Source organism: Dactylosporangium sp. CA-139114, assembly GCF_050955725.1.
GTDB lineage: Bacteria > Actinomycetota > Actinomycetes > Mycobacteriales > Micromonosporaceae > Dactylosporangium.
In genome coordinates this window covers 9,978,725-10,090,315 of sequence record NZ_CP192080.1, presented here as the reverse complement: position 1 = coordinate 10,090,315, position 111,591 = coordinate 9,978,725, and the positions used below count along the sequence as shown (strand labels likewise).

110 protein-coding genes, 3 tRNA genes and 4 pseudogenes (2 of these 117 only partly in view) are annotated in these 111,591 nt (G+C 71.2%); 78 read left to right on the top strand and 39 right to left on the bottom strand.

The genetic code is table 11. From position 1 onward, the window contains the following. The 4 genes in view from ACQP2P_RS45510 to ACQP2P_RS45495 are tightly spaced (at most 57 nt apart) and all read left to right on the top strand, a layout consistent with a single transcriptional unit that may run on beyond the window. Window positions 1–545 carry the end of an adenylosuccinate synthase gene (locus ACQP2P_RS45510; protein ID WP_433611853.1) on the top strand. Its footprint begins 742 nt before the window's first position, so only the last 545 of its 1,287 coding nucleotides appear in the window; the start codon falls outside the window, past its left edge; the stop codon is at window positions 543–545. A gap of 9 nt (window positions 546–554) precedes the next feature. Beyond that, complete coding sequence (purD, locus tag ACQP2P_RS45505; RefSeq protein WP_433611851.1) at window positions 555–1,802, top strand: phosphoribosylamine--glycine ligase; 1,248 nt, start codon at window positions 555–557, stop codon at window positions 1,800–1,802. Between the two features lie 57 nt (window positions 1,803–1,859). Then, window positions 1,860–2,351: a SigE family RNA polymerase sigma factor gene (locus tag ACQP2P_RS45500; protein ID WP_433611849.1), complete on the top strand. Its 492-nt coding sequence runs from the start codon at window positions 1,860–1,862 to the stop codon at window positions 2,349–2,351. Further along, window positions 2,342–3,091, top strand: a complete 750-nt coding sequence (locus tag ACQP2P_RS45495; RefSeq protein WP_433611847.1) for a hypothetical protein — start codon at window positions 2,342–2,344, stop codon at window positions 3,089–3,091. The genes ACQP2P_RS45500 and ACQP2P_RS45495 overlap by 10 nt, the downstream gene beginning before the upstream one ends. Here ACQP2P_RS45495 and ACQP2P_RS45490 read toward each other — a convergent pair. The 4 genes from ACQP2P_RS45490 to ACQP2P_RS45475 all read right to left on the bottom strand — a co-directional run bounded on the left by ACQP2P_RS45490 (window position 3,073) and on the right by ACQP2P_RS45475 (window position 7,684). After that, the gene (locus tag ACQP2P_RS45490) at window positions 3,073–4,353 is read right to left on the bottom strand and encodes a hemolysin family protein (RefSeq protein WP_433611845.1); all 1,281 of its coding nucleotides are present in this window, start codon (window positions 4,351–4,353) and stop codon (window positions 3,073–3,075) included. The genes ACQP2P_RS45495 and ACQP2P_RS45490 overlap by 19 nt on opposite strands. Window positions 4,354–4,375: 22 nt before the next feature. Further along, entirely contained in the window at window positions 4,376–5,926 is a 1,551-nt protein-coding gene (locus ACQP2P_RS45485) for an AMP-binding protein (RefSeq protein ID WP_433611843.1), read from the bottom strand. A gap of 82 nt (window positions 5,927–6,008) precedes the next feature. Further along, window positions 6,009–7,223, bottom strand: a complete 1,215-nt coding sequence (locus ACQP2P_RS45480; protein WP_433611840.1) for an acyl-CoA dehydrogenase family protein — start codon at window positions 7,221–7,223, stop codon at window positions 6,009–6,011. Between the two features lie 5 nt (window positions 7,224–7,228). Then, window positions 7,229–7,684 carry an SCP2 sterol-binding domain-containing protein gene (locus tag ACQP2P_RS45475; protein WP_433611838.1) on the bottom strand — a complete coding sequence of 152 codons (456 nt, stop codon included), beginning with the start codon at window positions 7,682–7,684 and terminating at the stop codon, window positions 7,229–7,231. Window positions 7,685–7,750: 66 nt separating this feature from the next. Between ACQP2P_RS45475 and ACQP2P_RS45470 the strand changes: the two genes are divergently transcribed. Next, entirely contained in the window at window positions 7,751–8,371 is a 621-nt protein-coding gene (locus ACQP2P_RS45470) for a TetR/AcrR family transcriptional regulator (protein ID WP_433611836.1), read from the top strand. On the opposite strand, the gene ACQP2P_RS45465 is transcribed toward ACQP2P_RS45470, so the two are convergent. Next, entirely contained in the window at window positions 8,368–9,312 is a 945-nt protein-coding gene (locus ACQP2P_RS45465) for a rhomboid family intramembrane serine protease (RefSeq protein WP_433611834.1), read from the bottom strand. The two genes, ACQP2P_RS45470 and ACQP2P_RS45465, sit on opposite strands and share 4 nt — an antisense overlap. Window positions 9,313–9,379: 67 nt before the next feature. After that, the gene (locus tag ACQP2P_RS45460) at window positions 9,380–9,919 is read right to left on the bottom strand and encodes a peptidylprolyl isomerase (RefSeq protein ID WP_433611832.1); all 540 of its coding nucleotides are present in this window, start codon (window positions 9,917–9,919) and stop codon (window positions 9,380–9,382) included. 225 nt (window positions 9,920–10,144) lie between these two features. Between ACQP2P_RS45460 and ACQP2P_RS45455 the strand changes: the two genes are divergently transcribed. Then, a complete protein-coding gene (locus ACQP2P_RS45455; RefSeq protein ID WP_433611830.1) occupies window positions 10,145–10,720 on the top strand; it encodes a hypothetical protein in 576 nt (191 codons plus the stop codon). A 76-nt stretch (window positions 10,721–10,796) separates the two neighbouring features. Here the strand turns inward: ACQP2P_RS45455 and ACQP2P_RS45450 are convergent, their stop codons facing one another. The 3 genes from ACQP2P_RS45450 to ACQP2P_RS45440 form a co-directional block, all read right to left on the bottom strand. Next, complete coding sequence (locus ACQP2P_RS45450) at window positions 10,797–11,936, bottom strand: magnesium and cobalt transport protein CorA (RefSeq protein ID WP_433611828.1); 1,140 nt, start codon at window positions 11,934–11,936, stop codon at window positions 10,797–10,799. A 260-nt stretch (window positions 11,937–12,196) separates the two neighbouring features. Then, window positions 12,197–13,291, bottom strand: coding sequence for a PLP-dependent aminotransferase family protein (locus ACQP2P_RS45445; protein ID WP_433611826.1), 1,095 nt, complete (start codon window positions 13,289–13,291; stop codon window positions 12,197–12,199). A 117-nt stretch (window positions 13,292–13,408) separates the two neighbouring features. Next, a complete protein-coding gene (locus ACQP2P_RS45440) occupies window positions 13,409–13,795 on the bottom strand; it encodes a CBS domain-containing protein (protein ID WP_433611824.1) in 387 nt (128 codons plus the stop codon). A gap of 127 nt (window positions 13,796–13,922) precedes the next feature. On the opposite strand from ACQP2P_RS45440, the gene ACQP2P_RS45435 reads away from it, so the two are divergent. Together ACQP2P_RS45435 and ACQP2P_RS45430 are read left to right on the top strand one after the other, a co-directional pair. Beyond that, complete coding sequence (locus ACQP2P_RS45435) at window positions 13,923–15,338, top strand: GuaB1 family IMP dehydrogenase-related protein (RefSeq protein ID WP_433619554.1); 1,416 nt, start codon at window positions 13,923–13,925, stop codon at window positions 15,336–15,338. A gap of 93 nt (window positions 15,339–15,431) precedes the next feature. Beyond that, window positions 15,432–16,775, top strand: a complete 1,344-nt coding sequence (locus ACQP2P_RS45430) for a hypothetical protein (protein ID WP_433611822.1) — start codon at window positions 15,432–15,434, stop codon at window positions 16,773–16,775. Between the two features lie 8 nt (window positions 16,776–16,783). Here the strand turns inward: ACQP2P_RS45430 and ACQP2P_RS45425 are convergent, their stop codons facing one another. Next, the gene (locus ACQP2P_RS45425; RefSeq protein ID WP_433619552.1) at window positions 16,784–17,935 is read right to left on the bottom strand and encodes a glycosyltransferase family 4 protein; all 1,152 of its coding nucleotides are present in this window, start codon (window positions 17,933–17,935) and stop codon (window positions 16,784–16,786) included. An 86-nt stretch (window positions 17,936–18,021) separates the two neighbouring features. On the opposite strand from ACQP2P_RS45425, the gene ACQP2P_RS45420 reads away from it, so the two are divergent. The 23 genes and pseudogenes from ACQP2P_RS45420 (at window position 18,022) to ACQP2P_RS45310 (ending at window position 43,596) form a co-directional block, all read left to right on the top strand. Beyond that, complete coding sequence (locus tag ACQP2P_RS45420; protein ID WP_433619550.1) at window positions 18,022–18,882, top strand: Fpg/Nei family DNA glycosylase; 861 nt, start codon at window positions 18,022–18,024, stop codon at window positions 18,880–18,882. A 5-nt stretch (window positions 18,883–18,887) separates the two neighbouring features. Beyond that, window positions 18,888–20,327, top strand: a complete 1,440-nt coding sequence (locus ACQP2P_RS45415; protein ID WP_433611820.1) for a DUF2142 domain-containing protein — start codon at window positions 18,888–18,890, stop codon at window positions 20,325–20,327. A 208-nt stretch (window positions 20,328–20,535) separates the two neighbouring features. Further along, entirely contained in the window at window positions 20,536–22,044 is a 1,509-nt protein-coding gene (locus ACQP2P_RS45410) for a sugar transferase (protein ID WP_433611818.1), read from the top strand. Between the two features lie 137 nt (window positions 22,045–22,181). Next, window positions 22,182–23,366: a sensor histidine kinase gene (locus tag ACQP2P_RS45405; RefSeq protein ID WP_433611816.1), complete on the top strand. Its 1,185-nt coding sequence runs from the start codon at window positions 22,182–22,184 to the stop codon at window positions 23,364–23,366. A gap of 5 nt (window positions 23,367–23,371) precedes the next feature. Next, window positions 23,372–24,133 carry a LytR/AlgR family response regulator transcription factor gene (locus ACQP2P_RS45400; protein WP_350614046.1) on the top strand — a complete coding sequence of 254 codons (762 nt, stop codon included), beginning with the start codon at window positions 23,372–23,374 and terminating at the stop codon, window positions 24,131–24,133. A 66-nt stretch (window positions 24,134–24,199) separates the two neighbouring features. Then, window positions 24,200–24,895: a response regulator gene (locus tag ACQP2P_RS45395; RefSeq protein WP_433081694.1), complete on the top strand. Its 696-nt coding sequence runs from the start codon at window positions 24,200–24,202 to the stop codon at window positions 24,893–24,895. Continuing rightward, window positions 24,892–25,917 carry a HAMP domain-containing sensor histidine kinase gene (locus ACQP2P_RS45390; protein WP_433081692.1) on the top strand — a complete coding sequence of 342 codons (1,026 nt, stop codon included), beginning with the start codon at window positions 24,892–24,894 and terminating at the stop codon, window positions 25,915–25,917. Before ACQP2P_RS45395 ends, ACQP2P_RS45390 begins: the two co-directional genes overlap by 4 nt. Before the next feature lie 308 nt (window positions 25,918–26,225). Continuing rightward, complete coding sequence (locus ACQP2P_RS45385) at window positions 26,226–27,905, top strand: DUF4153 domain-containing protein (protein WP_433611813.1); 1,680 nt, start codon at window positions 26,226–26,228, stop codon at window positions 27,903–27,905. 91 nt (window positions 27,906–27,996) lie between these two features. Further along, window positions 27,997–28,377: a hypothetical protein gene (locus ACQP2P_RS45380; protein WP_433081688.1), complete on the top strand. Its 381-nt coding sequence runs from the start codon at window positions 27,997–27,999 to the stop codon at window positions 28,375–28,377. Further along, window positions 28,374–30,071, top strand: a complete 1,698-nt coding sequence (locus ACQP2P_RS45375; protein ID WP_433611811.1) for a cation acetate symporter — start codon at window positions 28,374–28,376, stop codon at window positions 30,069–30,071. Before ACQP2P_RS45380 ends, ACQP2P_RS45375 begins: the two co-directional genes overlap by 4 nt. Window positions 30,072–30,088: 17 nt before the next feature. Further along, window positions 30,089–30,868: an ABC transporter ATP-binding protein gene (locus ACQP2P_RS45370; RefSeq protein ID WP_433611809.1), complete on the top strand. Its 780-nt coding sequence runs from the start codon at window positions 30,089–30,091 to the stop codon at window positions 30,866–30,868. Continuing rightward, window positions 30,859–32,769 (top strand): ABC transporter permease, encoded by a 1,911-nt coding sequence (locus tag ACQP2P_RS45365; protein ID WP_433611807.1) that lies wholly within the window; start codon window positions 30,859–30,861, stop codon window positions 32,767–32,769. The genes ACQP2P_RS45370 and ACQP2P_RS45365 overlap by 10 nt, the downstream gene beginning before the upstream one ends. 19 nt (window positions 32,770–32,788) lie before the next feature. After that, window positions 32,789–33,298, top strand: coding sequence for a flavin reductase family protein (locus tag ACQP2P_RS45360; RefSeq protein ID WP_433611805.1), 510 nt, complete (start codon window positions 32,789–32,791; stop codon window positions 33,296–33,298). Between the two features lie 172 nt (window positions 33,299–33,470). Further along, window positions 33,471–33,860, top strand: coding sequence for a DUF485 domain-containing protein (locus tag ACQP2P_RS45355; protein WP_433611803.1), 390 nt, complete (start codon window positions 33,471–33,473; stop codon window positions 33,858–33,860). Further along, window positions 33,853–35,352 (top strand): annotated as a pseudogene (locus ACQP2P_RS45350) (solute symporter family protein); the annotation flags it as partial. The gene ACQP2P_RS45355 and the pseudogene ACQP2P_RS45350, both read left to right, overlap by 8 nt. A gap of 351 nt (window positions 35,353–35,703) precedes the next feature. Further along, the gene (locus ACQP2P_RS45345) at window positions 35,704–36,672 is read left to right on the top strand and encodes a UDP-glucuronic acid decarboxylase family protein (protein WP_433611801.1); all 969 of its coding nucleotides are present in this window, start codon (window positions 35,704–35,706) and stop codon (window positions 36,670–36,672) included. A gap of 70 nt (window positions 36,673–36,742) precedes the next feature. After that, a complete protein-coding gene (locus tag ACQP2P_RS45340) occupies window positions 36,743–37,978 on the top strand; it encodes an LCP family protein (protein WP_433611798.1) in 1,236 nt (411 codons plus the stop codon). A 378-nt stretch (window positions 37,979–38,356) separates the two neighbouring features. After that, a complete protein-coding gene (locus ACQP2P_RS45335; RefSeq protein WP_433611795.1) occupies window positions 38,357–39,433 on the top strand; it encodes an LCP family protein in 1,077 nt (358 codons plus the stop codon). 9 nt (window positions 39,434–39,442) lie between these two features. After that, window positions 39,443–39,781 (top strand): rhodanese-like domain-containing protein, encoded by a 339-nt coding sequence (locus ACQP2P_RS45330; RefSeq protein WP_433611792.1) that lies wholly within the window; start codon window positions 39,443–39,445, stop codon window positions 39,779–39,781. Then, window positions 39,762–40,616, top strand: a complete 855-nt coding sequence (locus ACQP2P_RS45325) for a glycerophosphodiester phosphodiesterase (RefSeq protein ID WP_433611790.1) — start codon at window positions 39,762–39,764, stop codon at window positions 40,614–40,616. Before ACQP2P_RS45330 ends, ACQP2P_RS45325 begins: the two co-directional genes overlap by 20 nt. 81 nt (window positions 40,617–40,697) lie before the next feature. Next, window positions 40,698–42,203: a sensor histidine kinase gene (locus ACQP2P_RS45320; protein ID WP_433611788.1), complete on the top strand. Its 1,506-nt coding sequence runs from the start codon at window positions 40,698–40,700 to the stop codon at window positions 42,201–42,203. A gap of 4 nt (window positions 42,204–42,207) precedes the next feature. Continuing rightward, a complete protein-coding gene (locus ACQP2P_RS45315) occupies window positions 42,208–42,609 on the top strand; it encodes an ATP-binding protein (protein ID WP_433081663.1) in 402 nt (133 codons plus the stop codon). Window positions 42,610–42,711: 102 nt separating this feature from the next. Continuing rightward, window positions 42,712–43,596 carry a DUF5926 family protein gene (locus tag ACQP2P_RS45310; protein WP_433611786.1) on the top strand — a complete coding sequence of 295 codons (885 nt, stop codon included), beginning with the start codon at window positions 42,712–42,714 and terminating at the stop codon, window positions 43,594–43,596. 9 nt (window positions 43,597–43,605) lie between these two features. Here the strand turns inward: ACQP2P_RS45310 and ACQP2P_RS45305 are convergent, their stop codons facing one another. Continuing rightward, a complete protein-coding gene (locus ACQP2P_RS45305; RefSeq protein WP_433611784.1) occupies window positions 43,606–44,787 on the bottom strand; it encodes an arginine deiminase in 1,182 nt (393 codons plus the stop codon). Window positions 44,788–44,979: 192 nt separating this feature from the next. Here ACQP2P_RS45305 and ACQP2P_RS45300 point away from each other — a divergent pair, with 192 nt between their 5' ends. From ACQP2P_RS45300 to pheA, 5 genes are all read left to right on the top strand, one after another. Next, window positions 44,980–45,681 carry a hypothetical protein gene (locus ACQP2P_RS45300; RefSeq protein WP_433611781.1) on the top strand — a complete coding sequence of 234 codons (702 nt, stop codon included), beginning with the start codon at window positions 44,980–44,982 and terminating at the stop codon, window positions 45,679–45,681. A gap of 97 nt (window positions 45,682–45,778) precedes the next feature. Then, window positions 45,779–46,204, top strand: a complete 426-nt coding sequence (locus ACQP2P_RS45295) for a hypothetical protein (RefSeq protein ID WP_433611778.1) — start codon at window positions 45,779–45,781, stop codon at window positions 46,202–46,204. Between the two features lie 94 nt (window positions 46,205–46,298). Then, window positions 46,299–46,691 carry an ACT domain-containing protein gene (locus tag ACQP2P_RS45290; RefSeq protein ID WP_433611776.1) on the top strand — a complete coding sequence of 131 codons (393 nt, stop codon included), beginning with the start codon at window positions 46,299–46,301 and terminating at the stop codon, window positions 46,689–46,691. A gap of 93 nt (window positions 46,692–46,784) precedes the next feature. Next, window positions 46,785–47,297, top strand: a complete 513-nt coding sequence (locus ACQP2P_RS45285) for a hypothetical protein (protein ID WP_433611774.1) — start codon at window positions 46,785–46,787, stop codon at window positions 47,295–47,297. Window positions 47,298–47,320: 23 nt separating this feature from the next. Continuing rightward, entirely contained in the window at window positions 47,321–48,265 is a 945-nt protein-coding gene (gene pheA, locus ACQP2P_RS45280; RefSeq protein WP_433611771.1) for a prephenate dehydratase, read from the top strand. 72 nt (window positions 48,266–48,337) lie between these two features. On the opposite strand, the gene ACQP2P_RS45275 is transcribed toward pheA, so the two are convergent. The 4 genes from ACQP2P_RS45275 to ACQP2P_RS45260 all read right to left on the bottom strand — a co-directional run bounded on the left by ACQP2P_RS45275 (window position 48,338) and on the right by ACQP2P_RS45260 (window position 50,850). Continuing rightward, a complete protein-coding gene (locus ACQP2P_RS45275; RefSeq protein WP_433611769.1) occupies window positions 48,338–48,994 on the bottom strand; it encodes an AIM24 family protein in 657 nt (218 codons plus the stop codon). Between the two features lie 202 nt (window positions 48,995–49,196). Continuing rightward, entirely contained in the window at window positions 49,197–49,922 is a 726-nt protein-coding gene (locus ACQP2P_RS45270) for an AIM24 family protein (RefSeq protein ID WP_433611767.1), read from the bottom strand. A gap of 95 nt (window positions 49,923–50,017) precedes the next feature. Then, window positions 50,018–50,365 (bottom strand): metallopeptidase family protein, encoded by a 348-nt coding sequence (locus ACQP2P_RS45265; RefSeq protein WP_350614045.1) that lies wholly within the window; start codon window positions 50,363–50,365, stop codon window positions 50,018–50,020. Window positions 50,366–50,424: 59 nt separating this feature from the next. Further along, entirely contained in the window at window positions 50,425–50,850 is a 426-nt protein-coding gene (locus ACQP2P_RS45260; protein ID WP_350613861.1) for an OsmC family protein, read from the bottom strand. Between the two features lie 68 nt (window positions 50,851–50,918). Here ACQP2P_RS45260 and ACQP2P_RS45255 point away from each other — a divergent pair, with 68 nt between their 5' ends. The 4 genes from ACQP2P_RS45255 (at window position 50,919) to ACQP2P_RS45240 (ending at window position 53,817) form a co-directional block, all read left to right on the top strand. Next, entirely contained in the window at window positions 50,919–51,167 is a 249-nt protein-coding gene (locus ACQP2P_RS45255) for a hypothetical protein (protein ID WP_433611762.1), read from the top strand. 200 nt (window positions 51,168–51,367) lie between these two features. Continuing rightward, a complete protein-coding gene (locus ACQP2P_RS45250; RefSeq protein WP_433611760.1) occupies window positions 51,368–52,036 on the top strand; it encodes a hypothetical protein in 669 nt (222 codons plus the stop codon). 90 nt (window positions 52,037–52,126) lie between these two features. After that, window positions 52,127–52,945, top strand: a complete 819-nt coding sequence (locus ACQP2P_RS45245) for an HAD family hydrolase (RefSeq protein WP_433611758.1) — start codon at window positions 52,127–52,129, stop codon at window positions 52,943–52,945. Between the two features lie 71 nt (window positions 52,946–53,016). Beyond that, entirely contained in the window at window positions 53,017–53,817 is an 801-nt protein-coding gene (locus ACQP2P_RS45240; RefSeq protein ID WP_433611756.1) for an HAD family hydrolase, read from the top strand. Window positions 53,818–54,553: 736 nt separating this feature from the next. Here ACQP2P_RS45240 and ACQP2P_RS45235 read toward each other — a convergent pair. Beyond that, window positions 54,554–55,093, bottom strand: coding sequence for a bacterial proteasome activator family protein (locus ACQP2P_RS45235; RefSeq protein ID WP_433611754.1), 540 nt, complete (start codon window positions 55,091–55,093; stop codon window positions 54,554–54,556). 95 nt (window positions 55,094–55,188) lie between these two features. On the opposite strand from ACQP2P_RS45235, the gene ACQP2P_RS45230 reads away from it, so the two are divergent. Further along, entirely contained in the window at window positions 55,189–56,007 is an 819-nt protein-coding gene (locus ACQP2P_RS45230; protein ID WP_433611752.1) for an alpha/beta hydrolase family protein, read from the top strand. 213 nt (window positions 56,008–56,220) lie between these two features. After that, window positions 56,221–57,432: an ABC transporter substrate-binding protein gene (locus tag ACQP2P_RS45225; protein WP_433611750.1), complete on the top strand. Its 1,212-nt coding sequence runs from the start codon at window positions 56,221–56,223 to the stop codon at window positions 57,430–57,432. Window positions 57,433–57,462: 30 nt separating this feature from the next. Here ACQP2P_RS45225 and ACQP2P_RS45220 read toward each other — a convergent pair whose 3' ends face one another. Continuing rightward, entirely contained in the window at window positions 57,463–57,855 is a 393-nt protein-coding gene (locus ACQP2P_RS45220) for a hypothetical protein (RefSeq protein WP_433081632.1), read from the bottom strand. A gap of 69 nt (window positions 57,856–57,924) precedes the next feature. Next, complete coding sequence (locus tag ACQP2P_RS45215; protein ID WP_433611747.1) at window positions 57,925–58,350, bottom strand: hotdog fold thioesterase; 426 nt, start codon at window positions 58,348–58,350, stop codon at window positions 57,925–57,927. A gap of 97 nt (window positions 58,351–58,447) precedes the next feature. On the opposite strand from ACQP2P_RS45215, the gene ACQP2P_RS45210 reads away from it, so the two are divergent. Then, window positions 58,448–59,797 carry an ABC transporter substrate-binding protein gene (locus ACQP2P_RS45210; protein WP_433611745.1) on the top strand — a complete coding sequence of 450 codons (1,350 nt, stop codon included), beginning with the start codon at window positions 58,448–58,450 and terminating at the stop codon, window positions 59,795–59,797. 87 nt (window positions 59,798–59,884) lie between these two features. Next, complete coding sequence (locus tag ACQP2P_RS45205; protein ID WP_350613844.1) at window positions 59,885–60,127, top strand: hypothetical protein; 243 nt, start codon at window positions 59,885–59,887, stop codon at window positions 60,125–60,127. A 32-nt stretch (window positions 60,128–60,159) separates the two neighbouring features. Here ACQP2P_RS45205 and ACQP2P_RS45200 read toward each other — a convergent pair whose 3' ends face one another. From ACQP2P_RS45200 to ACQP2P_RS45190, 3 genes are all read right to left on the bottom strand, one after another. Next, complete coding sequence (locus ACQP2P_RS45200; RefSeq protein ID WP_433611743.1) at window positions 60,160–61,581, bottom strand: hypothetical protein; 1,422 nt, start codon at window positions 61,579–61,581, stop codon at window positions 60,160–60,162. Between the two features lie 644 nt (window positions 61,582–62,225). Beyond that, complete coding sequence (locus ACQP2P_RS45195; RefSeq protein ID WP_433611741.1) at window positions 62,226–63,503, bottom strand: cryptochrome/photolyase family protein; 1,278 nt, start codon at window positions 63,501–63,503, stop codon at window positions 62,226–62,228. Beyond that, window positions 63,500–64,462 carry a phytoene/squalene synthase family protein gene (locus tag ACQP2P_RS45190; protein ID WP_433611739.1) on the bottom strand — a complete coding sequence of 321 codons (963 nt, stop codon included), beginning with the start codon at window positions 64,460–64,462 and terminating at the stop codon, window positions 63,500–63,502. Before ACQP2P_RS45190 ends, ACQP2P_RS45195 begins: the two co-directional genes overlap by 4 nt. A 102-nt stretch (window positions 64,463–64,564) precedes the next feature. Between ACQP2P_RS45190 and crtI the strand changes: the two genes are divergently transcribed. The 3 genes from crtI to ACQP2P_RS45175 are packed head-to-tail and all read left to right on the top strand — an operon-like array spanning window position 64,565 to window position 67,471. After that, the gene (gene crtI, locus ACQP2P_RS45185) at window positions 64,565–66,058 is read left to right on the top strand and encodes a phytoene desaturase family protein (protein WP_433611737.1); all 1,494 of its coding nucleotides are present in this window, start codon (window positions 64,565–64,567) and stop codon (window positions 66,056–66,058) included. A gap of 4 nt (window positions 66,059–66,062) precedes the next feature. Continuing rightward, the gene (gene idi / locus ACQP2P_RS45180) at window positions 66,063–66,590 is read left to right on the top strand and encodes an isopentenyl-diphosphate Delta-isomerase (RefSeq protein ID WP_433611735.1); all 528 of its coding nucleotides are present in this window, start codon (window positions 66,063–66,065) and stop codon (window positions 66,588–66,590) included. Beyond that, window positions 66,587–67,471, top strand: coding sequence for a MerR family transcriptional regulator (locus ACQP2P_RS45175; protein WP_433611733.1), 885 nt, complete (start codon window positions 66,587–66,589; stop codon window positions 67,469–67,471). The genes idi and ACQP2P_RS45175 overlap by 4 nt, the downstream gene beginning before the upstream one ends. 242 nt (window positions 67,472–67,713) lie before the next feature. Here ACQP2P_RS45175 and ACQP2P_RS45170 read toward each other — a convergent pair whose 3' ends face one another. Further along, window positions 67,714–67,893: a hypothetical protein gene (locus ACQP2P_RS45170; RefSeq protein WP_433611731.1), complete on the bottom strand. Its 180-nt coding sequence runs from the start codon at window positions 67,891–67,893 to the stop codon at window positions 67,714–67,716. Window positions 67,894–67,915: 22 nt separating this feature from the next. On the opposite strand from ACQP2P_RS45170, the gene ACQP2P_RS45165 reads away from it, so the two are divergent. From ACQP2P_RS45165 to ACQP2P_RS45145, 5 genes are all read left to right on the top strand, one after another. Next, window positions 67,916–68,485: a polysaccharide deacetylase family protein gene (locus ACQP2P_RS45165; protein ID WP_433611729.1), complete on the top strand. Its 570-nt coding sequence runs from the start codon at window positions 67,916–67,918 to the stop codon at window positions 68,483–68,485. Window positions 68,486–68,627: 142 nt separating this feature from the next. Next, window positions 68,628–68,700: transfer RNA gene (locus ACQP2P_RS45160), tRNA-Glu, on the top strand. Between the two features lie 21 nt (window positions 68,701–68,721). Then, window positions 68,722–68,795, top strand: a tRNA-Asp gene (locus ACQP2P_RS45155). Window positions 68,796–68,817: 22 nt separating this feature from the next. Continuing rightward, a tRNA-Phe gene (locus ACQP2P_RS45150) sits at window positions 68,818–68,891 on the top strand. Window positions 68,892–69,049: 158 nt separating this feature from the next. Continuing rightward, entirely contained in the window at window positions 69,050–69,604 is a 555-nt protein-coding gene (locus tag ACQP2P_RS45145) for an SMI1/KNR4 family protein (protein ID WP_433611727.1), read from the top strand. Here ACQP2P_RS45145 and ACQP2P_RS45140 read toward each other — a convergent pair. Further along, entirely contained in the window at window positions 69,574–69,939 is a 366-nt protein-coding gene (locus tag ACQP2P_RS45140) for a hypothetical protein (protein WP_433611725.1), read from the bottom strand. The genes ACQP2P_RS45145 and ACQP2P_RS45140 overlap by 31 nt on opposite strands. Before the next feature lie 477 nt (window positions 69,940–70,416). Between ACQP2P_RS45140 and ACQP2P_RS45135 the strand changes: the two genes are divergently transcribed. The 7 genes and pseudogenes from ACQP2P_RS45135 (at window position 70,417) to ACQP2P_RS45105 (ending at window position 76,981) form a co-directional block, all read left to right on the top strand. Continuing rightward, complete coding sequence (locus ACQP2P_RS45135) at window positions 70,417–70,620, top strand: hypothetical protein (protein ID WP_433611723.1); 204 nt, start codon at window positions 70,417–70,419, stop codon at window positions 70,618–70,620. Window positions 70,621–71,803: 1,183 nt separating this feature from the next. Further along, window positions 71,804–71,992, top strand: coding sequence for a type II toxin-antitoxin system HicA family toxin (locus ACQP2P_RS45130; RefSeq protein ID WP_259860377.1), 189 nt, complete (start codon window positions 71,804–71,806; stop codon window positions 71,990–71,992). 14 nt (window positions 71,993–72,006) lie between these two features. Continuing rightward, complete coding sequence (locus ACQP2P_RS45125) at window positions 72,007–72,222, top strand: type II toxin-antitoxin system HicB family antitoxin (protein ID WP_433081596.1); 216 nt, start codon at window positions 72,007–72,009, stop codon at window positions 72,220–72,222. A gap of 530 nt (window positions 72,223–72,752) precedes the next feature. Continuing rightward, a pseudogene (locus ACQP2P_RS45120) lies at window positions 72,753–72,982 on the top strand (type II toxin-antitoxin system RelE/ParE family toxin); the annotation flags it as partial. 13 nt (window positions 72,983–72,995) lie between these two features. After that, window positions 72,996–73,313, top strand: a pseudogene (locus ACQP2P_RS45115) (helix-turn-helix domain-containing protein). A 650-nt stretch (window positions 73,314–73,963) separates the two neighbouring features. Further along, window positions 73,964–75,198, top strand: a protein-coding gene (locus ACQP2P_RS45110; protein ID WP_433604076.1) for an IS3 family transposase whose coding sequence is annotated in 2 segments (ribosomal slippage) — window positions 73,964–74,243 and window positions 74,243–75,198 — 1,236 coding nt in all. Because the reading frame shifts where the segments join, the coding sequence is not laid out codon by codon here. A 607-nt stretch (window positions 75,199–75,805) separates the two neighbouring features. Continuing rightward, a complete protein-coding gene (locus ACQP2P_RS45105) occupies window positions 75,806–76,981 on the top strand; it encodes a Fic family protein (protein ID WP_433611720.1) in 1,176 nt (391 codons plus the stop codon). Window positions 76,982–77,279: 298 nt separating this feature from the next. On the opposite strand, the gene ACQP2P_RS45100 is transcribed toward ACQP2P_RS45105, so the two are convergent. Together ACQP2P_RS45100 and ACQP2P_RS45095 are read right to left on the bottom strand one after the other, a co-directional pair. Then, window positions 77,280–78,317 (bottom strand): hypothetical protein, encoded by a 1,038-nt coding sequence (locus ACQP2P_RS45100; RefSeq protein WP_433611718.1) that lies wholly within the window; start codon window positions 78,315–78,317, stop codon window positions 77,280–77,282. Beyond that, window positions 78,314–78,643 (bottom strand): PadR family transcriptional regulator, encoded by a 330-nt coding sequence (locus ACQP2P_RS45095; protein ID WP_395913352.1) that lies wholly within the window; start codon window positions 78,641–78,643, stop codon window positions 78,314–78,316. The genes ACQP2P_RS45100 and ACQP2P_RS45095 overlap by 4 nt, the downstream gene beginning before the upstream one ends. Before the next feature lie 182 nt (window positions 78,644–78,825). Between ACQP2P_RS45095 and ACQP2P_RS45090 the strand changes: the two are divergent. Beyond that, a pseudogene (locus tag ACQP2P_RS45090) lies at window positions 78,826–78,930 on the top strand (helix-turn-helix domain-containing protein); the annotation flags it as partial. A 203-nt stretch (window positions 78,931–79,133) separates the two neighbouring features. On the opposite strand, the gene ACQP2P_RS45085 reads toward ACQP2P_RS45090, so the two are convergent. Both ACQP2P_RS45085 and ACQP2P_RS45080 read right to left on the bottom strand, forming a co-directional pair. Beyond that, window positions 79,134–79,454, bottom strand: coding sequence for a CopG family transcriptional regulator (locus ACQP2P_RS45085; protein ID WP_433611716.1), 321 nt, complete (start codon window positions 79,452–79,454; stop codon window positions 79,134–79,136). Continuing rightward, window positions 79,451–79,723 (bottom strand): hypothetical protein, encoded by a 273-nt coding sequence (locus ACQP2P_RS45080; RefSeq protein WP_433611714.1) that lies wholly within the window; start codon window positions 79,721–79,723, stop codon window positions 79,451–79,453. The genes ACQP2P_RS45085 and ACQP2P_RS45080 overlap by 4 nt, the downstream gene beginning before the upstream one ends. 56 nt (window positions 79,724–79,779) lie before the next feature. Between ACQP2P_RS45080 and ACQP2P_RS45075 the strand changes: the two genes are divergently transcribed. Genes ACQP2P_RS45075 through ACQP2P_RS45065 form a run of 3 tightly spaced genes read left to right on the top strand, consistent with a single transcriptional unit; the run spans window position 79,780 to window position 83,883 of the window. Further along, window positions 79,780–80,568 (top strand): SDR family oxidoreductase, encoded by a 789-nt coding sequence (locus tag ACQP2P_RS45075; protein ID WP_433611712.1) that lies wholly within the window; start codon window positions 79,780–79,782, stop codon window positions 80,566–80,568. A gap of 43 nt (window positions 80,569–80,611) precedes the next feature. Then, window positions 80,612–83,077, top strand: coding sequence for a valine--tRNA ligase (gene valS / locus ACQP2P_RS45070; RefSeq protein WP_433619547.1), 2,466 nt, complete (start codon window positions 80,612–80,614; stop codon window positions 83,075–83,077). Further along, window positions 83,077–83,883, top strand: a complete 807-nt coding sequence (locus tag ACQP2P_RS45065; protein WP_433619545.1) for a TrmH family RNA methyltransferase — start codon at window positions 83,077–83,079, stop codon at window positions 83,881–83,883. Before valS ends, ACQP2P_RS45065 begins: the two co-directional genes overlap by 1 nt. Window positions 83,884–83,910: 27 nt before the next feature. Here ACQP2P_RS45065 and ACQP2P_RS45060 read toward each other — a convergent pair whose 3' ends face one another. The 4 genes from ACQP2P_RS45060 to ACQP2P_RS45045 all read right to left on the bottom strand — a co-directional run bounded on the left by ACQP2P_RS45060 (window position 83,911) and on the right by ACQP2P_RS45045 (window position 88,225). Next, window positions 83,911–85,659: a VWA domain-containing protein gene (locus tag ACQP2P_RS45060; protein ID WP_433611710.1), complete on the bottom strand. Its 1,749-nt coding sequence runs from the start codon at window positions 85,657–85,659 to the stop codon at window positions 83,911–83,913. Window positions 85,660–85,800: 141 nt separating this feature from the next. Further along, window positions 85,801–86,610 (bottom strand): endonuclease/exonuclease/phosphatase family protein, encoded by an 810-nt coding sequence (locus ACQP2P_RS45055; protein WP_433611708.1) that lies wholly within the window; start codon window positions 86,608–86,610, stop codon window positions 85,801–85,803. Window positions 86,611–86,614: 4 nt separating this feature from the next. After that, window positions 86,615–87,238: a hypothetical protein gene (locus ACQP2P_RS45050; protein WP_433611706.1), complete on the bottom strand. Its 624-nt coding sequence runs from the start codon at window positions 87,236–87,238 to the stop codon at window positions 86,615–86,617. Between the two features lie 39 nt (window positions 87,239–87,277). Further along, complete coding sequence (locus ACQP2P_RS45045) at window positions 87,278–88,225, bottom strand: hypothetical protein (RefSeq protein ID WP_433611704.1); 948 nt, start codon at window positions 88,223–88,225, stop codon at window positions 87,278–87,280. 162 nt (window positions 88,226–88,387) lie between these two features. Here ACQP2P_RS45045 and fabG point away from each other — a divergent pair, with 162 nt between their 5' ends. Genes fabG through ACQP2P_RS45030 form a run of 3 tightly spaced genes read left to right on the top strand, consistent with a single transcriptional unit; the run spans window position 88,388 to window position 91,377 of the window. Then, window positions 88,388–89,152, top strand: a complete 765-nt coding sequence (gene fabG, locus ACQP2P_RS45040) for a 3-oxoacyl-ACP reductase FabG (protein ID WP_433611702.1) — start codon at window positions 88,388–88,390, stop codon at window positions 89,150–89,152. A gap of 9 nt (window positions 89,153–89,161) precedes the next feature. Continuing rightward, the gene (locus tag ACQP2P_RS45035) at window positions 89,162–90,328 is read left to right on the top strand and encodes an acyl-CoA dehydrogenase family protein (RefSeq protein ID WP_433081571.1); all 1,167 of its coding nucleotides are present in this window, start codon (window positions 89,162–89,164) and stop codon (window positions 90,326–90,328) included. Continuing rightward, window positions 90,325–91,377, top strand: coding sequence for an acyl-CoA dehydrogenase family protein (locus tag ACQP2P_RS45030; RefSeq protein ID WP_433611700.1), 1,053 nt, complete (start codon window positions 90,325–90,327; stop codon window positions 91,375–91,377). The genes ACQP2P_RS45035 and ACQP2P_RS45030 overlap by 4 nt, the downstream gene beginning before the upstream one ends. 384 nt (window positions 91,378–91,761) lie before the next feature. Here the strand turns inward: ACQP2P_RS45030 and ACQP2P_RS45025 are convergent, their stop codons facing one another. The 3 genes from ACQP2P_RS45025 to ACQP2P_RS45015 all read right to left on the bottom strand — a co-directional run bounded on the left by ACQP2P_RS45025 (window position 91,762) and on the right by ACQP2P_RS45015 (window position 96,277). Then, window positions 91,762–92,217 carry a MaoC family dehydratase gene (locus tag ACQP2P_RS45025; RefSeq protein ID WP_433611698.1) on the bottom strand — a complete coding sequence of 152 codons (456 nt, stop codon included), beginning with the start codon at window positions 92,215–92,217 and terminating at the stop codon, window positions 91,762–91,764. Between the two features lie 99 nt (window positions 92,218–92,316). Continuing rightward, window positions 92,317–95,505 (bottom strand): S8 family serine peptidase, encoded by a 3,189-nt coding sequence (locus ACQP2P_RS45020; protein WP_433611696.1) that lies wholly within the window; start codon window positions 95,503–95,505, stop codon window positions 92,317–92,319. Between the two features lie 592 nt (window positions 95,506–96,097). Further along, window positions 96,098–96,277 carry a hypothetical protein gene (locus tag ACQP2P_RS45015; protein ID WP_433611694.1) on the bottom strand — a complete coding sequence of 60 codons (180 nt, stop codon included), beginning with the start codon at window positions 96,275–96,277 and terminating at the stop codon, window positions 96,098–96,100. Between the two features lie 42 nt (window positions 96,278–96,319). On the opposite strand from ACQP2P_RS45015, the gene ACQP2P_RS45010 reads away from it, so the two are divergent. Then, window positions 96,320–97,006 (top strand): HAD family hydrolase, encoded by a 687-nt coding sequence (locus tag ACQP2P_RS45010; RefSeq protein ID WP_433611692.1) that lies wholly within the window; start codon window positions 96,320–96,322, stop codon window positions 97,004–97,006. Between the two features lie 31 nt (window positions 97,007–97,037). On the opposite strand, the gene ACQP2P_RS45005 is transcribed toward ACQP2P_RS45010, so the two are convergent. Further along, window positions 97,038–98,036 carry a cobalamin B12-binding domain-containing protein gene (locus ACQP2P_RS45005; RefSeq protein ID WP_433611690.1) on the bottom strand — a complete coding sequence of 333 codons (999 nt, stop codon included), beginning with the start codon at window positions 98,034–98,036 and terminating at the stop codon, window positions 97,038–97,040. Continuing rightward, window positions 98,033–99,268, bottom strand: coding sequence for a PP2C family protein-serine/threonine phosphatase (locus tag ACQP2P_RS45000; RefSeq protein WP_433611688.1), 1,236 nt, complete (start codon window positions 99,266–99,268; stop codon window positions 98,033–98,035). The genes ACQP2P_RS45005 and ACQP2P_RS45000 overlap by 4 nt, the downstream gene beginning before the upstream one ends. A 112-nt stretch (window positions 99,269–99,380) precedes the next feature. Here ACQP2P_RS45000 and ACQP2P_RS44995 point away from each other — a divergent pair, with 112 nt between their 5' ends. Beyond that, window positions 99,381–99,722 carry an STAS domain-containing protein gene (locus ACQP2P_RS44995; protein WP_433611686.1) on the top strand — a complete coding sequence of 114 codons (342 nt, stop codon included), beginning with the start codon at window positions 99,381–99,383 and terminating at the stop codon, window positions 99,720–99,722. On the opposite strand, the gene ACQP2P_RS44990 is transcribed toward ACQP2P_RS44995, so the two are convergent. Next, window positions 99,719–100,087, bottom strand: a complete 369-nt coding sequence (locus ACQP2P_RS44990) for an ATP-binding protein (protein WP_433611684.1) — start codon at window positions 100,085–100,087, stop codon at window positions 99,719–99,721. The genes ACQP2P_RS44995 and ACQP2P_RS44990 overlap by 4 nt on opposite strands. A gap of 114 nt (window positions 100,088–100,201) precedes the next feature. On the opposite strand from ACQP2P_RS44990, the gene ACQP2P_RS44985 reads away from it, so the two are divergent. After that, window positions 100,202–100,567, top strand: coding sequence for a TraR/DksA family transcriptional regulator (locus ACQP2P_RS44985; RefSeq protein WP_433611682.1), 366 nt, complete (start codon window positions 100,202–100,204; stop codon window positions 100,565–100,567). On the opposite strand, the gene ACQP2P_RS44980 is transcribed toward ACQP2P_RS44985, so the two are convergent. Then, window positions 100,517–100,738, bottom strand: coding sequence for a hypothetical protein (locus ACQP2P_RS44980; protein ID WP_433611680.1), 222 nt, complete (start codon window positions 100,736–100,738; stop codon window positions 100,517–100,519). The genes ACQP2P_RS44985 and ACQP2P_RS44980 overlap by 51 nt on opposite strands. 68 nt (window positions 100,739–100,806) lie before the next feature. Between ACQP2P_RS44980 and ACQP2P_RS44975 the strand changes: the two genes are divergently transcribed. The 5 genes from ACQP2P_RS44975 (at window position 100,807) to ACQP2P_RS44955 (ending at window position 106,054) form a co-directional block, all read left to right on the top strand. Beyond that, the gene (locus ACQP2P_RS44975) at window positions 100,807–103,437 is read left to right on the top strand and encodes an ATP-binding response regulator (protein ID WP_433611678.1); all 2,631 of its coding nucleotides are present in this window, start codon (window positions 100,807–100,809) and stop codon (window positions 103,435–103,437) included. Beyond that, window positions 103,434–103,808, top strand: a complete 375-nt coding sequence (locus ACQP2P_RS44970) for a response regulator (RefSeq protein ID WP_433611676.1) — start codon at window positions 103,434–103,436, stop codon at window positions 103,806–103,808. The genes ACQP2P_RS44975 and ACQP2P_RS44970 overlap by 4 nt, the downstream gene beginning before the upstream one ends. Before the next feature lie 109 nt (window positions 103,809–103,917). After that, window positions 103,918–105,555 carry a sodium:solute symporter family protein gene (locus ACQP2P_RS44965; protein WP_433619543.1) on the top strand — a complete coding sequence of 546 codons (1,638 nt, stop codon included), beginning with the start codon at window positions 103,918–103,920 and terminating at the stop codon, window positions 105,553–105,555. Window positions 105,556–105,570: 15 nt separating this feature from the next. After that, entirely contained in the window at window positions 105,571–105,870 is a 300-nt protein-coding gene (locus ACQP2P_RS44960) for a hypothetical protein (protein ID WP_433611674.1), read from the top strand. 37 nt (window positions 105,871–105,907) lie between these two features. Then, window positions 105,908–106,054, top strand: coding sequence for a hypothetical protein (locus tag ACQP2P_RS44955; RefSeq protein WP_433611672.1), 147 nt, complete (start codon window positions 105,908–105,910; stop codon window positions 106,052–106,054). Here the strand turns inward: ACQP2P_RS44955 and ACQP2P_RS44950 are convergent. Next, complete coding sequence (locus tag ACQP2P_RS44950; protein ID WP_433611670.1) at window positions 106,032–106,340, bottom strand: hypothetical protein; 309 nt, start codon at window positions 106,338–106,340, stop codon at window positions 106,032–106,034. The genes ACQP2P_RS44955 and ACQP2P_RS44950 overlap by 23 nt on opposite strands. A gap of 3 nt (window positions 106,341–106,343) precedes the next feature. On the opposite strand from ACQP2P_RS44950, the gene ACQP2P_RS44945 reads away from it, so the two are divergent. The 4 genes from ACQP2P_RS44945 to ACQP2P_RS44930 form a co-directional block, all read left to right on the top strand. Then, window positions 106,344–107,267: a hypothetical protein gene (locus tag ACQP2P_RS44945; RefSeq protein WP_433611668.1), complete on the top strand. Its 924-nt coding sequence runs from the start codon at window positions 106,344–106,346 to the stop codon at window positions 107,265–107,267. 49 nt (window positions 107,268–107,316) lie between these two features. Further along, window positions 107,317–108,012 carry a response regulator transcription factor gene (locus tag ACQP2P_RS44940; protein WP_433611666.1) on the top strand — a complete coding sequence of 232 codons (696 nt, stop codon included), beginning with the start codon at window positions 107,317–107,319 and terminating at the stop codon, window positions 108,010–108,012. After that, a complete protein-coding gene (locus ACQP2P_RS44935; RefSeq protein WP_433611664.1) occupies window positions 108,009–109,517 on the top strand; it encodes a sensor histidine kinase in 1,509 nt (502 codons plus the stop codon). The genes ACQP2P_RS44940 and ACQP2P_RS44935 overlap by 4 nt, the downstream gene beginning before the upstream one ends. Window positions 109,518–109,860: 343 nt before the next feature. Continuing rightward, window positions 109,861–111,591, top strand: partial view of an immune inhibitor A domain-containing protein gene (locus ACQP2P_RS44930; protein WP_433611662.1) — the 5' portion only. 633 nt of this gene lie beyond the right edge of the window; 1,731 of the gene's 2,364 nt are visible here — the first part of the coding sequence; its start codon is at window positions 109,861–109,863; its stop codon lies beyond the right edge, outside the window.

Here is a 111,591-nt window from a genome sequence, read left to right as displayed (position 1 = left end):
CGTGCGTGGGCGCGGGCATCCCGCCGACCGCCATCACCCAGGTCATCGGGGTGACGAAGGCCTACACCACGCGGGTGGGATCCGGGCCGTTCCCGACCGAGCTGTTCGACGAGAACGGCGTGCACCTGCGCAAGATCGGCCGGGAGTACGGCACGACGACCGGTCGCGAACGGCGCACCGGCTGGTATGACGCGGTCGTCGCGAAGTACTCCACCCGGCTCAACGGCATCACCGACCTGGTCGTGACCAAGCTCGACGTGCTCTCGGGCCTCGAGAAGGTCCCGATCTGCGTGGCGTACGAGGTCGACGGCAAGCGCACCGACGACATGCCGATGACGCAGACGGAGTTCCACCACGCCACCCCGGTCTACGAGGAGCTGCCGGGCTGGTGGGAGGACATCTCCGAGGCCCGCTCGTTCGAGGACCTCCCGGCCAACGCCCGCGCCTACATCGAGCGCATCGAGGAGCTCGCCGGCACGCGGGTGTCCATCGTCGGGGTGGGTCCGGGCCGGGACGAAAACGTGGTGCGGCACCCCCTGATCTAGTCTGTCCGGGTGCGCGTACTCCTCATCGGAACGGGCGGCCGCGAGCACGCGCTCGCCGCCGCCCTGGCCGCCGACCCGGCCGTGACCGCCCTCATCTGCGCCCCCGGCAGCCCGGGCATGGCCGCGCTGGGGGAACTGGCCGCGGTCGACCCGCTGGACCCCGGCGCCGTGGCCGCGCTCGCCGTCGAGTCGGGCGCGGATCTCGTCGTCGTCGGGCCGGAGGCGCCGCTGGTGGCCGGGGTCGCCGACGCGGTGCGGGCCAAGGGCATCGCCTGCTTCGGCCCGTCGCAGGCGGCGGCCCAGCTGGAGGGGTCGAAGGCGTTCGCCAAGGACGTCATGCGCGCCGCGGGCGTGCCCACCGCGCGCTCGTTCGTCTGCACCACGCCGGACGAGCTCGCCGCGGCGCTGGAGGAGTTCGGCCCGCCCTACGTGGTCAAGGACGACGGGCTCGCCGCGGGCAAGGGCGTCGTCGTCACCGAGGACGTCGCCGTGGCGCTCGCGCACGGGGCGGCCTGCGAGCGGGTGGTCGTCGAGGAGTACCTCGCGGGGCCCGAGGTGTCGCTGTTCGTGGTGACCGACGGGGTGGCGGCCGTACCGCTGCAGCCCGCCCAGGACTTCAAGCGCATCTTCGACGGCGACGAGGGCCCCAACACCGGCGGCATGGGCGCCTACACGCCGCTGCCGTGGGCCCCGCCGGACCTCGTCGAGCAGGTCATGGCGAGCGTGGTCCAGCCGACCCTCGCCGAGATGCGCAGGCGGGACGCGCCGTTCAGCGGCACGCTGTACGTCGGGCTCGCCCTCACCGCCGACGGCCCGAAGGTCATCGAGTTCAACTGCCGCTTCGGCGACCCCGAGACCCAGGCCGTGCTGGCCCGGCTGGAGACCCCGCTCGCCGGGGTGCTGCACGCCGCCGCGGTCGGCCGCCTCGCCGAGGACCCGCCGCTGGCCTGGCGCCCGGGCGCGGCCGTGTGCGTGGTCATGGCGAGCGCGGGCTACCCCGAGTCGGCCCGCAAGGGCGACGTGATCACCGGCGCCGACGGCGTGCCCGGGGTGCTGCACTCCGGCACCGCCCGGCGTGCGGACGGCGCGCTCGTCACCGCCGGCGGCCGCGTGCTGGCCTGCACGGCGCTGGGCGAGACGCTGGCCGACGCGCGCGAGGCCGCCTACGCGATCGTGCGCGGGATCTCCTTCGACGGCGCGCAGTTCCGCACCGACATCGCCCTCGCCGCGGCGGAGGGAAGAATCGCCCTGCCGTAGGCAACCCGGGCCGTCGCGGGCGCCGTTTCCCTCGTGTACCCACACGGGAGGAAACGGATGACGCCGGAGCAGTCCTATCGCGAGTACGTCGCCGGCAACCTCGAGCGCCTGCGCCGCACCGCGTTTCTGTTGTGCGGCGACTGGCACACCGCCGACGACCTCGTCTCGACGGTGCTGGTGAAGCTGTACCGGCACTGGAAGCGGGCCGCGCGCTTCGAGCACCGGGACGCGTACGTCCGCCGCATGCTCCTGCGAGCGTGGCTCGACGAGCGCCGCCGGCCCTGGCGCCGGGAGACGGCGACCGAGGTGCTGCCCGACGCGTCCGTCCCCGGCCCCGACGCCGATCGCCGGCTGGCCGTGCTCTCCCTGCTGGGCTCGCTGCCCCCGCGCCGCCGGGCCGTGCTGGTCCTGCGGTACTTCTGCGACCTCTCCGTCGAGGAGACGGCCGAGGCGCTCGGGTGCACCGAGGGGACCGTGAAGAGCCAGACGGCCCGGGCACTGGAGTCGCTGCGGGCCCACCTCAGCGAGGGAGAAGCGTTGTGGACCTGAGAGAGGCCATGTGGGAGGCGACCGACGCCCCGCCGCCCACCGCGATCGACGTCGACCGGATCGTCACCGGCGAACGCCGGCGCGCCCGCGGCCTGCGGGTGGCCGGCCTCGCCGCCGTCGTGACCGTGCTCGCCTTCGGCGCGACCATGCTGCCGCGCTACTTCGGCGAGAGCCTGGCCCCGCCGGTGGGCGCCCTGCCGGCCCACTCGACCGTGCCGTCCGGCTCGCGGTCGATGACGACCCAGCCGCCGTGCGACGTCGAGCAGGGCGACGGCGACCCGCCGCTGCACCCGGTGACCGAGACCTGCGAGCAGGCCACCTCCCGGCTCTCCGCCACCTTCGGCGGGAACCTCCAGGACGAGCTGGGCAACGACTGGCCCACTCCGCGATTCGTGCGCACCGCCGCCGCGTCCGTGTCCTACCTCGCGTCGTGGGACTACAACCGGGACGGCCACGCCTTCCATCTCAGCGTGTGGCTCTACGCCAACCCGAAGGACAAGGCCGAGTGGCTGGACGTGCCGTGTGGCAGCGATTGCCGCCACGAAACGGTGCACGGCCTGCCCGTGATGATCGCCTCCGGCCCCCGGGTCCTGGTCTCCCGGCCCGACGGCACGGAGATCCTCCTCGCCGTGGAGCCCTCGGCGGCCGGCAGCAGCGCGAACGTGCCGTTCATCAGCGAGGAGCAGGCGATCAGGCTGGCCACCGCCCCGGAGATGACGCTCTACCCGACCGTGCCCTGAGCGACCCGCTCGGCCGTCACCGCGGTGATGGCCCGGCCCCGCACCTGCGAGACGGTGAACCGCCAGTCCTGGACGGTCACCGTCTCGCCGGGGGCGGTCGGCAGCTTGCCCAGGCGCGCCAGCACCAGCCCGGCCACCGTGGTGAACGGCGCGTCCGGCCCGAGCTCGAGCGGGATGCGCACGTCGTCCAGGTCGTGGATGGGGAAGGTGCCCGGCAGCAGCACGCTGCCGTCGGCGTTGCGGCGCACCGGCGAGCCGGCGTCGGGCCCGGGCAGCGCGCCGACCACCTCGGCGACGGCGTCGGTGAGGGTCACGATGCCGTCGATCGCCCCGCGCTCGTCCACGACCAGCGCGATCTCCTGCCGCTCGGCCTTGAACCGCTGCAGCGCGTCGGCGACCGGCAGCGTCTCGGGCAGCAGCAGGGCCGGGCGCATGACGTCGCGGACCGTCGCGCCGGGGGCGGCTCGCACGAGGTCGGCCCAGTGCACGACCCCGGCCGCGCTGTCGAGGTCGCCGTTCTCGATCACCGGGGCGCGGGCGTGGCCGGACGCGGCCAGCTCGGTGGCCGCCCGCGCGGCGGGCGTGGCGGTCTGCAGAGCGAAGACCAGCGGCCTCGGTACCAGCACCGCCCGCAGACTGCGCGCCGCGATCTCGACCGCGCCGGAGATGATCTCGCGCTGCTGGCGCGTGAAGGCGGGCTGGCTGGCGACCAGGTCGCGCAGCTCCTCCGGGCCGATCTCGTCCTGCCGGCGGTGCGGATCGGCCCCGGCCGCGCGGACCACGAGGTCGCTGGCCGACGCGAGCACCCAGATGGCCGGGCGCAGCAGCATGGAGAGCACCCGCAGCGGCCGGGCCACGGCCAGCGCCCAGCCCTCGGCGCGCTGCATGGCGATCCGTTTCGGGGCGAGCTCGCCGATGACCAGGGTGACGAAGGTGAGCGCCAGGGTGACCAGCACGATCGCGATCGGGCCGGACGCCCCGCCGAGGAAGCCCAGCAGCGGCTCGACCGGCTCGGCGAGGGAGACCGCGGCCGTGGCCGAGGCCAGGAATCCGGCGAGCGTGATGCCGATCTGGATGGTGGACAGAAAGCGGTTCGGGTCGCGGGCGAGGCGGGCGAGCGCACGGCCGGCGCCGTCGCGGCGCTCGAGGCGGCGCAGCTGCCCCTCGCGCAGTGAGATGAGTGCCATCTCGCTGCCGGCGAACGCGGCGTTGAGCAGAGTCAGGAGGAGGACCAGGGCCAGCTCGAACCAGACGGTGTCCATTGGACGACCGACGATAACGCCCCTAGCTGGGAAAAAGCTGACGACGAACGATCTTGCCGGTGGCGTTGCGCGGGAGGGCGGGCACGAAGAAGACGTCCCGCGGCACCGAGAAGCGGGCCAGCCGGTGCCGCACGTATTCGCGCACGGCGTCGGCGTCGAGCTGCTCGCCGGGGTGCAGCGCGATCCACGCGGCCAGGCGCTGGCCGAACTCCGGGTCGGGCACGCCGGCCACGGCCACCTCGCGCACCTGCGGCAGGTCGGCGATCACGTCCTCGACCGCGGCCGGGTAGACGTTCTCGCCGCCGGAGATGACCATGTCGTCCTCGCGGCCGTCGACGAAGAGCAGCCCGTTCTTGTCGAGGTGGCCGAGGTCGCCGGTGGCGATGAGGTCGCCGTAGTGCTCGCGGCCGGTGCCGTTGGTGTAGCCCTCGAAGAGCATGTCGTTGCCGACGAAGATCCGCCCCACGGCGCCGGTCGGCTGCGGCTCGCCCGCGGCGGACAGGATGGCCACGCGCGTGCCGTGCGGCGGCCGCCCGGCGGTGCCCGGCGCGGCGCGCAGCTCCTCCGGCACCGCGATCGACGCCCAGGACGCCTCGGTCGAGCCGTAAAGGTTGTAGAGCACGTCGCCGTGTACGTCCATGAACCGGGTCGCCAGCGGGCCGGTCAGGGCCGAGCCGGAGACCGCGACCACCTTCAGCGTCGGGGTCCGGGTCGCGGGCGCCTCCAGGATGCGCTGGAGCATCACCGGTACGGCGAACAGCGAGGTGCAGCCGTGAGCGTTCACCGAGCCCAGGGCGCCCGCGGGCGTGAAGCGGCGGTTCAGCACGATGGTGCCGCGCAGCGCCAGGCACAGCTGCAGCGCGGCCAGCCCCCAGGTGTGGAAGAGCGGGGCGGCCACGAACATCCGCTCGCCGGCGTTGAGCGGGATGCGCGACACGACCGTGGCCAGCGGGCCGAGCCCGGCCGGGTTGCGGCGCCGGGCCCCCTTGGGCGTGCCGGTCGTGCCGCTGGTGAGCACGACGATCGAGCCCGGCTCGGCCGGCGGGGCGAGCTCCTCGGCCGGTGCGCGCTGGATCAGCTCCTCGAGCCGCTCGGTCGACTGCCGGGGCAGGTTCGGCGGGATCGCGGCCAGCATGCCGAGGAACACCTCGTCGTGCAGCAGCAGCTGCAGGCCCTGGTCGTGGGCGACGGACTCGACCTGCGCGTTGCCCAGGCCGGTGTTGACGAGCACCGCCTGCGCGCCGAGGGCCACGACGGCCATCATCGCCTCGACCATCGTGGCGGAGTTCTCGCAGAGCAGCCCGACGCGGTCGCCCGGGCGCACGCCGAGCTCGACCCGCAGCCCGTTGGCGAGCCGCCGGACCCGCAGGTCGAGCTCGCCGTAGGTGACCTGGCGGCGCTCGTCGATCACCGCGGCGCGGCCCGGGTCACGGGCCGCGGCGGAACGCATCTCGCCGTAGAGGCCGAAGCCCCATCGACGCAGCGCGTTGAGCTGGCGGATGACGCGGCCCGGGCCGGCCGGGTTGAGCACTTTGCGCTTGGCGAGGGTGCGCAGTACGAATCCGGCGTCCATCGGCGGTGAACTCCTCGTTCATGGTTGCTCGGCTTTGAGGGGTAAGTCCGAAACCTACCCCTCTGACCGAAGTAGCGCGAGGTCAGCGAATGTACGTGCCCGAGATCGCGCGGGAGATCACCAGGCGTTGGATCTCGCTGGTGCCCTCGAAGATGGTGTAGATCTTGGCGTCGCGGAACCAGCGCTCGACGGGGTGCTCGCGCAGGAACCCGGCCCCGCCGAGGATCTGCACCGCCTTCTCGGTGACCGCCACGGCCACCTCGCCCGCCTTGAGCTTGCTCATCGAGCCCTCGCCGGCCTCGAAGACGCGGTTGTTGCGCCCCATCCACGCGGCCCGCCACACCAGCAGCCGGGCGGCGTCGATCTCCATGCGCATGTCCGCCAGGGCGAACGCGATGGCCTGGTTCTCGATGATCGGCCGGCCGAACTGGACGCGGCCCTTGGCGTACTCCAGCGCGTACTCGTACGCCGCCCGCGCCACCCCGAGCGCCTGCGCGCCGACGGCCGGCCGGGACAGCTCGAACGTGCGCATCGCCGCCTGGCCCTGCGCCTTGCGGCCCTCGCGCGCCCGGGCGAGCCGCTCGGTGAGCGCCTCCCGGCCGCCGAGCACCAGCTCGCCGGGGACCCGCACGTCGTCGAGGAAGACGTCGGCGGTGTGCGAGGCGCGCAGGCCGAGCTTCTTGAGCTTCTTGGCGCCGTCGAGCCCGGGCGTGCCCGGCGGCACGATGAACGCGGCCTGGCCGCGCGAGCCCAGCTCGGGCTCGACGCTGGCGGTCACCACGTGCACGTTGGCGATCCCGCCGTTGGTCGCGTAGGCCTTCTGGCCGCTGATCACCCACTCGTCCGCGGCCTCGTCGTAGCGGGCGCGGGTGCGCATCGAGCCGACGTCGGAGCCGGCCTCGGGCTCGGTCGTGCAGAACGCGGCGACCTTCGGGTCGTCGGCGTCGCCGAAGCACTGCGGCACCCACTCCACCATCTGGTCCGGCGTGCCGCTGCCGTAGATGGCGGCCACCGCCAGGCTGGTGCCGAAGATGGCCATGCCGATGCCGGCGTCGCCCCAGAACAGCTCCTCGTTGGCGAGGCACAGCGAGAGGCCGGACGGGTCCGACCAGGCGTTGGCGAGGAACTCGAAGCCGTAGAGGCCGATCTTCGCCGCCTCCTGGATCACCGGCCAGGGGGTCTCCTCGCGGGCGTCCCACTCCGCGGCGGCCGGGCGCACGACCTCCGCGGCGAAGCCGTGCACCCAGTCGCGAAGGTCCCGCTGCTCCTCGTTCAGATCGAGCGAGAACTCGGGCATGACCATCAGGCCTTGGGGATGTCGAACAGGTTCGCGATGTTGGCGGCGAGGCCGAGGTCGCCCTTGGCCTTGAGCTTGCCGGTCATGAACATCATCATGGGGTTGCCGACGCCGGAGACGACCTTGAGGAAGTCGACCGGGCCGACGGTGATCGAGAGCTTCGGCTCCTGGTCGGGGCTCGGCGAGAGCCGGCAGGCGCCGTCCGCGATGACCAGCTCGTAGGAGTCGGTGCCGCCGTCGGGCGCGCCGGTGATGTTCCAGTGAATGATCGCGTTGGTCGAGCCCGCGCGGTCGGCCCGGAACAGCTCGGGGAACCGGGAGAAGATCGTGTCCAGGATCGTCTTGCGCTGCGGGCTGTTCATGATGTCGGCCAGCTGTGCGTCCGGCGCGCCCTTGACCAGGGCGGCGAACTGCTTCGGGTCGACGTTGTTGAAGTCGCCCAGGGCGGCGAGGTCGGACATGGATGTCCCTCCGTCGGAATAAGCTACTCGTGCGTAACCTTACGCACGAGTAGGTAAGGAGGCAAGATGCTGAAACGGCTCCCCCGCGTCGTCCGCGAGCAGCAGATGCTCGACGCGGCGGTCAAGGTCTTCTCCCGGCGCGGGTTCCACGCCGCGTCGATGGACGAGATCGCGGAGGTGGCCGGCATCTCCAAGCCGATGGTGTATGCGTATCTCGGCACCAAGGACGAGCTGTTCCTGGCCTGCCTGCAGCGCGAGGCGACCCGGCTGATGGAGGCGGTCGCGGCCGGGGTCGTGCCCACCGCCCGCCCCGACGAGCAGCTGTGGAACGGGCTGCGGGCGTTCTTCGCCTTCGTCGGCGCGCACCGCGACGGCTGGCAGGTGCTCTACCGCCAGGCCCGCAGCGAGCCGCCCTTCGCCGCCGAGCTCTCGGCGATGCGCACCCGGATCGTCGAGGTCGTCGCCGGGCTGCTCGAGGGCGCCTGGGCCCAGGCCGAGGCGGGCCGCACGGCGGTGGCCGACGACTTCCTCGCGATGGCCTTCGCCTACGTGGGAGCCGCCGAGTCGCTCGCGGACTGGCTCGCCGACCACGCCGAGGAGGACCCGGAGCACACCGCGACCCGCATGATGAACTTCGTCTGGGTCGGCGCCGACGCCCTGCTGCAGGGCCGGGTTTGGCGGGCCTAAGCCGTGCCCACCGCCGGCACCTGGGTCAGGCCGATGCCGACAAGCGCGCCGAGCAGCAGCAGGGTGCCCACCACCGTCGCGACCTGCATGGCCGTGCGCTGTTTGGGTGGGGCGTAGGCGAACCCGGCCGCCACCACCGCCCCCACGATCAGCCCGCCGACGTGCGCCTGCCAGGAGATGAAGTGGCTGAAGCCGAACGTCACCACGAGGTTGAAGATCAGCACGGGCACCACGCTGGCGATGCTGAGCTTGAGCTTGCGCAGGATCACGATGAGCGCCGAGAACATGCCGAAGACCGCGCCTGAGGCACCGGCACTCTGTGAGTTCGGCGCGGCGAGGAGGAACACGAGCACGCCGCCGCCCAGGCCGCTCAGCAGGTACAGCGCCAGGAAGCGAACCCGGCCGAGCGCCGCCTCCAGGGGCCGGCCCAGCACCCACAGCGCCCACATGTTCATCGCCAGGTGCAGCAGCCCGAAGTGCAGGAACATCGAGGTGAAGAGCTGGTAGAAATCGCCGTCGGCGATGCTGCGGCCGGCCAGCCGGATGCCCGATCCGGGAACGGCGAAGTAGGGCACCTCGGCGCCCCAGTCGTGCAGCGGGGTCGAGCTGCTGAGCAGGCCGCCCAGCCCGCCGCCGCCGAGACCCTCGGTGGCGTTGCGGCCGGCGCTGATGATCCCGAGGATGAAGACCAGCACGTTGATCACGATGAGCGTGATGGTCACCGTGCCGGCCGCGCCGGCCTGGGTGCCGCCGAACGCCGTGCGGGCCTGCCGCTGCGTCCGGCCGCCCTCGCGGACGCAGTCCGGGCACTGGAAGCCGACCGAGGCCTCGTTCATGCAGTCGGGGCAGATCGGCCGGTCGCACCGGGTGCACCGGACGTACGTCTCGCGATCGGTGTGCCGGTAGCAGACGGGGACCACGTTCGCCGGCGGCTGAGTCATGCTGACAAGGTTAGCCAGCACTCACCCGGTGCCCGGCGGCGCGCGGTCCCGTCCGTCGGCGCGTCGTTCAGCTGGTGCGCTCGACCGTGACGTTGTTGATCACGATGTCGTTCACCGGGCGGTCCATGCGACCGGTCTGGGTGGTCGCGATCTGGTCGACGACCTTGCGGGAGGCCTCGTCCGCGACCTCGCCGAAGATGGTGTGCTTGCCGTTGAGGTGCGGGGTCGGGCCGACCGTGATGAAGAACTGCGAGCCGTTGGTGCCCTGGCCGAAGCGCACGCCGGCGTTGGCCATGGCCAGCAGGTAGGGCCGGTTGAACTGCAGCTCGGGGTGAATCTCGTCGTTGAAGTTGTAGCCCGGGCCGCCGGTGCCGGTGCCCGTCGGGTCGCCACCCTGGATCATGAAGCCGCTGATCACGCGGTGGAAGATGACGCCGTCGTAGTACGGACCCTTGCCGGCCTCGCCCGTGCGGGGGTCCGTGTAGTCCTTGGTGCCCTCGGCGAGCTCCACGAAGTTGCGCACGGTCTTCGGGGCGCGGGTGGGGAACAGCTCAAGCCGGATATCGCCGACATTCGTGTGCAGCGTCGCGAACAGTTGCTCGGCCACCAGTTCTCCCTTTCCTTGGTGACATTCCGTCATCACGGTATCCGACGCGGATTCTGCCGGTTCGGGGTGTACGGGGCCCCGGTTCGATGCAGGATCAACACGAGCGGTCCTGGTCGTGAGGTTCCCCCTGGTCGGATCGGGGTAACCGGGGAAAGACGGGATTTCGCGCCTCGGGAGGTGGAGCAAGTGTTTCGACGTCGTCAGGTGCAGTCGCACACCCGGCTCATGCGGGACGAGCTCGGGGAGAGCCTGGATCACCTGCGGATGGCCGCGGCGCATGCCGCCGATGGCGCTTCGGGCGCCTTGGCGCCACGCGTCGACGCCGCCCGCAAGGCGGTGAAGCCGCGACTGGACAGCGGTGTCAACCGCGCCATGGGCGGCATGGAGTCGGTCATGGAGATCGCGCGGGAGCGCGGGAAGAAGGCCGGGCGCAAGGCCGAGAAGATGAGCCGCAAGACCCGCAAGAAGATCGCGCGCAACGAGCGCAAGTCGCCGCGGCGGATGCCGATGACGATCGGCGGCCTGGTGGTGGCCGGGGCGGCAGTGGGTGCCGCGGCCGCGTTCCTGCGCCGTCGGAGCAACGAGCGGACCTGGGACGAGTACGGCTCGACCCGCACGACCAGCGACACGGGGTCGATGCTCGGTGCCGCCAAGTCCACGATGGACGCCGGCATCGACAAGGCCAAGACGATGGGCGAGCAGGCGAAGGATCGCGCCTCCGACCTGATCGGCCACAAGAGCCCCAATGATGGGCCGACGAGCGGCGGAGAGTACGCCGCCTCGAAGAACAGCCGCTCCTAGCACGGCCTGATCGCACATGGACTGGCCCGTCCCCGGCCACGGGGGACGGGCCACCTGTGTATGCCCAGGACAGGCCTCAGAGCCAGCCGCTTCGGCGGAAGCCCCAGAACAGGGCGCCGCTGCTGCCCACCATCAGGGCCATCACGCCCGGGTAGCCGAAGACCCAGTGCGTCTCGGGCATGAAGTCGAAGTTCATGCCGTAGATGCCGGCGATCGACGTGATCACCGCGGCGATGGCGGCCCACGCCGCGATCTTGCGCATGTCGTTGTTCTGGTCGACGCTCACCTGGGCCAGGCGGGCCGCCAGCACCGAGTTGATGACGTCGTCGAGGTACAGCACCTGCTCGACCGCCCGCGCCAGATTGTCGGCCACGTCGCGGAAGTAGCGGCGGATCTCGTCCGGCACCTCGGCCACCTGGCTCGCGACCAGGCTGTTCATCGGGCGCTGGAGCGGCAGCACGGCCCGCTTGAACTCCATCAGCTCGCGCTTGAGCTGGTAGATGCGCTGGATGCGGTCGGCGCTGCGGCGACCCCGGTTGCCCTGGGGGCTGAAGACCTGGTCCTCGACCGCGGCGACGTCCTCCTCGATGTTCTGCGCGACGTCGACGAGCGTGTCGACCACGCTGTCGGCGATCGCGTACGCGACCGCCCACGGGCCGCGGGCCAGCACCTCCTGGCGCCGCTCCAGCCCCGAGCGGACCGGCGCGAGGCGGCTGGCGTCGCCGTGGCGCACGGTGATGACGAAGTGCTCGCCGATGAACATCAGCACGTCGCCGGTCTCGACCACCTCGCTGGTGTCGGTCAGCTCGTCGTGCTCGACGTATCGGGCCGTGCGCATGGTCAGGAAGGTCATTTCGCCGTACCGCTCGACCTTCGGCCGCTGCCGCGACTGCACGGCGTCCTCGACCGCGAGCTCGTGCAGCTGGAACGTCTCCGCGATCGCCGCCATCTCCGCGGCCTGCGGCTCCTTGAGCCCGATCCACACGAAGCCCCGGTGGCGGCGGGCGGCGTAGAGGGCCTCGGCGTAGGTGCGCTCGCCGGGCTGCCGGACCCCGTCGACGTAGAGGGCGCAGTCCACGATCGCGCTGTGCCCGGGCGTGGTCGCGGGTTGGACGACGGGCGGGGCGGAGTTGGTGAGCATCCGTGACATCGCCCGCACCGGCCGGGACAGCGCGCGCTGCAGCGGACCGGAGTTGGGGTGCTGTTCGTCGGCCATCTCGACCTCCCGGGTGGGACGAGGGGCCGGCCCGCGCGATGTTGGCACCGGGCGGACCGACCGCAGGTGGGGGGTGGGGGCGCGGTCGGCCCACCCGGTGCCGTTGGGGGGCGGGGGGTGATGCCTGTGGCGCGCGCTCGCTTTGGAAAGCGCGCCGGGCTGGATTTTGATCCATCCGATACCGCCGGCGGAACCACCCCCACCATCACGGTTTGGTGTCAGGTTCCTTGGAACGGGTATTGCTGCGTAATTGTGCGGCCTCAGGCCGGCTTGCGGACGGCTTCGATCGCCGCCGCCAGGCGCTGGACACCCTCGTCGACCTCGTCGTTGAGCACCGCCGAGAAGGCCAGCCGCACCGAGTGCCGACCGCCGTCGAGCAGGAAGTCGGAGCCCTTGACCACGGCCACGCCGAAGTCCTTGGCCGCCACCTTCTCGAGCTCGGTCGTGTCGATGTCGTCGGGCAGCTCCACCCAGAGGAAGTAGCCGCCGTCCGGCTCCACGAAGGTGGCGTCCGGGATGTGCTTGCGCAGGCTCTCGCCCAGCAGGCGGGCCCGCTCGCCCAGCGTCGCGCTGACCTTCTCGATCGAGCGCGTGACGTCGCCGCTGACACAGAACTGGTGCACGATGGCCTCGGCCACCATGCTCGGCGAGATGTAGATCGTCGTGGCCCGCTTCGCGATGCCGGCGATCGTCGCCTTCGGCCCGACCAGGTAGCCGACCCGCAGGCCCGGCGCGATGGTCTTGGTGAACGAGCTCGCGTGCACCACGACGCCCGCGGTGTCCTGCGAGAGCATCGACGGCAGCTTCTCGCCCCGCCAGCGGATCTCCGCGTACGGGTCGTCCTCGAAGATCGTGAAGCCGTACTCCTGGGCGAGCGCCAGCAGCGCCGCGCGCTTCTGCGCCGACAGGGTGACACCCGCCGGGTTCTGGAAGTTGGGGATGATGTGCGCCAGGACCGGGCGGACCCCGCTCTCCAGCAGCGCACGCAGCTCCGCGACGTCGATGCCGTCCGCCTCCAGCGTCACCGGGTGGACCTCGGCCCCCAGGTTGCGCAGGTTCAGCAGGGTGCGGTCATACGTCGGCTTCTCCACGATCACGGCGTCGCCCGGCTTCACCAGGTGCTCGAAGAGCAGGGCGTCGGCCTGCATCGAGCCGTTGGTGACGATGACCTGGTCAGCCTCCACGCCGTGCTGCTCGGCGATCCACGTGCGCAGCGGAAGGTAGCCCACGGACGTGCCGTAGGCCGTGATGCCGGCCGGGTCGGTCTCGAACGCGCGGACCGCGGCGGCCTTGAGCCCGTCGACGTTGATGATGTCAAGACTGGGCGCGCCACGGGCGAAAGAAATCAGCTGCATGCCTGGCAGCCTACGCACGCCGTCGCTGGCCGTTCAGCCGAGTTCCCGCCCTCCACCTGGGGTGTGACCGGCCGTTTCCGAGGTTCTTGCGGCCGGAGAGGCCCGGCGCGCCAAGATTCACGCCGGGATCGTCGTCTGGACCCAGACTCGCATGATGTCGCGCACGGAGATGACTCCCAACACATCGTCGTCGTCGAGCACGACCAGGTGACGGAAGCCGCCGCGGACCATCGCGGCCGCGGCCTCCTCGAGCGTCCACGACGGGCTGGCGTAGACGACCTCCCAGGTGATGTGGTCGGCCGCGCGTTCGACGTCGGGATCGAGGTCCGTGCCGATCGCGTTGAGGATGTCCCGCTCGGTGATGATGCCGATGCCGGCGCCGTCGGGGTCGGCGACGATCGCCGAGCCGACCTTCCGCCGCGCCATGAGCGCCGCGGCCTGCCGCAGGGTGTGGTCCGGGCCGAGCTGCACGACGGCCGTGGACATCGCTTCGTGTACCTGCATGGTGATCACTCCTCGCAACGGCACGGTTACGCCAAATGGTCCCGTGCCGGGCGCGAAGTCTCAAGACCCGCTCACTCGCCGGTGCGGGGAGATACAGTTGCGCAACGTGCGGTTTCTCAACGACAAGATGCCCGGGCACGAGCTGACCTACGACGACGTCTTCATGGTGCCGAGTCGCTCGGCCGTGGAGTCGCGGATGCAGGTGGATCTCACCACGGGTGACGGCAGCGGCACCACCATCCCGATCATCGTGTCGAACATGACCGCCGTCGCCGGGCGCCGCATGGCCGAGACCGTGGCCCGCCGCGGCGGCCTCGCGATCATCCCGCAGGACATCCCGATCGACGTCGTGGGCGAGGCGGTGTCGTGGGTCAAGCAGCGCCACCTCGTGCACGACACCCCGATCACCCTCGGCCCGACCGAGACCGTCTCGCTCGCCCTCGACCTGCTGCCGAAGCGGGCCCACGGCGCGGTGATCGTCGTCGAGGACGGCCGCCCGGTCGGCGTGGTCACCGAGGCCGACTGCGTCGATGTGGACCGCTTCAGCCAGCTGGGCGGCGTCATGTCGCGCAACCTGCTCACCCTGCCCGACGACGTGACCCCCGAGGAGGCGTTCAACCGCCTGGCGGCCGGGCACCACCGCCTCGCCCCGGTCATCGACGCGGCCGGTCGGCTGGTCGGCATCCTCACCCGCAACGCCGCCCTGCGCGCCACGCTCTACTCCCCCGCCGTCGACGCCGAGGGCCGGCTGCGCATCGGCGCCGCCATCGGCATCACCGGCGACGCCCCCGGCCGCGCGGACAAGCTGCTCGCCGCCGGGGTCGACGTGCTCGTGGTGGACACCGCCCACGGCCACCAGGAGCGGATGATCAGCACCCTGCGCGCGGTGCGGGCGCTCGACCCGTCGGTGCCGATCGTCGCCGGCAACGTGGTCACCCGCGAGGGCACCGCCGACCTGATCGCCGCCGGCGCCGACATCGTCAAGGTCGGCGTCGGCCCCGGCGCCATGTGCACCACCCGGATGATGACCGGCGTCGGCCGGCCCCAGTTCTCCGCGGTGCTCGAGTGCTCGCAGGAGGCGCGGCGCCACGGCGGGCACGTGTGGGCCGACGGCGGCGTGCGCCACCCGCGGGACGTGGCCCTGGCCCTCGCCGCGGGCGCGTCCAACGTGATGATCGGGTCGTGGCTGGCCGGCACCCACGAGTCGCCGGGCGACCCGCGGCGCGACCCCGACGGCCGGCTCTACAAGGAGAACTTCGGCATGGCCTCGGCCCGGGCCGTGAGCCGCCGCACCGCCGACGACAGCCTCTACGAGCGGGCCCGCAAGGCGCTGTTCGAGGAGGGGATCTCGTCCTCGCGGATGTACCTCGACCCGCGCCGCCCGGGCGTGGAGGACATCCTCGACGAGATCGTGGCCGGCGTGCGCAGCGCGTGCACCTATGCGGGCGCCGCGGACCTGGCCGAGTTCGCCGCGCGCGCCACGGTGGGTGTGCAGAGCGCGGCCGGCTACGCCGAGGGTAAACCCCTCGATGTTAGCTGGTAGAGCCGCAAAATTACCTCAAAGACCGGATGGTCCGGTGTCCCGTAGGTCACGTAAGGTGCACGTCGTGAACCTCGCTCGCGACCCCCTCGGCTTGTGACGCCACGGCCGTTGCTGCGCCGCCTGCAGGGTCTTCGCGGCGCGTCACGCTTCGTCGGGGCGGGACTGCTCGACCAGGTCGTCATCGCCGCGGCCAACTCGGCGAACACGCTCCTGGGCGGCATCCTGCTGCCGAAGGAGCAGTTCGGCGCCCTGGCGCTGGCGCTCGCGGTCGGATACTTCGCGATGTACCTCAACCGAGCCGTCGTCGGCGACGTCCTGCTCGCGCTCGCGTCGCGCTACGACGGGGATCCGCGCATCCGGCTGGCCCGCAACGGCCTGGCCACCGCGCTGTGCTCCGGCCTCGTCACCACCGTCGTCTTCGTGGGGCTGTGGGCGGCGTGGCCGAACCGCGGCGAGATCGACCTGCACGACCTCATCTGGCTCGCCCCGTTCATGATCCCGATCATGCTGCACGACACCGCCCGCTGCGACTACCTGGCCGACCGGCGGCCCGACAAGGCGCTCGGCATCGACCTCGTGTGGGCGGGCACCCAGGCGGTCATGGTCGTGACCATGATCGTCACGCACAGCTCCAGCGCCGGCGGCCTGCTCGCGGTCTGGGGCCTCGGCGCGACCGCGGGCATCACGGTCTACCTGCTGCGCGAGAAGCGACTGCCGTGGCAGGGCAACCCGCTCGCCTGGCTGGCCGAGACCCGCCACCTCTCGAGCTGGTTCACGATCACCGCGATCGTCGCCCAGGTGCAGGTGCTGGCGATCAGCTTCGTGGTCGCCGGGCGCCTGTCCAAGATCGACCTGGGCAACCTGCGCTTCGTGCAGACGGTGCAGCTGCAGCCGGTACAAAACCTGATCACGGCCATCCAGAGCCTGCTGGTGCCGAGGGCCTCGCGCAACGCCGCCGACGCGGCCAAGCCCGGACCGGAAGGGGTCGAGGCCGCGGCCGCCCTGCGCCGCCAGACCCGCACGCTCGCGACCGCGTTCGCGGTGCTGGGCGTGCTCATGGTGCTGATCATCTGGCCGATCGTGTCCTTCGTCCTCGTGCACACGCACAAGTTCTCCGAGGCCGCTCCGCTGGCCCTGCCCATCGCGCTGCAGGGCGCGGTCTACCTGCTGCAGGTGCCGTTCACCGCGGCCATGCGCGGGATGCACCGGGCGCGGATGCTGTTCCTGCAGTACGTCGTCTTCGCCGTCGTCTCCCTGAGCGGCCTGACGCTCGGCGCGGACTACGGCGGGCTGCACGGCGCCGCGTGGGGGCTGCTGACCGGCTCGACCGCGGGGCTGATCTGCATGGTGATCCTCTACATGTATGCCCTGCGCTGGATCGGCCCGCCCGCCGCAACCCCGGCCCCGGCCCGCCCGGCCGCCCCGCAGAAGGTCTGACCCGCTGCTCAGCGGGTGACGCCGCGATACACGTCGATCAGCCGCGAGATGAGCACGTCCGGGGCGAACTGCGACTCGAAGCGGGCCCGCGCCACGGCGGCCAGCGCGGCCGCGCCCTCGCGGGCCTTGAGCAGCCCGTCGGCCATGGCGGCGGGCTCCGGCTCGACCACCCAGCCCGCGTCGCCGGCCAGGTAGGGCAGGCCGCCCCGGTCGGTGACGAGCACCGGCCGCCCGCTCGACAGCGCCTCGAGGACGATCGTGGGGAGCACGTCGTGCCAGGTGGAGGCGGCGATCACGCACGCCGCCCGGGCGATCTCGGCGCGCACCGCCGCGTTGTCGACGGCGCCGAGGTAGGTGACGTCCGATCGGGTCGCGGCGGCCTCCTCGGCCAGCGGGCGCAGCGGGCCGTCGCCCGCGATCCGCAGCGGGCCGAGCGCTCCGTCCGGGTGCCGCGACCAGGCGTCCAGCAGCAGCCGGAGGCCCTTCTCGGGGGAGAGCCGGGCGGCGTAGAGGAACCCCTCGCCGGGGGCCGGGGCCGCGCCCGCGTCGGGGATGCCGTTGGGCTTGACGGTGATCCGCTCGGCCGGGATGCCGAAGTCGGCCAGGTGCGCGGCGATGCGATCCGTGAGGGCGACGAAGTGGTCGACCTGCTTCCAGGTGCCGCGGTGGTAGGCCAGTGTCGCCGCCATGACCGCCGACTGGGCCTTCGAGCCGCGGTAGCACGTGTGGGTCACGGCCGGCAGGGGGAACGTCTTGCCGCGGCACTCGGTGCAGATGTGGCCGTCGCGGAAGTACAGGCCCGGCGCGCACACCTGCCGGTAGTTGTGCACCGTGTGCACGACCGGGACGCCGTGCGCGTGGGCCGTCTTCACGACCGTCGGTGACAGCAGTGGATACGGGTTGTGAAGATGGACGACATCCGGCTTTTCGCTCTTCAGCAGCTCGGCGAGCGCCTTCTGCGACGAGCCGTTGCGGATCGGCGACAGCGGCAGCAGCACCTTCTGGGCCGTTGAGAACGTGCCGATCTCGTCGGAGCTGCGCAGGAACGGCAGCACGGTGACCCCGGCCGCGCCGAGCTGCGCGATCTCGGCGTCGACGATCACGTTCTCGCCGGAGGGCTGACCGGACGCATACCGGTTGTGTGCGACGACGACCTTCAAGGACGACGCCTTGGGCGCCGCCTGAGCATCGTATGAGTCCATGGTGAACAAAGCGTACGGACCCCGGGGTGAGGCAGACTGTACGGGTGCCCGAGCTTCCCGAGGTCGAGGCGCTCGCCGCGTTCCTGCGGGAGCGCGCCGCCGGCCACACCATCGACCGCATCGAGGTCTCCTCGCTCAGCGCGCTGAAGACCTTCGACCCGCCGATCACCGCCGCGTCCGGACAGCCGATCACCGGCGCATCCCGGCACGGCAAGTTCCTCGACATTCACGTCGGCGAGGACCTGCACCTGGTCACCCACCTGGCCCGCGCCGGCTGGCTGCACTACCGCGACGCGTTCAACGCCAAGACCCCGCTCAAGCCGGGCTCCGGCCCGATCGCGCTGCGGGTGCGCCTCGACGACGAGTCCGGCTTCGACCTGACCGAGGCGGGGACGAAGAAGAGCCTCGCGGCCTACTTCGTGACCGATCCCCGGCTCGTGCCCGGCGTGTCCCGCCTCGGGCCCGACGCCCTGGCCGTGAGCGAGGACGAGTTCGCGGCGGCGATGCGCTCGCGCCGGGGCCAGATCAAGGGCGTCCTCACCGACCAGACGATCCTCGCCGGGGTCGGCAACGCCTACTCCGACGAGATCCTGCACGCCGCCAAGATGTCCCCGTTCGCGCTCACCAACAAGATCACGGATGAGGCGATGGCCCGGCTGCACGCGGCGATGCGCACCGTGCTCACCGACGCCGTCGCGCGCTCGGTCGGGCAGAAGGCGGCCACGCTGAAGTCCGAGAAGCGCTCCGGCCTGGCCGTGCACGCGCGCACCGGGCTGCCGTGCCCGGTCTGCGGCGACACGGTTCGGGAGGTCTCGTTCGCGGACACCTCGCTGCAGTACTGCCCCACCTGCCAGACCAACGGCAAGCCCTTGGCGGACCGTCGCCTGTCGAAGCTCGTACGCTGACCGGCGTGCGTCGTGCCTTCCTCGTGGCTTTCGCCGCGTTCTTCCTTCTCGGTGCGGCCTGGGCCCTCGCCCTGCCGGTGAACGGGACCTACGACGAGAAGCAGCACCTCGTCCGCGCCTACGCGGTGTGGACGGGCCAGTGGCTGCCGCACGAGCGGGCCACGGACGCGAGCGGCATCGACACCAGCGCCTTCACCGGCCCGCGCAGCCTGCTGCCGGACAACGCCGACTGCACCTGGATCGACAAGCCCGACTACCACCCGGCGAGCTGCCTGGTGGCCACCGGCGACCGGGCGGACACGCTGGTGCCGAGCGCGGCCGCGCGGTACAGCCCCGTCTACTACGCCCTCGTCGGCCTCCCGCTGCGGATCAGCCCCGACGGCACCGGCCTGATCTGGGCCCGCCTGCTGTCCGCCGCGCTCGCCGCCGCGCTGCTCGCCGCGGCGATGGCGATCGCGCCGGGCCGGCTGGAGCGGCTCGCCGTCGTGCTCGTGGCGACCCCGATGCTCGCGAACCTGGCCGGCTCCATCAACCCCAACGGGCTGGAGATCGCCGCGGCCGTGCTGCTCTTCGTGGCGCTGCTGCACCGCCGGTTCGCGCTCGCCGGCGCCGGGGCCCTGCTGCTGTTCACCGTCCGGGACCTGGGGCCCTTCTTCGCGCTGGCCGCGATCGTCCTGGCGCTCTTCGTGTCCCGGCAGCATCCGCGGGTGCTGCTGCACCGGGCCTTCGCCGTCCCGGCCGCGCTGGGCGCCGCGTTCGCCGTGTTCTGGGCGGCCGTGGCGTCCCGCGGCAGCGACCTCGTGCCGGGCCGGCCGGTGCCGCCGACGAGCACGGGCGCGATCCTGTCCGACATCGCGCACGGCCGCGCCGAGTTCTGGGCCCGCCAGATCGTGGGCCAGTTCAACTACGGCGAGACGACGATCTCGATCGCCGTCATCGGGCTGTGGTACCTCCTGTGCGCCGCCCTGGTCCTGCCCGCCCTCGTGCTGGGCGACCGGCGGCTGCGGCTCGGCGTCGGGGCCGCCTTCCTCGGCAGCGCGGCGCTGCTGGTGGCGCTGGAGCTGTACTTCGCGCCGAAGGTCGGCCACTTCGCCCACGGCCGATACGTGATGCCCCTCGGCGTCGGCGTGATCCTGCTCGCCCCGCTGGCGCTCGGTTACTCAGCGTGGTTGTCGGCCTCACCCTGGCGTGAGCGCGCGGTGCCCGTCGCCGCCGCCCTCACGGTACCTATGCAGCTCTATGCCCTGGCCCGGGTCATGACCCGCTTCGAGCGCGGGATTTCCGCGGGCCTCAACCCGTTCGGCGGCGCCTGGACGCCTCCGCTCGGCAGTCTCGTGCCGCTTCTGTGTGCTTTGGTGGGTGCTGCGCTACTCGGGGTGATTGTCACGCGGAGTTCTGTCCGGCCTACGCCAGTGCTCTCGACAGCGAATACGTTCAGCAACTAGTGTCGGCCGGTCGTCATCGGTTGCTCCGGCTGCCGTGGGACACTTTGGACGTGCTTTCCGGTGTCCGTGAACCAGCAGCGACCACGGACTTTGTCGAAACCGGCCGAGCAGAGCTGTGCCGCGCCCCCCGGGTCGCGGCGCGAGAGGACGCACTGAGGTGACCACTAGTCTCCAACGTCCGGCCACCCCGCCGAGCCGGAGATCGACCTTGGGTGAACTCGACAGCTTCGAGATTCTTCCTGATCATGCGGCGGTTCCTGTGGGCCCGAACGGTGTGCCGCGATCGGGCTGGCAGCGGACCAAACGGGCGGCGCGGTGGCACCGGCCCTACGCGGCCATCCTGGTCCTGCTCGACGTGGGCGCGGTGGCGCTGTCCTCCCTGATCGCCCAGGCGACCCTCGCCAACGCCAACGTCGGCTTCGAGGACGAGCCGGGCCTGTTCGGCCTCATCGTCTACGTGCTGCTGCCGGCCGTGTGGCTGGGGGTCCTGTGGGGCCACGGCGCGTATGACCGCCGCTACCTCGGCACCGGCACCGACGAGTTCAAGCGGGTCGTGCGCGCGTCCTGGACCGTCGTGGCGATCGTCGCCTTCGCCGCGTTCGCCTTCAAGATCCAGCTGTCCCGGTTCTCGGTCGGCGCCGCGCTGGTCCTCGGCCTGATCTTCGTGCTCGTGTTCCGCTACATAGCCCGCCGTGGCCTGGCCTTCGCCCGCACGAAGTTCCACCTCGCGACCCATCGCATGCTGCTCATCGGCACGCTGCAGGAGGCGCTGGAGGTGCACGCGGCGATCGCCAGGGACCCCGCCTCCGGGCTGGTGCCGGTCGGCATCCACCTCACCGAGGGCTACGCGCCGCGCCCGAGCACCGTCACCCCGGTGCCCGTCCACGCCGGCCGCGACATCCTCTCCCTCGTCCGCGAGCTCAACGCCGACACGATCGCGGTCTGCGGCTCGGCCAGCTCCGAGCCCGTCGAGCTGCGCCGGCTCGCCTGGCAGCTCGAGGGCACCGGCATCGACCTCGCCGTCGCGCCCCAGCTGACCGACATCGCCGGGCCGCGCGTGCACATCCGCCCGATCGAGGGCATCCCGCTGCTCTACGTCGAGGAGCCCAAGCTCTCCGGCGTCGGCTGGCTGTTCAAGAACATCATCGACCGCATCCTCGCGCTGCTCGGCCTGCTGCTCGTCCTGCCGTTCTTCCCGTTCATCGCGCTGGCCATCAAGCTGTCGGACCCCGGCCCGATCTTCTTCCGCCAGCCGCGCATCGGCCGCGAGGGCAAGACGTTCCGGGTCTGGAAGCTGCGCACGATGTACGTCGACGCCGAGGACCGCCTCGCGACGCTCAAGGACGAGAACGAGAGCGACGGGCTGCTCTTCAAGATGAAGAACGACCCGCGCGTGTTCCGGGTCGGCCGCTGGCTGCGCGCGTCTTCGGTCGACGAGCTGCCGCAGCTGATCAACGTGCTGATGGGCGAGATGTCGCTCGTCGGGCCGCGGCCGCTGCCCGCCGAGGACGGCGACTTCCTCGGCGACGTGCGCCGGCGGCTGCTGGTGCGCCCCGGCATCACGGGCCTGTGGCAGGTCTCCGGGCGCAGCGACCTGAGCTGGGACGACGCCGTGCGGCTGGACCTGTACTACGTCGACAACTGGTCGCTGATGATGGACGTCCACACGATGTGGCGGACGATCTGGGTCGTCGTATTCCGCAAGGGCGCCTACTGACGAGCGCCTTTCTGGGGGCGCTGGCCGAAAAGTCCGACACTGCGTAATCGGACTTTTCGGACCTATACCCCGTCGGGGTATTTGCCCGGGTCGCGGGCGCTCTTCCGCTCGGGCGGCCCGTGGACCACGATGTGCGCGTGGGTGCCAACCTCGCCGCCGGACTCATCGTCGTCGTGCTCGTGTGCGCGCTCGGCGGGGCCGTCTACGCGGTGATCCGGCACCGGGGCCGCCGCGCCATCGCGACCGCGGCCCAGCGGGCGACGTACGACGTGCTGCACATCGCCGAGCTCGCCGCCGAGCCGCTGCGCAGCGGGCTCACCGAGCCCGCGGCCGCCAAGGCCGTCCGGCACCTGCGCGCGCTCACGGGAGCCGCGGGCATCGCGCTCACCGACGCCAGGAGCGTCCTCGCGTTCGACGGCATCGGTGAGCACCACCGCGAGCACGCCGCCGCCGCGGCGGTCAAGGCCGTCGCGGCCGGCCGCCCGACCGTGCTCGGCGGCCGGGAGCTGCCCTGCGACCTGGTCGACTGCCCGATCCGGGGCGCCGTGGTGGTGCCCCTCGCCCAGCGCGCGGGCGCGCTCGTCGCGCTCTCCGACGGGCCGCCGGCGCCGGGGCTGGTGCAGGCGACCGCCGAGACCGCCCGGTGGGTCGGCACCCAGCTCGCCCTGGCCGAGCTCGACACCTCGCGGGCGCGGCTGGCCCGGGCCGAGGTGCGGGCGCTGCGGGCGCAGATCAGCCCGCACTTCATCTACAACGCGCTGACCGCGATCGCGAGCTTCGTGCGCACCGACCCCGAGCTGGCCCGGGAGCTCATTCTGGAGTTCGCGGAGTTCACGCGGTACAGCTTCCGCGCGCACGGGGAGTTCACGACGCTGGCCGAGGAGCTTCGGTCCATCGATCGGTACCTCACCATCGAACGCGCCCGCTTCGGCGAGCGGCTCCAGGTGCGGCTGCAGATCGCGCCCGAGGTGCTGCCGGTGACCCTGCCCTTTCTCTGCCTGCAGCCGCTGGTCGAGAACGCCGTGCGGCACGGGCTCTCGCGCAAGCCCGGCATGGGCACGGTCAGCATCGTCGCGCGCGATGCCGGGGCCGAGTGCCACATCACCGTTGAGGACGACGGCGTCGGCATGGACCCGGCCGCGCTGCTCAACGCCGACGACGCCACCGACGCCGGGCAGCACGTCGGGTTGCGCAACGTCGACGATCGGCTACGTTCGGTCTTCGGTGACGGCTTCGGCGTTGTGGTCGAGACCGCGCCCGACGCCGGGACCAAGGTCAGCATGCGCGTGCCCAAATTCCATCCGGGAGTGACCTCGCATTGAGCTCTTTGACTGAGCACGGCTTCCTGCGCGTGCTGGCCGTCGACGACGAGGTGCCCGCCCTCGACGAGCTCGCGTACCTGCTGCGTGCCGACCCCCGCGTCGGGCGCCTGCACTGCGCCGGGGACGCGACCGAGGCGCTGCGCGTGCTGCGCGACGCCGACGTCGACGCGGTGTTCCTCGACATCCGCATGCCCGGGCTGGACGGCATGGAGCTCGCCCGCGTCCTGGGCCGGTTCGCGAAGCCGCCGGCGGTCGTGTTCGTGACGGCGTACGACGACCGCGCCGCCGAGGCGTTCGACCTCGGCGTGGCCGACTACGTGCGCAAACCCGTGCGCGCGGACCGCCTCGCGGAGTCCATTCGCCGGGTGCTCGCCACCCGGCTCGTCCCGGCCCATCCGGCCGTGGCCGCGCGCCGGGACCGGCAGGACGACCCGACGATCCCGGTGGAGCTCGCGGGCACGACCCGGATGCTGCCGCGCTCGTCGGTGCGGTGGGTCGAGGCGCAGGGCGACTACGCGCGCCTGCACACGGCGGACGCCTCGCACCTCGTGCGCGTCTCGCTGGCCACCCTGGCCGAGCGCTGGGCCGATGCGGGGTTCGTGCGGATCCATCGGTCGTACCTCGTGCAGCTCAAGCTCATCACCGAGCTGCGCATGACCAACACCGGCTACGTCGTGCTGATCGACGAGCACGAGCTGCCCGTCTCCCGGCGTCACACACGGGAGCTGAAGGATCGCCTGGTGCGAGCGGCCAAGTCCTGGAGCTGAGGTTCTCCACAATTCCTGCACATTGCCGACTGAGGGCCTGCACGTGCGGGCCCTACGCTCCTCTTCATGACAGGTGGAGAGCGCAGGCGCGTGCTCGTGGTGGACGACGAGCGGATGATCGCCGAGTCGATCGCGGTGCGCCTGCGGGCCGAGGGCTTCTCCGTCGACACGGCCCACGACGGGCCCGCCGCGGTCGCCGCCGCCCGGCTCATGCGCCCCGACCTCGTGGTGCTCGACGTGATGCTGCCCGGCTTCGACGGCCTCGAGGTGTGCCGCCGAATTCAGGCCGAGCGGCCGGTCGCGGTGCTGATGCTGACCGCCCGTGACGACGAGAACGACCTGCTCGTCGGGCTGGCCGTCGGGGCCGACGACTACCTGACCAAGCCCTTCTCGATGCGGGAGCTGGCCGCGCGGGTGCACGTGCTGCTGCGCCGCCTCGAGCGCCTCGCCCAGGTGCAGCCCGACCCGAACCAGACCCCGATCGTCCTCGGCGACCTCGAGATCAACCGCGCGCAGCGGCGCGTCACCCGGGCCGGAGTCGAGGCGCACCTGACGCCGACCGAGTTCGACCTGCTCGTCAACCTCGCCGCCCGGCCGCGCACGGTGCTGCCCCGTGAGCGGCTGCTCGCCGAGGTGTGGGGCTGGGCCGACGCCTCCGGCACCCGCACCGTCGACAGCCACATCAAGGCGCTGCGCCGCAAGCTCGGCGCCGACCTCATACGCACGGTCCACGGCGTGGGCTACGCACTGGAGTCCGCATGAAGCTGAAGGCGATCGTCGACTTCCTCCCGCGGCCGCTCGACCCGCTGCGGTCGATCAAGCTCAAGCTCGCGGTGCTGCTGCTCGCCTCGGCCTGCGCCGGGCTCGGCGTGTTCTGGATCGGGGTCGGGTGGATTCCGCCGAACACGACGTACATCGCCCTGACCGCCGGCCTGCTCACCTCCCAGGTGCTCGCCCACGGGGTGACGCGCCCGCTGCGCGAGATGACTTCCGCCGCCCGCGCCATGGCCCGCGGGGACTACTCGACCCGCGTCCGCGCCACGTCCAAGGACGAGGTCGGCCAGCTCGCGGTCGCCTTCAACCAGATGGTGGGCGAGCTCGCCGCGGCCGACCAGCAGCGCCGCGAGCTGATCGCCAACGTCTCGCACGAGCTGCGCACCCCGATCTCCGCGCTCCAGGCGGTGCTCGAGAACATCGTCGACGGCGTCGCCGAGCCGGACCCGGCCACGCTGCGCACCGCGCTGGCCCAGACCGAGCGGCTGGGGCGGCTGGTGACGGAGCTGCTGGACATCTCGCGGCTGGACGCCGGGGTGGTGCCGCTGGACCGCGAGCTGTTCCACATCGAGGACCTGCTGCACGAGGTCGTCGCCGAGGCCGAGGTGAAGGCCGCGGCGGCCGGGCACAAGGTCGAATACCTCTCCTGCTCGTTTCCGGAGAACGCGCTGGTCAAAGCCGATCGCGCGCGCCTGCACCACGTCCTGACCAACCTCGTCGACAACGCCGCGCGGCACAGCCCGGACGGCGGCACGGTGACCATCGTGGGCCGCCGCGAGCCCGGCCGCGTCATGATCGAGGTCGCCGACGAGGGCCCCGGCATCCCGACCGCCGAGCGCGAGCGCGTCTTCGAGCGCTTCACCCGCGGCGCACGCCCCTCGGGCGGCGGCACGGGTCTCGGCCTGGCCATCGCCCAGTGGCTGACCCAGCTGCACGACGGCACCATCGCGGTCGTCGAGCAGCCGGACAACCTCCCGGGGTGCCGAATCCGCGTGACACTGCCCGCCTGACGCTGCCCGCATGACGCTGCCCGCCTGACGCTCCACTTCCCGTTCTCGTGACCGGGCACCACCCCGGCCGCGCAGCGCCGCGCGCCCGCTTGCCGGTGACTCACCACTTTCGCGCGTTTCAGGAGCCGACTGTGTCCAACATCCCTGAGCAGCCTTCGACGCCGTCGAACACTTCCGACGGGCCACGAACACCCGGCCGGGCCGAGCCCGGGGCGTTCGCGGCGCCGAGCGAACCAGTGCATCAACCGCCGAACCAACCGCGGAGTCAGGTCGCCCTGGCGCCCCCGCCTCCGCGCCCGATCACGCCGGTGCTGGCGAATCCCGCCCTGATCAGCCCCGTCCGCCTCGGCCCGGCGGCGCCGACGCTGTGGCAGCGGGCGTGGCCGGCGCGCACCCCCGCCGCCGGCACCGCCGCCCTCTACGGCGCGCTGGCCGCCGCCGTGGTCGCCGCGGCCGCCCTCCCGCCGGACCGCCCCGGCATCGGCTGGCCGATCGCGGGCCTCGGCCTGCTGCTCCCCCTGGTCCTGCTCCTGGTGACCCGCGCGCCGGCCCGGCCCGGGGCCCGCATCGAGGCGGTGCTGTGGTGCGCGGCCGCGCTGGCCCTGCTCGGCGTCGGCTTCTTCCGGGCCGCGGGCTGGCTGTTCGCCCTGAGCGCGCTGACCGCCTTCGGCTGCATGGCGCTCGCGGTCGGCCGCCACCGCCGCGTCCCGGCCGTCCTGGCCGCACCGTTCACGCTGGTCTTCGCCGTGTTCCGGGCGCTGCCGTGGTCGGCCGCGGGCGTGAGCCGCTCCGGCCCGCGCACGAACACCGCCCCGGCGGCCCCGGCCGCCGCGGCCGGGCCCGACCAGGCTCCGGTCGCCCCAGCCGCCCCAGCCGCCCCGGCCGCCCCGGCCGCCCCAGCCGCCCCGGCCGCCCCGGCCGCCCCAGCCGCCCCGGCCGCCCCAGCCGGACCCGACCAGGCCGAGGCCGTGCGGGCCGGGAACAACGGGCTGCGGCTGCTCCTGTCGATCGCCATCGGCGTGGCGCTCGTCGTCGTGTTCGGCGCCCTCTTCGCCAGCGCCGATCCCGGCTTCGCCAAGGTCGTCGACGCGGTCGTCCCGTCGATCGACGCCGACACCGTCGCGCGGTGGGCGCTCGTCGCGACCGCGGCCGCCGGCCTCTCGCTGGGCGGGGCGTTCCTCGTGGCGAACCCGTCCGCGATCGGCGATCGGGACGCGAACGTCCGGCCCGTGCGCCGGGTCGAGTGGCTGGTGCCGGTCGGGGCTCTGCTGGCGCTCTTCGCGGTCTTCGTGGCCGTCCAGCTCACGGTGCTGTTCGGCGATCGCGGGTACGTGATGCGGACCGTCGGGCTGACGTTCGCCGAGTACGCCCGCAAGGGCTTCTGGCAGCTCCTCGTCATCACCCTGCTGACCCTGTGCGTCATGGGGGTGACCGTCCGCAAGGCGCCGCCCGCCGACCGGGGGCTGCTCCGGCTGCTGCTCGGCCTGCTCGCGCTGTGCTCGCTGGTCGTGGTCGGCTCGGCGCTGTGGCGGATGAACGTGTACGAGGAGGCGTACGGGTTCACGCGGCTGCGCGTGTTCGTCAGCGCCGTCGAGCTGTGGCTGGGCGCGCTGTTCGTGCTCGTGATGGTCGCCGGCCTCACCCCGTCCGCGCGGTGGCTCGGCCGCGCGGGGGTCGCGCTGTGGGTCGTCGTCCTGCTCGGGCTCGCGGTGCTCAACCCGGATCGGCTCATCGCCGCGCACAACGTCGAGCGGGCGGATCGCAGCAACGCCGACATCTGGTATCTCAGCACCCTCTCCGCCGACGCGACGCCCGAGCTCGACCGGCTGCCCACCGGTCAGCGCGAGTGCGCCCTGTCGGGGATCTCCGGCGAACTCGCCGAGCACGCGGACGACTGGCGGGGATGGAACCTGGCCCGGGCCCGGGCGCGTCAGATCGTTCCGGAACCGATCGGGGCGGGGGACTACCCCTGCTACCGGCGGTACTGAAGGAAATATCCGAAAAGGGGCAAGGGCCGACATGCAAACGGGGGATGTCGGCCCTTGCTTTTGTTTCACGCACGTTGCGAGACTGCGGTCCATGGAGCCGTCGACGCCGCGCGTCCGGGTGGTGCTCGGTGACGTCTCCCGGGCCCCGATCCACCCCGCGCGGGCCCGCGAGGAGCTGGAGGAGCAGAGCCCGGTCGGCGCCGCGCTCGCCCGCGGACTGGTGCGCGCCCAGCTGTCCGTGGCCGTGCGGCTCTCGGCCGTCGTCGCGATCGGGCTCGGCGGGCTGCCGCTGCTCTTCGCGGCGGTGCCGGCGGTGGCGCACGCCCGGCTTTTCGGGGTGTCGCTGCCGTGGCTGCTGCTCGGCGTGCTGGCGTACCCGTTCCTCTACCTGGTCGGCGCCGTGTACGTGCACCTGGCCGAGCGCAATGAGCAGGAGTTCGTGGCCCTGGTCGAAGACCGCGGCCAGAAGTGAGCTCCTACGCCGTGACGGCGGTCGTCCTCGTCACCCTCGCGACCGTCGCCATCGGCCTCTACGGGCTGCGCTTCGCCCGCACCACGTCCGACTTCCTGGTCGCCTCCCGCATGGTCAGCCCGACCTGGAACGCGGCCGCGATCAGCGGCGAGTACCTCTCCGCCGCGAGCTTCCTGGGCGTCGCGGGTCTGGTGCTCAAGCACGGCGTCGACCTGCTGTGGTACCCCGTCGGCTTCGCGGCCGGCTACCTCGCGCTGCTGCTGTTCGTCGCCGCCCCGCTGCGCCGCTCCGGCGCGTTCACGCTGCCGGACTTCTGCGAGGTGCGGCTGCGCTCGAAGCGGCTGCGCAAGCTCGCGACCGCGTTCGTGATGTTCATCGGCTGGCTCTATCTCGTGCCGCAGCTGCAGGGCGCCGGGCTCACCCTGCAGACGGTGACGGGCGCGCCCTACGCCCTCGGCGCGCTGCTGGTCGGGGTCGTGGTGACGCTCAACGTGGCCCTCGGCGGGATGCGCTCCATCACCTTCGTGCAGGCGTTTCAGTACTGGCTGAAGCTCACCGCCCTCGCCGTGCCCTTCGTGTTCCTGATCATGCAGTGGCAGCACGACGGCCGCCCCGCCCTGACCGCACCCGACGGGCCCCGCTTCCCCGCCGTGACGACCGTCGCCATCGACCACGACACCCGGCTGACGGTGGCCGAGGCGACGACGGTCACCGGCCACGGCCTCGTCGACGGCGTGCTGACCGACGGCAGCTTCGTGCTCACCCCCGGCGAGCACGCCGTCACCGAGGGCGCGGTGCTCGTGTTCGACCAGGCGGCGGCGGTACCGCGAGTCGCCGCCGTCTCCGCGGACACCCCGCTGGAATGGCTGCGCCCGGGCGAGTCCGCGCAGGACCTGTTCGGCACCTACTCGCTCATCCTGGCGACGTTCCTGGGCACCATGGGCCTGCCGCACGTGCTCGTGCGCTTCTACACCAACCCCGACGGCGCCGCCGCCCGCCGCACCACGCTCGTCGTGCTCGGCCTGGTCGGCGTGTTCTACCTGACCCCGACCCTGTACGGCGCACTCGGGCGCATCTACACCCCGCAGCTGCTCATGACCGGCAACACCGACGCCGTCGTGCTCCTGCTGCCCTCGGCCGCGCTCGGCGGGGACGTCACCGGCCGGCTGCTGAGCGCGCTCGTGGCGGCCGGCGCGTTCGCCGCGTTCCTCTCGGCCTCCTCGGGCCTGCTCACCAGCGTCGCCGGGGTGCTGTCCACGGACGTGCTCGGGCACGGCTCGGTCCGCGACTTCCGCCGCTCCGCGCTGGTCGCCGGCGTCGTGCCGCTCCTGCTCGCCCTCTTCGTCGCGAGCCTGGACGTCTCCCAGGTCGTCGGGCTCGCCTTCGCCGTCGCCGCGTCGAGCTTCTGCCCGCTGCTGGTGCTCGGCATCTGGTGGCGCGGCCTCACCGCGATCGGCGCCGCCGCCGGGATCATCGTCGGCGGCGGGGCGGCCGCGACCGCGGTGCTGCTCACCGTGCTGGGCGGCCCGCTGGAGGGCTGGGCCGGCGTGCTCACGACCCAACCGGCCGCGTGGTCGGTGCCTTTGGCCTTTCTGGTCATGATTCTGGTCTCCCTGCTGACAAGGCACCGTTTGCCCGTGGGGGTCGGAGCGATCATGCTTCGCCTGCACGCGCCCGATGCGCTGCGTTTGTAGTGGCAAGGGTGGACAGCGTGACCTACGTTCAACACGTGACAGGCGGGCCGAATCCGGCTCTCGCGCTGCGGGGGCTCAGCAAGCGCTTCGATGACAAGGTCGCGGTCGCCGGAGTCGACCTCGACGTGCCGACGGGATCGTTCTTCGGGCTGCTCGGCCCGAACGGCGCCGGCAAGACCACCTCGTTGTCCATGGCCGTGGGGCTGCTGCGCCCCGACGCCGGGCACGCCTACGTGCTCGGCCACGACGTGTGGTCGGACCCGGTCGAGGCCAAGCGGCGCCTGGGCGCGCTGCCGGACTCGGCGCGCATGTTCGACCGGCTCTCCGGCAGCGAGCTGCTGGCCTACACCGGGCTGCTGCGCGGGCTGCCGCAGGACGTCGTCGACGCCCGGGCCGCGGAGCTGCTCGACGTGCTCGGCCTCGCCGACGCCGGGCGCACCCTGGTCGTCGACTACTCCGCGGGCATGAAGAAGAAGATCGGCCTGGCCTGCGCGCTGCTGCACGCGCCGCGGCTGCTCGTGCTCGACGAGCCGTTCGAGGCCGTCGACCCGGTCTCCGGCGCGCTCATCCGGGACATCCTGATCCGCTACGTGCGCAACGGCGGGACGGTCGTCTTCTCCAGCCACGTCATGGCCGTGGTCGAGAAGCTGTGCACGCACATCGCGATCCTGGCCGACGGGCAGATCAAGATCGTCGGTACCACGGACGAGGTGCGCGGCGGCCGCGAGCTCGAGGACGTCTTCGTCGACATCGTCGGCGGCCGCGTCTCCACGGGCGCGGAGCTGTCGTGGCTGTGACCGGCGGCGCCGACGCCCCGATCCCGCAGCCCCGCCCCGGCGCCGACTCCGGACCGCTGTGGCCGGACATGGGCACCGCGCACCCGGGCACCGCGCCCTCAGGTTTCGCGCACCCAGGGGCCGCGCGCCCAGGGGCCGCGCACCCGGCCGCCGTCGGCGTGCCCGCGCCGCGGCCCGCACCGCCCGACACGCCCACGCTGCGCCCGCACGAGCCGATCGCGACGGGCCGACCGCGGATCTCGTACTTCGTCCGCCTCAAGCTGCGCATCCTGGGCAACTCGCTGCGGCCCGGCCGCTCGCACCCGGCCGACTCGGCGCGCAAGCGGTTCGGCCGGCACTCGCGGCTCATCCTCTTCGTCCTCGGCGCGCTGTTCGGGCTCTGGGCCGCGTTGCTCGGCTTCGCCGCGTTCGCGGCCAGCAGCCTGGCGACCGGGCAGCTGCGCCCGACCGTGGCCGCGTTCGCCGGGGCCGCCGTCGTGCTCGCCTGGGTCTTCGTGCCGCTGCTGTTCTTCGGCGTCGACGAGACCCTCGACCCGGCGCGCTTCGCGCTGCTGCCGGTGCCGCGCCGCACGCTGATCGGCGGCATGCTCGCCGCCGCGTTCGTCGGCATCCCGCCGACCGTCACGCTGCTGGCCACCCTCGGCTCGGTCATCGGCGCCGTGCGCGACGGCGGCGTCGCGGCCGCGATCGTCGCGGTGCTCGGCGCGGCCGTCGGCATCGGCGTGTGCGTGGCCGCGAGCCGGGCGGTGACGAGCGCGTTCGCGCGCATGCTGCGCTCGCGCCGGGTCCGCGACCTGGCCGCGCTGCTGATCGCGCTCCTGGGCATCTCGTGCAACCCGCTGTTCCAGCTCGTCTTCGCGCTCGTCCAGCGGGGCGAGTCGCGGCAGGCGACGCTGGTCGGCGAGGTGCTGTCGTGGACCCCGCTGGCGGCGCCCTACGTGGCATACGTGGACGCCGTCGACGGCAACTGGGCGCTGGTCCCGGTCCGGCTGCTCATCGGGGTGGCCGGGATCGTGCTGCTGCTGTGGTGGTGGCAGCAGACGATCGAGTCGGCGATGATCGGCAGCGCCGCGGGCCCGGGCGCCAACCGCCGGGCCGCGACCGGCGAGGCGCCGGTGCGCGCGTTCATCCCGCGGATCGTGGGGTTCCTGCCGGCCGGGCGGTTCACGGCGCTGCTGTCGCGGGAGATGCGCTACTGGCTGCGCGACCCCCGCCGCCGGGCGAGCCTCATCTCGCTGCTGGCCGCGTCGGTGGTCATCCCGTTCGCGTTCACCTTCGGCGCCAACGGCGGCCGCTCGGGCACGCCCGGGCTGAGCCAGCACGCGCTCGTGTTCTCGCTGATGTTCGCGGGCGCGTTCGTCGGCCTGGTGCTGGTCAACCAGTTCGGCAACGACGGCACGGCCTACGCGCTGCACATGCTCACCGAGGTGCCCGGCCAGGTCGAGCTCGCGGCCCGCGCCGTCGCCGTGGGGGTCCTGGCGTTTCCGCTGCTGCTCATCGGTACCGTCGCCGCCTCGATCCTGAGCGGGCACGCCGCCGAGCTTCCGGCCGCCGTCGGGGTCGGGCTGTGCTCCTTCGGCATCTCGGTCGGGGCCGCCGGCATCACGTCCGTCCTCGCGCCCTACCCGATGCCCGAGTCCACCAACCCGTTCGCGATGAACAGCGGCCGGGGCGGGGCCAAGGGCCTGCTGTCCTTCGTGAGCATGTTCTGCACCTGGATCCTGACCGCGCCGGTGGCCGTCGCGTTCGCGCTGCTGCCCGCCGGGCTCACCTGGGTCGTGCTGCCGATCGGGCTCGCGTGGGGCTTCGCGATCGCCTGGGCCGGCACCCGGGTCGCGGGCAACCTGCTGCAGCGGCGGGCTCCCGAGGTGTTGGCCGCGGTGACCCCGAAGCGGGCCTGACGTTGGCGACAATGGGGGCGTGAGCATCCACGCCTCCGACCCGTTCGCCACGCCGGACGAGCTCAAGTCGCCCGTCCGGCGGCTGCGCGGGCGGCTGCCGGCCGCCGTCACCCTGTGGACCGCCGCGAGCGAGCGCCACGGCGAGCGGGGCCTGACCGTCTCGTCGCTGCTCGTCGTGGACGGCGAGCCCGGCCGGGTGCTCGGGCTGGTCGACGACGAGAGCGACCTGTGGGCGGCGGCCGAGGAGAGCGGGCGGTTCGCGGTGAGCCTGCTGGCCGCGGACGACCGGCAGCTCGCGGACCGCTTCGCGGGGCTGATGCCGGCGCCGGGCGGGCTCTTCGCCACCGGCGAGTGGGAGCGCACCGGCTTCGGGCCGGTGCCGCGCGGGCGCAGCTGGGCCGGGTGCCGCCTGGCCGGGGCCGAGCCCAAGGGCTGGTCGCTGCTCGTGGAGGCGGAGATCGAGCACGTCGAGCTGCTCGACGCCGACGGGGAGCCCCTGGTGCACGAGCGCGGCCGCTACCGCCGCTGAGAACGTTTCGATACCACCGGTAAGCGGTGTGACGGGTGTCACTGGGCGCACGGGCGGTGCCGTTCGGCGCACGTGCGGTACCGATGCCGGGTAAAGATCTTTATAGATGCCTGCCGGGTTCCTACCGTGCGCGGTTACCCGCACCACACCCAATGGCAGGTGGTGATCAACCATGAGCACCGAGACCCCGGCTTCCGAGGAGACCGGCGAGAACCGCTACGTCGCCGTCGCCCGCACGCCGGAGTTCGACGCGCTGCGCAGCACGCTGCGCAAGTTCGTCTTTCCCGTGTCCGCCGCGTTCCTCGTCTGGTACGCGCTCTACGTGCTCCTGTCCGCATACGCCCGCGACTTCATGAGCACCAAGGTCGTCGGGCACATCAACGTCGCCCTGATCTTCGGGCTCCTGCAGTTCGTGTCGACGTTCCTGATCGCGTGGCTCTACGCGCGCTACGCCGAGCGTCGCATCGACCCGCTGGCCGACGACCTGCGCGCCCGGATCGAGGGCGCGCCGGCCGGCACCACAGCGGTCGCCGCGACGACGGAGGGAGAGGGCGATGCCTGATCACGTGTATCTCGCCGCGACGTCGGTGACGACCCAGCGCACGCTGACCCTGACGCTGTTCGTCATCCTGGTCGGCGTCACGCTCGGCATCACCATCTGGGCGAGCCGGCAGAACCGCACCGCCGCCGACTTCTACGCCGGCGGCCGCTCGTTCAGCGGCTTCCAGAACGGCATGGCGATCGGCGGCGACTACATGTCGGCGGCGAGCTTCCTCGGCATCGCCGGCATCATCGCGCTCAACGGCTACGACGGCTTCCTCTACAGCATCGGCTTCCTGGTCGCGTGGCTCGTCGCGCTGCTGCTGGTGGCCGAGCTGATGCGCAACTCGGGCCGGTACACGATGGCCGACGTGCTCGCGTTCCGCATGCGGCAGGCGCCGGTGCGCACCGCGGGCAGCATCTCGACGATCATCGTGTCGATCTTCTACCTGCTCGCCCAGATGGTCGGCGCCGGCGCGCTCGTGGCGCTGCTGCTGGGCATCAAGGCCGGCGACACGTTCATGGGCATGAGCGCCGAGACCGCGAAGATCGTCACGATCGCGCTCATCGGCGTGCTGATGATCGTGTACGTCACGGTCGGCGGCATGAAGGGCACGACCTACGTGCAGATCGTCAAGGCGTTCATGCTGATGATCGGCGCGCTCGTGCTGACCCTGCTCGTCCTCGCGCACTACAAGTTCAACCTGTCGAGCCTGCTCGGCGAGGCCGCGGCGAAGTCGGGCCGCAACCCGGCCGACGCGTTCCTCGAGCCCGGGCTGCGCTACGGCCGCGAGTTCGCCGGCAACGCCACGGCGACGCTGGTGAGCAAGCTGGACCTGATCTCGCTCGGCCTCGCGCTGGTGCTCGGCACCGCGGGCCTGCCGCACATCCTGATCCGGTTCTACACCGTCCCCAACGCCAAGGCGGCCCGCAAGAGCGTCGTCTGGGCGATCGGCCTCATCGGCGTGTTCTACCTGATGACCCTGGCGCTGGGCTTCGGCGCCGCGGCGCTGGTCGGCCGCCAGGCGATCGTCGCGCAGGACGCCGCCGGCAACACCGCGGCCCCGCAGCTGGCGCAGGAGCTGGGCAAGCGGTATCTCGGCGGCGACTTCGGCGGATCGCTGCTCCTGGCGATCATCGCCGCCGTCGCCTTCGCCACCATCCTCGCCGTGGTCGCCGGGCTCACCCTGGCCTCGTCCTCGTCGCTGGCGCACGACCTCTACGCCAACGTCATCAAGCGGGGCCAGACCGACGAGCGGCAGGAAGTCGTCGTCGCGCGGTACTCGGCGTTCGTCATCGGCGCCGTGGCCATCGTGCTGGGCATCGTGGCCCGCAACCTCAACGTCGCCTTCCTGGTGGCGCTGGCGTTCGCGATCGCCGCGTCGGCGAACCTGCCGGCGATCCTGTTCTCGCTGTTCTGGAAGCGGTTCAACACCCGCGGCGCGACCTGGGGCATCTACGCCGGCCTCATCTCGGCCGTCGGCGTGGTGCTGCTCAGCCCGATCGCCTGGGGCGGCGTCAGCGACGCCCGCACCCCGGCGACGCTCAACGCGGCCCAGGCCAAGGACTGCGGCGTGGCGCAGACCTCCAAGGAGGTGTCCAACGCCACGGCGCTGTTCAGCTGCACCACGGCGGCGCCGATCCCGCTGGAGAACCCGGGCTTGATCTCGATCCCGATCGGGTTCATCTTCGCCGCCATCGGCGCGATGACCAGCAAGGAGCGGGACCCGGACAAGTACAGCGAGCTGGAGGCCCGGTCGCTGACCGGCGCCGGCGCGCACTGACGAAGGTCACCGAAGTGTGCCGGGTCCGGGGGTGCCGCCGAGCCCCCGGGCCCGACACCGGGACACGCTAGGCTGTCGGTCATGGTCGTTGCGCAGCGTTACGGCGAGGGTCACCGCGTCCTTCTGACCGGTGGAGCGGGGTTTGTCGGGTCCCACCTCGCGGATGCCCTGATCGCCCGAGGGGCCGAGGTCGTCGTTGTCGACAACTTCCTCACGGGGAGTAAGGACAACGTCGCGCACCTGCACGAGAATCCCAGGTTCACCCTGGTCGAGGCGGATGTGACCGAGCCGCTGCCGGCCGTCGAAGCCCTCGCGGCGCGTTTCGACGCGATCATGCACTTCGCCTCCCCGGCCAGCCCGACCGACTTCGCGTCGCTGCCGGTGGAGATCCTGCGGGTCGGCTCGCTGGCCACCCTGCAGCTGCTGGAGCGGGCCGCGGCCGACGGGGCCCGGTTCATCATGGCCTCGACGTCCGAGGCCTACGGTGACCCGCTGGTCCACCCCCAGCCGGAGTCCTACTGGGGCAACGTCAACCCGATCGGCATCCGCAGCGTCTACGACGAGGCCAAGCGCTTCTCGGAGGCGGCCGTCATGGGCTACCACCGCGGCCGCGGGGTCGACGTGGGCATCGTGCGGATCTTCAACACCTACGGCGAGCGCATGCGCCCCGACGACGGGCGCGCGATCCCGACCTTCATCTCCCAGGCGCTGCGCGGCGAGGCGATCACCGTGCACGGCACCGGCACGCAGACGCGCTCGATCACTTACGTCTCCGACCTCGTGCGCGGCATCCTGGCGCTGCTCGACTCCCACGAGACCGGCCCGATCAACTGCGGCACCACGCACGAGATGACCATGCTGGAGCTCGCCGAGACGATCGTGCGGATTTGCGACAGCTCTTCCCGCGTGGCGCTCGTCGCCCGGACGGCGGACGACCCCGAGCGGCGCCGGCCCGACCTGACCAAGGCGCGTGAGCTGCTGGGATACGAGCCGGTCGTCGGGCCCGAGGAGGGACTCGCCCGCACGGTCGAGTATTTCCGCAACCGCTGACACTCCCCGGTTCGTGCCGCGCCCGTCGCGCTTGCGCGGCGCGAGGGCGCCGGGTTCGTATCGTGGTGTTATGCCCACCACGCCTGCCTCACGCGGCCCAAACTCCTCGGGTCGCGCCTCGGTGCCCGGCGCGCTCGCTCCGACGTCGGGCGCGCGCGCCCGAGTTTCCGCAGCCAACGCCCCGACCAGCCCCGCGTCGCCAGGCGTGTACGGCCGGCCGGGTTCGCCGCCGCCGCCCAACCGCCCGGGCCGCACCCCGGGCAACGGCGGCCAGTACTCCGGTCGCAAGAAGATCCGTCCACGCTGGGGCCGCATCGCACTCGTCGCCGGCGCCGGCATCGTCGTGCTGGCCCTGCTGGCCGGCCTCGGCGGCTACATCTACTACCGCAACGTCGACTCCGGCCTGAACCGCGACGACCCGTTCTCGCAGATCACCGACGGCCGGCCGCCCAAGGTGGCCGACGGCGCGCTGAACATCCTGCTGCTGGGCAGCGACTCCCGCGACCCCGACAACAAGGGCAAGGCGGGTGAGTGGCGCACCGACACGATGATCATGATGCACATCCCGGCCGACCACCAGAAGGCCTACCTGATCTCGATGCCGCGCGACCTCTACGTGCACATCCCCAAGAGCAAGACGACGCAGTACGGCAACACGAACGCCAAGCTCAACGCGTCGTTCTCGTGGGGCGGCACCCCGCTGACCGTGCAGACCATCGAGGAGTACACGAAGGTCCGCATGGACCACGTGCTGCTCATCGACTTCGGCGGCTTCAAGCAGGTGATCGACGCCCTCGGCGGCATCGACATGAACATCGAGAAGGACATCACCTCGATCCACCCGCCGAAGCGGCAGTTCAAGAAGGGCATGAACCACCTCAACGGCGACGAGGCCCTGGACTACGCGCGGCAGCGCTACCAGTTCCCCGACGGCGACTTCGCCCGCATGCGTCACCAGCAGGAGATGATGAAGGCCATCCTCGACAAGGCCGTCAGCTCCGGCACGGTGACCAGCCCGTCGAAGCTCAACTCGTTCCTCAAGGCCGTCACCAAGGCGATGACCGTCGACAAGGACTTCTCGCTGGCCGACATGGCGCTGCAGTTCCGCAACCTGCGCAGCGACGACCTCACCTTCATGGTGAGCCCGAACGACGGCAGCAAGAAGATCAACGGCGAGGACGTCGTGGTGCCGGACAAGGAGAAGGCGACCTCGCTCTACGAGGCCGTCCGCACCGACAAGATGGCCGACTGGATGGCGACCAACGGCCCGAAGCCCTCGACGGTGCCGTCGGCCAAGACCAAGTAAGCCCGTAAATCGGGCAAGCCCGGGCATGTCTCCCCGCGAGCGGGGTTGCATGCCCGGGCTGTCGTCTACATCTCATTGCCCGAATGCCTGGCGAACGCGTAGAAATCGCCCATCGATGGCCACACAGGGGACCACGCCCGGGTGGCTCGGTCAGCGGAGCTGTGGCCGCGAACGTAGACTCGGATGAATTCCCGCCGGCGCGCGGGCGGGTTGGCTCGGGGGCATCGAATGCAGCAGGAGCTCGACGGTCAGGCCGGCACATCCACCGACGACGCCGTCGCCGCCGCGAGTGAGAATACCCCAGAAAGCGCGGAATCTTCCGAATCCGCACCATCTGCATCCTCGGTTGCGACGAAGCGGGCCGGGAAAAGGAACAGGGTGAAGCTCCCCGGCCGCGACCCGATCTGGGCCCGGCTGCTCATCGCCCTCGGACTCGTCGTGGTGCTGCTCTCGGCCACCGCCGTCGTCGGGGTGAACGCGCTCAACCGGCGCTACACGGCGAGCATCAACCAGAAGACGCTGCTCGGCGACAGTTCGCGCGCCGGCAACGCCGACGAGACGCGCCACGCCGCGATCGACGGCCCGCTCAACTTCCTGCTGCTCGGCTCGGACCTGCGCGCCCTCGACCCCGAGGACGGCCAGCGCTCCGACTCGATCATCATCCTGCACATCCCGGCCACCATGGACCGGGCCTACCTGCTGTCGATCCCGCGCGACCTGCGGGTGCCGATCCCCGCCTTCGCGGCGACGGGCTTCCGCGGCTCGTCCCACGAGAAGATCAACGGCGCGTTCCAGCACGGCGGCGGGGGCGAGGGCGGCGTGCAGCTGCTCGCCGAGACCCTGCACAACGTGCTCGGCATCCGGTTCGACGGCGCCGCGATCGTCGACTTCGACGGCTTCAAGACCGCGGTCGACCTGCTCGGCGGGGTCGACATGTGCATCGACCAGAAGGTCACCTCGATCCACCTCGGCTGGGACGACAAGGGCAACTACCTCTCGCCCGCGAACGGCGGTCACCCGGCCGTCTACGAGCCCGGCTGCCACCACCTCGAGTCGTGGCAGGCGCTGGACCTCGTCCGGCAGCGCAAGAGCCTCGCCAACGGCGACTACGACCGCCAGAAGAACCAGCAGAAGTTCATCCGGGCGATGCTCGACAAAGCGCAGGAGAAGGACCTCACCACCAACCCGATCGCGCTGGACAAGTTCATCCGGGCGATCGGTCAGGCGCTGACCGTCGACACCAACGGCGTCTCGCTGGCCGACCTGATGTTCGCGCTGCGCAACGTGAGCCCCAGCAACCTGATGGGCCTGCAGGTGCCGTCCGAGCCGCAGGACATCGGCGGCATCTCCTACGTGGTGGCCCTGCCCGAGTCCGAGGGTCTCTACACCGCCATGCGCGACGACCTGCTGGACTCGTGGGCGGTCGAAAACCCCACCTGGGTCAACCACATGTAGCCTGTTTTGGTGTTCAGGCGAAGCTCTGTCCCGGCCGTCGCGGCCGGGGACGTTCCCGACGAGGCCTTTCTGCTCGACGTTCGTGAGGACGATGAGTGGGTGGCCGGCCACGCGCCGGGCGCCCTGCACGTGCCGATGATGGAGATCCCGGCGCGGCTCGGCGACCTGCCAACCGATCGCGACGTGATCGTGGTCTGCCGCGCCGGCGGCCGCTCCGCGCAGGTGGTCGCGTTCCTGCAGCAGAACGGGGTGGACCGCTCGATCAATCTCGACGGCGGCATGCAGAGCTGGGCCGCGGCGGGCCGCGCCATGGTGAGCGAGGACGGCGGTGCTCCCCGAGTCGTCTGAGCCGCCGGATTCCTGGCGGCCGCTCGTCTTCGCGCATCGTGGCTCGTCGCACCGGCACGCGGAGCACACGCTGGACGCATACCTGCTCGCCATCGAGGAGGGCGCCGACGGCCTCGAGTGCGACGTGCGGCTCACCCGCGACGGCCACCTGGTGTGCCTGCACGACTCGCGCATCGACCGCACCAGCGACGGGCGCGGCCGGGTGAGCACCCAGACCCTCGCCGAGCTCGACCGCTTCGACTTCTCGTCCTGGCGCGCCGACCTGCCCGACTCGCCCGACGAGCTGATCGTCGACCGCTCCCAGGCCGACGACAAGGGGCGGGGCAGGCTGCTCACGCTCGACCGGCTGCTCGGGGTCGCGACCGACGCGGGGCGCCCGGTGCGGCTGCTCATCGAGACCAAGCACCCGGTGCGCTACGGCGGGGCGGTCGAAGTGGCGCTGGTGCAACTGCTGCGGCGGTACGGGCTGGATCGCCCCGATCCCGAGCGCGCCCTGCAGGTGAGCGTGATGTCGTTCTCGGCCAACGCCGTCAAGCGCATCCGGCAGCGGGCGCCGGGGCTGCCCACCGTGATGCTCATCGACGTCTGGTCGGTGCCGAGCCGCATCGGGTGGCTGCCGCCCGGCAGCTCGATCGGCGGCCCCGGGGTGCAGCTCCTGCGCGCCTCGCCGGAGCTCGTCGAGCGGCTGCACCGGCGCGGCTACCCGGTCTACGTCTGGACCGTCAACGAGCCCGACGAGGTCGACCTGGTGATGAAGCTTCGCGTCGACGGCATCATCTCCGACCGGCCGGCCTATGTGATCGAGCGCCTGCGCGAGGCCGGCCACCGGCCCTGACCACGGATTCCGTCTGACTTGAGTCGGACAAGTTTAACGTTCGACCTTTCGCGTCCGGCCGATGCGAGGCAGACTCGCACCATGGTCGATGCTGCCGCGGAAGCGTCCGGCGGCCTCGTCCCCGGCGGCGGCGTGTTCACCGGCCTGGCCGAGGTGACGGAGGCGCTGAACTCCGGCGGTGGCGGGCTTCCGGGCCTGCAGCGCTCGGTCGAGGTGGCGGCCGAGGCCACCGACGCGGCCGGGGCGGCGTTCATCGAATACGCGGCCGACGGCGGTCGCGTGGTCGCGGCCGCCGGTGACCTCGAGTGGGCGCTCGGGCGCCCCATCGACCTCATTCACCCCGCGGTGCGCGCCCTGCTGCAGTTCGGCACGCGGGTGCGCGAGTTCCCGAGCAGCCTCATCGGCACCGCCGGCGGCCAGCAGCTCGGCAGCCGGGGCCTGCACCGCGTGATGGCCTCCGAGGTCACCGCCAACGGCACCGGCGCCGGGGTGCTCTTCGTGAGCTACACCGACGCCGACGGGGCCGCCGGCGAGCGCCAGCGGGCCGCGCTGGGGTTCCTGGCGTCGTTCATCGCGCTGCAGTACGGCCTGGGCCGCGGCCTGCCCGTCTACACCGACGGACCGGCGGTCACCCCCGCGGCCGAGCCGTTCGCGCTGCTGGACCCCGAGCACCGGGTGCGCTCCTGGAACCCGCCCGCGGCCCTGCTGACCTCCCGGACCGCCGAGACGGTGCTCGGCGAGCCGTGGCCGTTCCCGCTGCCGGCCGGCGACGCGACGATCGCCCACAAGCTGCCCTCGGGCGTCTGGATCGAGATCCGCACCGCCCGCGTGCCCGGCTCCGAGGACCTCGCGGTGTCGTTCCGGGCCCGCCCGGAGCAGCCGCCCGACGGCCGCGACCTGTTCATCGCGCTCACCGGCCACGAGCTGCGCACGCCGGTGACGGTGATCCGGGGGTACGCCGACACGCTCGTCGACCACTGGGAGTCCCTGCCCGAGGACGCCCGCCGCGAGGCCATCCAGGTCGTCGGGCAGCGCGCCCGCGAGCTCAGCCGGCTCGTGGACCGGCTGCTCAACGCGGTCGGCGACGACGGCTCCGGCGTCGAGTCGAGCACCCTGCTCCCCTTCGACCTGGTGGAGTCGCTCGGCGCCGCGGTCGAGGAGCTCAACGCCGACCAGCGCCGGCACCTGAGCGTGGATCTGCCCGCCGTCCTGCCCAAGACGAGGGGGGACCGGGCGAGTCTGGCCACCGTGCTGGCGGAACTGGTCACAAATGCTGGTAAGTATTCCCCGAACTGGGTACAGATCGAGCTGACAGCGGGTGCCGACCCGCAGACGGTCTGGTTTCGTGTGTCCGACCGGGGTATCGGCATCAGGCCGGAGCACGTCGAGCGCGCCTTCGACCGGTTCTGGCAGTTGGAGACCGGCGACCAGCGCTCGAGCGGCGGGGTCGGCCTGGGCTTGTACCTGGTTCGCCGGATCGTCGAGCGTCAACATGGATGGGTATCATTGCGACCACGTCGAGGGGGAGGGACCGTCGCCGAGGTGCGACTGCCCCGAGCTGACGCCGACGGCCCCGGGGAGGCTTGAGAGCGTGTCCACAACCGTCGCGGAACCGCGCGCCTGGTGTGTCGTGGTGCCCCACCACGCCCGCGGCGCCCACGTCGCCCGGCACCGCCTCGCCGACGAGCTCGACACCCTCGTGCCCGCCGACCGTCTCGACGACGCCATCGCGATCGCCGCGGAGCTGGTCGGCAACGCGGTCCGGCACGGGGCCCCGCTGCCCGGCGACGTCATCCGGGTCGCCTGGCGCCTCCTGGTCGACGGCACCCTGGAGATCCGCGTGACCGACGGCGGCTCGCCCGCCGGCCCGCAGATGCGCGTGGCCGGCCCCGACGCCATCGACGGCCGCGGCCTGACGATCGTGGCCGCCCTGTCGACCGGCTGGGGCGTCGAGCGCGACGGCCTCGGTCAATGCGTCTGGGCGACCCTCTGACCGTCCGATTTGCCGGATTTGTGGGACCTGCGTGGGTGAGTGATGGGCCTGTAGTGGGTGTGTCTGCGCGTCGCGGTGCGTGAAGGCCTAGGCTGGGTCGCCGTGAGCAAGCGTGCGAAGACCCCCCGTGGCCGCGCCGGCGGCGAGAAGCGCGAGAAGATCCGCGACGTGTACGTCGGCCGTCCGTTCCAGGGCCTGGCCGACGAGCCCGAGTGGGTCGCCCTGCGAGAGCTGGTGCCGGCCGCCTCGGCACCGTTGAAGCTGTCACCCGCGTTCGCCGAGAAGTACGGCGAGCGCCAGATCACCCTCGCGACCGTCCTGCCGATGGCGTGGCCGGCCATGACCAAGCCCGACGGGCGCGTGTTCATCGGGCTGCAGCGGCACGTGCAGTCCGGCGACGTCTCGCGCGACCTCGCCGTGGCGCTGCAGTGCGGCCTGGAGACCCCGAGCGGCCAGTCCGTCGACATCCCCGCCCTGCCCGGCCTCGGCGACCGTCTCCAGGACGTCATCGAGAACGCCCCGCTCGAGATCACGGTGCACACCGGCTTCGAGTTCTGGCTCGACGACAACGCCGCCGACGACCCCAACGTGCGCGCCTCGCTCGAGCGGGCCAACGCGAGCATCTTCCCGACCGTGAAGCTGGCCGCCGCCCCGGCCACCTACTGGTGCCAGGTCACCGACCGCTCGCACGTGCGCCTGGTGCTCGGCGACGACGAGGACCGTGCGCTGGACGCGCTGTCGCGCCTGTCGGCCGGCGGCGGGCTGCTGCTCGGCGACGACACCAAGTTCGCGGGCATGTTCCGCGCGCACGGGCTCCTCGCCCCGGTGTGGGACCTGCCGCTCGAGACCCCGGCCGAGCACTGGGAGACGCCGGTGGCGGAGTTCGCCAAGCGGTACCAGGAGGCGCTCGCGGTCACCGACCCGCTGACCTCCGCCGAGCGCCGGGCCAAGCAGGGTCTGATCGGGCGGCAGCAGCCCCTCCGCTAGTCCTTCGGGTCACGGATGCTGATCGCGGTGGATCGGGGCGGACATGCAGCGCGGTCCGCCCCGCCCCGAGCCCAGCTCGGAGCCCGGGATGCGGATGACCTCGATGCCGTTGCGCTCCAGCTGTGCGTTGGTCTCGACGTTGCGCTCGTAGGCCACGCACAGCCGCGGGGCGATCGCGAGCGTGTTGTTGCCGTCGTCCCACTGCTCGCGCTCGGCCGTCACCGGGTCGAGACCGGTGTCGATCACCCGCAGGGTGTCGATGCCCATCGCGGCGGCCGCGGCGGTGAGGAACGGTGCCGGGCCGGTGCACGACTCGGCCGTGACCGTCCAGGCCCGCAGGCCGGTGGCGACGTTGGGGTACATCACGACGGCGTCGACGTCGACCATGGTGCACACGGTGTCGAGGTGCATCGTGGCGCGCTCCTGGGCGATGGGCACCACCAGGACGGTGTGGGCCAGCCCCGCGGCGAAGCAGCGCCGGGCGAGCCGTTCGGCGCCGGCCGGACGGGTCCGCTCGCCGACGCCGACCGCCAGCACGCCGGGGGCGAGCAGGAGCACGTCCCCGCCCTCCAGGTGCTCCAGGGACGGGTCGTAGAGCAGTTCGGTGCCGGCGAAGCGGGGATGGTACCGATAGATCGCGTGCGTGAGCGTGGTCTCGCGGCTCCGCGCGTGCATGGCCAGGCTCGTGACCGCGACCCGCGGGCCGACCCACACGGATGAGTCCCGCGTGAACAGCAGGTTGGGCAGCGGGTCGATGACGAACTCGCCGGGCTCCATGAGCGCGTGCACCAGCCCGCCGTCGCGCCCGCCCAGGCCCAGCTCGGCGCGGCTCAGGCCGGCGACCAGCGTGGTGGCCAGCTCCGCGGGCGAGAGATCGGCCAGGTGGGCCGCGACGTGCTCGCGCAGCGTGTCGCCGAGCCGGTAGTCGGCCAGCACCGCGGCGCTCACCTCCGCCCTCGCCGCCTCGATCGTGAGCGTCTCGGCGAGCAGTGCCGCCACGTAGAGCACCTCGACGCCGTGTGCGCGCAGTGCCGAGGCGAAGATGTCGTGCTCCTCCTGCGCCCGGCCGACCCACGGAATGCCGTCGAAGAGCAGCGAGTCGTTGTTGCGCGGCGTCAGCCGGGCCAGCTCCGCTCCCGGGCGGTGCAACAGGACCGTGACCAGGCGTCCGACCTCCGTGTCGACACTCATGGGGTCACCCTAACGGTCGATCCGATATCGTCTGGTTGTCGCTATGTGAAATTCATGAAGGGTCGTGAATGCGGCATTCATCCCAGTCACTCCATGTCATTCCGACCACTACATGATGCCGACCGTGGGGACCCTCACGTACGGTGTTTGGACACACACGCAACCGAAGCGGCGACATCGGAGGTGTGCGACATGACCGACGTCCTGTACCGCGGTCAAGATTCGCAGCCCGAAGGGTTCGAAGAACGCGTCATCGTCGACGCGGGCCGGCCGACCCCCATCGACTGGGTTCGAACTCGCAGGGCCGAGCGCGAGACGCGCCGGGAAGAGGCGGCGCACAGCCGTCAGTACCGCCGGATCGGCTCCCTCATCGGCCACCTCGGCGACGAGTGGCACGTGCTGGACCTCCGCGAGCTCGGCGGGGCCGAGCGCACCGGCTTCCTGGCGGTCGGGCCGGGCGGCGTCTTCGCCGTCACGGTCAAGGACCACGGACGCAGCCGCGTCGCGTTCGCCGGTGACGTGGTCCAGATCGACGGCAAGCGGCCGCGCTACGTCGAGGAGGCCCGCCGCGAGGCGCGCGCCGCCACCGAGGCGCTGTCGCGCGGCGCCGGGGTCTCGATCCCCGTGATGCCCGTCCTCGCGTTCGCCGGTAGCGGAAAAATCAGCTTCTACGGCGTGCCCAAGGGCTGCCTGGTCACCGCCTACCACGAGCTTCCGCGCGTGCTCAACGCCCGCGGGCAGCGGCTCGCGACGGAGACCGTCGACAAGGTGTTCGACCTGGCCATGCACCCCGCGACCTGGTTCCAGCCGGGGTACGACGCGGTGGTCGAGGGCTACCGGTGGTACCGCGACGGCGAACAGGTGGGCACTGACAAGCGAGGTCACTCGGAGTAGCCTCTTCGAGGTGGCCGGACGCGATGCGATGACGATTCACGATCGGGCTTGGTTGCCGGCTGCTCGCATTCGCACGACCGGTGCCTGAGGAGGCGCTGTGCCGCAGCACGTCGAATTCTCCATCTCCGATCTTCCCTCCGCGGAACCCGGCCTGGAGCGCTGGGGCTCGACCGTGGACGGCGCCGCCGAGGCCTGCCTGGTGATCGACGCCCAGCAGGTCGTGGTGGCGATGTCCGCGTCGTTCGAACAGATGCTCGGCCTCACCCAGTCCCCGGTGAGCCGGCCCCTGCTCGCGGAGGACGGGGTGCTGCGACTGCTCGACTTCGCCGACGGCAAGCCGCTGGAGCAGACCGAGGTCGCCCGCATGCCCGTCGTGCTGGCCCTGGTCTCGGGCCGCCTCGCGCGCGGGCTGATCCGCATCGAGTGCGCCACCGGACCGTGCACCTTCGATGCCATCGCCACGCCGCTGACCGAGGGCGGCAAGACGGTCGGGTCGCTGACCTTCTTCTCGCTGATCAACTGAGCTCACGGCCGGTTGCGGCGAGGAGTCGTCAATACGGAGTTACTGTCGTCACGGACGCCGCCACGGAGCGCGTTCAGACCGTAATCTCCTTGTCATGCTGGACCTTGCGCTCCTGCCGGGCGACTACGCGATCTGCCGTCTGCCGGCCGGATCCGCCATGCCCGCCGGTTTCGCCGAGGCCGCGATGTCCGGCCGTGACGTCCTCTCGGTGACGTGGACGCCGGAGGAGGTGTCGATCCTCTGCCCGACCGACCGGGTGCCCCCGGGCGCGACCGTCGAGACGCCGTGGCGCTGCCTGCGGGTGGCCGGACCGGTGCAGCTGGCATTGACGGGCGTCCTCGCGTCGATCGTCTCGCCGCTGGCGGACGCGCGGGTGAACATCTTCGCCTTCTCGACCTTCGACACCGACTATCTGCTGGTCCCGACCGTGCGGCTGAACGAGGCGCTGGCCGCTCTGGGCGCGGCCGGACACCGCGTGACGACCTGAGCATCCAGTCAGCGTCGCTGATGCCTCGCAGCCGTCGATCCTGACCGGGGACCGCTCCTTCCCGCCCCGCGCGGGCCCTCCTACGATGGGCGCATGCGAACCCCGGCGGCCCTGCTGGCGATCGTCGGTGTTGGATGCCTGCTGGCCGCTTGCCGGCACGAGGAGCCCCCGGCCGCGCCTACCGTGAAGCCGAGTCTGCTCAGCCAGGAGCCGCTCGTCCCGGTGCTGCCGCCGACCCCCGAGACCACCACGGCGTCGGCCGGCCCGATCGCGTCGCCGAGCTCCAGCCCGAGCCCGGCCGGGTTCCCGGAGACGCAGGTGAGCTACTGCAACGGCAAGCCGAGCGGGGCCCAGGTCCTCGCGGCGGTGCGCAGGGCGCGGCCCAACCTGCCCTCCGGGGGCGGCGTGAAGGTGCAGACGGAGCCGGTGTGTTCGGGCGTGTGGCAGTACACCATCCTGAGCGTCACCGACAGCGAGCCCTTGCGGGTGATCACGAAGGGCAGCCCGAGCTCGCTCACCGTCGTGACCGTCGGCACCGATCCGTGCACGGTCGAGGTGCGCGCGGCGGCTCCCATCGCATTCCTCGATGCGGTCGACTGCAACTGACCGGCATTAACTAGGCTGGTCATATGCCTGGTGTGCCGCCGACGCGATTCGTGTTCCTGGGTCCGGAGGGCACCTTCTCCGAGCAGGCGCTCAAGACCATTCCGGCCGCCGAGCACGGTGTGCTGAGCCCCGCCCGCAGCGTCCCCGAGTGCCTCGACGCGCTGCGCAGCGGCGACGCCGACGCGGCGCTCGTGCCGCTGGAGAACTCGATCGGCGGCCAGGTCGGCGTGACGCTCGACGAGCTGGCCAACGGGGAGCCGTTGGTGATCACCCGCGAGGTGGTCCTGCCGGTGCAGTTCGTGCTCGCGGCCCGCGAGGCCCGCCCGCTGGACGAGATCCGCTCGGTCGCGGCGCACCCGCAGGCCGGGACGCAGTGCCGCGACTGGCTGCGCGCGCACACGCCCAACGCGACCGTGGTCGACGTGCTGTCCAACGCGACCGCGGCGATCGGCGCGGCCGAGGGCGAGTTCGACGCGGCCGTCTGCGCGCAGATCGGGGCCGAGCGCTACCGGCTGCACATCCTGGCCACGGACATCGCCGACAACCCGGACGCGATGACGCGCTTCGCGCTCGTGTCCCGGCCCGGGCCGCCGCCCCCGCCGACCGGGGACGACCTCACGACGCTCGCGGTCTACATCGCCCACGACCGCGTCGGGGCGCTGCTGCAGGTGCTCACCGAGCTGTCGGTCCGGGGCATCAACCTCTCCCGGATCGAGTCCCGCCCGACGGGGGAGCGACTGGGGCGGTACGTCTTCTTCCTCGACTGCGGCGGGCACGTCGCGGATCTGCAGATGGGGGAGGCGTTGCAGGCGCTGCGGCGGATCTGCGCCGACGTGCGCTTCCTGGGCTCCTATCCGCGGGCCCCGCACAGCGACCCGCCACCCCGGCCGGCCGCGGGGCTGTCCGACACCGACTTCGCCGACGCCGCCGCCTGGCTGTCGCGGGTCCGGCTCGGCGAGATTTCCTAGCCCCCTTGCGCGAGGGCGCCGCGCCCATGAGGGGCGCGGCGCCGTGCGAGGTGCTGTCGTGCCGAGGTGGGGTCAGCCGCCCAGGACGTTGCCCAGCAGGCCGCCGCCGCTGCTGGACTGGGCCGGGGCCGGCTTGCCCTCGCTGGGCTGCACGATCACGAAGCCCTGGCCCTGCAGCGCCAGCTGGAAGAGCTCGCCGGAGCCGCCGCGCAGTATCGACTTGAGGCTCTGGTTCTTCTGGATGGTGGTCTGCAGGCTGCTCGACCAGCCCACGACCGCGTCGGTGTCGACGCAGACCGGCGCCTGCGGGGTCACCGGGATCACGAGCGGCGCGCCCTCGGAGACGATGGCGAGCCGGCCCTGGCCGGTGAAGACGCAGTTGAAGAGGCCGCCGCCGAACATCCCGGCGCCGCGGACCATCTGGATGTCGTAGCGCAGCGACGGGTCGAAGCACAGCACGTTGCGGCCGTTGATCGACAGGGCGTCGTTGGGCTCGATGTCCAGGATGAAGCAGTCGGCCGCCCCGGAGGCGAACCAGACCTCGCCCTGGCCGCGGACCGACATGAGGGACACGCCCTCGCCGGTGACCGCGCGCTTGAGGAAGTTGCCGACGCCCTGGCTCTTGACCTCGAACCCGAGGTTGCCGCGGAACGCGATCATCGCGCCCTGGCGGGCCAGGACCTCGCCGTTGACGGCGTACTTGACGCACTTGGAGTGCTGCAGACTCATGCCTGCCTGGGTAGGGGCTTGGGCCATGTTCTCGGCCTTGAAGATGTCACCTCGCACGACGGGCAGCGTAGCGAACGACAACGGCCCCGCGACCTGCTGGTCTCGGAGCCGTTGCGCACTTGCCGCTTTGCCGTCGCCGCGTCCGCGGTCGGCTTTCGTGCGTCCGTGGCGGCTTTGTTGGCTCTGCTGTCGTCGCGGGCGTTCAGTCGCCGAGCAGGCCGCCGAGGACGCCGCCGCTCTGCTGCTGGCGCTGGGCCGCGCCGGGCGGCGGCTCCTCGGACGGCTGCACGACCACGAAGCCCTGGCCGGCGAAGCTCATGGTGAACGCCTCGCCGGTGGAGCGGCCGATCAGCGTGCCCAGGCCGATCTGGTCGGCGCGGTGGTAACCGGTCTGCAGGCTCGCCGACCAGCAGATCGCGGCCTGGGGGTCGACGTAGGTGGGCTGGTCCACGGTGAGCACGACCGGCGTGCCCTTGGTCGTGATCGCGAGCCGGCCGCGACCGGTGAAGACGCAGTTGAAGAGGCCGGCCGAGGACATCATGCCCATGCCCTGGACCATCTTGATGTCGTACTGCAGCGAGCTCTCGAAGGCGAGCACGTTCGCGCCGTTGATCGAGATCGCGTCGCCCTGGTCGAGGTCGATCAGGTGTACGTCCGCCGCCCGATCGGCGAAGAAGACGTCCCCGCGGCCCGAGACCGACATCAGCGGCACGCCCTCGCCGGTCAGCTTGGACTTGAGCCACTTGCCCACGCCGCCCGAGCCGAGCGCCTTGAACTGGACCTGCCCCTGGTAGGCGACCATCGAGCCCTGGCGGGCCATGATCTCGCCGTTGAGCTCGGCCTTGAGCAACTTGGAGTTCTGCAACCGCAGCCCCGGCTGTTGCGACTCCTTCTCCATGTTTTCGGCGGCGAACAGGGCACTGCGCATCGTGAGTAGTCCTCTCGGAGACGTACTTTGAACCGCACAGTGACGGTAGATGGTTGACACAGCAGAGGCCAATCGAGCCGGTGCTCCGTCGGTTGTCAGTCCCAGCCCAGGGCGTGCAGCCGCTCGTCGGAGATGCCGAAGTGGTGCGCGATCTCGTGCACCACCGTGATCGCGACCTCGTCCACCACGTCATCCTCATCGTCACAGATCGCGAGGATCGGTTTGCGGAAAATCGAGATCCGGTCCGGCAGCACGCCGGCGTAGTCCCATCCGCGCTCGGTCAGCGCGTGCCCCTCGTAGAGCCCCAGCAGGTCCGGATCCTCCGGTGGTGCGTCGTCGACGACCAGGATCACCACGTTGTCCATGAGATCGAGCAGCTCCTCGGGCACCTCGTCGAGGGCCTCCCCGACGAGTTCCTCGAAGCGCTCCTTGCTCATCTGCACCGGCATGCGAAGAGGGTCCCCGAAATCGGGGACCCTCTCAAGAACGTTTGCGCAAAGCCTCAGACAAGCTGAGCGTCGAGCGTGATCTCGACGGCCGCGAGGGCCTTGGAGATCGGGCAGCCGGCCTTGGCGTCCTGGGCCTGCTTCTCGAACTCGGCGGCGTCGATGCCGGGCACGTCGCCACGGGTGGTCAGGTCGATCCGGGTGATGGCGAAGCCGCCCTCGACCGCACCGAACTGCACCGCCGCGGACGTCTCGACCGACGTCGGCGTGAAACCAGCCTTGGCGAGGCCGTTGGACAGCGCCATCGAGTAGCACGCGGCGTGCGCGGCCGCCACGAGCTCCTCGGGGTTGGTGCCCTTGCCCTCTTCGAAACGGGACGGGAACGAGTAGTTGCCCTGGAAGGTGCCCGAACCGGTGGAGACCGTGCCGGAGCCGGACCGGAGGTCTCCCTCCCAGCGGGCAGATGAAGTGCGAGTAGGCATGAACCAGACGCTAGCCCATCGCGTGTCCCTCGTGGGACGAGCCCGGCACACGGACGGGAGTAAAGTCCATGGGCCGCAAACTGGTGCGGATCGGCGGGGTGATGGCGCTGTCCGGCCTGGTCGGCGGGGTCGCGTCCAGCTTCGTGCCGTGGATGCGGCAGCTGGTCGTGACCGGCTCGCAGCGGCGTGCGGAGTCGCGTGTGGAGAGCGTCACGGTCCTGAACCTGCCGCACGGTCTTTGGTACGTGTTGTTCCTCTGTTCATTGTTCGCGCTGCTCGGCACCGCGGCGGCAAGGCGCCGGCGGCGGGCCGGGTGACGGAAACGGCCGTGGCGGCGGGCGGCCGGCTCGGGCTCGTGTCGCTGCCGCTCATGGGCCTCGCCTGCGGATCGATCGCCATCGGCCGCGCCGGCGCCACCTCCCGGCCTGGCGCAGCCCGCTAGCCGGCCTTGGCATCACGAATCCGGACGCCGCCGCGCTCCCACCCCGGTGCTGCCACAGGGCTTACCATGCGGGGCATGCCTGAGCACCCCAGCTCCATGCCGGAGATCCACGCGCCCGTGCCCGCGGAACCGCCGGGGGCGACCGCCACGGCACCGGTCGAGGAGCGGCGCCGGCCGAACGTGTTCGCGCTCGGGCTGCTCGCGGTCGGGTTCGGGCTGGCGATCTCGGCGCAGTACATGCCCTGGGGATCGTTCACGCTCGGCTCCCGGTCGGGCACGACGGACGAGGAGTTCGTGCTCGGGCCGGAGTCGGCGGCGCAGCGGTCGGTCGACGTGCCGCTGACGTACCTCAGCGCCGCCCACGTCACCGTCTACCTCCTCACGCTCGCCGGCGCCCTGACCGCGCTGGCCGTGCTCCTGGCGGTGCGCGGCGCCGGGGCGCGCCGGGTGGCGACCGCGGTCGCCGGCGGTCTGCTCGCCGCGAACCTGCTGGTGCTGGTCGGGTTCAAGACGGTCATCGACCACATGGGCAACTCCGACTTCTCGTTCCTGCTCGTGGCCAACCCGCAGACGAAGACCGGGCCGGGGTACCCGCTGGCCTTCGCCGCCCTCGTCCTGCTGGCCGCGGCGCTCGCGCTCGCGGCGCGGCCGGTGTCGCCGGGGTCCCGTCGCGGTGTCGACGAGCCTCGTGGCGGCGAGCCGCTGGAGCTCACGGTGACCCCCGTACCGATGACGTTGCAGTAAACGTTCGGTCGAGTTTTATTCGCAGCCTGTCACCAGCCGGGATCCGAGAGGTACGGTTGCTGCCCCGCTCGAGCGGAAGGAGCAGCAACAATGCGCGGTTCGAGCCTTCCCAAGCTGATCGCGACCGACCTCGACGGCACCCTGGTGCGCAACGACGAGACGGTCAGCCCATACACGCGTGAGGTCCTCGAGCGCGTCAGAGCGGCCGGCATCCACGTCGTCGGCGCGACGGGCCGCGGCCCCCGGCTCACCGAGCTCGTGCGCCACGACATCCCGGCCGCGGACTTCCTGGTCATGGGCGGTGGGAGCCGGGTGCTGGACCTGCGCGACCCCGAGCACCCGGTCATCCTGCGCGACGAGCGGCTCGACGGCGAGGTGCTCGCCGACGTGCTGGCCCTGCTCGAGCGGGAGCTCGGCACGCTGTCGGTGCTCGTCGAGGCCGGCGACCACCACGAGGCTCCGCTGTGGGGCGACACCGACCCGAACTGGCGCTACGACGCCGTCGAGGCCCGGGTGCGCGCCGAGTGCTTGACCGGCCCGGTGATCAAGGGCTTCGCACGCCACCCCGTGTGCGACGTCGACGACCTGCTCGCCACCGCGCAGCGGCTCATCCCGCCCGACGTGGCCACGGTGACGCAGGCCGGCCTCGGGTACATCGAGATCTGCCCGCCCGGCGTCGACAAGGCCACCGGGCTCATGATCGTGGCCACCGCGCTCGGCGTCGACCCCGGCGACGTGCTCGTCTTCGGCGACATGCCCAACGACATCCCGATGTTCCGGTGGGCCGGGTTCGGCCGGGTCGCCGTCGGCAACGCCCACCCTCAGCTGCGTGCGATCGCCGACGAGACGACGCTCACCAACGACGAGGACGGCGTGGCGACATACCTCGACGCCATGTTGAAGCTGTGACACGGACCGCTGGCGAGACGCCGCTCACCGTGGACGGCGTCACGCCCCGTCGCGACGCTATGTTGAAACTCGTGAGACTGGTCGCGACGGATCTCGACGGCACGCTGGTTCGCCACGACCGCACGGTGAGCCCGCGCACGGTCGCGGCCTTCCGGCGCCTGCACGACTCCGGCGTCGCGATCGTCCTCGTGACGGGGCGCCCGATCCGCTGGATCTTCCCCGTGTACTCCCAGCTGAACGTCCCCGCCCTGGCCATCTGCGCCAACGGCGCCGCGACCTACGACCCGGCCACCGACACCATCGTGCACAGCGCACCGCTCGAGGCCGACGTCCTGGCCGAGGCCTGCGCGCGGCTGCGGGCCGAGGTGCCCGGGGTGGTCTTCGCCGTCGAGCGCGACGGGGGCCGGCAGATGCGCCACGAGCCGGGCTTCCCGGTCGGCCCGTGGGAGGCCGATCACGAGTCCGTCGGCCCGTGCACCCCCGAGGAGCTGCTGACCCGCCCGGCCGCGAAGCTGCTGGTGCGCGCCGGGGTGCAGTCGCCCGACGAGTTCACGGCCCGGGTCGGCGCATGCCTGGCCGGCCTCGCGGAGGCGACGCACTCGTCGTCGAGCGGGATGGTGGAGGTGTCGGCCGCGGGGGTGACGAAGGCCTCGGCGCTCGCGCTGGTGGCCCGGACGCAGTCGGTGGAGGCGACGGACGTGATCGCGTTCGGCGACATGCCCAACGACCTGCCGATGCTGACGTGGGCGGGCCGCGGCGTGGCGATGGCGAACGGGCACCCGATGGTGCGGGCGGCGGCCTCGGACGTGACGAAGTACAGCAACGAGGACGACGGCGTCGCCGAATACCTCGAGCGCATCTTCAGCTTCTGAACCGCGCTCGGGTCCGGTTCGCCCTACTTCACGGCCGCTTTGCCGGGCGCCGCTGGTTGCGTAGCGCCCAGACTCTCGCGGAGCACCGCGGCAGCCCATCGGTGTGCTCCGGTGCTCCGGTGCTCGCTGTTGGGGGGCTCGGCTCCCACCAGTGGCCGGGCGGCACGCCGATGCCGGCGGTGGAGAAGCTGCTCGGGCTGCCGCCGCCGTATTACGGCTTCCGCGCCGCCGTGGATGCGCATCTTCAAGCCCCACCGGAGGCCGACCACCCTTGGCTGGCTGACCCGTCGCGCTCTCTCAGCCGCCTCCCGACGATGTTCGCGGGTCCACGACGCCGGCTCTCCCGGATCCGCTCATGAGGTGGACGCCTCGATCAGCCGTCTCGCGGCGATGTTCGCGGGTCCACGACGCCGGCTCTCCCGGATCCGCTCATGAGGTGGACGCCTCGATCAGCCGTCTCGCGACGATGTTCGCGGGTCCACGACGCCGACTCTTCCCGCCCCGCTCATGAAGTGGATGCCTCGATCAGTGCGTCGAGCGCCTCGATCAGTGCGCCGGGCGCCGTGAATTCGGGCCTATGCCGCTTTATGATCCGTCGGGCGAAAAATCCGATATGTCGTGGCGCGAAGCGCCCGACATATCGCGTCAACCACCCGAGCCCCGAAGCAGCCGAAACGGGCCCGACCGGGTGCCGGTCGGGCCCGCGAGGTAGTCGTATCAGAGGTACTGCGTCGTATCAGAGGTACTGACCGGTCCCCGACGGCGAAGGGCTGCCCGGCTGCCCGGGAGCGATGCCCGGAGCGCCGGGAAGGGCGGGACGGCCCCGCATCTGCTCGAGCTGGACCCGGGCCGCCATCTGCTGAGCGACCAGCGCGGCCTGAATGCCGTGGAAGAGCCCCTCCAGCCAGCCGACGAGCTGGGCCTGGGCGATGCGCAGCTCGGCCTCGCTCGGCGTCGCGTCGTCATCGAAGGGCAGGGAGAGCCGCTCCAGCTCCTCGCGCAGCTCGGTGGCCAGGCCGTCCTCGAGCTCGGTGATCGAGCGGCGGTGGATCTCCTTGAGCCGCTGCCGGCCGGCCTCGTCCAGCGGGGCGGCGCGGACCTCCTCGAGCAGCTGCTTGATCATGCTGCCGATGCGCATCACCTTGGCCGGCTGCTCGATGAGCTTGCTCGGGTCTTCCGCATTGTCGTCATCGCCGGTCGACATCGTGCCCAGCGGTCGCCCGTCCGGGCCGACGACGAGCACGGTTCGCGACTCGTCCTGCGCCTCTTCTGCCATGGCTCCAAGTCTTACGCACGCCCTCCGGGGGCAACCAAGAAGGGGTGCCGATCCGGCCACTGTTGCCACCCTTCGTGACGCGATAACGTCTCCCGGTGACGAGCAATCCCCGGGACGTGCTGAACCGCCCGGCCCCGGCGCCGGACTTCACGCTGCGCTACGGCGAGCACCCGGATCATGTCGCGGATGTGCGCCTGCCGGCCGTACCGGATGCGCCGCTCGTCCTGTTCGTGCACGGCGGGTTCTGGCGTCACGAGTGGGATCGCGCGCACGCCGGGCCGCTCGCCGCCGACCTCGCCGCCCGCGGCTACGCCGTCGCCACGATCGAGTTCCGGCGCACCGGGCAGCCCGGCGGCGGCTGGCCGGGCACGTTCTCCGACGTGGCCGCGGCCGCCGTGGCGGTGCCGGACCAGCTGGCGAAGGAGGTCGCGCACCGGGGCCTGCTGCCCGTGTCGGTCGACCGGCCGATCCTCGCGGGTCACTCGGCGGGCGGGCACCTCGCGCTGTGGTACGCCTCCGTCGCCCCCGACGCCGTCGGCGGAGTCGTGGCGCTGGCGCCGGTGGCGGACCTCACCCGCGCCTACGAGCTCGACCTCGACTCCGGAGCCGTGGCCGACCTGCTGGGCGGGGGGCCCGACGCGGTGCCCGAGGCGTACCGGTCGGCGGACCCGATGCGGAACCTGCCCTCGGGCGTGCGCACCGTGGTCGTGCACGGCACGCTCGACGAGATCGTGCCCGTGGAGTTGTCGCGCGATTACTGCCGGTCCGCGCGCCGGGCCGGCGACGACGCCACGCTCGTCGAGCTGGCCGGCGTGGAGCACTTCGGTGTCATCGACCCCCGTTCCGAGGCCTGGCCCGCGGTGCTGGCCGCCTTCGGCACACTGAGCAGGGGCGAGGCCACCGGCGGCGACTGACCGGCACTGACCAGGGACGGCGCCGCCGGCCGCGACTCGAGAAGGGCCACCGGCAGCTGAGGACCCGCCCTGACCAGCGGCGGGGCCGCCGGCGGCGATTGACTGTCCGGCGCGATGGCGGTAGAACGCAGCGTGGGTTGTAGGCTCGTGGCTCGCGAGGAGCGCGGGCCAGTCGACGCCCGCGTAGCGCGGGGTCCCGGGGAGGAAAAGCACGTGTCCCACCTGAACCGCCGCCAGGCGCTCCGGCTGTTCGCGGCCGCGGGTGCGGCGGGCATGGCCGCGCCGCTCCTGTCCGCCTGCAGCAGCTCCGACGACTCGACCGACAGCACCGCGGTGCCGAGCGGCCCGCCGGTCAAGATCGGCATGATCGTCCCGCAGGGCGGCATGTTCAAGGACTTCGGCGACGAGCTCGACAACGGCTTCAGCCTCTATCTCCAGCAGCACGACGGCAAGCTCGGCGGCCGTCAGGTCACGCTCGTGAAGGCGGACGAGGGCGAGACGGCCGACAGTGGCAAGGCCGCCGCGAACAAGCTCATCAAGGACGACAAGGTCCTCGCGATCACCGGCGTGGCCAACCCGGCCGTGATGCTCGCGATCCGCGAGGACATCGAGAACGCGAAGATCCCGCTCATCGGGTCGAACGCGTCGCCCAAGGCGCTGCAGACGCTCGGCCCGAAGTACATCTGGCGCACGTCTTTCGTGTCGGACGAGCCCGGCACCGCGATCGCGCGGTGGGCCGCCGGCAACGTCGGCGGCAGCCTCGCCATCTGCGGGCAGACCGACCCCGCCGGCAGTGACGAGGACGTGGCGAGCTTCGTCGAGACGTACAAGAGCGTCGGCGGTCAGATCGCCGGGCAGGCGCGCACGGTCGCCTACGGCACCAAGGACTTCACCGCGATGCTCAACGCCGTCAAGACGTCCGGCGCGAAGGGGATGTACGCGCTGTTCAACGGCGCCGCGGCGATCGAGTTCGTGAAGCAGTACCGCAACATGCACTTCCCCGCCGACTTCAAGCTCCTCGGCACCGGAAGCCTGACCGAGGGCTTTGTGCTCAAGCAGCAGGCCGACGCCGCGCGCGACATCTACACGGCGCTCAACTACTCGCCGGACCTGGACAACGTGGCCAACCGCCGGTTCGTCGCCGACTACCAGAAGGCGTTCGGCTCGGTGCCCTCGACGTTCGCGATGTCGTCCTTCGACGCGGCCGCCGTGCTGGACAAGGCGATCACGGACGCGACCAGGAACCTCGACTCGTTCCAGCTCAACGCGGCCATCGGGCGCCTGGGCCAGATCGACAGCCCCCGCGGCGGCTGGCAGTTCACGCAGACGCGCACGCCGCTGCAGCGGTGGTATCTGCGGCAGGTCCGCAACGACGGCGCCGTGCTCTCCAACGTGCTGACCGCGGAGCTGTCGACCCGCGGCTGAGCGCGGGCCGAGCACGCTTCGAGCGCACCGTCAGGCCGCGCCGCGCCGCTTCAGGGTGGCCACGGCCGAGCCGGCCAGCGTCAGCAGGCACTCCGGCAGCTTGCCGTCGACCAGCGCCACGGTGAACAGGGCCGTGGCGCTCGAGGCGTCCTCGTTGACGTATGCGCTCACGAACCGCGCCACCCAGCGCTTGTCGTAGTTGGCGTCGTCGATGTCCGGGAAGTCCAGCCGCCACGGCCCGCGCGCCAGGTTGTCGCCCACCATCTCGCCGGCCAGGCGCCACGCGACGTCGTACGCGGCGCTCATGCCGCGCCGGTCCACCACCGAGTCGAAGGTGTGGGTCACCGCGTCCTCGTCGCCCGCGAGTGCTGAGGCCAGGACCTGTGCGGCGTCCTGATACGTCTCGTCTCCCGGGTCATCCACGCCGCAACCGTATGTCGCGCCGTCAAGGCCCTGCGTGCACTCGGAGGGATTCGCGGGGTGACCCGCGGCTCATCCCCGGCGCAGCGCGCAGGTCAGCCGGGCGGTGCAGATCCGCTCGCCGTCCTCGTCCGTCACGACGATCTCGTAGCTCGCGATCAGGCCTCCGAGCCGCAGCGGAGTGGCCACGCCGGTCACCAGCCCGCGCTTGGCGGACTTGTGGTGGGTCGCGTTCACCTCGATGCCGACCGCGACCCCGTTGTAGAGGCGGCCCGCGTGCATGGCGGCCCCGATCGAGCCGAGCGTCTCGGCAAGGACGACCGAGGCGCCACCGTGGAGCAGACCGTAAGGCTGAGTGTTGCCGTCGACCGGCATGGTCGCCACGACCCGCTCGGGCGACGCCTCCAGGATCACGATCCCCATGCGCTCGGGCAGATGGCCCTCCATCGAAAGGCCGCCGGGCGTCTCGGTCGGGGTCATGGATTCTTGATCAGCCATATCGGGGAGCGTACCCGCGCCCCCGCTGAAACCCGTGGGTTGCCCGCGCTAAGGTGCGCACGGCACCGTTGGGGAGGCCTTTGGGGAGGAGACGCCAATGCGCGCACGGTCGGCCACCGCCATCGTGGGAGCGATCACGGCGATAGGAGTGTTGCTCGCCGCATCCGGCTGCGCCTCCGACGCGAAGAGTGACGACGCCGTCCCGGCCGCCGACATCCGGCTGTACGGCACCGACGGCAACATGGCCAACTCGTTCGGAGACGCGCTCAAGGACTCCCCGGCGGTCCTGAACGGCATGAAAGGTACAACTCCGCTCACGCCGCTCAGCGAGGACTTCAAGCGCCGGGTCAAGGCGATCGACTCGACGCTGACCGACTTCAACTACGCGGGCGAGTCCTACGACGCCGTGGTCATCGCCGCCCTGGCCGCCGAGACCGGCAAGTCGGTCGACCCGGCCGTCATCGCCAAGCAGCTGATCGGCGTCACCACGGGCGAGAACACCTGCGACGGGGTGGCCGCGTGCCTGGCCGCCGCGAAGTCGGGCAGGGACTTCAAGTACCGCGGCGTCTCCATGCGCAGCAGCGGCTTCACGAGCGTCGGGGAGCCGTCGGCGGCGATGTACGGCGTGCTCAACTTCGGCACCAGCAACAAGATCGACGACGCCAAGACCGAGTTCGTCGGCGCGGGCGACCAGGCCAGCGAGGACAAGACCCCGCCACCGGCTCCCGCGTCGGCGACGGGCGGCAAGGGGCAGAAGCCGGCGCTGAAATACGGTCTGCTGCTGCCGAAGACGGGCGCGCTCGCGTTCCAGGGGCCGCCGATGTTCGCGGCGGCGAAGCTCGCCATCAAGGAGATCAACGAGGCCGGCGGCGTGCTCGGGCAGCAGGTGCAGGTCGTCGAGGGCGACGACGGCACCAACCCGGAGATCGCCAAGGCGACCGCCGCGCAGTTCATCGCCCAGGGCGTCGCGGTCATCATCGGCGCGGGCGCCTCGGGCGTCAGCGCGGCCGTGATCCCGCAGGTCGCACTCGCGGGCCGGGTGATGATCTCGCCGTCGGCGACGTCGGACGCGCTCACCAAGGTCGACGACAAGGGCTTCTTCTTCCGCACCTCGCCGCCGGACACCCTGCAGGCCAAGGCCGTCGCGGACATCATCATGCGCGACGGGCACACCAAGGTCGCGATCATCGCGCGCGACGACAACTACGGCAGCGGCCTGGCCGAGGGCGTGAAGGCCGACCTGCAGTCCGCCGGCATCCGGCCCGAGAACATTCTCGTGAAGAAGTACGAGGCGAAGGACAAGTACGAGAAATCGGAAGCCTCGAAGCTCTTCGACCCGATCGCCGGGGACATCAAGAGCTTCGGCGCCACCGGCATCCTCGTGGTCGGCTTCGACGAGTCCGCGATGGCCATCAAGTCGCTGGTGACCTCGGGCGTCAAGGCCTGACGGTGTCACGTTCTGGGCTCGCGCGTCGGTGCCGCAAGGCCTACGGTGAACCGGATTGCCCCTTTGTCAGGTGAGAGGACCCACCAGATGACCGACAACGAGACCGTCGAGACCCGCGGCGACGAGCGCGTGGAGCTTCTCGTCGGCGACACGAACAACGACGGCAAGCCCGACCTGTGGGCAATCGACACCGACGGGGACGGCAAGGCGGACCTGTTCCAGTTCGACACCAACGGCGACGGCAAGGTCGACATCACGATGAGCGACCTCGACCAGGACGGCACGCCGGACGAGGTCGTCGACGGCGACGGCGGCCTGCCCCCGGCCTAGTTCTCCTGTTCGCGGCGGCGCGGGTGACCCGTTCACCCGCGCCGTTGCTGTTCCACGTAGTCGCGCCACTGCTGCTCGAGCTCCACCCGGCCGACGCCGAGCACCGAGCGGGCCACCGACTCGACCTCGGACATGTTCTGGAAGCCCTCGTAGAAGGCGATGAGCTTGTCCTGGCCGTACCGGTCGGCGATCATCCGGCACGCGAGCCACCCGCTGACGTAGTTGCGCGGCTCCTCGTAGAACTGCTTGTCGTCCGGGAACGTCGTGATCGCCAGGCCGTCGAGCGCCTGCCGAATGCCCGCCGCGCTGAACCGTCCGTCCTTGTAGGCGACGTACTCCGCGAAGCCCTCCACGACCCAGCGCGGCGTGTAGGGCCCGGTGACGGGCCCCATGGCCGCGTGCGTGAACTCGTGGGTCAGATCGTGCTGGAGCTCGGCCTCGGCCGCGGTGAGCTCGCTCGGGTTGAACACGATGCGCGTGGTGGCGTACGCCGGCCGGTTCGTCCACTCCGCGACGGTCGAGTAGTACGGCACCGCGATGGCGGCGACCTGCCCGATGCGGTCCTGGGACTCGGCGAAGTACGTGTCGAAGATCTGCCGGTCCCCGACGGCGGTGATGAGCACCTTCCCGTCCCACCCGCCGGGCCGGACCACGGCCACCCGCCGCAGCGCGTTCTCGGCGAGATCGAGCAGCCCCTGCCCGGCGCCGCCGTTGTCCGCCGAGAGCACGGCCACGACCCGCTGGCTGCGCACGACGGTGATCGGCCCGGAGGCGTCCCACGGCTGCCCGGCCTCGCCCGTGGGCAGGTCCTTGCCGACCCCGTCGCCGGCGACGAGCCACCGGCCGCCGGCATACCCGAACACGGCCAGCCAGGGCGTGGCCACGGGCTTGCTGTCGACCCCCTCGATGCGATGCCGGACGGTGACGGGCACGACCTTCACGGCGGCGTGGTACCGCTCCAGCAGCGCCGGCGGCAGGAAGGCCGCCATCTTCGCGGCCGGCTGACCGGCTCGCTCGAAGCCGAGCTCGGCGAACGGCACCTTGGTGAGGTTCTCGAACTCCTGCCGCTGCCGCCGCGCGAATCCGGCGTCGGTCTGGTCGACGTCGGCCATCCACTCGGCCTGGTCCTTCTTCCGCACGGCCTCGGCCCGCCGCTGCAGCACGGCGTCGATCGCGTGCGGGTCGACGCCGACCCAGGTGGCCGCGGTGGGCGCGTTGCCGTGCCCGCGCAGTGTCCACGCCGTCGCGCCGGCCCCGGCGAGCGCGATCAGCGTGGCGGCGACGAGGAACACGGTGAGGATGGGCCAGACGTAGCCGCGGGCCGGCTCGGGCGGGAGCTGGGGCGCGGGGTACCACGGGCTGGGGACGCCGCCGTAGACGGACGGGGTGCGCTCCTGCTCGTCCGACGGTCGCTGCTGCGGGACGGGGGCAGCGATCGGTTCGGGGATCGTCACGGCACCTACCGACGTCGAGGAGCGGAACCACATCCTCCGCCAGCGCTCCGGCGTTGTCGACCCGCGGCGTGTCCGGGCGACCGTGGGCGGCCGGGCACTTGGGGCCCTCGCATCACCCGAACGGGTGATGCGAGTCCAGCTCAACTCGCATTATGGCCACATGTCATTGCGATTCTGCATGTGCATGTTGGAAGATCCCGGGTGTTCCCGGTGATGCGGCGCAGCGCTCGATTCCCCGGCCGCGTGCTGACAAGGGTCCGCGCGGTCGGGTGACACGGGCGGGCGTCCGGATCGGCCAACTGACCCTTGGCCGCTCGGGCGCCCGCCCTCCTACCGCAACCTACGTGCGCGCACGAGAGGTGGTTCAACACCATGGGCTACTCCGCGGCCGGCGTCCGGGCGGCGCAGCAGGTCGTCCGGCACCATCTTCCGACCCTCACCGGCGATCGGTGCTCGGCGTGCGGGGACGTGTTCCCGTGCGTGTTCCGCAGCGCGGCCGACCGGACGCTGAGCGCCTATGGGCTGCTGCCCGCGCGCGTCCCCGGCGCCACGCTGCGCGCGGCCGGAGTCGACCTGCGCGCAAGACGCTGGGCGCGCGTCGATCACAACTCACGCGGGTGGTTTGTCAACCCGTCTGACCTGCGTCAGTGTGCGTCCAGCGTCAGCGGGGAAGGGTAGCCGCGATGCTGCGAGGCCGGCAGCTTCCAGGGCTCGTGCACGGCCTTGCCGGGGATGCCGGCGAGTTCGGGCACGTAGCGGCGCACGTAGTCGCCGGTCGGGTCGAAGCGCTCGGCCTGGCGGATCGGGTTGAAGCGGCGGTACGGCTTCGTGTCGTTGCCCGTGCCGGCGACCCACTGCCAGTTGCCGAAGTTGTTCGCGACGTCGCCGTCGAGGAGGAGGTCGAAGAAGTGGTTGCCGCCGGCTCGCCAGTCGCAGCCCAGGTGCTTGGTGAGATAGGACGCCGTGATGAGCCGGGCGCGGTTGTGCATCCAGCCCTCGGCGATCAGCTGCCGCATCCCCGCGTCGACGACCGGGACCCCCGTGTGCCCCTCCCGCCAGGCCTGCAGCGCGTCCTTCTCGTCGCGCCAGCGGTCCTCGGCGCCGGCGCGGTAGGGCATGTGCCGCAGCCCCGGGAAGGAGTGCAGCACCTGGTGGTAGAAGTCCCGCCAGCACAGTTGCCGCACGAACGGCTCGGCCCCCTCGCGGCCGTGGGTCCTCTCCGCGACCTCGCGCGGGGAGAGGCAGCCGAAGTGCAGGTAAGGGCTCAGCCGCGACGTGCGGTCCGCCGCGAGGTCGTCGTGGATCTCCGCGTACGACTCCAGCCGCGTCAGCCACGAGGACAGTCGCTCGCGCGCCGCCGTCTCGCCGTCCGAGCCCGTGGTGCTCTTGAACCAGGACTTCGGCAGGCCGGGGGGCAGCACCACGTGCTGCGGGGCGCTTTCCAGGGCCCGCCACGAGGCCGCCGTCCACGCGCGGTAGTAGGGCGTGAACACCTTGTAGTGCGAGCCGCCCCCGCCCGGCCGGACCGCGCCCGGGGGCAGGACGGTCACGCCGGGGAAGGTCTTGAACGCGAGGCGCTCCGACTCGCAGGCCGCGGCCAGGCGCTGCTCGCGCGAGCGCGCATACCCGCTCACGTCGCCCGCGACCGCGATCGCCGACGCACCCGCCGACTTGGCCACGCGGACGGCCTCGCGCACCGGGTCGCCGTGCCGCTCGGCCAGGTCGCCGCCGCGCTGCCGCAGCGCGCCCCGCAGGTCGTCGAGTGCCCCGCGCAGGAACCGGGCCCGGGGTGCGCCGACGGCGAGGGAGTCGTCGTGGACGAACAGCGGCACCACCGACTCGAACGCGCGCACGGACTGGGCGAGGGCCGGGTTGTCGTGCACGCGCAGGTCCCGCGTGAAGAGCACGACGCACGTGTTCATGCGGCCGTACCGCGCAGATCCAGCAGCGCCACCCCGTCCCGCTGCTGCGGAACCTCCAGCGGGGACGGCGCCGGCACCGGGGCGCCCGGGCGCGCCAGGACGCACGACAGCGCCACCGCGAGCCGCTTCCACTTCGGCACCGTGGCCCGGCGGGCGAACACGTCGCAGTCCTGCGCCTCGACCTCGTCCAGGATGCCGCCGTACAGCCGGTACGCCGCGCGCATGCACGACTGCGACGCGGGCGCCAGCATCGGGATCCCCGGGGCGGCGAGGGCGTAGTGGTGACGGGCGCGGCTCAGCTGGTACCGAATCAGGCTTTTGATCTTGTCCGAACTTCGCCCCGTGGCGAGCGCGGCCTCGAGGTCGGCGCGGGTGACGCCGAACTCGGCGAGGTCGCGCTGCGGGAGGTAGACGCGCCCGCGCTCGAGGTCCTCGGCCACGTCCCGGATGAAGTTCGTGAGCTGGAAGGCCAGGCCGAGCTGCCGGGCCGGCTCGCGGGCGGCGGCGCGGTCGGACGACTCGAGGATCGGCAGCATCATCGTGCCGATCACCGCCGCCGAGCCCTCCATGTATTCGAGGAGGTCGTCATACGTCTCGTACTGGGTGACGGTCAGGTCCATCGCCATGCTGTCGAGGAACTTGCGGAAGTCCTCGAGGTCGATGTCGAACACCTGGATCGTGTGCAGCACCGCCGGGAGCAGCGGGTCGTCGGTGTGCCCGCCGCGCAGCCCCCGCAGGAACTCGGCCGACCACGCGGCGAGCTCGGCGGCGCGCTCCTGTGGCGTTCCACCCTCGGATCGGTCGACGATCTCGTCCGCGTAGCGGGTGAACCCGTAGAGCGCGTGGACGTGCCGCCGCTTCCACCCCGGAAGCAGCCGCGTCGCGAGGTAGTAGGTGCGGCCGTGAAAGCGGTGCAGCTCGCGGCACCGCTCGTAGGCGGCGGCCAGGGACGCATCCATTCTTCCTCCAGGTGTGCGCCAAATCGACGCAGCAATCGACGCAAGCCCGAGCCTACGCTACGCTGGGCGGCACAGCCACCCGAAACGCACCTGGGGGACGACATGCGAACCGTTGGAGGCCGAACGGATCGGGTCGTGGTCGTCGGCGCCGGACTCGGCGGCCTGGCCGCGGCGATCCGCCTCGCGGCCGCCGGGCGCGGCGTCACCCTGCTCGAGCGCGAGGACCAGCCCGGCGGCCGGGCCGGGCGGCTCGTCCTGGACGGCTACGAGTTCGACACCGGCCCGACCGTGCTCACCATGCCGGAGCTGCTCGCCGACCTGCTCGGCACCGTCGGCGAGGACCTCGCGGCGTGGCTGCCGATGTCGAAGCTCGATCCGGCGTACCGCGCCCACTTCCCCGACGGGTCCACATTGGACGTCATCGCGGACACCGCCCGGATGGCCGGCGAGGTCGCGCGGGTCTGCGGATCGCGGGAGGCCGACGGCTACCTCCGCTTCGTCGACCACGCCCGCGAGCTGTGGGACCTGGAGCGCCACGACTTCATCGACCGCAACCTCGACCGCCCGCGCGACCTGGTCACGGCCAACCTGTGGCGGCTGATCCGCCGCGGCGGGTTCGGCCGGCTGCAGTCCAAGGTGGACTCCTACTTCAAGGACCCGCGCACCCGCCGCATCTTCTCCTTCCAGGCGATGTACGCGGGCGTCGCGCCCCACCGGGCCCTCGCGCTCTACGCGGTCATCGCCTACCTCGACTCCGTCGCCGGCGTCTACTTCCCGCGGGGCGGCATCCACGCCGTGTCCCGCGCGCTCGCCGGAGTCGCGGAGAAGCACGGCGTCGAGATCGTCTACGGCGCGGAGGTGAGCCGCGTCGAGACCGCGAACGGACGGGCGGTCGGGGTGTCCACGTCGGACGGCCGCCGCTTCCCCGCCGACGTGGTCGTGCTCAATCCCGACCTTCCGGTGGCGTACCGCGACCTGCTGCCCCCGGCGCGCTGGCGCAGCCCGCTGCTGGGCCCGCTGCGGTACTCGCCGTCCTGCGTCGTGCTCCACGTCGGCTCGCGCCAGGCCTACGGCGCGATCGCGCACCACAACATCCACTTCGGACGGTCGTGGCGCGAGACGTTCGACGAGGTCATCGACCAGGGCCGGCTGATGAGCGACCCGTCCCTGCTCGTCACCAACCCGACGCGCACGGACCCGTCGCTCGCCCCGAACGGGCGCCAGACCTACTACGTGCTCGCCCCCACGCCGAACCTGACCGCCCCGCTGCTCGACTGGCGGGGCGCGCTCTCGGGCATCTATCGCAGCGAGCTCATCGAGACGCTGGAGCAGCGGGGGTACGTCGGGTTCGGCGACGGCATCGAGGTCTCCCGGTTCATCACGCCCGCCGACTGGGCCGAGCAGGGCATGGCCGCCGGCACCCCGTTCGCCGCCGCCCACACCCTGCGCCAGACCGGCCCCTTCCGGCCGGGCAACCTCCACCCCACACTGTCCAATGTGGTCTTCGTCGGCTCGGGCACGCAGCCCGGCGTCGGCGTGCCCATGGTGCTCATCTCCGGCCGCCTCGCGGCGAGCCGTGTCACGGGGGAGTCCTGAAGTCTTGTCACGCGAACAGCAACTGGTCGAACTCGTCGCCAGCGACGGCCGGGCCGAGGGCACCGCGACCGTCGAGGCCGCCCATCAGGCCCCCGGCCGGCTCCACCGCGCCTTCTCCGTGCTGCTCGTCGCGCCCGACGGCCGGCTCCTGCTCCAGCAGCGCGCCGCGGTGAAGACCCGGTTCGCGCTGCGCTGGGCCAACTCGTGCTGCGGGCACCCGGGCCCCGGCGAGTCCGTCGTCGCCGCGGCCGAGCGCCGGCTGGACGAGGAGCTGGGCGTCTCCGCGCCGCTGCGGGAGGTGGGGGTGTACGTGTACCAGGCCGCCGACCCCGACTCCGGGCGCGTCGAGTTCGAATACGACCACGTGCTCACCGGCCCGTTCGAGGGTTCGGTCCACGCCGACCCGGCCGAGGTGGCCGAGACCGAGTGGGTGGCCCCGGACGAGCTCGCCGACCGGATCCGCCGGTTCCCGGACTTCTACTCGCCGTGGCTCGCCGGGGTCCTCGACGTCTGGCGGTCGGCCGCGAGATGAACGGCGCCGCCGCCTACTCGGCCGGGGCCGTGGCCCGGCGGCTCGGCGTCGCGGTGACGACCCTGCGCACGTGGCACCAGCGGTACGGGATGGGCCCGTCGCTGCACGAGCCGGGGCATCATCGGCGGTACACCGAGCAGGACATCCAGCGCCTCGAGCTCATGCAGCGCCTGATCGTCGAGGGCGTGGCCCCGGCCGAGGCGGCCCGCTGGGCCCGGCGCCCGACGGCGCGCCCGTCGCCGGCCGGCGGCCCGATCCCGGGTCTCGCCGCGGCGGTGCGCGGGCTCAGCCGGGCGGCGCTGCGCCTCGACGCGCCCGCCGTGCGCCAGCGCGTCGCCGAGTCCGTCCGCGAGCTCGGGGTGGTCGCGGCGTGGGACGGCGTGCTGCGGCCCGTGCTGGCCGGGATCGGGGAGCGCCACGCCGTGACGGGCGAGCTGGTCGAGGTCGAGCACCTGGTCTCGGGGTGCGTCTCCGCCGTGCTCGGGGCGGTGCCGCGGCCGCCTTCGGGAGTACCGATCGAGATTCTTCTGGCCTGTGCCGACGACGAGCAGCACAGCCTGCCGATCGAGGCGGTCGCGGCGGCCCTGGCGGCCGAGGGCGTGCCGGCCCGCTCGCTCGGGGCCCGGGTGCCGTCCGAGGCGCTGGTGGCCGCCGTGCGCCGCACCGGCCCCGCGGCCGTGCTCATCTGGTCGCAGCTGCAGTCCACCGGCTCGCCGAAGCAGCTCGAGGCGATCCTGGCCGAGCGCGCCCGCCCCCTGGTCCTCGCCGCCGCCGGCCCGGGCTGGCCTCGGCCGTCCGTACCCCCCGGAGTCGTCCTTCCGGACAGCCTCGGCGAGGCCCTCGGGATGCTCACCTCGGTACTCGACCGTTCATCCGCGTAAAAGTCCCTTGTGCCACCACTCCCCGGTTCGTGCCATGGACCGAACGCGTGAGGACGTCGACGGTCTCGAATCAGTAACGTGGGGCTCCGTCAGAGAAACCTCAGAGACCCCTCGGAGCCCCTCATGTCTCGTGTACGACTCGCCGCGGTGGTGATCAGCGCGTTTTCGCTCATCCTTGCGGGTTGCGACTCCGGCGCCACTCCGCGTGCAGCCTCGTGGCACGCGCAGTCGGGCTCCGGGTCCTACCCGGGCTCCGGCCAGGCCGGCGGCGAACCGGTCGCACATCCGGCCGTCGACTCGGGCGGCTCCTCCTCCGCGAGCGCCAAGCCCTCGGCCTCCGCCTCGGCGTCCCCGTCGGCCTCGGCCTCCCCGTCGGAGTCGCCGTCCGCCTCCTCGTCCTCCTCCCCGGCCTCGTCGATCATCCGGACCACCGGCGACTCGACGGTGGCCCTGACCTTCGACGACGGACCCGGCCCGGAGACCCCGAAGATCCTCGAGATGCTCCGTGAGCAGGGGATCAAGGCCACGTTCTGCGTCATCGGCGTGAACGTGCAGGAGTACCCGCAGTATGTCCAGGAGATCGTCAAGGACGGCCACACGCTGTGCAACCACACCTGGAAGCACGACGAGAGCCTGGGCAAGAAGTCGGCCGACGTGATCCGCGCCGACCTGCAGAAGACCAACGACGAGATCCACAAGGCCGTCCCCGACGCCCAGATCAAGTACTTCCGCCACCCCGGCGGCAACTTCACCCCCGCCGCGGTCGAGATCGCCTCGGAGCTGGGCATGAAGTCCCTGGGCTGGAGCGTCGACCCGTCCGACTGGAACATCAAGAAGTGGTCCGGCCAGCAGATGACCAACCACATCTGCACGAACGTGAGGAACAACACGAAGCCGGGCTCGATCGTCCTCTCCCACGACGGCGGAGGCGACCGCAGCGCCACGGTGGCCGCCTACAAGACCCTCCTGCCGGAGCTGAAGGGCAAGTTCACGCTCGTGGCAATGCCCGTCTGACCTGCGCATCCCGGCTCCGCCACGCCACTGAGGGATACTCATTTGGAGAACGCTGGAGGGGTCACGTATGCTCTGAAAGCCTCCGGCGGGGCCGGATGGGAGCAACACCGCACGACTCGCGATATGCGATGATTGCGGGGCCGCCCTCATCGTCTAGCGGCCCAGGACGCCGCCCTTTCAAGGCGGTAGCACGGGTTCGAATCCCGTTGGGGGCACGCGGTACATGTTTATAGCTAGGTCCTGTGGAGCAGTTGGAGTGCTCGCCGCCCTGTCAAGGCGGAGGTCGCGGGTTCAAGTCCCGTCAGGACCGCTCAGCCCCTTTCGGGGTTTATGGGCAGGTAGCTCAGTCGGTACGAGCGTCCGCCTGAAAAGCGGAAGGTCGGCGGTTCGACCCCGCCCCTGCCCACAAAGCTCTTCGCCGGGCTTTACAGACCCCGACCAGCGGCAACGCGGTCGGGGTCTTCTGTTTTCCCGGGTGCCCACGAAGATCACCATGCAGCAACGGCAGGCCTTCAGACGGCGGACGGTCGGACGGCTCTGCTGCAATCGTCCTAAACTGCGCCGATGGTCGAGGACGAACTGACGGTGCTCTCGGCACTCAACGAGGCACATACGGCGGAGTTCTTCCACGAACACAGCGGGCACGACTTCCAGCCGTACGACACCTTCATGTGGTCGGTCGAGATGGCTGAGTGGTGGCAGGCCTGGACGGGCGGCATGAAGGCCGACGGAGCCCAATTCCGCGCCTTCGGACAGGACGGCAGCGGTGGCTTGGCCGCATTCTGGCTTCGGCAACCGGATGAGCGGCTCGACCACCAACCCATCATTTTCCTCGGCTCTGAGGGCGAGTTTGCCGTCATCGCACACGACCTCGGCGACTACCTGTGGCTGTTGGCGAACGGCGTCGGTCCCCTGGAGACGATCGACGGCATTGAGCGCACACCGGAGCCCATCGTGGGCCTCACGCAGATCGCTCAGCGTTACACCGGTTCCGGCCAACGATCGACGTCCGAGGTGATTGCCGCCGCGCAGACCTTGCTGCCGGACCTCACAGCGATGATTGACGCGTGCTCGGCGGACGGTCGACGTCACCAGATCAGGACACCTCCGCCGGCCTGACGTGCGCGATCAACCGCACTGACGAAGTTCCTCAAGTAGCCCTCGATGCGCTCCTCGTCGAAGCCTGAGGCCGCCGACAACACGGCAAGATCGGCCGTAAGCACCGCACACTCCTCGGCGAACGCCTCGACGTCGTCCGGCTGGACCCGCAGGTCGCCCTCCGCAAGCTGTGGCAAGAACGTCGCGCCGAGGCGGCGAGCGGGTTCAGAACCCCACAGCTTCGTCCGGGCGACCTCGGGACCGGCAAGTTCCGAAACCCCCTCGGGCGCATCGGGGATCCGATAACCACCGGGCTCGTTGCTGTCGTAGACCCACATGTGGACGAGAAGGCTCACATCGCAAGCTGACCATAAGCGCCTGTATCACTCGGCGCTAGGGAGCTTCGCCTGCATCAGACCTGCCTCATGTAGCAACGCATGTAGCAACGGCCGCGCCCGACCTCACGCATCGGCGAGCCATTCCGGACCCAACCCCTGCCCGGCACCGCCACGACCACCCGGCTGCGTTGATCTGAAAGCGGAAGGTCGGCGGTTCGACCCCGCCCCTGCCCACAAAGCTCTTCGCCGGGCTTCAGACCCCGACCAGCGGCAACGCGGTCGGGGCCTTTGCATGTCCGCCGCCCACTACGTCGCTCACCCGTGTAGCAGCGGCGAACTGTCGGACGGCGGACGGTCATGCCCGCGCCGCCGCCCAGGTGATCCCGTCCCAACTTCCGCAACTCCAGCGAGTCGCGGACCTGCCGGAGTCTTCTCGAGCGGGCGTATCGTTGGGTGGTGCTCAGTCAGCGGTAGTGGCATGAGTGGAGGCAAGGCGTGACCAGCGAAGCGACCGAGATGATCACTATCCCGCGGGTCGAGTTCGATGCCATGCAGGCAGAGCTCAAGCGTCTGCGCCGTGAGGCCGCACGCGAGGTCGCATTGACAACGATGCGGACGGACCGCGGTGCCGGGGCCGGTGACGAGGCCCGTGTGTTCACGCGGGAGCAGCTTGCCGAGGCGTGGGGAATTCGTGCCTGAACGGCAGATCCGTTTTCCCGAGCAAGCGTGGCAACAGGTGGAGGCGCTTCCCCAGCGACTGCGATGGACAGTCCAGCGTGCGATCTTCCACCTCCTCGATGAGCCGGTTCCAGCCTCGCAGACCCATTCCCACCGGGCGACCCGTTGCCGGGAGCCTATGAACTTCACTTGCCCGCCGACGGCGTAACCATCTGGTACATGGTCACGCCACACGACGGGAACGAGGTCATCAGCATTCAGCTCGTGCGGGCCGACACGTGATCTTGATTAGCGTCATGTAGCAACGCGTGTAGCAACGGCTGCGCACAGCTCCACTCGCAGCTGGTCGGCGACGGACATCGCGCCAAGGTCACAGGCCAACCAGCGCAGGGCTGCGTTGATCTGAAAAGCGGAAGGTCGGCGGTTCGACCCCGCCCCTGCCCACAAAGCTCTTCGCCGGGCTTTACAGACCCCGACCAGCGGAAACGCCGGTCGGGGTCTTTGTATGCCCGGGCCGACTCTGAAGATCGTTATGTAGCAACGGCAGGTGTCTGCGCGGCGGACGGTCAACGTGCTGCGGATGATGGCGTCATGGCGCGCGTGTCTGTCCAACCTCGTCCGTTGAACGATGCTGAGCGCTGCGTCCTTCAACACGTCCTCTCCGTGGAGTTCGACGGCGTGCAGGAACTCCGGTCGCAGATCGGCGTGGCCGCGGTCGTCGCGACGTGGTCGCCGGGCTCAGCAAGCGTGGATCTCCGCGTGGCGGAGGGGTCCAAGCAGTCTCGACGGCGAAACGGCTGCATCCCCGTGGATGCTGCGGTCCACGGTGACCGCGGCGAGTACATCGGCGAATCCTCGTCTGGCTGGATGAGGGAACACTTTCCGCATTGGAGTACGCGTGGGTCACCGATGAGATGCCCACCATGCTCCCGCAGATTGACCGAATAACGGTGCGCCAGCGGAAGTAAGACCGCGATGCGCTGCATCTCCGTGGCGCCACCGGAGTGGATGCATCCACGTCATCGATGAAGCCGGCAAGGGCCGACTCCCTTGATGACGCCAGCCATACGAACCGTCGGCGGAGCAGTGCCTTGCGTTCGTGAGGTTGCCATAAGGCCACTTGGCCCTACGATAGACAGGTCATGACCGCAGTTCGACCCTCCACTTGATCATGGCGTCGAGCCACATACCCAGAAGGGTCGGAATGCCGCTCAAGGTGCGTGAAATCATCAAGATGATCGAGTCCGACGGCTGGTTACTTGCACGGACTCGCGGCAGCCATCGGCAGTACGTTCACCCGACGAAGCAGGGCGTCGTCACGATCGCAGGCAGCCCGAGCGCGGACTTGCCACGCGGTACAGAGCGCAGCATCCTGAGACAGGCGGGACTGTGATGGGGGGAGCAACAGTGAGTGGGTACGCAATCGTTGTAGAACGTGCAGAAGACGGCGGCTACGGCGCCTGGTCGCCCGAGGTGCCCGGGTGTGTTGCATTGGGCAACACGGTCGATGAGGCGGTGGCCGAAATGCGAGAGGCGATCAAGCTTCACCTGGAGTTGCTCGGCGAACGGGGCGAGCCCCTTCCGGTCCCCACGGCGGTCAGGGTCGATCTCCTCGCGGCATGATCCCATGGGGCGCCCGTGTAGCAACGGCTCCGCACACCTCTGAGCGCCGACAGCCGGACCTGGATGGTTCTATCAGGTTCGCCGTCTCTCGGAGCGTGACTGCGTTGATCTGAAAAGCGGAAGGTCGGCGGTTCGACCCCGCCCCTGCCCATACAGCTCTTCGCCGGGCTTTCAAGACCCCGACCAGCGGCAACGCGGTCGGGGTCTTTGCATGCCGAGGTCAACCACGAAGATCAGATGTAGCAATAGCCGCTATCCGTGACGGCGGACGGCCGGCAGGCGCTTGCCGCCGCCATCCACACGCAGCAGGATCGGCTGGCGACTGAGGCGCCTGACATCGAGACCGCGTGGCGGTATCTGCTCGAACGGACGCCAGGAACCAGGCAAGGCGATGAGTTGACTGTTCCGGGCGGCATCTGCCCAGCCACGGCTATGCCGTGCTGCTCAAGGAGACGACGAGCCCCGAGCACGCGGCCGCCTTGCTGGTTGCCCATCTCCCACCAGCTGACGATCCAAGCAGCTGAGCCAAAGCGCGGGTTGTGCAGGCGATCGACGCACTCGCCGAAAGCGGACCGGGCCTCGGTCGGCCTCTCGTCGACACCATCACCCACTCGTCGCTGGCCAACTCTTCGACCCCTGGCGATCCAGCATCCTGCTCGTCGCCGGCGACAAGGCAAGGCAGTGGGAAGCCTGGTGTCGAGAGGCGATACCGCTGGCGGAGCAGCGTTACGAGATCTACTTGAAAGAACGGGCACAGGAGAGGGGGACCAGCGATGAGCAGCTACGTGCGCTGGAGCGACATCCGGGGCGAACTCGTGGAACAGTCGGGCGGCGAGGAAGCTGTCGCGGCCGGCAAGCAGGAGCTGCTGGCCGAGGTCACCGGCCACCGCCTCGCCGAAGCGCGCCGCGGTCGCGGCTTGACTCAGCAGCAGGTCGCCGACCGCATGGGAGTCACCAAAGGCCGGGTCTCCCAGATCGATTAAGGCAAGGTCTCGGGTCAAGCGGTCCTCGCACGCTACGCCGTTGCCCTGGGTGGCCGCCTCCACCAGGCCATCTACTTCGACGACGGCAACATCACCGCCATCGCCTGATCGCAACGTCGTGCAGCAACGCGTGTAGCAACGGCGGCGAACATGCCCGGATTGCTGGAGATCGCGCGACATGCGTTGGCTCGGCGTTCGAGTCTTCCACGCAGCGCCGCCGACACCTGGAAAGTGGAAGGTCGGCGGTTCGACCCCGCCCCTGCCCACAAAGCTCTTCGCCGGGCTTTACAGACCCCGACCAGCGGAAACGCGGTCGGGGTCTTTGTCGCTCGCCACCCGCCACGACGGACGGTCACCGAGGTGTGTCGCAGCTGACCCGCAGCAAGTCGCCGACCGTACGGACGACGCCAAACCGTGTGACCCCTCGCGTGACCACAAGTTTCGTGTCGCAAACAGCGCGATCGTTCAGCCTGACGACGTTTATTCAGGACGGCTTCCGCCCGTACCCGCACTCGTTGTGAACCCAACGATCGAGGTAGGCCGCTCTGTCGTGCTGCGTCTCCACGGCTGCCAGCCACTCGGCGGCCGCCTGCTCATGTGGCGGACCGCGGCGGCGTCCTGCTCCGGCGAACCCCTGCCCGGAGCGTCCACCTCATCTGTCAGGGCTCCCCAGATGAGATGTAGAGACGCCGGCACTTCGGCGATGTGTTCCGCCCCGGGTTTGATGGAGACATCGAAACCTGGGAGATGATGCTGCTGTGCCGGCACCGAAGAAGTACGACGATGCGTTGCGTGAGCGGGCGACCCGGCTGGCGGTCGAGGCCCGTCGGGATCCGGTGTCCGCGGTCGGGGCGATCCGTCGGATCGCTGATCAGCTCGGGGTCCATCCGGAGGCGTTGCGCACCTGGGTGAAGAAGGCCGAGACCGATGCCGGGGACCGTCCGGGCACCACCAGCAGCGACGCGGAACGCCTCGCCGCTTTGGAGCGGGAGGTTCGTGAACTGCGGCGGGCGAACCAGATCCTGAAGTCCGCGGCGAGTTTCTTCGCGGCGGAGCTGGACCGTCCGTCGCGATGAAGGTCGGCTTCGTCGACTCCCAGAAGGAACAGCACGGTGTCCAGCCGGTCCTGCAGGCGCTTGAAGGCACGCCGGCACAGATCGCACCGTCGACCTACTACGCCGCCAAGACCCGCCCTGTCAGCGCCCGGTCCCGGCGCGACGAGGAGCTGACCGTGCTGATCAAGCAGATCCACGCAGAGAACTACGGCGTCTACGGCGCCCGCAAGATCTGGCACGAGCTGCACCGCCGTGGCGTCGAGGTGGCCCGGTGCACGGTCGAACGGCTGATGCACGACGCCGGGCTGCGCGGGCTGCTGCGCGACAAAGCACCGCGCACAACCCGCCCGGCCGCCGAAACTGACCGGCCTCGTGACCTGGTCAACCGCGTCTTCACCGCAGCGCATCCGAACCAGCTGTGGGTCGCGGACCTGACCTACGTCCGCACCAGCATCGGCTGGGTCTACGCCGCGTTCGTCCTGGACGTGTACTCTCGCATGATCGTCGGCTGGCAGGTCGCCACCAGCCTCTATACCGACCTGGCGTTGGACGCGCTGAAAATGGCGATCTGGCGCCGCCAACATCAAGGCGCTGACCTGCATGAACTTGTCCATCACTCCGACCGCGGCGTGCAATATCGCGCGATTCGCTACAGCCAGCGGCTCGCCGAGGCCGGCGCCGTCGCCTCGGTCGGCTCGAAAGGCGACTCCTACGACAACGCCATGGCCGAGGCGTTCAACTCGCTGTACAAGGCCGAACTCGTGCGCAACAAGGGTCCGTGGCGCGGGCTCGACGACCTGGAGATGGCCACCGTCGAGTACATCGACTGGTATAACAACCGACGGCTTCATGGCGGGCTCGGCCACGTCCCGCCCGCCGAGTACGAGGCACTACATGCGATGACCCAGCCGGTCACCGCACCCCTGAAAACCAGCTAACCAACTGTCCATCAAACCCGGGGCTTGACATTGCACTCGCCTTCAGGCGTCTCGGACATCGCGCTCATGGTCAAGCCCGAGAACCCGATAGCCGCATCGTAAGTTGGCTGACCCTCGTCCGCGTCCCGCACGAGGCACGCCTGGTTCGCGGTCGCTGCGAGGAAGTCCTCTGGCCCGGTTTCCGGGTGCCATCTACCTGCCACGGCGCACAGTACGCGCTCAAGTCTGACAGCGCCCAGTCTTCGACGACGGCGACATCTACCTGCATCCACTGGGGCAACGGGTCAAGGACCTGATGCGTAGGTTCGGCCATGCTTCTCCTGCGGCGGCTACCGCTACCTCCACGCCGTCCACGGTCGGGACGCTGAGATCGCCGCAGCGTTGTCCGAGCTGGCGGCTCATGGAAACGCCGCGAAACTCCCACAGACGATCGTTGTAAAGCACCAGGACCATGCATGGGCCGCAGAGGTCAGCACGCTGCGTAGTTGCAAAGTCAGGTAGCGATCTAAACTGGCGGGACCTGAAGTTTAGATCGCCCGTCCGACACGCGTTCCCCGTTTAAATCACACGACCGTAATTAAACTGACTGGCAGGCGAGTTTAACTCGATGGACGTCAACCGGTTCGCTTCGTCACCCGTGGGGTCCCTCGTCCCGATCTCCGGCTGGGATCCCCGATACAACGAGGAGTACAACCACCATGCGTTCCTAGCTCACCCGTTGCCGTCCAAGCTGGACTTGCAGCCAGACAGCTATCGCGCAGTCACCAGCGCGACTGCTGCCATCGCTCGCTTGGATCAGGCGTCGGTCCGTCTCCCGAACCCTATGCTGCTAGCGCGGCCGGCCATCCGGCGAGAGGCTGTCAGCACGTCGGCTCTTGAGGGGACGTACGCAGCGCTCGACGACGTCCTCGAGGCAGACTTCCTCAACCGCGATCAGCTGTCGTCGTCGGTTGCTGAGGTGCGCAACTATGTCGAGGCGGCAGAGTTGGCCTACGAGTGGATCACCCAAGCTCCCATCACCCTCGGGATGCTCTGTCAGCTACAGAAGATCCTGGTTCGGGGCACTCGCGGAGAGACTGCCGAGGCTGGAGACCTTCGGTCCACGCAGGTTTTCATCGGGGCAAGCGGTGTGAGGGTGCGAGATGCGCGGTTTGTCCCTGCGCCGCACGGTGACCAGCTTAAGGCGGGCGTTGAGGCTTGGCTCGATTGGATCAAGGCGGTCGGTGATGATCCACTGCTGGTGAAGATTGCAGTCGGGCACTACCAGTTCGAGACGCTGCACCCGTTCAACGACGGCAACGGCCGTCTTGGGCGGCTCGTCTGCGTCCTTCAGATGATGGTTGACGGGGAGCTCAGGGTCCCGGTGCTCAACATCTCGCCGTGGCTCGAAGCGCGTCGCCGCGAGTATCAAGATCATCTTCTAGCGGTGAGTGCGACGGGAGACTTTAACCCGTGGGTTCAGTTCTTCTGTGAAGCGGTACGCGCACAGGCGGTTCGGGAAGTCGAGCGGATCGATGCTCTGCTCGACTGGCGGGACAACGCCCTCGCTCGTCTACGGGAGAACAACCTTCGGGGGGTCGCGGAGCGAATCACTGAGGAGCTGATCGGCTTCCCGATGATCACGCCGACGGCGGCGGCGGCGCGCTACAACGTGACGTACCCCGGAGCCAACAAGGCCATCAGCAGGCTGGTGATGCTGGGCATCCTCCGTGAACGCACAGGTAGGAGCTATGGGCGGGTCTTTGCCGCGCCAGACGTCCTGAGGATCATTGAAGAGCCCTAGGGCCGGTATTGCACGCAGAGCGCACGGCCAGCTAGCGGATGTGCGCTGACCTGGGGTTATGGGTCTCCCTGAAAAGCGAAAGGTCGGCGGTTCGACCCCGCCCACGGTGCTCTTCGCTGGGCTTCACCGACCCCGACCGGTTGCAACGCCGGTCGGGGTCTTTGTGTCCCCGCTCAGTCTCGGTCGCTCAGTGCAGCGCGACCCCGGTCGGCAGGGCGCGGCAGCCGAGCGCGGCGCCGGCCGAGTGGAGCCGGCACCCGGACCCGAACCTCGGCGCCCTCCTGCGGCGGGGTCTGCGCTACCTCGCCACGTCAGGCTGATCCGGCACCGCCGGGCGCGGCCGGGCCGCGAGGGCCAGGACGACGACGACCGCTGCGAGGGGCAGCCCAGCGGCGGCGAATGGGCTCAGGCCGAGATCGTAGACGTAGCCGTTGTACGCGGCCTGGCTCGGCTGCACGGTGCTGTGCGCCAGCCCGGAGACGGCTCGCCAGGCGAGGTAGTAGACGCCGAGCGACGGCAGCGCGAGCAGCAGCCAGGCCACGCCCGCCAGGGTGCCGATCGCGGCCCGCTGCCAAGGCCGGGCCCGGCGCAGCCGGTACCCGAGCCGGCCCGCGAGCAGCCAGCCGCCGACCAGGCCGAGCGCCGCGCCGAGCAGCGTCAGCGGCAGGACCGGTGCGGGCTCGGCGGGCACGACGAGCAGCATGAGCTCGTCGCCGCCGTCCCGGGTCCCCACGGCGGAGACGTGGATCAGGAGCCCGTCGCGCTCCGCGGGCAGATCCGTCGTCCCGGCGGTGCGGGTCGTGGCGCCGCTCGCGTCCAGGTAGGTGACCTCCGTCGTCCCGGTCACCGCCGGGTAGACCCGCCAGCCCGCGGCCTCGAGCCGGGCCGCGCTCTGCTCGGCCGACCACGGGACGTTCGCCGCTACCAGTCCGGCCACGATCTGGTACCGCAGTCCGTATGCCTCCGGCTGCCGCGATACGTCGGTCCGGGTGGGCCTGCCTGCCGCCAGCCCGGCGACCTCGGCGACGGCCGCGTCGGCTGGCGGCGCCGGCCGCGTGGCCCAGCCGACCGCCGACCCGGCGGCGGCGCCGAGCGCCCCGGCGGTGAGCGCGGTCGACACCGCGGCGAGCATCATGAGCCGCCCGACCGGCAGCCGGAACCGCTGCCGCACCCCGCCCAGCAGCAGATCCCGGACCTCCCCGGCGGTCGGCCGCTCCTTCCCGGGCCCGGCGGCATCCATGAGCGTGGTGACGATCTCGGTTCCGTACTCGCGGCGGTAGGCGCTCGGATAGGCCAGCATCAGCCGCCCGTACCGGCGGCGCAGCGCGTGGTTCATGCGGTCACCGCACCGGGGTAGCCCCGCCGCCGTAGCCGCGTGACCGCAGCGGAGGCGTGCCGCCGCAGCCGCTCCGCCTCGGCGGCGAGGGCGGCGGCGCCGTCGTCGGTCAGCCGGTAGTACCGGCGCAGCCGCCCGTCCACGGCCTCTTCCCGGTCGACGGCAATGAGCCCCTGCTCGGCGAGCCGGTCGAGCGCTCCGTAGAGCGTCCCTGCCCCGAGCACTACCTCTCCGCGGGACAGCTCGCCGATCTCCTGCATGAGCCCGTAGCCGTGCAACGCCCCGGGCGCGAGGGCGGTCAGGATGAGGAACGTGGGTTCCCGCATGGCAGCCATGTCGTGGACCCTACGTCTACCGATGCATATCGGCAACCGTAAGCTGTCGGTTCGCCTCGGCAGGCCGCAGGGTCCGTGCCGCGCACGTGGTCGGGGTCTTTTGCTGTCGGCCCACCACCTCGCTCATCCGGGCAGCAGCGAGGAGCTGCCAGGCGGCGGACGGTCGGAGCGGGAGCCGCGGGCTGACCCAGCGGCAGCTCGCCGACCGCATGGGCGTCACCAAAGGCCGGGTGTCGCAGATCGAACAGGGCAACGTCTCGGGACAGGAGGTCCTCGCCGGCACGGAGGCGCGTTGATCTGAAAGCGGACCAGCGGCAACGCGGCCGCGGTCTTTGTAGACCACCATCTGCTATGAAGATCGTTATGTAGCAACGGCCGTCTTCCGGCGGCGGACGGTCGCCGTCACCAGATCAGGACACCTCCGCCGGCCTGACGCGCACGCGACAGGAGTAGCCCCCTCGGGCGGTGCAGGGCCGAGGGCTCAGGCGACCTTGCGCAGGGTGGTCAGGGCCCGCAGGGCGTCGGCCAGGGAGATCGGGTGGTCGTCGGCCTCGGTGGCCAGGCACTGCTCGATCATCTGGCGCATCAGCGTCGACGGCTTCACGCCGCGGGTCCTCGCCAGGGTGGCCAGCTGCTCCGCGGTGTCCATGGGGAGGCGGACCGAGTACACGGCCATGGTCTCGCCGTCGGGCTTCGGGGGGAGGGCGGCCGGAGCGTCGGTGTAGGTGACGTTTCCCGCGGCCACGGCCAGAGCCAGCTGATCCAGCTGGTCGTCCGTCGCGCGCGCGTGCAACTCGCTCACTGGTTGGCCTCCCATTCCTCGAACTCGGCCCGCTGGGCCGGGGTCATGTCGAGCGCGCCGACGATGAGCCACTCCAGGCCGCCTTCGTGTCGCAGGACGACGATCAACGGGCGTCCCGCCTTGGTCCGGGCCCACACGCTCAGGACCGGTAGGCCCAGGGCCTCGCCTGCCCGTGGGAGTCGACGGTCCGCGTTGAGGGCCTCCATGGCCTCCAGCGGGTCGATTCCGCTGAGGGCCGCCAAAGTCGCCGGCCACCAGCGGTAGGGCATGACCCAAATGTACGACGCCCGTCATACGACCGTCCAGCGAGGCGGATACTGGGGCCATGATCGTGGTGAGCGGGGCGTCGGGGCAGGTCGGCGGGCGGGTCTCCAAACTGCTGACCAAGCCGCACGTGCGGCTGGTGCGGGACCGCGCCAAGATGCCCGAAGCCGAAAGAAGTGCCGATTATGCCGATAAATCGGGCATGGTACGAGCACTGCGCGACGCCGAGACGCTGTTCCTGGTTTCGGGCCGCGAAGATCCGCACCGGCTCCAGGTGCACAAGACGGCCGTCGACGCCGCCGTGGAGGCCGGGATCGGCAGGATCGTCTATCTCAGCTTCGCCGGCGCCGCGGAAGACTGCACGTTCACGTTCGGGCGGGACCACTGGCACACCGAGCAGTACATTCGCGCCACCGGACTGCGGTACACATTCCTGCGCGACAACCTCTACCTCGAGATGATCCCGCGGCTCGCGGGCGCGGACGGGGTCATTCGCGGGCCGGCCGGAGACGGACGCGTCGCCGCCGTGAGCTATGACGACATCGCGGCCTCAGTCGTGGCCGTGCTCGAGGATCCGCAGTCGCACGAGCACAGGACGTACACCCTGACCGGACCGGAAGCGTTCACCCTGCACGAGGCCGCGGCCGTGCTCGGGAAGACCTATGTCCCCGAGACCGTGGAGGAGGCCTACGCGTCGCGGGCCCACTACGGCGCGCCGGACTTCGAGGTCGCCGGATGGGTGACGTCCTACCAGGCGATCGCGAACGGCGAACTCGCCGAGGTCACCGGCGATGTCGAGGCGCTCACGGGTCGGCGGCCCCGATCCGTAAGTGAATTGAAAGGCGCCTAGAAGCCCCCGGCCCTAGCATCGGGGCATGCCTGAAACCGACCGCATACCGCAGCGTCCCAGCCTCGACGGCCTCGAGGAGAAGTGGGCGCGCGTATGGGAGGTTGAGGGCACGTACCGCTTCGACCGCACCGCCGCCCGCGACAACGTGTTCTCCATCGACACGCCGCCGCCGACGGTGAGCGGGGCGCTGCACATCGGCCACGTGTTCTCCTACACGCAGACCGACATCATCGCGCGCTACCAGCGCATGCGCGGCCGCGAGGTGTTCTACCCGATGGGGTGGGACGACAACGGCCTGCCGACCGAGCGCCGCGTGCAGCTCACGTTCGGGGTGCAGTGCGACCCGACGCTGCCCTACGACCCCGGCTTCACCCCGCCCGAGAAGCCGGGCAAGGACCGGGTGCTCGTGAGCCGCCGCAACTTCATCGAGCTCTGCCAGCGCCAGACCGAGATCGACGAGCAGTCCTACGAGCGGCTCTGGAAGCACCTGGGCCTGTCGGTGGACTGGTCGCACCTCTACACCACGATCGGCGACCGCGCCCGGGCCACGGCCCAGCGCGGGTTCCTCAACAGCCTCGCGCGCGGGGAGGCGTATCCCCTCGACGGCCCGACGCTGTGGGACGTGTCGTTCGGCACGGCGGTGGCGCAGGCCGAGCTCGAGGACCGGGAGCGGCCGGGCGCCTTCCACCGGATCAGGTTCGGCGAGCACTGCATCGAGACGACCCGCCCCGAGCTGCTGCCGGCGTGCGTGGCGCTCGTGGCACACCCGGGCGACGAGCGATACCAGGCGCTGTTCGGCAGCACCGTCAGGACCCCCGTCTTCAACGTGGAGGTGCCGATCCTGGCGCACCACCTCGCCGACCCGGAGAAGGGCAGCGGGCTGGTGATGGTGTGCACCTTCGGCGACCTCACCGACGTGACCTGGTGGCGCGAGCTGGACCTGCCGACCCGCACCGTGATGCAGCGCAACGGCCGGCTCGGGCTGCAGCCGCCCGACGGGGTGGACGAGGACCTCTACGCGCCCGTCGCCGGGCTGACGATCAACCAGGCGCGCGAGAAGATCGTGGCGCTGCTGCGCTCCTCCGGCGAGCTGGAGGGGGAGCCGCGCCCGATCACCCACGCGGTGAAGTTCTACGAGAAGGGCGATCGGCCCGTCGAGATCGTGGCGACGCGCCAGTGGTACATCCGCAACGGCGCCCGCACCCCCGAGCTGCGCGAGACCCTGCTCGAGCGCGGGCGGGAGCTGGAGTGGGAGCCGGCGCACATGCGGGCCCGCTACGAGCACTGGGTCGAGGGGCTGACCGGCGACTGGGTGATCAGCCGCCAGCGGTTCTTCGGGGTGCCGATCCCGCTGTGGTATCGCCTCGACGCCGACGCCAACCCGATCTACGACGACCCGATCGTGCCCGAGACCCTGCCGATGGACCCCAGCAGCGACACCCCGCCGGGCTTCGAGGAGATCGACCGCGGCATGCCGGGCGGGTTCGTCGGCGACCCCGACGTCATGGACACCTGGGCGACGTCGTCGCTGACCCCGCAGATCGCCGGGGCCTGGCTCGACGACCCGGAGCTGTTCGCGCTCGTGTTCCCGATGGCGATGCGGCCGCAGGCGCACGAGATCATCCGCACCTGGCTGTTCACGACCGTCCTGCGCTCCCAGCTCGAGCACGGCGTGCTGCCGTGGAAGCACGCGGCGATCGCCGGCTGGATCCTCGACCCGGACCGCAAGAAGCTCTCCAAGTCCAAGGACAACGCCAAGGACTCGCCCGAGGAGCTGCTGCAGCGGTTCGGGGCGGACGCGATCCGCTACTGGGCCGGCAGCGCCCGCCGCGGCGTCGACACCGCCATCGACGTGAACCAGTTCAAGGTGGGCCGGCGCCTGGCGGTGAAGCTGCTCAACGCGAGCCGGTTCGTGCTCGGCTTCGGGGAGGCGCCCGAGGCGGCCAAGGTGACCGAGGCGGTCGACCTCGCGCTGCTCGGCGCGCTGGCCACGGTGGTGCGGGAGGCGACCGCCGCGTTCGACGGCTTCGACTACGCCCGGGCGCTCGAGGTCACCGAGCAGTTCTTCTGGACCTTCTGCGACGACTATGTGGAGCTGGTGAAGGCCCGCGCCTACGGGGAGGCGTCCCCGGCCGAGGTGGACTCGGCCCGGGCCGCGCTCGCCGTGGCCCTGTCGACCGTGCAGCGGCTGCTGGCGCCGTTCCTGCCCTACGTCGCCGAAGAGGTCTGGTCGTGGTGGCAGGACGGCTCCGTGCACCGCGCGCCCTGGCCCGAGGCGCCGGACGCCGCGGACGTCGCGCCGTTCACGGTCGCGGCCCAGGTGCTCGGGGCGATCCGGCGGGCCAAGTCGGCCGCGCAGCAGTCGATGAAGGCCGAGGTGGCCCGGCTGGAGGTGGCCGGGCCGGTCGCGACCCTGGAGCGGGTGCGCGGCGACCTCACCGCGGCCGGCAACGTGCGCGACTGGGCCATCTCCGAGGCGGAGGAGCTGTCGGCTACCGTCAGCCTGTGATGGAACTTCAGGCCATCGGGCTGCAACACCCGGCCGTCCGGCAGGTGCAGCACATCCAGAACAACACGGCGCCGAACCGGTACAAGCTGTTCGTCGCCGAGGGGCTCTGGGCGCACAACATGCTGCTGGAGGCCGGGGCGCCGATCGACACCTTCTTCTGGTGCCCGGAGGCCATCTACGCCGACGAGGCCCACAAGCGGGCGGAGGAGATCGCGGCGCGGGCCGAGCGCTCGTTCCGCATCTCCCTGCGCACGCTGGAGAAGATCTCCGAGCGGGACAAGCCCGACGGGCTGCTGTCGCTGGCCGCCCTGCCCCGGTGGGACGAGCGCGACCTGCGCCTCGGCAAGACGGCGCTGGTGCTGGTCGCCGACGGGCTGGAGATCCCGGGCAACCTCGGCACGCTCATCCGCTCGCTCGACGCGTGCGGGGCGGACTGTCTCGTGCTCACCAACCGCAAGACCAGGCTCACGCATCCGAAGGTGATCCGGGCGAGCCAGGGGACGATCCTGACGGTACCGACGCTGGAGTTCGACACCGTGGACGAGGCCGTCGCCTGGCTGGAGTCGCGGCGCTTCACGGTGCTGCTGGCCGACACCGACGAGGCGATCAACTACCGCCAGGCCGACTACGCCGGGCGCACCGCGCTCGTCGTGGGCAGCGAGCGGTACGGCATCGCCAAGGGCTGGTACGGCCGCGGATACCAGCGAGTCGCCGTCCCCATGCTCGGGTCCGGCGACTCGCTCAACGTGTCCGTCTCGGCGTCGATCCTGCTCTACGAGGCGCAGGCGCGGAAGTCCCGCTGGTAGGCCCCGACTCGGCTGCGTGGAGCGGCGCTACTTCGTATGGCCGATCTGGCCCCGCAGCGAGATCGCCTGCAGGAAGATGTCGCCGATCTTTGCCGGGTCGGGCGCGACGAACGTGCCGCCGCCGACCGCGTCGGTGATCTGGCGCATCGCCGCCTCGCCGACCTTGTCGCCGATGCCGATCAGGATGATCTGGATCGGCTTGGCCGGGTCGGCGGACGCCTTCAGCTGGGCGATGAGCTCCTCGAGCTTCAGCCCGCCGGCGGGGTCGTCGTTCTCGCCGTCGGTCATGACGATGATCGAGTTGACCCGGCCGCTCTCGTAGCCGGCCTGCACCGTCTTGTACGCGGCGAGGATCGTGTCGTAGAGCCCGGTGTCGCCGGTCTTCTTCGGCTGGACCGTGCCCAGCGCCTGCAGCAGCGTCGCGCGCTGGCTCACCAGCGGCCCGATCGGCACCAGCTGCTTGTAGTCCTTGTTGCCGTCCATCAGCGTCGAGAAGATCCACACGCCCAGCGACCACGAGTCGTCGAAGAGGCTCATGCCCTTGCGCGCGGCCTCCAGCGTCACCTGCATGCGGGTCGCGCCGCCGGCGGTCGGCACCGGCTCCAGCATCGAGCCGGAGACGTCGAGCACGGCCAGCATCCGGGCCGGCAGGGTGATCGCCTGCCAGCGGCTCAGCAGCTGCTCGACCGTGCCGGCGTCGGGCAGCTGCGGCGCCGCGGCGGCCAGCGCGCCGGGCGCGTTCGCCGGCGTCTGGAAGCTCTTGCCGGGCGCGCCGTCGGCGCCGCGCAGCCCGATCGCGCCGAGCTTGTCGCGGAAGTCCTGGGTGTTGAGCTGCTTGAGCAGCTCGTCGGCCATGCTCGCCTTGTCCGTGCTGAGCACGACGTAGGGGTAGTCCAGCGGCGGGGCCGACGGCTCGGCGTAGAGCGCGGCCAGGCGTACCGGCGGCTGCAGCCCGTTGTACTGGATGACCGCCTGCTCCGACAGCGGGGCCACGGTCAGGCCGTTGCTCAGCGCCGCCGGGTCGCTGCCGCGGGGGAACTTCTGCACCAGGTCGGAGCGCACCGAGGAGCGCCCGGCGGCCAGCGCCCGCAGCGCGGCGGTCGCGATCTGGGTGGCCTGGGTCTGGTTGCCGCCGCCGGCCTGCTGGGCGACGGTGGCGAGGGTCAGCAGGCTGCCGAGGCCGGTCGCGTCGCGGCTCGGCTCGGTGATGCCCACCTTGACCTTCTGGTCGGTCGCCACCTTGGTGAGCAGATCGGCGTACGTGATGTTCTTGTTCGGCCAGCCGAAGTTGGCCGCGGCGATCGGCTCGGGCATCGCGAGCACGACCGGGCTCAGCGCGATGGAGTGCGCGCCGGCCTGGACGCTCTGCGGGTTGACCGCGCGGATGCGCTGCAGCCACAGCGAGGAGTCGGCGACCCAGATGTCCGGGACGCGGGTCTTGCCGTTGGCCTGCCCGACGCCGGTCAGCGACTTGTCGTTCTTGCCGGCCAGGGCGGCGGCGACGTCGGCCGGGTCCTCGTCGAAGACCTCGATGTCGACGCAGTTGCCGTTCTCCTTGGCCTGGTCGGCCCACGCGGCGGCCTGCTCCTTGATCGCGGGCGCGATGTCCGCGACGGCGCCGATGCTGAGCTTGGCGGCGGTGCTGCCGCAGGCGGGCTTGGAGTACTTGTTGAACGCGTACCAGCTGCCGGCGAGGACGATGAGCACGGCGACGGCGGCGGCGCCCAGCTTCAGCGCTCCGCCCGACGACCCCGCTGAGCGGTGACGACCCTTCACGGCTCTAATCCTCCGGACCGGCGGCCTCTGTCGGCCTTGTACCTTCGGTTGAAAATCACTGACGGTACGCATCCCAACAAACGAACGCCTAATCTACAAGCCGCCGAAGAATCGTAGTTATACGAGCACTCTTCGCAATCGTCACCGGTCGGCTGGGGCCTGCGGACGGCCACGCAGGGTCACGACAAGCGGGCGATGGTCCGAAAACGGCACGGCCGGGCTGGCGACGTCGACAACGGGACCCAGGCGCTCGATGCCCCGCGAATCCGCCAGGACATGGTCGAACTGGACCCTCGGGTCCGGGGCGGGATAAGTCGGTACCGCCGCCAGCCGATGCCACCCCGAGAACAGCCTCGGCAGCCCGCCCGGCAGGTTCAGGTCCGCGAGCAGGATCCGCGGGGCGGGCAGCGTGCGCAGTGCCCGGCGGACGATCCGCAGCTGGCGCACGTTCCAGCCGGGCACGAACGACAGATGGGTGGTCGCGAACGTCACGCGCCCGATCGGGGTCGCGGCGACCGCGGCGAGCAGCACCCGGGGCTCGTCGTCGAGCAGCATCACCCGCATCCGCTCCGGCCCGGGGAGCATGATCGGCGCCCGCAGTGGCGCCGCCGGCAGCCGGGTGATCCGCCAGTCGAGCACCTCGTAGCGGCTGATCAGGGCCACACCGTAGTGCGGGTCGACCCCTTCGGCATCCGCGTCGGTGGCGGGGCGGAACGTCTCGCCGGGGGTACCGACGACCGCCGGGGCGAACATCGCGTGCCGCGCGCCGAGCGCCTCCGCCGCGATCCGGGCCAGGTCCGCGTGCCCGCTGCGGGGCTGCGCGCGATCGACCTCCTGCAGGCCGAGCACGTCGGCGTCGAGCCGCGCGATCGCCGAGCCGATCCGGCCGGTCTCGACCAGGCCGTCGGTCAGTGAGCGTCCGTGCATCAGGTTGAACGTGCCGAGCCGCATGTCCTCATTGTCGTCGCTTGATCTTCGCGACCGCCGCCTTCGCGATCGACTCGGTCTCGGCGCGGTCGACGCCGGGCTGGCCGAAGTGGACGAGGGTGCAGGTCAGGCCGTCGACCTGGACCTGGACCAGATAGCCCGACGTGGTCCAGGCGGCGTCACCGGTACCACCCGTAGCTTCCATCATGAAGGCGTTCTGGCTCTGCGCGACGGCGGGAAAGTCGCCGACCGGGCTGACGCTCACGTGCGTCGTCTCGCCGTCGCCGCCGGTGTCCGTGAAGGTGGCGCACCTGGCCGCCATGTCGGCGATCGGTGTGGCGTCGGTGAGGCTCTCGGCCAGGAACGGCCCGGTGCTGCCGGCCTCGAACCGGGCCGCGTCCCGCGGGCCCGCCTGGAACAGGTCGAGCAGCGGGTCACAGCCGGGGATGCTGGAGCTGCTCGCGGCGCTCACCTCGGGGGTGGCATCGGGCGGGCTGGTCGCGTAGCCGTCGGGGAGGTCCCCGGCCGTCAGGACGAGATTCTTCTGTACCGCGGCCGCGCTCGGGCGGGGAGCCGGGGCCTTGTCGCCGCCGCAGCCGCTCAGTATTACCGCGGTGCAACCGATGACGACGGGCAACGACCTATGGCTCATCGTTCGATTTTGCGCCTTTTGTACGTGTCCCGCGGCCGATTACGGGGCGACGGTCGGCTGAGAGCCCTGGTGCAGCGGGGTGCGCTTGCCGGTGGCGAGGTCGACGGCGGTGACCCAGGAGTGGCCGTTGTACGCGGCGGTCAGCACGCCCGTGCCGGTGCCCTCGTAGACCATCTCGCGGTCGTCGGCCTTGCCCACCACGTGCCGGTTCGAGCCGTCGGTGTCCGCCTCGGTCACGGTCACCGCGGTGCCGTCGGCGTCGTAGCTCGTCCACGCGACCTTCTTGCCGTCGGCGCGCCAGGCCGGGACGACGCCGAAGCCGCTGGTGCCGTTGCCGCCGCCGCCGTACACGTCGATCGCGCGCTCGCGGCCGGTCGACAGGGTGCCGATGCTCAGGCAGTTGTCGGCGATGCTCTCGCACTCGCCGCCCCGGAAGGCGATCTGGGTGCCGTCGGGCGACCAGGCCACGGCGTCGTCGGTGCGCAGGCGGTCGACCAGGTTCCCGGCGGCCGGGGCCGGCGTGGACTCGCTGACCCGCGGGGCCTCCTGGTCGCGGCAGCTCGCGGGGAACAGCGGCTCGTCGTCGCCGCCCGCCTTGGCCAGGAACACGCCCGGGCCGCCGGTGCAGGACAGCGCGGCGAAGGCGATCCGGGTGCCGTCCGGGGACCAGGCCGGGCCGCCGGCGGGACGCTTGCTGACCTGGTGCTTGTTCGCGCCGGTGGCGTCCATCACCCAGACCGTGCCGTCGTGCAGGTACGCCAGCTTCGTGCCGTCCGGGGAGAACCGCGGGCGGGCGTTGACCCCGTCCTCGGTGAGCCGGACCTCGGCCGCGCCGGTGCTGCTGTAGATGGCCCCGCCGCGGACGTAGGCGACGGCCTTCCCCGCGGTGGAGGCGGTGGCGGCATGGGCGGCGGTCCCGCTCAGCAGCGCCGCGACGCCGGTCAGGCCCGCGATCGTCAGCGCCTTGGTGATCGTCCTGCCGTTCATCCTTGCCCCCCGTTGTGCTGTCTCATCCGTGTGACGTCACGACCATCGGCGCAACCGGGCCGCACCTGAACGGTTCCCGAGGCGGAACTTTGGCGCTGGCAGAAATATGCACTCGTAGTGCATACTTTTCGAGACCCTGTCTCACGCGCGAGGATCGGTGTTGTGACCACTACTGACCTCAACCGCGTCGCCATCGTGACCGGCGCGGCCCGCGGCATCGGAGCCGCCACCGCCATCCGCCTCGCCGCCGACGGCCACGCCGTCGCCGTGCTCGACCTCGACGAGACCGCGTGCAAGGACACCGTCGAGCAGATCACCGCCGCCGGGGGCCGCGCGCTCGGCGTGGGCGCCGACGTCGCCGACGCCGACCAGGTCGCCGCGGCCGTCGAGCGGGTCGCCACCGAGCTCGGTCCGCCGGTCGTGCTGGTGAACAACGCCGGCGTCATCCGCGACAACCTACTGTTCAAGATGACCGACGGCGACTGGGACACCGTCGTCGGCGTCCACCTGCGCGGCGCGTTCCTCATGAGCCGGGCCGCCCAGGTGCACATGACCGCCGCGAAGTTCGGCCGGATCGTGAACCTGTCCTCGTCCTCGGCGCTGGGCAACCGGGGCCAGGCGAACTACTCCGCGGCCAAGGCCGGCCTGCAGGGCTTCACCAAGACGCTCGCGATCGAGCTGGGCCCGTTCGGGGTGACCGCGAACGCGGTGGCGCCCGGGTTCATCGCCACCGACATGACCGCCGCCACCGCGGCGCGCATGAAGATCGACTTCGAGACCTTCCAGAAGGGGGCCGCGGAGCAGATCCCCGTGCGCCGCGTCGGGCGCCCCGACGATGTCGCGCACACGATCTCGTTCCTGGTCAGCGACGGTGCCGGCTTCGTGTCCGGCCAGGTCATCTACGTGGCCGGCGGGCCACTGAACTGAGGGGATCACGTGAGCACAGCGGACCTCGCCCGGGAGTTCCTGGCCGGTCATGATGTTGGTATGGACCCGCTGGAGTTCCTGCGGGCCCGGTTCGATGCGGGGCTGGCGTGGGTGCAGTACCCGGTAGGGCTCGGCGGCCTCGGACTCCCGCGGGCCGAACAGCCCGAGGTGGACCAGGTGTTCGCCGACGCCGGCGCGCCCGACAACAACCCGCGGCGCATCGGCATCGGGCTCGGCATGGCCGCCCCGACCATCCTGCGCCACGGCACCGACGAGCAGCGCCGGCGCTGGCTGCGCCCGCTGTGGACCGGCGAGGAGGTGTGGTGCCAGCTGTTCAGCGAGCCCGGCGCCGGCTCCGACCTCGCCGGTCTCGCCACCCGGGCGGTCCGCGACGGCGACGACTGGGTCGTGGACGGGCAGAAGGTCTGGACGTCGATGGCGCACGAGGCGCGCTGGGCGATCCTCATCGCCCGCACCGACCCGGCCCTGCCCAAGCACCAGGGACTCACGTACTTCGTGCTGGACATGACGGCGCCTGGGGTGGAGGTGCGGCCGCTGCGCCAGATCACCGGCGAGGCCGAGTTCAACGAGGTCTTCATCACCGGAGTCCGGATCCCCGACACCGATCGCCTCGGGGCGGTCGGCGAGGGCTGGGCCGTGGCCCAGACGACGCTCATGAACGAGCGCGTCTCGATCGGCGGCCAGGCGGTCCCGCGCGAGGGCGGCACGATCGGCATCGTGACCGACCTGTGGCGCTCCCGCCCCGAGGTCCGCTCGCCCGGACTGCACGACGCGCTGCTGCGCCTGTGGGTCGACGCCGAGGCGGCCCGGCTGACCGGGGTGCGCCTGCGCCAGCAGCTCGCGGCCGGCCAGCCCGGGCCGGAGGGCTCGGCGTCGAAGCTCGTCTTCGCCCGGCTCAACCAGGAGATCTCCTCGCTCGAGCTGGACCTGCTCGGCGAGGAGGGCCTGCGCCACGACGAGTGGACCCTGCGGCGCCCGACGCAGGTGGACTTCGCGGGGCGCACCGCCGGATACCGGTACCTGCGTGCGAAGGGCAACTCGATCGAGGGCGGGACGTCGGAGATCCTGCGCAACATCGTGGCCGAGCGGGTGCTGGGCCTGCCGCAGGAGCAGCGGGCCGACAAGGACGTCGCGTGGAAGGACCTGCCGAAGTGAGCGATCTGCTGTACTCCGAGGTGGAGGAGGAGCTCCGCGCTTCGGTACGTTCCCTGTTGTCGGACCGCGTCGACCACTCGCGGCTCGAAGGCCCGGAACCCGTGGACCTGAAGCTGTGGCGAACGCTCGCCGCCGACCTGGGCTGCGCGGGCCTGCCCGTGGCGGAGTCCGCGGGCGGCGCCGGCGCGTCCTGGCGGGAGACCGCGGTGGTGATGGAGGAGCTGGGCCGTTTCGTCGCACCCGTGCCGTTCCTGGGCAGCGCGGTGCTGTCGGTCGCGGCCCTGCCGTCCGACGACCCCCTGCTGCGCGACCTGGCCACCGGCGCCCGGACCGCGACCCTGGCCGTTCCGCTGTCCACCTCGGACAGTCCATCGTGGACGGTGACGGCCTCGGGCGCGGCGCTGTCGGGCTCGGTGACGACGGTGGCCGACGCTCTGACCGCGGACGTGTTCCTGGTCCCGACGGCGACGGGCCTGTTCGCCGCCGAGGCCGCGGACGTGAGCCGGACGCCGGTGGTGTCGCTGGACCTGACCCGCCCCGTCGCGGATCTCGCCTTCGACGGCACCCCGGCGCGGCTCGTGGCCCCGGACGCGGCCCCGCTGGTGGGGCGCGCCCTGCTCGCCGGGGCCGCGCTGCTGGCGTCGGAGCAGCTCGGGATCGCCGAATGGTGCCTGGCCACGACGGTCGACTACGTCAAGACGCGCCGCCAGTTCGCGCGTCAGATCGGCTCATACCAGGCGATCAAGCACCGGCTCGCCGATCTGTGGGTGGCGGCGACGCAGGCTCGCGCGGTGGCGCGCTATGCGGCCGACTGCCTCGCGAACGACGACCCGGACCTGCCGGTCGCGGCGTCGCTGGCGCAGGCGTTCTGCTCGCCGCTGGCCGTGAAGGCGGCGGAGGAGTGCGTGCAGTTGCACGGCGGGATCGGGTTCACCTGGGAGCACCCGGCGCACTGGTACCTCAAGCGGGCCCGGGCCAACGCGATCGCGCTCGGCTCGGCGGCGCGGCATCGGGCACTGCTCGCGGACCTGGTCGATCTTCCCGCCTGATCGGCTCCTCTCCTCGGGCCTGGTGCGCCTTCTTGTCCGGCGCGCCGGGCCCGATCTCGCTGGACGGCCGCGCGGGGCAGATCAGGGCCGTGCTGTGGATGCCCGCGCCGGTGCCCGTCCCCAACTGGATGCCCGCGCGGCCCAAGGCGAAACGGCCGTGGAGACGGCCGTCGAGAACCCGCGCGCGCGTGCGGGATCGGGCGGCCGGGGTCAGGAGCGGGCTGTGCGGCTGGGAGTCGTGGCCCGGGCGACAAAGCAACTCCAGGAGCAATGAAGCCTCGGCCGTGCGCTTCCTTATTCCTCGATGCTACCCGAGCCCACCAAATCCGACTGTCCCGGAATCACCGATTGTGAAGCCAGCTTCCACGCGGTGTAAGGGTTGGATCAGATCAGCAGGCGCGTCAGGGACTCGGCCACGCACACCGGCTTCTCGTGGCCTTCGCGCTCGATTGTCACCCGGTTCTTCAGCTGGATCCAGCCCTCGCCCTTGTCGTCGGCCACCAGCAGCTCAAGGCCCGCCCGGACCCGGGAACCGGTCGGCAGCGGAGCGGGGAAGCGCACCAGGTCCAGGCCGTAGTTGATGCCCATGCGAACGTTGTCCACGCGGTAGATCTCCGCCACCAGGGCCGGCAGCAGCGACAGCGTCAGGAAGCCGTGCGCGATCGTCGTGCCGAAGGGGCCGGCCGCCGCGCGCTCCTGGTCCACGTGGATCCACTGGTGGTCGCCCGTCGCCTCGGCGAAGAGGTTGACCCGCTCCTGCGTGATCTCCTGCCATTCGCTGTAGCCGAGGTGCTCGCCCACCGAAGCCAGCAGTTCGCCCGCGCTCGCAAAGATCCGCATGCACTCGATCCTGGGACGGCGGGAGCGGTCGTGCAAGGGCTTGTGAGAAAGAAGCGGCCGGCCCCCGGAAGGGAGCCGGCCGCCTTGTGCAGGTGGCGATCAGGTGCCGATGCGGTTGAGCTTGGCGCTCACCGCGACGGTGCTCTTCACGACCGTCGTGCCCGGCACGGCCGGGGTGCTGACGGACGTGGTGACCTCGCCGTTGCCGGGGATGAGGCCGAATACCGTCACGGTGTACGAGGTCGACGCGCCCGGCACCGGGTCGGTGCTCACGACGCGCAGGTCCTCGGTCGGCAGGGTGTTGTAGAGCCCCTGGCCGCCCGTGCCGGTGACGTTCTCCGCCCCGACGGCCAGGTTCTGGCCGTTGGGCAGCGCGGTGACCGTCGCCGGGTCGTAGGCGAACACGATGTCCTGCACGCCGTTGACGCCGATCCAGACCTGGAAGCGCCGCGCCGTCGTCGTGCCGTAGTCGTTCACCCGCCACTCGACCACGAGCCACCTGTCGACGCCGTCGGTCAGGGTCGCCACGAAGAGGCCGGGGGCACCGGTGCCGTTCATGTCGGTCCAGAACGGGGCGAGCACGTTGTTGGGCTTGGACGGGTCCGGGATCGGCTTCGGGTCGAAGACGCTGTTCTCGTTGCCGGCATCGCTGCCCGGGTACAGGTACCCGTTGCTCGAGATGGTCACCGCGTTGTACGTGACGCCGTTGAAGACGTAGTCAGGCACGTTGAACGTCGTCAGGTTCTCGTCGCCGATCGGTGTCGGGGTGATCCCGAACAGGTCGAGCGGGAGGTACCCGGCGATGGTGCCCGGGGTCAGCGACGGCGTTCCGGGGACCGCCCCGGCGAGGGGCGCGCCCTTCTTCTCCGCCTTGAACGGGTTGACCACCTTGGCGCCGTTGGCCCCCGCGATCGGGAGGTTCAGCGACGACGTGGTGGTGAAGTCCGCCGTGGTGTCGTTGAAGGTGTTGTTGGTGGCCGTGACCGTGCACTTGCTGGTCTGCAGCAGGCCGATCGCGGGAGGCGTGCAGGTCTGGGTGACCGTCACGTCGCCCTGCTTGGGCACGAACGCGACCGGCAGGTGCAGCGTCGGCACCCCGCCGGTGACCGGCACGAGCCGGACCTCGCCGAAGTACTGCGCCGTCGGCGCGCTGGACTTGATCGTGATGCTGACCTGCTGGCTCTTGCCCGGCGCGACCGAGAACAGGGCCGGCGTCGCCGTGATCGCGGAGCCCTTCGGCGACGTCGTCTCGACGCGGTACACGAGCGTCTTGTTCGTGACGTTCTTCGCCGTGCGAACGGCGGTGAGCTTGCCGGGCATGACCGGCGCGTTCACCGACGGCAGGTTGATCTGCACCGCGTTGACCGGGTCGTTGCCGAGGGCGAACATCCGGTCGGCCGTCTCGTCGAACGTCAGACCGGGGTTCGCGGCCAGGTTGACCTGGACGCGGCCCGAGCCGAGGTCGAACGGGTCGGCGGGGGTGACCCCGTCCTCCTTGACCACCTTCGTCGTCGCCGTGGTCATCAGCGACGACTTGATCTGACCCGGCGTGAAGTCCGGGTGCAGCGCCTTCTCCAGGATCGCGGAGCCGGCGATGTGCGGGGAGGACATGGAGGTGCCGGCGATGGCCTGGAAGTACTGGCCGGGCGGGCCACCGGCGACGTCGTCCGGGGTCGGCGTGTTGCCGGCCAGGATCTGCGTGCCGGGCGCGGTGATGTCGGGCTTGATGAAGTTGCCGCCCGGGCCGCGCGACGAGAAGCTCGCCATCACGTCACCGGTGCCGGTGCCCTTCACGCCCTGGGTGAAGCTGGCCTTGACGTTCGGGTGGGCGCTGACGTACGCCAGGAACGCCGCCCCGTCCGCCAGGTGCACCGTCGGCAGCCAGTGGTTGTCGCTCAGCGCGTCGGCCTTCGGGTTGTTGAACAGGATCATGCCGGCCGCGCCGCCCTGCTTGACGGTGAAGCCCTTCAGCACGCGGTTCGGCCCGCGCTGGCACGCCACGATCTTGCCGGTGAACAGCCCGGGCGGCGGCGTGTTGGTGCACAGCGCGTTGCTGTACGGCGGCGCCGAGGCCATCACGACCGGCAGCGGGCCGGTGATGCCATCCGTGATCGACACGCCCGTCATCGTCGCCGAGGTGCCGTCCGATGACGTCAGCGTCAGCGTCGACTCGAACGAGCGCTTCTGGGTCGAGGCCGCCACGGTGGTCACCCACGGCGACAGGTGGTCGGACGTGCTCGCCGCGGGGCCGCTGTTGCCGGCCGAGGCCGCGACGAAGACGCCGGCCTTGTAGGCGTCGAAGAACGCCAGCTCCACGACGTCGGTGTACGGCGTCGAGCCGCCCGAGATCGAGTAGTTGATGACCTTCACGCCGTCCTTGATCGCCGCGGCGACCGCGGCGGCCGAGTCGGTCGGGTAGCAGCCGGTGGCGCCGCAGATCTTGTAGACCGAGACCCACGCGCCGGGCGCGATGCCGTTGATCGGCCCGCGCTCGATGTTGAAGATCTTCGCCGAGGCGACCGGGTCACCGGCGGCCGTCGACGCGGTGTGCGTGCCGTGGCCGTCGGAGTCGCGGGCGGTGTACCCGTAGACCTCCGGCTCCTGCAGCGCGTTGTAGGTGTCCAGGAAGCCCTGGCCCCCGATGACCTTGTTGTTGCACACGAACGGGTCGTTCGCCGGGGTCAGCGGGTTGTCGCCGAAGTTGCAGGCGCGGGCGGTGCCGTCGGCCTTGGCCGGAGGGGCGCCCAGGTTGCCGTTGTCGGCGAAGGACGGGTGCTCCGGCCAGATGCCGCTGTCCAGCGAGCCGAAGATGACGCCCTTGCCCGCGTTCGGGGCGCCGCCGAGCTGCGGGTAGACCTGGTCCGCGCCGATGAAGCCCGGCGAGGAGTCGGTCTGCGGCTGCTGGGCCTTGTCGGCCTGGACGGCGACCACGTTGTCGATGGTCAGGATGGTGTTGACCTTGTTGGCCGGCACCGTGAGCGCGATGCCACCGTAGACCGTGCGGAGCCGCTGTCCGACCTTGGCGTCGGGCACCTGCTGCTTGAGGTCCGCGATGAACTTGTCCTCGATTCCGGCGATTCGGTTTTCGTACCGCTTCTCGTCGGCGTTCCCGGACAGTGCCTTGCCTGTTACGGAAGGACTCGTCGCGGCGTATCCGGCAATATCCCCGGAATAGGTCGCGGTGGAGTCGTAGTCGAGCTTCACCGCGATGGACACCTTGGCGGTGTCGTCGCGGTTGAGCAGGGACGGGTCGGTTTTGGCCATCCGGCTCGTGGGTGCCTTGGCCATGTCGGTCTGCTTGACCGGCTTGAGGCTTTCGACGGCCTTCAGGCTGGCTGCGGGGATTGGTGCCGCTTCGCTCGGACTGGCCGAGACAAGCACGAGCAGAGGCGGTAGGAGTGCGCTCGCCACTGCGGCGTGCACCCATCTCCGTCGGCCCATCGTGCCCCCTCTCACGGGTGGAGTGATGCCTCAACATGCCAGCTTTTCCACGCACGGAAAAGGGGCAGTCACGCGGTGGCATCAAATCGTGAAAGGTGGATAGGGCAATGACGAGGGTAAGTCCGAATTACTCCTGCCCGGGAGTATTTGCATTTATTGGCGTCGTTCGTCCGGCGGGGCGACGGGTCCCGGACACAATGAAGCCGCCGACTCGGGTCGGCCCGTGGGCGGGCGGGGAGTCGGCGGCGCCGGCGGCGTGATGTGGGTCCCGCAGACGACGAGGCCGCCGACTCGGGTCGGCCCGTGGGCGGGCGGGGAGTCGGCGGCGCCGGCGGCGTGATGTGGGTCCCGACACGACGAAGCCGCCGACTCGGGGTGCCCCGAAGGCGGGCGGAGAATCGGCGGCTCGATGTGGGCGGCGGGTGTGGGTCGCGGGTGCTTACTCGTCCATGCCCGCCAGACCGTGCGGACTCTCCGGCTCGCGGGCGTGCTCAGGGCCGCCGGCCAGCTCCTCGGCGAGCGTGACGCTGCGGTGCTCGGAGGCGAAGTCGCCGAGATCGTCCGCGTCGAAGCCCGGGAAGGACTCGGTGACGGCGACCGCTTGTTCGGGCTCGGTCATATATTCAGTGATACCCCCGCCCAGGTGGGTATCACCCCGCCTATGACCAAACCCGTGACCGGTGTGCTCTTTGATGTGGACGGCACCCTCGTCGACAGCGTGTACCTGCACGTCGTGGCCTGGTGGCAGGCGCTGCGGCAGCACGACCACGACGTGCCCATGGCGCGCATCCACCGCGCGATCGGGATGGGCTCCGACAAGATCCTCGACGAGCTGCTCGGGGCCGACCACGACTCGTCGGACGACGACGCGATCCGGGCCGCGCACTCCGCGCTCTACGCGCCGCTGTGGCCCTCGCTGCGGCCGCTGCCGGGGGCGCGACGGCTGCTGGACTCCTGCGCGGATCGGGGTCTCAAGGTGGTACTGGCGACGTCGGCCTCTCATCCCGAACTGGACGCGCTGCTGCACTGCCTCGACGCCGACGCGTCCCTGACCGCGGTGACGAGCGCCGACGACGCCGAGCAGAGCAAGCCGGCGCCGGACATCGTGCAGGTGGCGCTGGAGCGCTCGGGCCTGTCGGCGGACGAGACGGTGTTCGTGGGCGACTCCGTCTGGGACGTGCGCGCGTCCGGGCAGCTCTCGATCCCGTGCATCGGCCTGACGAGCGGCGGGCTGTGCGCGGCGGAGCTGCTCGACCACGGCGCGGCCGGCGTCTACGCGGACCCGCAGGATCTGCTCGACCATCTCGACGAGGCCCTGACGACCGCATTTCGCGTGGCGATAGCCTAGAAACCCGACATACGCGGCGACGGGGTATAAATCAGATAAGTCGTGGCGCGGAGCGCCCGACTTGTCGCAACAGCCCCAAGTGCCGCGACGCCTCCGGCAGCGGCTCGCCCACGACAGCACGCAGGGCCGACCACAGAGCGGGGACCGCGCACGAGGGGCCGCCCCGAGCCGAGTACAGCTCGCTGAGCCACTCGTCGGCCTCGCGAAGGAGCCGTGAGTCGTCGGTCAGCAGCGCGGCCGACAGCGAGTGCAGCGCATGGTCAAGCGCGTCATCGGCCAGGGGCGTGGCGGCGTCCTCGCCGATGACCGCGGCCCACCGCCGCCGCGCCGAGTCGCGGAACTCCGCGAAGCGCAGCACCAGCTCCGCGTGCTCGTCGATCCCCGCGCGGCGGTTGACCGACGGGCCCGCGGGCGGCGGGGCGATCGACTCCAGCGCGCGCACCGCCGCCCGGGCGTCGGGGGCCCAGGCCGTCGCGCCCAGGGCCTTGGCTCGGGTGTCGTCGCGGCCGAAGGCGCCGCCGCCGACGAGGACCGGCAGCCCCGTCTCGCGGGAGGCGTCGATCATGCGGCGGGCGGCGGGCAGGGCGGCCGCCACCGAGCAGGAGATCGCGACCGCGTCGGCGTCGGCGTCGTCGAGGAAGCGGGCGAACTGCGTCGGCGGGGTCGAGGCGCCGAGGAACGTGGTGCGCCAGCCGGCCTCCTGCAGGGCGAAGCCGACGAGCCGGGCCGGCAGGCCGTGCCACTCGCGCTCGGCGCAGGCCAGCACCACGTGGCCGCGGGCCGGGTCGGGCTGGGGGATGCGGGCGCCGAGGGCGATGGCGACGGACTCGCTGATGGCGGTGGCCGCGTGCTCGTGGGCGACCGTCCACTCGCCGGCGGCCCAGCGCCGGCCGACCTCGTGCTGGGCCGGGGCGACGACGTCGAGCAGCACGTCGACGGGGCTCCTGCCCGCCTCGACCAGCTCGGTGCAGAGGCGAAGGGCCGCGGGGGCGTCGCGGTCGGCGAGGCATTGGAAGTACCGCCGCATCATGAGGCGCGCAGGGCGAGCACCGCGAGATCGTCGCGCTGGGCGGCCCCGGCCCCCTCCACGACGGCGATCTCCACCGCCTCGACCAGGGCCTCGACGCCCGCCTCGGCGTAGCTTGCGAGCAGGGCGATCAGGCGCCGGGTGCCCTCCCGGACGCTGCGCTCGGCCTCGGTCACGCCGTCGGTATAGAAGACGAGGGTCTCGCCGGGCGCGAGGTCGACGGTCACCGGCTCGTAGCGCACGTTCTCGACGAGGCCCGCCGCCAGGCCGTGCACGGCGACGGGGGTCACGGTGCCGTCGGGGCGGACGAGCAGCGGCGGCGGGTGGCCGGCCGAGCCGAGCTCGACGCGCAGGCCGGCGCCGTCGGGGACGGGGGTGACGCGGCCGTAGACGGCGGTGACGTATCGCCCGGAGGTGGTCCCGGCGAGCATCGCGTTGAGCGCCCCGAGCACGGCCGCGGGCGAGCGGTCGACCGCGGAGGCGCCCCGCACGGTGTGGCGGGCCTGGCCGGTGACGACGGCGGCCTCCACGCCCTTGCCGGAGACGTCGCCGAGGGTGAACGACCACGCCTCGTCGCCGCCCCAGACGTCGTAGAAGTCGCCGCCGATCTCGGCGTCGCCGGCCGCCGGGCGGTAGCGGGCGGCGAGGTCGACGCCGCGCAGCTTCGGCAGCTCCGGCGGGCGGAGGCTGCTCTGCAGGACGGTGGCGACGTGGGAGCGCTCGGTGTAGCGCCGGGCGGCGTCGACCGCGAGCGCGATGCGCACGGCCAGTTCCTCGGCGAGCTCGACGTCCGCGGCGTCGAAGCCGGTCCCGGCGCGCCGGGCGAGGGTCAGGGTGCCGAAGGTGGCGCCGCGGGCGGTGAGCGGGACGCCGAGCACGTCGGCGGGGCGCAGCGCGGACACCTGGGCCCGCATGCCCTCGTCCGGCACCAGCGCGCTCAGCCCGTCGGCGGCGGAGTCGCCGGTGGGAGTGGTCAGGGCCACGTGCAGCAGCTCGGGCCGGCCGGTGCGCAGGAGCCGGGCCTGGGCGGCCGGCGGGGCGGGCCGGCGGGCGGTGGTCGGGGCGCCGCCGTCGAGCAGCGAGGTGAACGTCGCCTCGCCCCGGTTGACGATCATCAGCTGGGCCCAGTCGGCGAACTCGGGCACACAGGCGGCCAGCGATCGCCGGATCGTGTGGACCAGGTTCAGCGAGCCGGACACCTGTCTTCCGGCCTCGACCAGGTACGCGGCACGCATACGCACGAGTCTTGCGCGCGGAGCCGATCGGGGGCAACCGGGCCTGAGCGTTTGAACTCCACCGATTGGGTACCCCACACTGTTGACCAGTGATGCGGAAAGGACCTACCAGGTGGTTGACGACGAGGCGATCTGGCAGCTGGCGACCCACCGGCAGAACGGCCATGCCCACCTGGTGCTGACCGGGGAGCTGGACCTGGACACGGCGCCGAGCCTGCTCACGGCGGTCGTGGCCGAGCTGGACACGGGCGCGCGGGAGGTCGTGGTCGACCTCACGCATCTGTCGTTCATCGACTCGAGCGGCCTCGGCACGCTCGTCGGGTGCTGGCGGCGGGCCAAGAACGTGGGCGCGACGCTGGTGGTGGCCCACCCGAACGAGGACGTGCGCGTGACGCTGGAGATCACCGGGCTGGACCAGATCCTGCCGATCACCAACGAGTCGGTGTCGAACTAGGAGATTTCCGCCCACACGGTCTTGCCGCCCTGGTGCGGCCGGACGCCCCACGCGCGCGCGAGGGTGTCCACGATCTGCATGCCCCGGCCGGAGGTGCTGGTCAGGTTGTCGATCTCGGCGATGCGGGGCACCTGGTCGCTGCCGTCGCCGACCTCGATGACGAGGCGGTCGCCCTGGCGCAGCAGCCGCAGGACGGCCGGCGGGAGGCCGTGGCGCAGGGCGTTGGCGACGAGTTCGTGGCCGACCATGACCGCGCCGCGGGTCAGATGGGGCAGCCCCCAGGCCTCCAGCGCCTGGGTGATCACGCGGCGTGCCGTGCGGGCCTGACCCGCGCGCACGTCCACCTGGACCGAATCCCCCTCCACGGTATTCATGGTGCCCTGTGCCAGTCGCAAAAAACAGTCAGGTTTGGGCGACCACTCGGCTGGGCACCCGGGAAGCCACCAATCCGCCGCAGACGCTGAAGCCGGGGGCCTCCGATGACGCTCGTTTTCCCTGAGACCCGTACCCAGGACATCCGCACGGCCCTGCTCGGCCGGCGGGAGGAGCTGGAGTCGGAGTACACCGCGACGGTGGCCGAGATGACGCTCGCGGGCGTCGTGGACGCCGGCGACGACGTGGCCGACCTCGGCACCAAGGCGTTCAACCGCGAACAGGAGTTCGCGCTGGCCATGTCGATCCGCAACCGGATGGACCAGGTCGACCGGGCGCTGGAGCGCCTCGACGCCGGGCATTACGGCACCTGCGAGACCTGCGCCGGGGAGATCCCGGTGGCCCGGCTGGCGGCGTTCCCGTCAGTCACCCTCTGCGTCGCGTGCAAGAGCCGCAGCGAGTCCCGCCACTAGGGCGAGGGCGCGTTCGGCCGCGCTCTGCAGGTGCGGCAGGTACTCCGGCGCGCGCCCGGAGGCGGCGAGGTCCTCGGTGAGGAAGGTCGTGTAGTTCAGGACCGCGCCGAGGGCGTTGGACAGGTCGTGGGTGGCCGTGGCGACGGTGACGCGCAGCGCATCATCGCTCATCCGGTCCCCCGCGTCCGCTCCGCTGGCTAAAGTGAGTCCCGTTCGCGAACGTAACGGGGCGTAACTTCATGGTAACTCTGATCACAGCAGTCCTGCTGGCGGCCGTGTTTCTGCGGGCGTTGGCGGCGTACGTCCGGCACCGGGACCCGCTGCGGCGCGACACCGCCCTGCTGTTCCTGCCGACCCTGGCCGTGGGCGTCAACGCCGCGATCCGCGAGCAGTCGGGCCGCCCCGTGCCCGTCGCCGCCAGCGCCTTCGCGACCGCGTTGTTACTGCTGCAGCCGTACCTCACCCTGCGTCTCGCCGCCCGCCTCGGCCGGGTCCCGCGGTGGCTGGACGGCGCGCTGCTCGTGCTCCTGCTGGGCAGCATCGCCGCGGTGACGGCCGCGCCCCGGCCGCTCAGCCTGCCGTACCTCACCCTGGTCACCGCCACCTTCACGGTCACCGAGGCGATCGCCGGCACCGTCCTGCTACGGGTGAGCGCCCGCCGCTGCGGCGCCGGACGGGTCCGGCTCCGCCTCGCCGCCTGGGCCACCTACCTCTACCCGGTGATGATGCTCATGCTGTTCACCGCGTCCGCCCGCTACCCGGGCCAGCAGGTCTGGTGGCAGCCGGCCGGGCGGGTGGTCGGGCTCGTGGGCGCGGGGCTGTACCTGCTCGCCTTCCTCCCGCCCGCGTTCCTGCGCCGGATGATGTCGGCGACGGTGTGGTACGAGGCCACCGAGGACCTGCAGCGGCTGCCGGCCGACGTGACCACCGGCCAGGTGTGGCGGCGCTTCGTGCACGTCGTGCACGACACCACCGGTACCGATGTCGTCATGCTCCTGGACGAGAACCTCGAGCGCCTCGCCGCCGTGTGCCGCTCCGGCACCCACCTGCCGCACGAGCGCGTCGACTTCGACGCGGACGCGCTCGCCGCCGCCCGCCAGCCGGTCCGCCTGCCCAAGGACCACCCGCTCGCCCGGGCCACCGGCACCCGCCTGGCCACCGCGCTCGCGCTGCCCGGGGTGGGCACGGTGCTGCTGCTGGACCGGTACCGGGCCCTGTTCAGCACCGACGACCTGCGCCTCACCGGGGTGCTCGGCGCCCAGGCGAAGGTGCTCGCCGAGCGTGGCGCCGTGCTGGCCGAGCAGCGCGAGCTCGCCGCCGCCCTGGCCGAGTCCGTCACCGCCCTCACCCGCGCCAGCCAGGCCAAGAGCGACTTCCTGGCCGGCATGAGCCACGAGCTGCGCACGCCGCTCAACGCGATCATCGGCTTCAGCGACCTCATGCGGGCCGAGCAGCCCGACGGCGACCGGCGCAGCGTCCCGGCCGAGTGGATCGACCACGTGCACAGCAGCGGCCGGCACCTGCTGGGCCTGATCAACGACATCCTGGACCTGGCCAAGGTCGAGTCCGGCCGCATGGAGCTGGGCCTCGAGCCGATCTCGCTCGAGGCCGCGGTGGGCGAGGTCATCACCGCCCTGCGGCCGCTCACGGACCGCAAGGGGCTGCAGGTGTACCTCGACGTGCCGCCGACCGCCGCCGTGTGCGCGGACCCGCTGCGGCTGCGGCAGATCCTCGACAATCTGCTCTCCAACGCGATCAAGTTCACGCCCGACGGCGGGCTCATCGCGGTCACGGTCTCCCCGGCGATCGAGTCGGTGGCGATCACCGTCGCCGACAGCGGCATCGGCATCGCGGCCGCGGACCAGGAGCGGGTCTTCGAGGAGTTCCAGCAGCTCGGCTCGGCCGCCCAGCGCAAGGCCGGCACCGGGCTCGGGCTCGCGCTCACCCGCCGGCTGGTCGAGGCGCACGGCGGGTCCATCTCGCTCGAGTCGGCGCCCGGGGAGGGGAGCCGGTTCACGGTCCGGCTGCCCGCCGCCCGGGCCCCGCACGGCGAGCCCGGCGCGGGCCCCGCCCCGGCGCCCGGCCGCGGCCGCGTGCTCGTCATCGACGACGACGCGCGGGCGGCCGAGCTGCTCGAGGCCTACCTGGCCGGCGCCGGCTACGAGGTGCGCACCGCCGCCAGCGGCGAGGCCGGGCTGGCCGAGGCCGGCGTCTGGCGGCCGGACGCGATCCTGCTCGATGTGATCATGCCCGGGCTCGACGGCTGGGACGTGATCCGCCGGCTCAAGCGCGACGAGCACCTGGCCGCGATCCCGGTCTTCTTCGCCACGATCGTCGACGACCGGCGCGCGGGGCTGGCCCTGGGCGCGGCCGACTTCTTCGTCAAGCCGGTCGACCACGACGTGCTGCTGGCCCAGCTCGCCCGGCACGTGGCGCCGGCGCTGCACCCGGATCCGGGTCAGGATCCGCCGTCGGTGCTCGTCGTGGACCGCGACGACACGACCCGCGCGGTCGTCGAGCAGCGCCTGAGCGAGGCGGGCATCACCGTGGTCACCTGCGACGACGGCGCCGAGGGGCTGCGGCTGTCCCGCGTCCGGCGCTTCGACCTGATCATCTGCGACCTGCAGATGCCGGACGTCGACGGCTTCGCGCTGCTCGCGGGCCTCGACCAGGAGCCGTCGACGCAGGGCATCCCGGTGCTCGCGCTCACCGCGCCCGACCTGTCCGACGCGGACCGGCTCCGGCTGACCGGGAAGGTCATCGGCACCGTGCCGCGCGGCTCGGCCGCCGACGGGGTGCGCGAGTGGATCGACCTGGCCGCGGTGGCCAACTCGCTCACCGATCTGCGCCAGCAAGGGGCCGTGCGATGAGCCGGGTGCTGCTCGTGGAGGACGAGGAGCTCAACCGCGTGCTCGTCCGGGCCATCCTGGCGCGGGCCGGGGCCGCCGCCGTCCGGGACGCGGACCTGCTGGAGGCCGGCTCGATCGCCGACGCGCGCGCCGCGCTCGCCGCGCACGACGTCGACCTGGTGCTGCTGGACGTCAACCTGCCCGACGGCAACGGGCTGACGCTCGCCGCCGAAATGCAGGCGGAGCCGGGGCGGCCGACGGTGATCGCGCTGACCGCGAGCGTCCTGCCGCACGAGCGGGCCGCGGCGATGGACGCCGGGTGTGACGCGTTCCTGGACAAACCGTATGCGGCCGCCGACCTCGTGACGTTGCTCGCCAACCATCTCCGTTGACGACCATGGTTTGATCCTCACCCCCGGTTGGGTAGGTGCCTCGACGCTCCACTCGTACCGGCAAAGGGAGGAACGGGTGCAGACAGTCGCCGATGGGCTGCGCCTGCAGATGGACGCATTCGACTACGTCCTGCTGGCGCTCTACTTCATCACCGTCCTGGGGGTGGGTCTCGCCGCCCGCCGCTCGATCCGCAACAGCGTGGACTTCTTCCTGTCCGGTCGTTCGCTGCCGGCCTGGGTGACGGGCCTCGCGTTCGTCTCCGCCAACCTGGGCGCCCTGGAGATCCTGGGCATGGCCGCCAACGGGGCGAAGTACGGCCTGATGACGGTCCACTACTACTGGATCGGCGCCGTCCCCGCGATGGTGTTCCTGGGCATCGTGATGATGCCGTTCTACTACGGCTCGAAGGTGCGCAGCGTCCCCGAGTACATGCGGCGGCGCTTCAACCGCCCCGCCCACCTGCTCAACGCCCTGTCCTTCGCCCTCGCCCAGGTGCTGATCGCGGGCGTCAACCTCTATGCGCTCGCCCTCATCATGCAGGCGCTGCTCGGCTGGCCGCTGTGGATCGCGATCATCGTCGGGGCCGCGATCGTCCTCGCCTACATCACGCTGGGCGGCCTCTCCAGCGCCATCTACAACGAGGTGCTGCAGTTCTTCGTGATCATCGCGGGCCTGCTGCCCATCGCGATCGTCGGCCTGGTCAAGCTCGGCGGCATCGACGGGCTCTTCGACGCCGTGCGCAACAGCACCAAGCTCGGCGACGCGGGCCTGCACACCTGGTCCAACACCGGCGGCACCGACAACCCGCTCGGCGCGCCGTGGTGGGGCATCGTCTTCGGCCTGGGCTTCGTGCTCTCCTTCGGCTACTGGACGACGAACTTCGCCGAGGTCCAGCGCGGTCTGTCGGCCCGCAACATGAGCGCGGCGCGGCGCACGCCGATCATCGCCGCCTACCCCAAGCTGCTGATCCCGTTCGTCACGGTGATCCCCGGCCTCGTCGCGCTGGTGACGGTGAAGGGGCTCGGGGCGCAGACCGGTGACCTGCAGTACAACAACGCCGTCCCGCTGCTCATGCGCGACTTCCTGCCCAACGGCGTGCTCGGCATCGCCGTGACCGGGCTCCTCGCCTCGTTCATGGCGGGCATGGCGGCCAACGTGTCCGGGTTCAACACGGTGTTCACCTACGACATCTGGCAGGAGTACATCGCCAAGGACAAGCCGGACGGCTACTACCTGCGCGTCGGGCGCCTCATCACCGTCGCCGGCGTCGTCGTCGGCATCGGCACCGCGTTCATCGCGTCCGGCTACAGCAACATCATGGACTACATCCAGGCGCTGTTCTCGCTGTTCAACGCCCCGCTGTTCGCCGCGTTCATCATCGGCATGTTCTGGAAGCGCATGTCGGCCTGGGCCGGCTTCTGGGGGCTGCTGCTGGGCACGGTCGCCGCGTTCATCACCTACGCCGGCTACAAGTGGTTCGGCTGGTTCACGTTCGGCTCCGACCTCGACGAGTCCTTCTGGGGCGCGGGCATCGCGTTCGTGGTGGTGGCGATCGTGGCCATCATCGTCACGCCGCTGACCCGGCCGAAGGAGGACGCGGAGCTCGACGGCCTCGTGTACGGCGTGGGCGCCCACGACCTGCGCGCCGACGCGATCGCCGGGGACACCGCGTGGTACCGCTCGCCGGTGCTGCTCGGCACCGGCGCCCTCGTGCTGGCCTTCGCTTTCTACCTGCCGTTCCTGTAGGCCTAAGGGGTTGTGATGAGTGACGACGAGCAGAAGGTCGACACCGCCCGGGCGGCGCGGCTCTTCGACGTGCGGCGGGTCATCGGGGGCCTGTTCACGGTGTACGGCGTGATCGTGACGCTCCTCGGGATCTTCGACTCGCAGGCCGAGATCGACAAGGCCGCGGGCGTGCGCATCAACCTGTGGATCGGGCTCGGCATGCTCGCGCTCGGTCTGCTGTTCCTGCTGTGGCAGTGGCTGCGACCGGCCGAGGCGCCGGAGGCCTCGGACATCCCGCCGGCGGACGCTGCCGGGGCGAACAAGGTCGGGGAGTAGATACATTTTCGCGCTGCGGCGCCGCAGACTGCTCGGCATGGAAACTCTGCTGGCTGATGTGGCGCCGCAGCCGTCTGTCTCGGGTTCGTCGGCGCTGGTCGTGATCGGCCTGGCCTGCGTGGTGTTCCTCGCCGCGGCGGTCGTGCTGCTCGTGTGGTTGCTCAGGCGACGGTCAGGCCGATGAGCAGCGAGCCGGCGTTGGCCCCGAGCGCGACGGCGACGACCAGGAGCCGGTCCCTGGTGACGGCTACCGCGAGGATCAGCGCCTCCACCGCCGTCGCCACGGCCTCGGCCGGCCAGAGCGCGCCCGGGTGGCGGGTCAGGAACAGCCACAGGGCCGGGTGGGTCACGAGGTTGACCACGATGCCGAGCACGAGGGCCCTCCCCGCGCTCGCGAGCCTCAGGACGGTCAGGGCCGCCGTGTACAGCGGCACCTCGACGGCCAGCGTCAGCAGCAGCGCCCGGAGCACCCGATGAAGATAAGCCTGCTCTTCGTCGCGGCCGCGGCCGCCGCGCTCGGGCTGGCCCTGGGCGCGCCGCTCGCGGTCACGGTCGGCGGGCTGATCGCGTTCGGGGCGCTGCACAACGTGCTCGAGCTGCGGTACGTCGCCGGGCGCTTCTCGTCCCTGCTCACCGGGCGCTTCCTGGCGGTGCTGCTCGGGCTGGTCACCGCGATCGTGCTATGCCGCCTGGCCGCGCTCGTCGTCGGCGCCCCGGCCCGGTACGCGGAGATCCTCGTCGGCTACGGCGTGCTCGCGGCCGCCTGCGTGCACGCGCTGCGCGGTGCCCGGCTCGTCCTCGGGCTCCTGGTGCTCGTCCTCGCGGCCTCGGTGTCGCTGGCCTTCAGCCAGTACCACTTCGTCGTCCTGGCCCATCTGCACAACGTCGTCCCGCTGTTCTTCCTGTGGGAGTGGGCCGGGCGGCTGCGGCGGCCGGGGCCGTTCCGCTGGACGCAGGTCGCGTGGGTGCTGGTGCTGCCCGCGCTCGTGCTGGCCGGCGCGTTCGACTTCGCGCTGCGCGGGCTGGTGTCGTCGCCGGTCGTGGCCTCGATCGCCCCGCCGGGGTCGTCGGCCCTGGTCGGCACCCGGTTCCTGGTCGTGTTCGCCTTCCTGCAGACCATGCACTACTTCGTGTGGGTCTTCTTCCTGCCGCGATACGCCCCGGAAGCCCCGCGCTTCCTGCTGGGCCGCCGCGCCTGGCTGCTCGGGCTCGGCCTGGCCGCGCTGCTCGCGATCCCGTTCGCGATCGACTACGCCACGGGCCGCGCGCTCTACGGCGCCTTCGCGTCCTACCACGCCTACCTCGAGTTCCCGGTGCTGCTCGCGGCCGTCGCAGGTGGTTCACAGCCGGTTTCCAGGAAAACCGCATCCGGGCGTCAGGTAGCGGCGGCAGTCTGAGACGTGACGGGAGAATTTCCGGAAACTCTGACGCAATCTGGAGCGAATCATGACGCGGCTGCTGGTGGTCGACGACGAGCCGGACATCGTCGAACTGCTCTCCGCGAGCCTCAAGTACCACGGCTACGAGGTCGCCAGCGCCACCAGCGGCCGCCAGGCGATGGAGGAGGCGCGGCGCTTCCGGCCCGACATGATTCTGCTCGACGTCATGATGCCCGAGCTCGACGGCTTCGAGGTGCTGCGCAAGCTCCGCGGCGAGGGCACGCGCGTGCCGGTGCTGTTCCTGACGGCCCGCGACGCCACCGAGGACAAGATCAAGGGCCTCACCCTGGGCGGTGACGACTACGTCACCAAGCCGTTCAGCCTCTCCGAGGTCCTGGCCCGCATCCAGGCCGTCCTGCGCCGGGTCGCCGACCCCGCGGGCGGCGCGTCGGCCCAGACCTCGCGGCTGACCTTCGCCGACATCGAGCTCGACGAGGACACCCACGAGGTCTTCAAGGCGGGCCATGAGGTGCAGCTCTCGCCGACCGAGTTCAAGCTGCTGCGGTACTTCATGACGAACCCCGGCCGCGTCTTGTCCAAGGCCCAGATCCTCGACCACGTGTGGCAGTACGACTTCGGCGGCGACGCGGGCGTCGTGGAGTCCTACGTCTCCTACCTGCGCAAGAAGATCGACACCACCGAGCCCCGCCTCCTGCAGACCCTGCGCGGCGTCGGCTACTCGCTGCGGTTGCCACGCACATGAAATCCTGGCCGCTGCGCGTCAAGCTCGTCGTCCTCATGCTCGTCCTGCTCGCGGCGGCCCTGGCCACAACCGGCATCGCCGGCGTCATCAGCACCCGCGACTACCTCATCTCCCGCGTCGATGACCAGCTCCTGCAGAGCTTCAACGACGCCTTCCACAACTGCGAGGACGGCCCGCCCGACGCTCAGGGCCGCGGCCCCGGCGCGCCGGTCCTGCGCAGCGGGTACTTCGTCGCGTGCGGCCAACTCGACGGCTCCTTCCAGGACACCGTGTTCACCCCCAGCGCCGACGACCAGACCAGGCCCGTGACCCCGGAGGACTGGCGCGCGTTCGACGGCCTGCCGTGGCTGACCTCCAGCGTCGCCGGCGTCTACTCCACCGTCGAGTCCCGGGACGGCACCGGCCACGCCTGGCGCGTGCTCGTTGCCCGGCAGCGCCCCCCGCTGCGCGGGTTGGGCCGCCCGCCCGTGATGATCGCCATCAGCTTCGACGAGGTCGACAGCACGGTGAGCCGCCTGGTCGTCATGAGCGCCACCATCGGCGGCTTCGTCCTGCTGATCCTGGCCGTGGTCGCCTACCTTCTCGTCCGCTCCAGCCTCCGCCCCCTCGTCGAGGTCGAGGAGACCGCCGAGGCCATCGCCGCCGGCGACCTGAGCCGCCGAGTCCCCGAGGCCGACCCCCGCACCGAGGTCGGCGGCCTGGCCAGGGCCCTCAACACCATGCTGGGCCAGATCGAGACCGCCTTCGAGGAGCGCCGAGCCTCGGAGCAGGCGGCCCTGGCCTCCGAGCAGTCCGCGCTGGCCTCGGAGGACCGCATGCGCCGCTTCGTGGCCGACGCCTCCCACGAGCTGCGCACCCCGCTGACCTCGATCCGCGGCTTCGCCGAGCTGTACCGCCAGTCCGGCCACCACGACGAGAACATCGGCCGGATCGAGCACCACGCGACGCGCATGGGCCTCCTGGTGGACGACCTCCTGCTCCTGGCCCGCATGGACCAGCAGCGCCCCCTGGAGAAGAAGCCGGTGGACCTCCTGTCCCTGGCAACCGACGCCATGATCGACGCAAGAGTGACGGCCGGCGACCACCACCGCCTGCGCCTACGCACCCCGAACAGCGACGACGCCGACGCCGACGCCGAGGCCCCAATCGTCCTCGGCGACGAGGCCCGCCTCCGCCAGGTGCTGCAGAACCTCCTGTCGAACGCGCTGAACCACACGCCCGCCGGCACCGAGGTCACCGTCTACGTGGGCACCGAGGAGGATCAGGCCATCCTGGAGGTCTCGGACAACGGCCCCGGCATGACGTCGCAGGACGCGGCACGAGTCTTCGAACGCTTCTACCGAACGGACCCGAGCCGAACCCGAGCCCTGGGCGGCTCAGGCCTGGGCCTGTCGATCGTGGCCGCCCTGGTAGCCGCCCACAACGGCGAGGTAACCCTGCGAACGGCCCCCCAGGAGGGCGCCACCTTCCGCGTGCGAATCCCCCTGCTGAACCCAGCCCACTGACGCTGCCTTCTGCCCCCGCGTTCGGGACGGCGATCGACGGCGGCTGGTCGAGCGGACGCCGCAGGGGTTGCGCATCAGCCTGCCGCTGTCGCAGGACGCCCTGCGCACGCTGCGTGAAGAGGGGCTTGGTCCAGACGGGAAGGCTCCGCGTGATCGTCCATGATCTCGATGCCCTCAGAGACCGGGCTCGATAGTCGGGTCACCCTCGATTTGACCCTTGCAACTATGCGCATACCGCTCTGTTGATCTTCAGTGGGCCGGAACAGACCCTAGTCTTCCGCGTCAGGTGCATCGAGGCATCGACGCAGGGCCTCGGTGCTGAAGCCCCACCAGGGAGGTACCTGTGCGTAAGTTGACCGTGGGACTGCTCAGTCTCACGCTCGCGTCGGGGATGGGGGTGTTTGTCGGCGGGGGTGCGGCCCATGCCGTGCCGGCGCAGCAGTCGCCGTCCGTCGACGCCTCCTCGCCCTCCGACGAGTTGATTTCGGCGGACGAGCAGAAGCAGCGCGCCGCTCGTGAGGTCGCCCTCTCGCAGGTGCTGAAGGGCGAGGCCCAGCCGGAGAAGCGCGGCGCGAGCACGGTCGTGAAGATCGGCAAGGCCGACCGCAGCAAGGGCCACGTCGACAAGTACGTCGAGCTGAGCCGTGAGCGGACCGACAAGATCTTCGTGGTGCTCGCCGAGTTCGGCGACCAGCGGCACCCGAACTACCCGGACCAGGACACCAACCCGTCCATCCCCGGCCCGGCGAAGTTCGACGGCCCGCTGCACAACCAGATCCCGCAGCCGGACCGCACCAAGGACAACTCGACGATCTGGAAGCAGGACTTCAATAAGCAGTACTTCGAGAACATGTACTTCGCCACCGGCAACGGGGTGGAGTCGCTCAAGACGTACTACGAGAAGCAGTCCTCCGGCCGGTACAGCGTCGACGGCATGGTCACCGACTGGGTGAAGGTGCCGTACAACGAGGCCCGCTACGGCCGCAGCAACGGCTACCCCTGCACGGCGAACGTCTGCAGCAACAGCTACGCGCTGATCCAGGACGCGATCGCGGCGTGGGTCGACTCGCAGCACGCCCAGGGCAAGTCCGACGCCGACATCAAGGCGACGCTGGCCTCCTACGACCAGTGGGACCGCAACGACTACGACCACGACGGCGACTTCAACGAGCCGGACGGATACATCGACCACTTCCAGATCGTGCACGCCGGCGGCGACCAGGCCGACGGTGACCTGATCCAGGGCGAGGACGCGATCTGGAGCCACCGCTCCCAGGCGAACCTGCGCTCCGACCAGGGCCCGGCGGGCAACATGCGGGGCGGCTACCAGGTCGGCAACACCGGTCTGTGGGTCAGCGACTACACGATGCAGCCGGAGAACGGCGGCCTGAGCGTGTTCGCGCACGAGTACGGCCACGACCTCGGCCTGCCGGACCACTACGACACCGCGGGCGCGAGCGGCAACGCCGAGAACCCGGTGAGCTGGTGGACCATCATGGCGCAGAGCCGCGTCAGCCTGCCCAGCGACAACGGGATCGCGGCCCGCGCCGCCGACCTCGGGGCGTGGGACAAGCTGCAGCTCGGCTGGCTGGACTACACCACGGTCAACGCCGGCAAGACGAAGCTGGTGGACCTCGGCCCGCACGAGTACAACAGCAAGAAGCCGCAGGCGGTCGTGGTCAACCTGCCGAAGAAGAAGGTCACCACGCCGCTGGCGACCCCGCCGGAGGGCACCAAGTCGTGGTGGAGCGGCGCGGGCAACATGCTCGACAACACGCTGACCCGCAACGTCTCGATCCCGGCCGGCACCACGACGCTGTCGTTCCAGGCCAGCTGGGACATCGAGCAGTGCGGCTCCGACGCGTGTGACTACGCCTACGTCGAGGTCAACGACGGCAGCGGCTTCAAGGCGATCCCGGGCAACATCACGGTCGCCGACGAGGGCAACGGCATCGACGACACCAGCAACGGCTGGGTGCCGGCGACGTTCGACCTGTCCGCGTTCGCGGGCAAGACGGTCGGCCTGCGCTTCCGGTACGTGACCGACCCGGCGGCGGGCGGCCTGGGCTTCTTC

What these genes read in the sequence shown, in the direction of transcription:
- ACQP2P_RS45500 (WP_433611849.1), top strand. Translation starts at nt 1,860, where the DNA reads ATGACGCCGGAGCAGTCCTATCGCGAGTACGTCGCCGGCAACCTCGAG.
- ACQP2P_RS45490 (WP_433611845.1), bottom strand. Translation starts at nt 4,353, where the DNA reads ATGGACACCGTCTGGTTCGAGCTGGCCCTGGTCCTCCTCCTGACTCTG.
- ACQP2P_RS45485 (WP_433611843.1), bottom strand. Translation starts at nt 5,926, where the DNA reads ATGGACGCCGGATTCGTACTGCGCACCCTCGCCAAGCGCAAAGTGCTC.
- ACQP2P_RS45480 (WP_433611840.1), bottom strand. Translation starts at nt 7,223, where the DNA reads ATGCCCGAGTTCTCGCTCGATCTGAACGAGGAGCAGCGGGACCTTCGC.
- ACQP2P_RS45475 (WP_433611838.1), bottom strand. Translation starts at nt 7,684, where the DNA reads ATGTCCGACCTCGCCGCCCTGGGCGACTTCAACAACGTCGACCCGAAG.
- ACQP2P_RS45470 (WP_433611836.1), top strand. Translation starts at nt 7,751, where the DNA reads ATGCTGAAACGGCTCCCCCGCGTCGTCCGCGAGCAGCAGATGCTCGAC.
- ACQP2P_RS45465 (WP_433611834.1), bottom strand. Translation starts at nt 9,312, where the DNA reads ATGACTCAGCCGCCGGCGAACGTGGTCCCCGTCTGCTACCGGCACACC.
- ACQP2P_RS45455 (WP_433611830.1), top strand. Translation starts at nt 10,145, where the DNA reads ATGCGGGACGAGCTCGGGGAGAGCCTGGATCACCTGCGGATGGCCGCG.
- ACQP2P_RS45450 (WP_433611828.1), bottom strand. Translation starts at nt 11,936, where the DNA reads ATGGCCGACGAACAGCACCCCAACTCCGGTCCGCTGCAGCGCGCGCTG.
- ACQP2P_RS45445 (WP_433611826.1), bottom strand. Translation starts at nt 13,291, where the DNA reads ATGCAGCTGATTTCTTTCGCCCGTGGCGCGCCCAGTCTTGACATCATC.
- ACQP2P_RS45440 (WP_433611824.1), bottom strand. Translation starts at nt 13,795, where the DNA reads ATGCAGGTACACGAAGCGATGTCCACGGCCGTCGTGCAGCTCGGCCCG.
- ACQP2P_RS45435 (WP_433619554.1), top strand. Translation starts at nt 13,923, where the DNA reads ATGCCCGGGCACGAGCTGACCTACGACGACGTCTTCATGGTGCCGAGT.
- ACQP2P_RS45395 (WP_433081694.1), top strand. Translation starts at nt 24,200, where the DNA reads ATGACAGGTGGAGAGCGCAGGCGCGTGCTCGTGGTGGACGACGAGCGG.
- ACQP2P_RS45390 (WP_433081692.1), top strand. Translation starts at nt 24,892, where the DNA reads ATGAAGCTGAAGGCGATCGTCGACTTCCTCCCGCGGCCGCTCGACCCG.
- ACQP2P_RS45380 (WP_433081688.1), top strand. Translation starts at nt 27,997, where the DNA reads ATGGAGCCGTCGACGCCGCGCGTCCGGGTGGTGCTCGGTGACGTCTCC.
- ACQP2P_RS45355 (WP_433611803.1), top strand. Translation starts at nt 33,471, where the DNA reads ATGAGCACCGAGACCCCGGCTTCCGAGGAGACCGGCGAGAACCGCTAC.
- ACQP2P_RS45345 (WP_433611801.1), top strand. Translation starts at nt 35,704, where the DNA reads ATGGTCGTTGCGCAGCGTTACGGCGAGGGTCACCGCGTCCTTCTGACC.
- ACQP2P_RS45340 (WP_433611798.1), top strand. Translation starts at nt 36,743, where the DNA reads ATGCCCACCACGCCTGCCTCACGCGGCCCAAACTCCTCGGGTCGCGCC.
- ACQP2P_RS45320 (WP_433611788.1), top strand. Translation starts at nt 40,698, where the DNA reads ATGGTCGATGCTGCCGCGGAAGCGTCCGGCGGCCTCGTCCCCGGCGGC.
- ACQP2P_RS45305 (WP_433611784.1), bottom strand. Translation starts at nt 44,787, where the DNA reads ATGAGTGTCGACACGGAGGTCGGACGCCTGGTCACGGTCCTGTTGCAC.
- ACQP2P_RS45300 (WP_433611781.1), top strand. Translation starts at nt 44,980, where the DNA reads ATGACCGACGTCCTGTACCGCGGTCAAGATTCGCAGCCCGAAGGGTTC.
- ACQP2P_RS45290 (WP_433611776.1), top strand. Translation starts at nt 46,299, where the DNA reads ATGCTGGACCTTGCGCTCCTGCCGGGCGACTACGCGATCTGCCGTCTG.
- ACQP2P_RS45285 (WP_433611774.1), top strand. Translation starts at nt 46,785, where the DNA reads ATGCGAACCCCGGCGGCCCTGCTGGCGATCGTCGGTGTTGGATGCCTG.
- pheA (WP_433611771.1), top strand. Translation starts at nt 47,321, where the DNA reads ATGCCTGGTGTGCCGCCGACGCGATTCGTGTTCCTGGGTCCGGAGGGC.
- ACQP2P_RS45275 (WP_433611769.1), bottom strand. Translation starts at nt 48,994, where the DNA reads ATGAGTCTGCAGCACTCCAAGTGCGTCAAGTACGCCGTCAACGGCGAG.
- ACQP2P_RS45270 (WP_433611767.1), bottom strand. Translation starts at nt 49,922, where the DNA reads ATGCGCAGTGCCCTGTTCGCCGCCGAAAACATGGAGAAGGAGTCGCAA.
- ACQP2P_RS45260 (WP_350613861.1), bottom strand. Translation starts at nt 50,850, where the DNA reads ATGCCTACTCGCACTTCATCTGCCCGCTGGGAGGGAGACCTCCGGTCC.
- ACQP2P_RS45255 (WP_433611762.1), top strand. Translation starts at nt 50,919, where the DNA reads ATGGGCCGCAAACTGGTGCGGATCGGCGGGGTGATGGCGCTGTCCGGC.
- ACQP2P_RS45250 (WP_433611760.1), top strand. Translation starts at nt 51,368, where the DNA reads ATGCCTGAGCACCCCAGCTCCATGCCGGAGATCCACGCGCCCGTGCCC.
- ACQP2P_RS45245 (WP_433611758.1), top strand. Translation starts at nt 52,127, where the DNA reads ATGCGCGGTTCGAGCCTTCCCAAGCTGATCGCGACCGACCTCGACGGC.
- ACQP2P_RS45235 (WP_433611754.1), bottom strand. Translation starts at nt 55,093, where the DNA reads ATGGCAGAAGAGGCGCAGGACGAGTCGCGAACCGTGCTCGTCGTCGGC.
- ACQP2P_RS45215 (WP_433611747.1), bottom strand. Translation starts at nt 58,350, where the DNA reads ATGGCTGATCAAGAATCCATGACCCCGACCGAGACGCCCGGCGGCCTT.
- ACQP2P_RS45210 (WP_433611745.1), top strand. Translation starts at nt 58,448, where the DNA reads ATGCGCGCACGGTCGGCCACCGCCATCGTGGGAGCGATCACGGCGATA.
- ACQP2P_RS45205 (WP_350613844.1), top strand. Translation starts at nt 59,885, where the DNA reads ATGACCGACAACGAGACCGTCGAGACCCGCGGCGACGAGCGCGTGGAG.
- ACQP2P_RS45195 (WP_433611741.1), bottom strand. Translation starts at nt 63,503, where the DNA reads ATGAACACGTGCGTCGTGCTCTTCACGCGGGACCTGCGCGTGCACGAC.
- ACQP2P_RS45190 (WP_433611739.1), bottom strand. Translation starts at nt 64,462, where the DNA reads ATGGATGCGTCCCTGGCCGCCGCCTACGAGCGGTGCCGCGAGCTGCAC.
- crtI (WP_433611737.1), top strand. Translation starts at nt 64,565, where the DNA reads ATGCGAACCGTTGGAGGCCGAACGGATCGGGTCGTGGTCGTCGGCGCC.
- ACQP2P_RS45175 (WP_433611733.1), top strand. Translation starts at nt 66,587, where the DNA reads ATGAACGGCGCCGCCGCCTACTCGGCCGGGGCCGTGGCCCGGCGGCTC.
- ACQP2P_RS45170 (WP_433611731.1), bottom strand. Translation starts at nt 67,893, where the DNA reads ATGATCGACGAGGCCGGGGAGGAGGACGAGGAGGCGGACGGCGACTCC.
- ACQP2P_RS45145 (WP_433611727.1), top strand. Translation starts at nt 69,050, where the DNA reads ATGGTCGAGGACGAACTGACGGTGCTCTCGGCACTCAACGAGGCACAT.
- ACQP2P_RS45130 (WP_259860377.1), top strand. Translation starts at nt 71,804, where the DNA reads ATGCCGCTCAAGGTGCGTGAAATCATCAAGATGATCGAGTCCGACGGC.
- ACQP2P_RS45105 (WP_433611720.1), top strand. Translation starts at nt 75,806, where the DNA reads ATGGACGTCAACCGGTTCGCTTCGTCACCCGTGGGGTCCCTCGTCCCG.
- ACQP2P_RS45100 (WP_433611718.1), bottom strand. Translation starts at nt 78,317, where the DNA reads ATGAACCACGCGCTGCGCCGCCGGTACGGGCGGCTGATGCTGGCCTAT.
- ACQP2P_RS45095 (WP_395913352.1), bottom strand. Translation starts at nt 78,643, where the DNA reads ATGCGGGAACCCACGTTCCTCATCCTGACCGCCCTCGCGCCCGGGGCG.
- ACQP2P_RS45080 (WP_433611714.1), bottom strand. Translation starts at nt 79,723, where the DNA reads ATGCCCTACCGCTGGTGGCCGGCGACTTTGGCGGCCCTCAGCGGAATC.
- ACQP2P_RS45075 (WP_433611712.1), top strand. Translation starts at nt 79,780, where the DNA reads ATGATCGTGGTGAGCGGGGCGTCGGGGCAGGTCGGCGGGCGGGTCTCC.
- ACQP2P_RS45065 (WP_433619545.1), top strand. Translation starts at nt 83,077, where the DNA reads ATGGAACTTCAGGCCATCGGGCTGCAACACCCGGCCGTCCGGCAGGTG.
- ACQP2P_RS45055 (WP_433611708.1), bottom strand. Translation starts at nt 86,610, where the DNA reads ATGCGGCTCGGCACGTTCAACCTGATGCACGGACGCTCACTGACCGAC.
- ACQP2P_RS45050 (WP_433611706.1), bottom strand. Translation starts at nt 87,238, where the DNA reads ATGAGCCATAGGTCGTTGCCCGTCGTCATCGGTTGCACCGCGGTAATA.
- ACQP2P_RS45045 (WP_433611704.1), bottom strand. Translation starts at nt 88,225, where the DNA reads ATGAACGGCAGGACGATCACCAAGGCGCTGACGATCGCGGGCCTGACC.
- ACQP2P_RS45025 (WP_433611698.1), bottom strand. Translation starts at nt 92,217, where the DNA reads ATGCGGATCTTTGCGAGCGCGGGCGAACTGCTGGCTTCGGTGGGCGAG.
- ACQP2P_RS45020 (WP_433611696.1), bottom strand. Translation starts at nt 95,505, where the DNA reads ATGGCCAAGGCACCCACGAGCCGGATGGCCAAAACCGACCCGTCCCTG.
- ACQP2P_RS45015 (WP_433611694.1), bottom strand. Translation starts at nt 96,277, where the DNA reads ATGACCGAGCCCGAACAAGCGGTCGCCGTCACCGAGTCCTTCCCGGGC.
- ACQP2P_RS45010 (WP_433611692.1), top strand. Translation starts at nt 96,320, where the DNA reads ATGACCAAACCCGTGACCGGTGTGCTCTTTGATGTGGACGGCACCCTC.
- ACQP2P_RS45005 (WP_433611690.1), bottom strand. Translation starts at nt 98,036, where the DNA reads ATGATGCGGCGGTACTTCCAATGCCTCGCCGACCGCGACGCCCCCGCG.
- ACQP2P_RS45000 (WP_433611688.1), bottom strand. Translation starts at nt 99,268, where the DNA reads ATGCGTGCCGCGTACCTGGTCGAGGCCGGAAGACAGGTGTCCGGCTCG.
- ACQP2P_RS44985 (WP_433611682.1), top strand. Translation starts at nt 100,202, where the DNA reads ATGACGCTCGTTTTCCCTGAGACCCGTACCCAGGACATCCGCACGGCC.
- ACQP2P_RS44980 (WP_433611680.1), bottom strand. Translation starts at nt 100,738, where the DNA reads ATGAGCGATGATGCGCTGCGCGTCACCGTCGCCACGGCCACCCACGAC.
- ACQP2P_RS44975 (WP_433611678.1), top strand. Translation starts at nt 100,807, where the DNA reads ATGGTAACTCTGATCACAGCAGTCCTGCTGGCGGCCGTGTTTCTGCGG.
- ACQP2P_RS44970 (WP_433611676.1), top strand. Translation starts at nt 103,434, where the DNA reads ATGAGCCGGGTGCTGCTCGTGGAGGACGAGGAGCTCAACCGCGTGCTC.
- ACQP2P_RS44965 (WP_433619543.1), top strand. Translation starts at nt 103,918, where the DNA reads ATGGACGCATTCGACTACGTCCTGCTGGCGCTCTACTTCATCACCGTC.
- ACQP2P_RS44960 (WP_433611674.1), top strand. Translation starts at nt 105,571, where the DNA reads ATGAGTGACGACGAGCAGAAGGTCGACACCGCCCGGGCGGCGCGGCTC.
- ACQP2P_RS44955 (WP_433611672.1), top strand. Translation starts at nt 105,908, where the DNA reads ATGGAAACTCTGCTGGCTGATGTGGCGCCGCAGCCGTCTGTCTCGGGT.
- ACQP2P_RS44945 (WP_433611668.1), top strand. Translation starts at nt 106,344, where the DNA reads ATGAAGATAAGCCTGCTCTTCGTCGCGGCCGCGGCCGCCGCGCTCGGG.
- ACQP2P_RS44940 (WP_433611666.1), top strand. Translation starts at nt 107,317, where the DNA reads ATGACGCGGCTGCTGGTGGTCGACGACGAGCCGGACATCGTCGAACTG.
- ACQP2P_RS44935 (WP_433611664.1), top strand. Translation starts at nt 108,009, where the DNA reads ATGAAATCCTGGCCGCTGCGCGTCAAGCTCGTCGTCCTCATGCTCGTC.